General features: G+C 63.5%; 95 protein-coding genes and 7 pseudogenes (2 of these 102 cut by a window edge). 47 read left to right on the forward strand and 55 right to left on the reverse strand.

The features are described from left to right. Positions 1–702: the 5' portion of an ABC transporter ATP-binding protein gene (locus tag ACXAED_RS06740; RefSeq protein WP_475048058.1), read on the reverse strand. It extends 231 nt beyond the left edge of the window; the window shows 702 of its 933 coding nt (coding positions 1–702); it begins with the start codon at positions 700–702; its stop codon lies beyond the left edge, outside the window. 71 nt (positions 703–773) lie between these two features. On the opposite strand from ACXAED_RS06740, the gene ACXAED_RS06745 reads away from it, so the two are divergent. After that, positions 774–956: a zinc-finger domain-containing protein gene (locus tag ACXAED_RS06745; protein ID WP_421055269.1), complete on the forward strand. Its 183-nt coding sequence runs from the start codon at positions 774–776 to the stop codon at positions 954–956. A 130-nt stretch (positions 957–1,086) separates the two neighbouring features. Beyond that, on the forward strand, positions 1,087–1,572 hold the full coding sequence (locus ACXAED_RS06750; protein ID WP_475048061.1) for a flavodoxin family protein: 486 nt from the start codon (positions 1,087–1,089) through the stop codon (positions 1,570–1,572). A 25-nt stretch (positions 1,573–1,597) separates the two neighbouring features. Here the strand turns inward: ACXAED_RS06750 and ACXAED_RS06755 are convergent, their stop codons facing one another. Continuing rightward, a complete protein-coding gene (locus ACXAED_RS06755; RefSeq protein ID WP_475048063.1) occupies positions 1,598–2,305 on the reverse strand; it encodes an SDR family NAD(P)-dependent oxidoreductase in 708 nt (235 codons plus the stop codon). Positions 2,306–2,513: 208 nt separating this feature from the next. Between ACXAED_RS06755 and polA the strand changes: the two genes are divergently transcribed. After that, positions 2,514–5,324: a DNA polymerase I gene (polA, locus tag ACXAED_RS06760; RefSeq protein ID WP_475048066.1), complete on the forward strand. Its 2,811-nt coding sequence runs from the start codon at positions 2,514–2,516 to the stop codon at positions 5,322–5,324. Between the two features lie 329 nt (positions 5,325–5,653). Here the strand turns inward: polA and ACXAED_RS06765 are convergent, their stop codons facing one another. The 3 genes from ACXAED_RS06765 to ACXAED_RS06775 form a co-directional block, all read right to left on the reverse strand. After that, on the reverse strand, positions 5,654–5,890 hold the full coding sequence (locus ACXAED_RS06765) for a DUF2798 domain-containing protein (RefSeq protein WP_475048069.1): 237 nt from the start codon (positions 5,888–5,890) through the stop codon (positions 5,654–5,656). Between the two features lie 89 nt (positions 5,891–5,979). Then, the gene (locus ACXAED_RS06770; protein WP_475048072.1) at positions 5,980–6,732 is read right to left on the reverse strand and encodes a hydroxypyruvate isomerase family protein; all 753 of its coding nucleotides are present in this window, start codon (positions 6,730–6,732) and stop codon (positions 5,980–5,982) included. A 231-nt stretch (positions 6,733–6,963) separates the two neighbouring features. Further along, positions 6,964–7,548, reverse strand: a complete 585-nt coding sequence (locus tag ACXAED_RS06775) for a DUF1285 domain-containing protein (RefSeq protein ID WP_475048074.1) — start codon at positions 7,546–7,548, stop codon at positions 6,964–6,966. A 64-nt stretch (positions 7,549–7,612) separates the two neighbouring features. Between ACXAED_RS06775 and ACXAED_RS06780 the strand changes: the two genes are divergently transcribed. From ACXAED_RS06780 to ACXAED_RS06795, 4 genes are read left to right on the forward strand one after another with little or no spacing between them, the layout of a single operon-like run. Beyond that, positions 7,613–8,620, forward strand: coding sequence for an AAA family ATPase (locus tag ACXAED_RS06780; protein WP_475048077.1), 1,008 nt, complete (start codon positions 7,613–7,615; stop codon positions 8,618–8,620). Then, positions 8,617–9,510 (forward strand): DUF58 domain-containing protein, encoded by an 894-nt coding sequence (locus ACXAED_RS06785; RefSeq protein ID WP_475048079.1) that lies wholly within the window; start codon positions 8,617–8,619, stop codon positions 9,508–9,510. Before ACXAED_RS06780 ends, ACXAED_RS06785 begins: the two co-directional genes overlap by 4 nt. Further along, positions 9,507–12,302: a DUF4159 domain-containing protein gene (locus ACXAED_RS06790; protein ID WP_475048082.1), complete on the forward strand. Its 2,796-nt coding sequence runs from the start codon at positions 9,507–9,509 to the stop codon at positions 12,300–12,302. The genes ACXAED_RS06785 and ACXAED_RS06790 overlap by 4 nt, the downstream gene beginning before the upstream one ends. 12 nt (positions 12,303–12,314) lie before the next feature. Beyond that, the gene (locus ACXAED_RS06795; RefSeq protein WP_475048085.1) at positions 12,315–14,357 is read left to right on the forward strand and encodes a hypothetical protein; all 2,043 of its coding nucleotides are present in this window, start codon (positions 12,315–12,317) and stop codon (positions 14,355–14,357) included. Between the two features lie 147 nt (positions 14,358–14,504). Here ACXAED_RS06795 and ACXAED_RS06800 read toward each other — a convergent pair whose 3' ends face one another. The 3 genes from ACXAED_RS06800 to ACXAED_RS06810 form a co-directional block, all read right to left on the reverse strand. After that, positions 14,505–15,365 (reverse strand): 2-keto-4-pentenoate hydratase, encoded by an 861-nt coding sequence (locus tag ACXAED_RS06800; RefSeq protein WP_475048087.1) that lies wholly within the window; start codon positions 15,363–15,365, stop codon positions 14,505–14,507. 25 nt (positions 15,366–15,390) lie between these two features. Continuing rightward, complete coding sequence (pbpC, locus tag ACXAED_RS06805) at positions 15,391–17,385, reverse strand: penicillin-binding protein 1C (RefSeq protein WP_475048090.1); 1,995 nt, start codon at positions 17,383–17,385, stop codon at positions 15,391–15,393. 146 nt (positions 17,386–17,531) lie between these two features. Further along, positions 17,532–22,991, reverse strand: a complete 5,460-nt coding sequence (locus tag ACXAED_RS06810) for an alpha-2-macroglobulin family protein (protein ID WP_475048093.1) — start codon at positions 22,989–22,991, stop codon at positions 17,532–17,534. Between the two features lie 148 nt (positions 22,992–23,139). Between ACXAED_RS06810 and ACXAED_RS06815 the strand changes: the two genes are divergently transcribed. Next, complete coding sequence (locus ACXAED_RS06815; RefSeq protein ID WP_475048096.1) at positions 23,140–25,404, forward strand: response regulator; 2,265 nt, start codon at positions 23,140–23,142, stop codon at positions 25,402–25,404. A 330-nt stretch (positions 25,405–25,734) separates the two neighbouring features. On the opposite strand, the gene yaaA is transcribed toward ACXAED_RS06815, so the two are convergent. The 3 genes from yaaA to ACXAED_RS06830 all read right to left on the reverse strand — a co-directional run bounded on the left by yaaA (position 25,735) and on the right by ACXAED_RS06830 (position 29,082). Beyond that, a complete protein-coding gene (gene yaaA, locus ACXAED_RS06820) occupies positions 25,735–26,499 on the reverse strand; it encodes a peroxide stress protein YaaA (RefSeq protein WP_475048099.1) in 765 nt (254 codons plus the stop codon). 30 nt (positions 26,500–26,529) lie between these two features. Further along, positions 26,530–28,587 (reverse strand): DNA helicase RecQ, encoded by a 2,058-nt coding sequence (gene recQ, locus ACXAED_RS06825; RefSeq protein WP_475048102.1) that lies wholly within the window; start codon positions 28,585–28,587, stop codon positions 26,530–26,532. A gap of 207 nt (positions 28,588–28,794) precedes the next feature. Then, entirely contained in the window at positions 28,795–29,082 is a 288-nt protein-coding gene (locus ACXAED_RS06830) for a YggT family protein (protein WP_475048104.1), read from the reverse strand. A gap of 133 nt (positions 29,083–29,215) precedes the next feature. Between ACXAED_RS06830 and ACXAED_RS06835 the strand changes: the two genes are divergently transcribed. The 11 genes from ACXAED_RS06835 (at position 29,216) to ACXAED_RS06885 (ending at position 38,950) form a co-directional block, all read left to right on the forward strand. Next, positions 29,216–29,764 (forward strand): acyl-CoA thioesterase, encoded by a 549-nt coding sequence (locus ACXAED_RS06835; protein ID WP_475048107.1) that lies wholly within the window; start codon positions 29,216–29,218, stop codon positions 29,762–29,764. A gap of 50 nt (positions 29,765–29,814) precedes the next feature. Then, on the forward strand, positions 29,815–31,179 hold the full coding sequence (locus tag ACXAED_RS06840) for an MFS transporter (RefSeq protein WP_475048110.1): 1,365 nt from the start codon (positions 29,815–29,817) through the stop codon (positions 31,177–31,179). After that, positions 31,176–32,045 (forward strand): penicillin-insensitive murein endopeptidase, encoded by an 870-nt coding sequence (gene mepA / locus ACXAED_RS06845; RefSeq protein ID WP_475048113.1) that lies wholly within the window; start codon positions 31,176–31,178, stop codon positions 32,043–32,045. Before ACXAED_RS06840 ends, mepA begins: the two co-directional genes overlap by 4 nt. Next, positions 32,018–32,932, forward strand: coding sequence for an esterase-like activity of phytase family protein (locus tag ACXAED_RS06850; protein WP_475048116.1), 915 nt, complete (start codon positions 32,018–32,020; stop codon positions 32,930–32,932). The genes mepA and ACXAED_RS06850 overlap by 28 nt, the downstream gene beginning before the upstream one ends. Before the next feature lie 183 nt (positions 32,933–33,115). After that, positions 33,116–33,751: a queuosine precursor transporter gene (locus ACXAED_RS06855; RefSeq protein WP_475048118.1), complete on the forward strand. Its 636-nt coding sequence runs from the start codon at positions 33,116–33,118 to the stop codon at positions 33,749–33,751. A 259-nt stretch (positions 33,752–34,010) separates the two neighbouring features. Beyond that, complete coding sequence (gene arfB, locus ACXAED_RS06860) at positions 34,011–34,430, forward strand: alternative ribosome rescue aminoacyl-tRNA hydrolase ArfB (RefSeq protein ID WP_475048121.1); 420 nt, start codon at positions 34,011–34,013, stop codon at positions 34,428–34,430. Positions 34,431–34,493: 63 nt separating this feature from the next. Then, a complete protein-coding gene (locus ACXAED_RS06865; protein WP_475048123.1) occupies positions 34,494–35,240 on the forward strand; it encodes an SDR family oxidoreductase in 747 nt (248 codons plus the stop codon). A gap of 86 nt (positions 35,241–35,326) precedes the next feature. Then, positions 35,327–36,349, forward strand: a complete 1,023-nt coding sequence (locus tag ACXAED_RS06870; RefSeq protein ID WP_475048126.1) for a P1 family peptidase — start codon at positions 35,327–35,329, stop codon at positions 36,347–36,349. Positions 36,350–36,458: 109 nt separating this feature from the next. Further along, positions 36,459–36,920 (forward strand): c-type cytochrome, encoded by a 462-nt coding sequence (locus ACXAED_RS06875; protein WP_475048129.1) that lies wholly within the window; start codon positions 36,459–36,461, stop codon positions 36,918–36,920. Between the two features lie 152 nt (positions 36,921–37,072). Continuing rightward, the gene (gene idi, locus ACXAED_RS06880) at positions 37,073–37,615 is read left to right on the forward strand and encodes an isopentenyl-diphosphate Delta-isomerase (protein WP_027236097.1); all 543 of its coding nucleotides are present in this window, start codon (positions 37,073–37,075) and stop codon (positions 37,613–37,615) included. Between the two features lie 78 nt (positions 37,616–37,693). Continuing rightward, positions 37,694–38,950 carry a flavin-dependent oxidoreductase gene (locus tag ACXAED_RS06885; RefSeq protein ID WP_475048132.1) on the forward strand — a complete coding sequence of 419 codons (1,257 nt, stop codon included), beginning with the start codon at positions 37,694–37,696 and terminating at the stop codon, positions 38,948–38,950. Between the two features lie 249 nt (positions 38,951–39,199). Here the strand turns inward: ACXAED_RS06885 and glpK are convergent, their stop codons facing one another. From glpK to panB, 3 genes are all read right to left on the reverse strand, one after another. Beyond that, complete coding sequence (glpK, locus tag ACXAED_RS06890; protein ID WP_475048135.1) at positions 39,200–40,690, reverse strand: glycerol kinase GlpK; 1,491 nt, start codon at positions 40,688–40,690, stop codon at positions 39,200–39,202. 67 nt (positions 40,691–40,757) lie between these two features. Further along, positions 40,758–41,618: a pantoate--beta-alanine ligase gene (gene panC, locus ACXAED_RS06895; RefSeq protein WP_475048138.1), complete on the reverse strand. Its 861-nt coding sequence runs from the start codon at positions 41,616–41,618 to the stop codon at positions 40,758–40,760. Positions 41,619–41,626: 8 nt separating this feature from the next. Further along, positions 41,627–42,472, reverse strand: a complete 846-nt coding sequence (gene panB / locus ACXAED_RS06900) for a 3-methyl-2-oxobutanoate hydroxymethyltransferase (RefSeq protein ID WP_475048141.1) — start codon at positions 42,470–42,472, stop codon at positions 41,627–41,629. Positions 42,473–42,637: 165 nt separating this feature from the next. Between panB and ACXAED_RS06905 the strand changes: the two genes are divergently transcribed. Then, positions 42,638–44,116 (forward strand): ABC transporter substrate-binding protein, encoded by a 1,479-nt coding sequence (locus tag ACXAED_RS06905; RefSeq protein WP_475048144.1) that lies wholly within the window; start codon positions 42,638–42,640, stop codon positions 44,114–44,116. Positions 44,117–44,248: 132 nt separating this feature from the next. Here the strand turns inward: ACXAED_RS06905 and ACXAED_RS06910 are convergent, their stop codons facing one another. Next, the gene (locus tag ACXAED_RS06910) at positions 44,249–45,367 is read right to left on the reverse strand and encodes an acetoin utilization protein AcuC (RefSeq protein ID WP_475048147.1); all 1,119 of its coding nucleotides are present in this window, start codon (positions 45,365–45,367) and stop codon (positions 44,249–44,251) included. A gap of 173 nt (positions 45,368–45,540) precedes the next feature. On the opposite strand from ACXAED_RS06910, the gene ACXAED_RS06915 reads away from it, so the two are divergent. The 4 genes from ACXAED_RS06915 to ACXAED_RS06930 are packed head-to-tail and all read left to right on the forward strand — an operon-like array spanning position 45,541 to position 50,348. Then, a complete protein-coding gene (locus tag ACXAED_RS06915; protein ID WP_475053037.1) occupies positions 45,541–46,488 on the forward strand; it encodes an ABC transporter permease in 948 nt (315 codons plus the stop codon). Further along, on the forward strand, positions 46,485–47,300 hold the full coding sequence (locus ACXAED_RS06920) for an ABC transporter permease (protein WP_475048149.1): 816 nt from the start codon (positions 46,485–46,487) through the stop codon (positions 47,298–47,300). Before ACXAED_RS06915 ends, ACXAED_RS06920 begins: the two co-directional genes overlap by 4 nt. After that, positions 47,297–48,904 carry an ABC transporter ATP-binding protein gene (locus ACXAED_RS06925; protein WP_475048151.1) on the forward strand — a complete coding sequence of 536 codons (1,608 nt, stop codon included), beginning with the start codon at positions 47,297–47,299 and terminating at the stop codon, positions 48,902–48,904. Before ACXAED_RS06920 ends, ACXAED_RS06925 begins: the two co-directional genes overlap by 4 nt. Further along, positions 48,897–50,348 carry an aldehyde dehydrogenase family protein gene (locus ACXAED_RS06930; protein WP_475048154.1) on the forward strand — a complete coding sequence of 484 codons (1,452 nt, stop codon included), beginning with the start codon at positions 48,897–48,899 and terminating at the stop codon, positions 50,346–50,348. Before ACXAED_RS06925 ends, ACXAED_RS06930 begins: the two co-directional genes overlap by 8 nt. A gap of 95 nt (positions 50,349–50,443) precedes the next feature. On the opposite strand, the gene pncB is transcribed toward ACXAED_RS06930, so the two are convergent. The 3 genes from pncB to pncA all read right to left on the reverse strand — a co-directional run bounded on the left by pncB (position 50,444) and on the right by pncA (position 54,725). Then, positions 50,444–51,733, reverse strand: coding sequence for a nicotinate phosphoribosyltransferase (gene pncB, locus ACXAED_RS06935; protein ID WP_475048156.1), 1,290 nt, complete (start codon positions 51,731–51,733; stop codon positions 50,444–50,446). A 64-nt stretch (positions 51,734–51,797) separates the two neighbouring features. Further along, the gene (locus tag ACXAED_RS06940) at positions 51,798–54,059 is read right to left on the reverse strand and encodes an ATP-binding protein (RefSeq protein WP_475048158.1); all 2,262 of its coding nucleotides are present in this window, start codon (positions 54,057–54,059) and stop codon (positions 51,798–51,800) included. Between the two features lie 69 nt (positions 54,060–54,128). Next, entirely contained in the window at positions 54,129–54,725 is a 597-nt protein-coding gene (pncA, locus tag ACXAED_RS06945; protein ID WP_475048161.1) for a bifunctional nicotinamidase/pyrazinamidase, read from the reverse strand. Positions 54,726–54,904: 179 nt separating this feature from the next. Between pncA and trhO the strand changes: the two genes are divergently transcribed. Further along, positions 54,905–55,816 (forward strand): oxygen-dependent tRNA uridine(34) hydroxylase TrhO, encoded by a 912-nt coding sequence (gene trhO / locus ACXAED_RS06950; protein WP_475048163.1) that lies wholly within the window; start codon positions 54,905–54,907, stop codon positions 55,814–55,816. 83 nt (positions 55,817–55,899) lie between these two features. Here the strand turns inward: trhO and ACXAED_RS06955 are convergent, their stop codons facing one another. From ACXAED_RS06955 to ACXAED_RS06985, 7 genes are all read right to left on the reverse strand, one after another. Further along, positions 55,900–56,568 carry a cytochrome c3 family protein gene (locus tag ACXAED_RS06955; protein WP_475048165.1) on the reverse strand — a complete coding sequence of 223 codons (669 nt, stop codon included), beginning with the start codon at positions 56,566–56,568 and terminating at the stop codon, positions 55,900–55,902. Then, the gene (locus tag ACXAED_RS06960) at positions 56,568–57,038 is read right to left on the reverse strand and encodes a nitrate reductase cytochrome c-type subunit (protein WP_475048166.1); all 471 of its coding nucleotides are present in this window, start codon (positions 57,036–57,038) and stop codon (positions 56,568–56,570) included. Before ACXAED_RS06960 ends, ACXAED_RS06955 begins: the two co-directional genes overlap by 1 nt. 8 nt (positions 57,039–57,046) lie before the next feature. Continuing rightward, complete coding sequence (gene napA / locus ACXAED_RS06965; RefSeq protein WP_475048168.1) at positions 57,047–59,545, reverse strand: nitrate reductase catalytic subunit NapA; 2,499 nt, start codon at positions 59,543–59,545, stop codon at positions 57,047–57,049. Then, positions 59,542–59,820: a chaperone NapD gene (locus ACXAED_RS06970; protein WP_475048170.1), complete on the reverse strand. Its 279-nt coding sequence runs from the start codon at positions 59,818–59,820 to the stop codon at positions 59,542–59,544. The genes napA and ACXAED_RS06970 overlap by 4 nt, the downstream gene beginning before the upstream one ends. Continuing rightward, the gene (gene napF, locus ACXAED_RS06975; RefSeq protein ID WP_475048172.1) at positions 59,817–60,332 is read right to left on the reverse strand and encodes a ferredoxin-type protein NapF; all 516 of its coding nucleotides are present in this window, start codon (positions 60,330–60,332) and stop codon (positions 59,817–59,819) included. The genes ACXAED_RS06970 and napF overlap by 4 nt, the downstream gene beginning before the upstream one ends. A 12-nt stretch (positions 60,333–60,344) precedes the next feature. Further along, entirely contained in the window at positions 60,345–60,494 is a 150-nt protein-coding gene (napE, locus tag ACXAED_RS06980) for a periplasmic nitrate reductase, NapE protein (RefSeq protein ID WP_475048174.1), read from the reverse strand. Between the two features lie 412 nt (positions 60,495–60,906). Then, entirely contained in the window at positions 60,907–61,806 is a 900-nt protein-coding gene (locus ACXAED_RS06985) for a LysR substrate-binding domain-containing protein (RefSeq protein WP_475048177.1), read from the reverse strand. A gap of 308 nt (positions 61,807–62,114) precedes the next feature. Between ACXAED_RS06985 and istA the strand changes: the two genes are divergently transcribed. Together istA and istB are read left to right on the forward strand one after the other, a co-directional pair. After that, positions 62,115–63,614 (forward strand): IS21 family transposase, encoded by a 1,500-nt coding sequence (gene istA, locus ACXAED_RS06990; RefSeq protein WP_475046390.1) that lies wholly within the window; start codon positions 62,115–62,117, stop codon positions 63,612–63,614. Next, a complete protein-coding gene (istB, locus tag ACXAED_RS06995) occupies positions 63,611–64,342 on the forward strand; it encodes an IS21-like element helper ATPase IstB (RefSeq protein WP_027234437.1) in 732 nt (243 codons plus the stop codon). Before istA ends, istB begins: the two co-directional genes overlap by 4 nt. Positions 64,343–64,375: 33 nt before the next feature. Here istB and ACXAED_RS07000 read toward each other — a convergent pair whose 3' ends face one another. Beyond that, a complete protein-coding gene (locus ACXAED_RS07000) occupies positions 64,376–64,972 on the reverse strand; it encodes a hypothetical protein (RefSeq protein WP_475048179.1) in 597 nt (198 codons plus the stop codon). Beyond that, entirely contained in the window at positions 64,944–66,194 is a 1,251-nt protein-coding gene (locus ACXAED_RS07005; protein ID WP_475053039.1) for an APC family permease, read from the reverse strand. The genes ACXAED_RS07000 and ACXAED_RS07005 overlap by 29 nt, the downstream gene beginning before the upstream one ends. A 141-nt stretch (positions 66,195–66,335) precedes the next feature. Here ACXAED_RS07005 and ACXAED_RS07010 point away from each other — a divergent pair, with 141 nt between their 5' ends. Then, positions 66,336–66,575, forward strand: coding sequence for a hypothetical protein (locus ACXAED_RS07010; RefSeq protein ID WP_475048181.1), 240 nt, complete (start codon positions 66,336–66,338; stop codon positions 66,573–66,575). A 956-nt stretch (positions 66,576–67,531) separates the two neighbouring features. On the opposite strand, the gene ACXAED_RS07015 is transcribed toward ACXAED_RS07010, so the two are convergent. From ACXAED_RS07015 to ACXAED_RS07075, 13 genes and pseudogenes are all read right to left on the reverse strand, one after another. Further along, positions 67,532–68,179: a methyltransferase family protein gene (locus tag ACXAED_RS07015; protein ID WP_475048183.1), complete on the reverse strand. Its 648-nt coding sequence runs from the start codon at positions 68,177–68,179 to the stop codon at positions 67,532–67,534. Next, a complete protein-coding gene (locus tag ACXAED_RS07020) occupies positions 68,176–68,433 on the reverse strand; it encodes a DUF2933 domain-containing protein (protein WP_475048186.1) in 258 nt (85 codons plus the stop codon). Before ACXAED_RS07020 ends, ACXAED_RS07015 begins: the two co-directional genes overlap by 4 nt. Before the next feature lie 626 nt (positions 68,434–69,059). After that, a complete protein-coding gene (locus ACXAED_RS07025) occupies positions 69,060–69,752 on the reverse strand; it encodes a CBS domain-containing protein (protein WP_475048189.1) in 693 nt (230 codons plus the stop codon). A gap of 31 nt (positions 69,753–69,783) precedes the next feature. Further along, entirely contained in the window at positions 69,784–70,395 is a 612-nt protein-coding gene (gene petA / locus ACXAED_RS07030) for a ubiquinol-cytochrome c reductase iron-sulfur subunit (protein WP_475048190.1), read from the reverse strand. Continuing rightward, positions 70,392–71,255, reverse strand: coding sequence for an enoyl-ACP reductase FabI (fabI, locus tag ACXAED_RS07035; RefSeq protein ID WP_475053042.1), 864 nt, complete (start codon positions 71,253–71,255; stop codon positions 70,392–70,394). The genes petA and fabI overlap by 4 nt, the downstream gene beginning before the upstream one ends. A gap of 59 nt (positions 71,256–71,314) precedes the next feature. Next, positions 71,315–72,045, reverse strand: a pseudogene (locus ACXAED_RS07040) (bifunctional enoyl-CoA hydratase/phosphate acetyltransferase). Next, complete coding sequence (locus tag ACXAED_RS07045; RefSeq protein WP_475048193.1) at positions 72,045–72,344, reverse strand: hypothetical protein; 300 nt, start codon at positions 72,342–72,344, stop codon at positions 72,045–72,047. The pseudogene ACXAED_RS07040 and the gene ACXAED_RS07045 overlap by 1 nt, the downstream one beginning before the upstream one ends. Further along, the gene (locus ACXAED_RS07050; RefSeq protein WP_475048195.1) at positions 72,341–73,546 is read right to left on the reverse strand and encodes an acetate/propionate family kinase; all 1,206 of its coding nucleotides are present in this window, start codon (positions 73,544–73,546) and stop codon (positions 72,341–72,343) included. The genes ACXAED_RS07045 and ACXAED_RS07050 overlap by 4 nt, the downstream gene beginning before the upstream one ends. Before the next feature lies 1 nt (position 73,547). Further along, positions 73,548–73,772 carry a hypothetical protein gene (locus ACXAED_RS07055; RefSeq protein ID WP_475048196.1) on the reverse strand — a complete coding sequence of 75 codons (225 nt, stop codon included), beginning with the start codon at positions 73,770–73,772 and terminating at the stop codon, positions 73,548–73,550. 3 nt (positions 73,773–73,775) lie between these two features. Next, positions 73,776–75,562, reverse strand: a pseudogene (locus ACXAED_RS07060) (DUF3141 domain-containing protein). Continuing rightward, a complete protein-coding gene (locus tag ACXAED_RS07065; RefSeq protein ID WP_035919562.1) occupies positions 75,562–75,846 on the reverse strand; it encodes a DUF5676 family membrane protein in 285 nt (94 codons plus the stop codon). The pseudogene ACXAED_RS07060 and the gene ACXAED_RS07065 overlap by 1 nt, the downstream one beginning before the upstream one ends. Before the next feature lie 130 nt (positions 75,847–75,976). Continuing rightward, a complete protein-coding gene (locus ACXAED_RS07070) occupies positions 75,977–76,858 on the reverse strand; it encodes a DMT family transporter (RefSeq protein WP_475048198.1) in 882 nt (293 codons plus the stop codon). Further along, positions 76,855–78,672 carry a class I SAM-dependent methyltransferase gene (locus ACXAED_RS07075; RefSeq protein ID WP_475048199.1) on the reverse strand — a complete coding sequence of 606 codons (1,818 nt, stop codon included), beginning with the start codon at positions 78,670–78,672 and terminating at the stop codon, positions 76,855–76,857. The genes ACXAED_RS07070 and ACXAED_RS07075 overlap by 4 nt, the downstream gene beginning before the upstream one ends. A 150-nt stretch (positions 78,673–78,822) precedes the next feature. On the opposite strand from ACXAED_RS07075, the gene tnpA (ACXAED_RS07080) reads away from it, so the two are divergent. The 4 genes from tnpA (ACXAED_RS07080) to ACXAED_RS07095 all read left to right on the forward strand — a co-directional run bounded on the left by tnpA (ACXAED_RS07080) (position 78,823) and on the right by ACXAED_RS07095 (position 81,555). Next, the gene (gene tnpA / locus ACXAED_RS07080) at positions 78,823–79,224 is read left to right on the forward strand and encodes an IS66-like element accessory protein TnpA (protein ID WP_167510219.1); all 402 of its coding nucleotides are present in this window, start codon (positions 78,823–78,825) and stop codon (positions 79,222–79,224) included. Further along, complete coding sequence (gene tnpB, locus ACXAED_RS07085) at positions 79,221–79,568, forward strand: IS66 family insertion sequence element accessory protein TnpB (protein WP_141889229.1); 348 nt, start codon at positions 79,221–79,223, stop codon at positions 79,566–79,568. Before tnpA (ACXAED_RS07080) ends, tnpB (ACXAED_RS07085) begins: the two co-directional genes overlap by 4 nt. Before the next feature lie 62 nt (positions 79,569–79,630). Then, entirely contained in the window at positions 79,631–81,259 is a 1,629-nt protein-coding gene (gene tnpC / locus ACXAED_RS07090; RefSeq protein WP_141889295.1) for an IS66 family transposase, read from the forward strand. After that, on the forward strand, positions 81,259–81,555 hold the full coding sequence (locus tag ACXAED_RS07095; RefSeq protein ID WP_141889230.1) for a hypothetical protein: 297 nt from the start codon (positions 81,259–81,261) through the stop codon (positions 81,553–81,555). The genes tnpC (ACXAED_RS07090) and ACXAED_RS07095 overlap by 1 nt, the downstream gene beginning before the upstream one ends. Positions 81,556–82,198: 643 nt before the next feature. On the opposite strand, the gene ACXAED_RS07100 is transcribed toward ACXAED_RS07095, so the two are convergent. Both ACXAED_RS07100 and ACXAED_RS07105 read right to left on the reverse strand, forming a co-directional pair. Then, positions 82,199–82,840: an RNA polymerase sigma factor gene (locus ACXAED_RS07100; protein WP_475048201.1), complete on the reverse strand. Its 642-nt coding sequence runs from the start codon at positions 82,838–82,840 to the stop codon at positions 82,199–82,201. Positions 82,841–82,875: 35 nt separating this feature from the next. Then, a complete protein-coding gene (locus ACXAED_RS07105) occupies positions 82,876–83,562 on the reverse strand; it encodes a DUF6629 family protein (protein ID WP_475048203.1) in 687 nt (228 codons plus the stop codon). Positions 83,563–83,960: 398 nt separating this feature from the next. Here ACXAED_RS07105 and ACXAED_RS07110 point away from each other — a divergent pair, with 398 nt between their 5' ends. Then, positions 83,961–84,275 (forward strand): ion channel, encoded by a 315-nt coding sequence (locus ACXAED_RS07110; RefSeq protein WP_475048205.1) that lies wholly within the window; start codon positions 83,961–83,963, stop codon positions 84,273–84,275. A 17-nt stretch (positions 84,276–84,292) separates the two neighbouring features. Here the strand turns inward: ACXAED_RS07110 and nhaA are convergent, their stop codons facing one another. The 10 genes from nhaA to ACXAED_RS07160 all read right to left on the reverse strand — a co-directional run bounded on the left by nhaA (position 84,293) and on the right by ACXAED_RS07160 (position 98,735). Then, positions 84,293–85,483 (reverse strand): Na+/H+ antiporter NhaA, encoded by a 1,191-nt coding sequence (gene nhaA / locus ACXAED_RS07115; RefSeq protein ID WP_475048207.1) that lies wholly within the window; start codon positions 85,481–85,483, stop codon positions 84,293–84,295. A 67-nt stretch (positions 85,484–85,550) separates the two neighbouring features. Continuing rightward, entirely contained in the window at positions 85,551–86,687 is a 1,137-nt protein-coding gene (locus ACXAED_RS07120) for a hypothetical protein (protein ID WP_475048208.1), read from the reverse strand. Then, entirely contained in the window at positions 86,674–88,461 is a 1,788-nt protein-coding gene (locus tag ACXAED_RS07125) for a phosphoketolase family protein (RefSeq protein WP_475048209.1), read from the reverse strand. Before ACXAED_RS07125 ends, ACXAED_RS07120 begins: the two co-directional genes overlap by 14 nt. A gap of 16 nt (positions 88,462–88,477) precedes the next feature. After that, positions 88,478–90,832: a copper-transporting P-type ATPase gene (locus ACXAED_RS07130; RefSeq protein WP_475048211.1), complete on the reverse strand. Its 2,355-nt coding sequence runs from the start codon at positions 90,830–90,832 to the stop codon at positions 88,478–88,480. Positions 90,833–90,863: 31 nt separating this feature from the next. Beyond that, positions 90,864–91,784 carry a ribose-phosphate pyrophosphokinase gene (locus tag ACXAED_RS07135; RefSeq protein WP_475048214.1) on the reverse strand — a complete coding sequence of 307 codons (921 nt, stop codon included), beginning with the start codon at positions 91,782–91,784 and terminating at the stop codon, positions 90,864–90,866. Next, complete coding sequence (locus ACXAED_RS07140) at positions 91,781–93,283, reverse strand: thymidine phosphorylase family protein (protein ID WP_475048215.1); 1,503 nt, start codon at positions 93,281–93,283, stop codon at positions 91,781–91,783. Before ACXAED_RS07140 ends, ACXAED_RS07135 begins: the two co-directional genes overlap by 4 nt. Then, the gene (locus tag ACXAED_RS07145) at positions 93,280–94,662 is read right to left on the reverse strand and encodes an MBL fold metallo-hydrolase RNA specificity domain-containing protein (protein WP_475048216.1); all 1,383 of its coding nucleotides are present in this window, start codon (positions 94,660–94,662) and stop codon (positions 93,280–93,282) included. The genes ACXAED_RS07140 and ACXAED_RS07145 overlap by 4 nt, the downstream gene beginning before the upstream one ends. Positions 94,663–94,698: 36 nt before the next feature. After that, positions 94,699–95,772, reverse strand: coding sequence for a YVTN family beta-propeller repeat protein (locus ACXAED_RS07150; RefSeq protein ID WP_475048219.1), 1,074 nt, complete (start codon positions 95,770–95,772; stop codon positions 94,699–94,701). Positions 95,773–96,624: 852 nt separating this feature from the next. Beyond that, a complete protein-coding gene (locus ACXAED_RS07155) occupies positions 96,625–97,059 on the reverse strand; it encodes a DUF4405 domain-containing protein (RefSeq protein ID WP_475048221.1) in 435 nt (144 codons plus the stop codon). Between the two features lie 647 nt (positions 97,060–97,706). Beyond that, positions 97,707–98,735 (reverse strand): IS110 family RNA-guided transposase, encoded by a 1,029-nt coding sequence (locus tag ACXAED_RS07160; protein ID WP_475048223.1) that lies wholly within the window; start codon positions 98,733–98,735, stop codon positions 97,707–97,709. On the opposite strand from ACXAED_RS07160, the gene tnpA (ACXAED_RS07165) reads away from it, so the two are divergent. From tnpA (ACXAED_RS07165) to tnpC (ACXAED_RS07175), 3 genes and pseudogenes are all read left to right on the forward strand, one after another. After that, entirely contained in the window at positions 98,734–99,216 is a 483-nt protein-coding gene (tnpA, locus tag ACXAED_RS07165; protein ID WP_475048225.1) for an IS66-like element accessory protein TnpA, read from the forward strand. The two genes, ACXAED_RS07160 and tnpA (ACXAED_RS07165), sit on opposite strands and share 2 nt — an antisense overlap. After that, positions 99,210–99,563 carry an IS66 family insertion sequence element accessory protein TnpB gene (gene tnpB / locus ACXAED_RS07170; RefSeq protein WP_475048227.1) on the forward strand — a complete coding sequence of 118 codons (354 nt, stop codon included), beginning with the start codon at positions 99,210–99,212 and terminating at the stop codon, positions 99,561–99,563. Before tnpA (ACXAED_RS07165) ends, tnpB (ACXAED_RS07170) begins: the two co-directional genes overlap by 7 nt. 54 nt (positions 99,564–99,617) lie before the next feature. Then, positions 99,618–100,628, forward strand: a pseudogene (gene tnpC / locus ACXAED_RS07175) (IS66 family transposase); the annotation flags it as partial. Between the two features lie 279 nt (positions 100,629–100,907). Here tnpC (ACXAED_RS07175) and ACXAED_RS07180 read toward each other — a convergent pair. Next, positions 100,908–101,930 carry an IS110 family RNA-guided transposase gene (locus ACXAED_RS07180; RefSeq protein WP_475048228.1) on the reverse strand — a complete coding sequence of 341 codons (1,023 nt, stop codon included), beginning with the start codon at positions 101,928–101,930 and terminating at the stop codon, positions 100,908–100,910. Between the two features lie 69 nt (positions 101,931–101,999). Here ACXAED_RS07180 and ACXAED_RS07185 point away from each other — a divergent pair. The 6 genes and pseudogenes from ACXAED_RS07185 to ACXAED_RS07210 form a co-directional block, all read left to right on the forward strand. After that, positions 102,000–102,248: pseudogene (locus ACXAED_RS07185) on the forward strand (IS66 family transposase); the annotation flags it as partial. Between the two features lie 89 nt (positions 102,249–102,337). Next, positions 102,338–102,421 (forward strand): annotated as a pseudogene (locus ACXAED_RS07190) (hypothetical protein); the annotation flags it as partial. A gap of 28 nt (positions 102,422–102,449) precedes the next feature. Continuing rightward, positions 102,450–102,698, forward strand: coding sequence for a plasmid pRiA4b ORF-3 family protein (locus tag ACXAED_RS07195; RefSeq protein WP_475053044.1), 249 nt, complete (start codon positions 102,450–102,452; stop codon positions 102,696–102,698). A 210-nt stretch (positions 102,699–102,908) separates the two neighbouring features. Further along, positions 102,909–103,232 (forward strand): hypothetical protein, encoded by a 324-nt coding sequence (locus ACXAED_RS07200; protein WP_475048229.1) that lies wholly within the window; start codon positions 102,909–102,911, stop codon positions 103,230–103,232. Between the two features lie 321 nt (positions 103,233–103,553). Next, the gene (locus ACXAED_RS07205; protein WP_475048231.1) at positions 103,554–104,783 is read left to right on the forward strand and encodes an ABC transporter transmembrane domain-containing protein; all 1,230 of its coding nucleotides are present in this window, start codon (positions 103,554–103,556) and stop codon (positions 104,781–104,783) included. A gap of 623 nt (positions 104,784–105,406) precedes the next feature. Continuing rightward, on the forward strand, positions 105,407–105,865 hold the full coding sequence (locus ACXAED_RS07210) for a hypothetical protein (protein WP_475048233.1): 459 nt from the start codon (positions 105,407–105,409) through the stop codon (positions 105,863–105,865). A gap of 48 nt (positions 105,866–105,913) precedes the next feature. On the opposite strand, the pseudogene ACXAED_RS07215 reads toward ACXAED_RS07210, so the two are convergent. Then, positions 105,914–106,900, reverse strand: a pseudogene (locus ACXAED_RS07215) (IS30 family transposase); the annotation flags it as partial. 365 nt (positions 106,901–107,265) lie between these two features. Between ACXAED_RS07215 and ACXAED_RS07220 the strand changes: the two are divergent. The 5 genes and pseudogenes from ACXAED_RS07220 (at position 107,266) to ACXAED_RS07240 (ending at position 113,109) form a co-directional block, all read left to right on the forward strand. Beyond that, positions 107,266–108,353 (forward strand): annotated as a pseudogene (locus ACXAED_RS07220) (IS3 family transposase). Positions 108,354–108,681: 328 nt separating this feature from the next. After that, positions 108,682–109,182: a MarR family winged helix-turn-helix transcriptional regulator gene (locus tag ACXAED_RS07225; RefSeq protein ID WP_475048234.1), complete on the forward strand. Its 501-nt coding sequence runs from the start codon at positions 108,682–108,684 to the stop codon at positions 109,180–109,182. Between the two features lie 13 nt (positions 109,183–109,195). Continuing rightward, positions 109,196–109,645 carry a CBS domain-containing protein gene (locus ACXAED_RS07230; RefSeq protein ID WP_475048236.1) on the forward strand — a complete coding sequence of 150 codons (450 nt, stop codon included), beginning with the start codon at positions 109,196–109,198 and terminating at the stop codon, positions 109,643–109,645. 62 nt (positions 109,646–109,707) lie between these two features. Then, on the forward strand, positions 109,708–111,393 hold the full coding sequence (locus tag ACXAED_RS07235) for a SulP family inorganic anion transporter (protein WP_475048238.1): 1,686 nt from the start codon (positions 109,708–109,710) through the stop codon (positions 111,391–111,393). Between the two features lie 768 nt (positions 111,394–112,161). Next, complete coding sequence (locus ACXAED_RS07240) at positions 112,162–113,109, forward strand: DMT family transporter (protein ID WP_475048240.1); 948 nt, start codon at positions 112,162–112,164, stop codon at positions 113,107–113,109. A 1,070-nt stretch (positions 113,110–114,179) separates the two neighbouring features. On the opposite strand, the gene gyrB is transcribed toward ACXAED_RS07240, so the two are convergent. Further along, positions 114,180–114,819 carry the final stretch of a DNA topoisomerase (ATP-hydrolyzing) subunit B gene (gene gyrB / locus ACXAED_RS07245; RefSeq protein WP_475048243.1) on the reverse strand. Its footprint extends 1,778 nt past the window's final position, so only the last 640 of its 2,418 coding nucleotides appear in the window; its start codon lies off the right edge, out of view; the stop codon is at positions 114,180–114,182.

The raw sequence follows: 114,819 nt of genomic DNA on the forward strand, positions 1-114,819 counted from the left end.
CTTGGCATCGAGCCGCCCCAAGAGGCTCGCCTTGCTGTCGCGTGCGACCACCTCGCCCTGGTTGATGATGGCGATCTCGTCGCACATCTCCTCGGCCTCCTCCAGGTAATGGGTGGTGAGGATGATGGTCATGCCCTGCGCGTTCAGCTTGCGGATGTTCTCCCACAGCATCTGGCGCAGCTCGATGTCGACGCCCGCCGTCGGCTCGTCCAGCACCAGAACCGAGGGGCGGTGGACCAGCGCCTTGCCCAGAAGCAGACGCCGCCGCATACCGCCGCTAAGCGTGCGGGCATAGGCCTCTGCCTTGTCCTCCAGCCCGATCATGCGAAGGATTTCGTCGCTGTGCCGCTCGTGCTTGGGCACGCCGTAAAGCCCCGCCTGCACCTCCAGCGCGCCGCGCGGGGTGAAGAAGGGGTCGAGGTTCAGCTCCTGCGGCATGACGCCGATGGCGGCGCGGCTCTGGCGGGGGTTTTCGTCTTGGTCAAAGCCCCAGATCGTCACCTTGCCGGAGGTCTTGCGCACCAGCCCGGCCAGGATGTTGATCATCGTCGACTTGCCCGCACCATTCGGACCCAGCAAGCCAAAGACCGAGCCGCGCGGCACCGTCAGGTCAACGCCCTTCAGCGCGTGTTTCTCCGGCTGGCCCTTATAGCCGCCGTAGATTTTACGCAAAGCCTCGATACGGATTGCATCGCTTGTCATTGCCGCTCTTGCCCCCGGTTTTTGCTTGGCTCATAAATGCGCCTAGCCGAAAACCGAAAGGACTGCCAGCCATGAGCATCGAAGCGCCGGAAACCAAGATCGTTGAGAGCCGCAAGGTGGCCTGTGACGGCAGCGAGGGCGCGTTGGGGCATCCGCGGGTTTATCTGCTGATCCCCGAAGAGGAGGGGTTCGTGGAATGCCCCTATTGCGACTGCAAATACGTCTACAAGGACGCGGCAAAGGCGGCGGAGTGATCCGGGCGGCGTGAGGCCGATCGGGCGGAGGCCCGGTCCCGGAAAATTCGAATTTTCCGGCCAAATTTCTTTGAAGAAATTTGCCAGCGCCCGGTAGTCTGCCGCTGGATGAAACAGGCGGGCGGCAGCGATGGCACAGCTCTTGATCGTTTACCACAGCCGCACCGGCGGCAGCCGCCAGATGGCGGAGGCTGCGTATGAGGCCGCGCGCGGTGAAACAGAGACCATCCTGAAACAAGCCGAAGACGCCGGGCCGGAGGATCTGCTGGCGGCGGATGGCTATATCTTCTGCGCGCCGGAGAACCTGGCGGCGCTGTCGGGGATGATGAAGGAATTCTTCGACCGCTGCTATTACCCGGTGCTGGGCCGGATCGAAGGCCGGCCTTATGCGCAGATGGTCTGTGCCGGATCGGACGGAGAGAACGCCGCCCGCCAGACCGCGCGGATTGCCACCGGCTGGCGCCTGAAAGAGGTGCAGCCGCCGCTGATCCTCTGCACCCATGCGCAGACGCCGGAGGCGATCCTGGCGGAGAAGGTGATCCCCGAAGACGAGCTGGACACCTGCCGCGAGCTGGGGCTGGCGATGGGCGCAGGCCTCAGCATGGGAGTGTTCTAGGCCCCTGCCCTGCGGCGAGCGGCGGTCAGAGCTCGACGCGCACCTCGTGCATCCACAGTTTCGGCGGGCGCGACAGCATGAAGACCACGACATCGGCCAGGTCCTCCGGCTCGGTGAAGATGTGGTTGGGGACGTCTTCGCCTGCCTTGGCGAACATGCCGGTGTTGGTGCCGCTCTGATACAGGCCCGCGACGCGCACGCCGGTTTCTGCCTCGTCGACCTTCAGCACATCGGTAAAGCCGCGCACGCCGTATTTGGTGGCGGTGTAGACCGACTGGCCCGCCTGCGCCACGACACCGGATTTGGAGGCGACGTTGAGAATGGCGGCCTCCTCCCGGTCGCGCAGTGCGGGCAGCAGGTGGCGGGTCAGCTGCATCAGGCCGGTCAGGTTGGTCTGCACCGTGGCCATCAGCATCTCCTCCGAAATGCTGTCCAGCGGGCCGGCCTTGTGCCAGATGCCCGCATTGTTGATCAGGATATCCACGCTGCCGAAGTCCTGGAGGATGGCCTTGGCCGAGGCAGAAATCGCCGCCGGATCGGTCATGTCCGCCCCGTAGCTGCGCGCCTCGGGAGCGCCGAGGCTGCGGGCCTCCTCTGCCACCTGTGCCAGACGGTCCTGGTTGCGGCCCAGAATTGCCAGCTTGCAGCCCTCGGCGGCCAGTTTCAGGCAGATATGCTTGCCGATGCCATCGCTGCCGCCCGTGACAATGACCGTTTTTCCGTTGAGCTGCATGGGGTTCCGTCCTGATGTGTGGTGAAGGAAGGCCAGAGGTCTATCACAGCAGGGCGGCTGCCGGAACCCGCCGCCCTTCTGAGGCAGCAAAGGACCGCCGCTGCCGGTTCCTGCCGCCGGCGGCAAACGGCAATTGCCCTTCCCTGCCGGATCACCGATAACCGGGAAACAGAACACGAACGGATTTCCAACAGGAGCGCGACGGGCCATGAGCGGGACAACATTCGGCAAGGGCTGCCATCTGCATCTGATCGACGGCTCGGCCTTCATCTTCCGCGCCTATCACGCGCTGCCGCCCTTGACGCGGAAATCCGACGGGTTGCCGATCGGTGCGGTGGCCGGTTTCTGCAACATGCTGTTCAAGCAGGTTGAGGACAACAAAGGCCCGGATGCGCCGACCCATGTGGCGGTGATCTTTGACCATTCCGGCACGTCGTTCCGCAATGAGATGTATGATCTCTACAAGGCCAACCGCCCGCCCGCGCCCGAGGACCTGGTGCCGCAGTTCCCGCTGACCCGCGAGGCGACCAAGGCCTTCAACATCGCCTGCAAGGAGGTCGAAGGGTTTGAGGCCGATGACATCATCGCCACGCTGGCGCATCAGGCGCGCGATGCGGGCGGGCGGGTCACCATCATCTCGTCGGACAAGGACCTGATGCAGCTGGTCGGCGGCGGCGTCGAGATGCTGGATGCGATGAAGAACAAGCGCATCGACAGCGACGGCGTGGTGGAGAAATTCGGCGTTGGCCCCGACCGCGTGGTGGATGTGCAAGCGCTGGCTGGTGACAGTGTCGATAACGTGCCGGGCGCGCCGGGGATCGGGATCAAGACCGCCGCTCTGCTGATCAACGAATTCGGCTCTTTGGAAGAGCTGCTGGACCGGGCGGAAGAGATCAAGCAGCCCAAGCGCCGTCAGACGCTGATTGAAAAGCGCGATCAGATCGAGCTTTCGAAGAAGCTGGTGCAGCTGGACTGCGGTATGGAGCTGGACTTCACCCTGGATGATCTGGAGGTGATGGAGCCGGACGCGGACACCCTGATGAGCTTCCTGACCGAAATGGAGTTCCGCACCCTGTCCAAGCGCTTGGCCGACCGGCTGGGGGTTGAGGCGCCGGCAATCCCGGACGCGCCCGCCGCGGCGCCGGTTTCCGCGGCAGCAGAAGCGCCGGAAGCGGTGCCGTTTGACAAGGAAAAATACGAATGCGTCCGCGATGCGGCGGCGTTGCAGGTCTGGATCGACCGCATCCGCGAGCGCGGCTGGGTGGCGGTGGACACCGAGACCACGGGCCTGGATGAAATGGTGGTGGATCTGGTCGGCATCTCGCTGTGCGTCGAGGCAGGCGAGGCCTGTTACATCCCGCTGGCGCATAAGGCGGGGGGCGATGATCTGTTCGGCGGTGAAGGGCTGTCCGAAGGGCAGATGCCGCTGGAGGAAGCGGTGGCGATGCTGAAGCCGGTTCTGGAAGATCCGGCGATCATGAAGATCGGCCAGAACATGAAATACGACGCCAAGATCTTCCACCGCTACGGGGTGGATGTGGCGCCGATCGACGACACCATGCTGATGTCTTATGCGCTGCACGCGGGCCTGCACGGGCACGGCATGGATACGCTGTCCGAACGCTACCTCGACCACACGCCGATCCCGATCAAGCCGCTGCTGGGGTCCGGCAAATCGGCGATCACTTTTGACAAGGTGGCGATTGACGACGCGGTTCCGTATGCCGCCGAGGACGCCGACATCACCCTGCGCCTGTGGCAGCTGTTCAAGCCGCAGCTGCATCAGGAGAGGGTGACAACGGTCTATGAAACGCTGGAACGGCCGCTGGTGCCGGTGCTGGCGGATATGGAGCGCAACGGCATCAAGGTGGACCGCGATACGCTGAGCCGCATGTCCAATGCCTTTGCCCAGAAGATGGCAGCGCTGGAAGCGGAGATCCATGAGCTGGCGGGCGAGAGCTTCAACGTCGGCTCGCCCAAGCAGCTGGGCGAGATCCTGTTCGACAAGATGGCCCTGCCGGGCGGCAAGAAGGGCAAGACCGGCGCCTATGCCACCGGTGCCGATATACTGGAGGATCTGGCGACCGAGCATGACCTGCCGGCACGGGTGCTGGACTGGCGGCAGCTCAGCAAGCTGAAATCGACCTACACCGATGCGTTGCAGGACCATATCAACCCGGACACCGGGCGGGTGCATACCTCCTACGCCCAGACCGGGGCGAGCACGGGCCGCATGGCCTCGACCGATCCGAACCTGCAGAACATCCCGGTCCGCACCGAGGAAGGCCGCCGCATCCGCGAGGCGTTCGTGGCGGAAGAGGGCAATGTGCTGCTGTCGCTCGACTACAGCCAGATTGAACTGCGCATCCTCGCCCACATGGCCGGGATCGACACGCTGAAACAGGCCTTTGCTGAGGGCCAGGACATCCACGCGCTGACCGCGTCGGAGATGTTCGAGGTGCCGCTGGAGGAGATGACGCCGGAAATCCGCCGCCAGGCGAAGGCGATCAACTTTGGTGTGATCTACGGCATCTCGGGCTTTGGCCTGGCGCGCAACCTGCGCATTCCGCGCAAGGATGCGCAGGGCTTCATCGACCGCTATTTCGAGCGCTTCCCGGGTATCCGCAAGTACATGGACAGTACGGTGGAGTTCGCCAAGGAGCATGGCTACGTGCAGACCCTGTTCGGGCGCAAGATCCACACCGCGGAGATCAATGCCAAGGGGCCGAAGGCGGGCTTTGCCAAACGCGCGGCGATCAACGCGCCGATCCAGGGGACAGCCGCCGACGTGATCCGCCGGGCGATGATCCGGATGCCGGAGGCGATTGCGCATCTGCCCGCGCGGATGCTGCTGCAGGTGCACGACGAACTGCTGTTCGAGGTGCCGGAGGCTGCGGTGGAAGAGACCATCGCCGCCGCCCGCGAGGTGATGGAAAACGCCGCCGATCCGGCGGTGCATCTGGACGTGAAACTGGTGGTGGACGCAGGCCGCGGCCAGAACTGGGCCGAGGCGCATTAAGTCAGGTTACTCAAGGGCGGCGGGGCTCTCCGGCCCGGCTTCGGCCTGACGGCCTCCTCCCGTTGGGCCGGGCGCCGCTGACGCGGCGCGGGACTTTCCCCGTCCTCTCCTCACCGGGTCAAGGGAGGCGCCAGCCTCCGCGCGTTCCGCGCGGCTTGCCCTTGACGCGGCCCGCCCTGAAAACAATCGGAAACGCCCCTCAAGGGCAGACCTGCCCTTGAGGGGCTTCTCAGCAAAACCCTTTGCGCCGCGCCAGCGGCGCCACGCCCAACGGCTGCTGCTGCATCTTTGGTGCAGCTTGCGGCGGGCGGGAGCTGCCCCTGCGGCCCTCAGCCCTGCAGCGGCTGTTTGACCAGTTTCGCCACCAGCCCGCGCACCATGGGCGCGGCGGTAAAGGCGACGGCGAAGGCAATCGGCCAGCTGAGAGACCAGGCCTGCATCCAGGCCCCGGTAAACCCCGCTGCGAAGCCAAGCACCTTCCAGGTCGCAACGCCGGTCACGATGAAGGACATCAGGCCCGACAGGATCAGGCTGAACAATACAGGCGCAAAGCGGGCGGGCAGCATGGGCAGGTTCCTTGATCAGATCACCCCCGCCTTACGACGCGCGCCGCATCATATTTCAATTTACGAATATGTTTCCGCCCTGCGGCGGCTCAGCGCATCCAGGTGAGGCTGTCTTCGGTCCTGCGGGTCGAGGGGGTGTATTCGGCGCTGACCCAGCCGTCGTAGCCGCTGTCGTCGATGGCGGCGAACAGCCTTTGAAAGTCCACCGGCCCGGTGCCCGGCTCGCAGCGCCCGGGCGCGGCGGCGATCTGCACGTGTACGGCGCGGCTGCCGAAGGTCTCCCACACTTTGGCCGCATCGCCGTGGATCAGCTGGGCGTGGTAGGCGTCATATTGCAGGCCCACGTTGGGCCGGTCCACCGCCTCCAGCACCTCCACCGCCAGAGTATAGTCGTCCAGGAAATAGCCGGGCTGGTCGCCGCTGTTCAGTGGTTCGATGGTGAACTGCTGGTCCGGCGCCCGGTCGGCGGCCCATTGCAGGTTTTCGACAAAGGTCCGCTGCGCCGCTTCACCCTTGGCGTAGCCTGCCATCACGTGAATTTTGCCCGCCTTCAGCGCCTCCGCGTAGCGCAGCACCCGGCGGATGTCGCGCTGGAAGCGGTCCACCCCGTCGGGCACCGCCGCATAGCCGGGCATGCCGCCGGTGTAATTCGGCGGCGGCGCGTTGATCAGCAGTAGCTCCAAGCCGTTGGCCAGCAGGGCGCGCTGAGTTTCCTTGGCGGCGAGTTCATAAGGATAAAGGATTTCCACCGCCTCGAACCCGGCCGCGGCGGCGGCCTGGAACCGGTCGAGATAGGGCAGCTCGGCAAACAGCATCGAGATGTTGGCTGCGAATCTGGGCATGCGGGTCCTCCTGGCTTCACGGTGGTTTATCGTGGGCGAATCCATGAGGCCAAGACACAGAAAACGACGCATTGTCGCTTTCCCGCAAGGCAGCTGTTGCAAGCCTTGGTTGCGCGGCGGCGAAACCGGCAAGATTTCGCTGGAAATTCAAAGGATAGCAGGCGCGGCGGTATGCTGCCGCCGCTGCCTGGCCTGCCGGCAGGGCGGTTGCCGTACTGAACGTCCGGAAGGTCAGCCGGCGTCCAACTCTGCCGACGGGATCAGCGGGAAGAACGCGCCGCCGGACCAGACGCCGAACCAGCCGTCATGATGCTCGCCCAGTTCCACCAGCCGGTAGAAGCTTTTGCGGTCGATCAGCGCCTCAAGGCCCGCGCGTATCATGACATAGGGCGCGGGTTCGCCGCTTGCGCTGTCACGTTCCACCCGGACCGGGTGATCCGGCCCCGCGGCGGCGGTGTCGCCGATATTGGTGGTGAAGGTGATCTGCTGATCGCGGCCCTGCCCGGCCACGTCGAAATCCACCGCCACAAAGGGCGCGTCCTCGACGGTGATGCCAACCTTTTCGACAGGCGTCACAAGGTAATACTTGCCGTCCTCCAGCTTGAGGATGGAGGCGAACAGCTTGACCAGCTCAAACCGGTTGAACGGCGTGCCGAGGTAGTGCCAGCTGCCGTCGCGGGCAATGCGGATGTCCAGGTCGCCGCAAAACGGCGGGTTCCACAGGTGGACTGGGGGCAAACCCTTGCCTTTGCCGGCCGCTTTTGCTGCCGCGGCAAGGCCTTCGGCATCGGGGGTCACGGGGTTTTGTCCGCTCATTGCTTTTGCCATTTCCTGTCAGCACGATAGAGTAACAGCATATATCCGGGAAACGAGGAATGTCATGCCTGAAACGGACGATCTGCTGGCCGGCATCGAAGCGCTGGAAGCCAAACTGCAGGAGGCGCGCGCGTCGATCACCAAACGGTTCATCGGCCAGGAACGGGTGGTGGACCTCACGCTGTCGGTGCTGCTGTGCGGCGGCCACGGGCTGCTGATCGGCCTGCCGGGGCTGGGCAAGACCCGGCTGGTGGAGACGCTGAGCACGGTGATGGGGCTGGATGGCAACCGGATCCAGTTTACCCCGGACCTGATGCCTGCCGATATCCTGGGCTCCGAGGTGCTGGACACCGCCGCCGACGGGCACCGGTCGTTTCGGTTTGTGCCGGGGCCCGTGTTCTGCCAGCTGTTGATGGCGGATGAGATCAACCGCGCCAGCCCCAGGACCCAGTCGGCGCTGCTGCAGGCGATGCAGGAGCGGATGGTGACGGTTGCGGGCGAGGACCGCTCGCTGGGCGCGCCGTTCCATGTGCTGGCAACCCAGAACCCGATCGAGCAGGAGGGCACCTATCCGCTGCCGGAGGCGCAGCTGGACCGGTTCCTGTTGCAGATCGACGTGAATTATCCCGACCGCGCGACTGAGCGGGATATCCTGCTGGCCACCACCGGGGCGGAGGAAGCAGAGGCCTATCAGGTGTTTACCGCTGCTGAGCTGATCGAAGCGCAGACCCTGCTGCGGCGGATGCCGGTGGGCGAGTCGGTGGTGGAGATGATCCTGGACCTGGTACGCGCTTTCCGCCCCGAGGAGCCGGGCGTGTCCGATCATGTGGCGCAGACCGTGGCCTGGGGGCCGGGTCCGCGGGCGGCGCAGGCGCTGATGCTGGCGGTCCGGGCGCGGGCGCTGCTGGAGGGGCGGCTGGCGCCCAATGCCGAGGACGTTCTGGACATGGCCCGCCCGGTGCTGAGCCACCGGATGCAGCTGAACTTTGCTGCGCGGGCGCGCGGTGAGAGCCTGGCTGCCTTGATTGAGGAAACCGCCGCGGATCTGGCCCGGACCGGGGCCGCCGCGTGACCAGGCCCGCCGCCTCTCAGGCCGCAGTTGGACTGCGGCACCGGGCAGAGGCCGAGGCCAGCACCCTGCCGCCCTTGCTGGTGCAGGCGCGGCACTTGGCCGGGTCGGTGCTGATGGGCGAGCATGGCCGCCGCCGGGCCGGCACGGGGGATGATTTCTGGCAGTACCGCCCGGCCCAGGCCGGCGACAGCCGCCGGATGATCGACCACCGGCGCTCTGCCATGGGCGACATCCAGTATGTGCGCGAGCGGGAGTGGCATATTTCGCAGACGGTGCATCTGTGGGTGGATACCGGCGCCTCGATGCGGTTCGCCTCCTCCCCCAAGCTGCCGCAGAAGATTGATCAGGCCCGGCTGTTGGGCCTCGCCGCGTCGGTGCTGATGGTGCACGGCGGCGAGCGGGTGGGCCTCACTGGCGGCAGCCTGCCGCCCCGGCGCGGCAATGTGCAGATCCTGCGGCTGGCCGAAGCGCTGTCGGATGACGAAGAGGAAGATTATGCCCCGCCCAATGGCCGCGCCCTGATCCCGCACGCGCGCGCCCTGTTCATCTCGGATTTCCTGGGGCCGTATGAGCCTGTGGAGCAGGCGCTGTCCAAGGCCGCCGCGCGCGGCGTCCGGGGCGTGCTGCTGCAGGTGCTGGACCCGGCAGAGGAAGCGTTTCCGTTTTCCGGACGCACCTTGTTCGAGAGCATTGCGGGCGGTGTTACACATGAAACACTGAAGGCCTCTGCCCTGCAGGAGCGCTATCTGGACCGGCTGGCAGAGCGCCGCGCGGCCCTGGAGCGGCTGTGCCATGAGGCCGGATGGCGGTTCGGGCAGCATCACACTGGCACACCAGCGCAAAACGCGCTGATGTGGCTCTATCACGCAATGGAGCGGACCGCGCCATGACAATGATTGCGGGCATCGGCTTTACCGCGCCCTGGCTGCTGCTGGGCCTGCTGGCCTTGCCGGTGCTGTGGCTGCTGCTGCGCGCGGTGCCGCCTGCGCCCAGGCGCCAGCCGTTCCCGGCGGTGACGCTGCTGTTGGGATTGAAGGACGACGAGAGCCTGTCGGACCGCACGCCCTGGTGGCTCTTGCTGCTGAGGACGCTGGCGGTTGCGGCGGCGATCATCGGGCTGGCGGGGCCGGTGCTGAACCCCTCTGCCGAGGAGACTGGCGGCAGCGGGCCGCTTTTGATCGTGATGGATGCGAGCTGGGGCGGTGCCGCGGATTGGAAGCAGACCACCGCCCAGGCCGCGGTGCAGCTGGAGGAGGCAGGCCGGGCCGGGCGCCCGGTCGCTGTCCTGCGCCTGAGTGCGCCGGAGCCGCTGCTGTTCCGGGCCGCCAGCGGCTGGCAGCGGCAGCTGGCCGGGCTGGTGCCCCTGCCCTGGCAGCCGGGACCGGAGCAGCTGGCGCAGGCGCTGGACGCGATTGACGGGGCCGAGGGCCGCTTTGACACCATCTGGTTCAGCGACGGGCTGGAGTATCCGGGCCGCGAGGGGCTGGTCCAGGCGCTGAGCCGCCGCGGCGGCATCGAGGTCTTTGAACAGCCCGCGCCGGTGCTGGGGCTGATGCCTGCCAGCTATACCGGCGGTGCGATCGAACTGACGGTGCAGCGCAGCCGCAGCGGGCCTGCGCAGGAGGTCACGGTTGTGGCCCAGGGCAAGGATCCGGGCGGCACCGCCCGCAGCCTGGCGGCGCTGCCGCTGCGGTTTGCGGATGGTGCCCGCAGCGCCTCCGCCGGGCTGTCGCTGCCCGCGGAGCTGCGGGCGCGGCTGTCACGGTTCGAAATCCGCGAGGTGAGGTCGGCGGGCGCGGTGGCGCTGACCGATGAAAGCCTGCGACGCCGCGAGGTTGCGCTGGTCTCCTCCGAAAGCGCCGATGAGGGGCTGGCGCTGCTGTCGCCGCTGCACTACCTGCGCCAGGCGCTGGCGCCCTCGGCGGAGTTGCTGGAGGGCGCGCTGGCGGATCTGCTGCCGGCCAATCCGGATGTGATCGTGCTGGCCGACGTGGCGCGGCTGGCCCCGGATCAGGAAGACCAGGTCATCGAATGGGTGGAAAACGGCGGCCTGCTGTTGCGCTTTGCCGGGCCGCGGCTGGCCGCCAGCGACACTGCCCGCAGCGGCGAGGAACCCTTGATGCCGGTGCGCCTGCGCATTGGCGGGCGCAGCATCGGCGGCGCGATGAGCTGGGGCGAGCCGAAGACACTGGCGCCCTTTGCCGAGAGCTCACCCTTTTACGGGCTCGAGGTGACGGAGGAAGTCTCGATCAGCTCGCAGGTGGTGGCGCAGCCCGATCCGCAGCTGGCGGAGCGGGTGATTGCCGAACTGGCGGACGGCACGCCGCTGGTCACCCGCAAGACGCTGGGACAGGGCCAGGTGGTATTGTTTCACGTGACCGCCAACGCGGAGTGGAGCAGCCTGCCGCTGTCGGGTCTGTTCGTGTCGATGCTGGAGCGGCTGGCGGTGTCCTCTTCCGCGGCGACGCCTAAGGCCGAGGATCTGGAAGGCACCACCTGGACACCGGTCGAAGTGCTGGACGGCTTTGGCCGGCTGGAGGCGGCGGAAACGCTGCCGGGCGTCAAAGGCCCGGATCTGGTGGCCGCGCCTGCGGGGCCGGAGCTGCGGCCGGGGGTTTATGACGGCGGGCGGCGGATGCTGGCGCGCAACGTGCTGCGCCCGGGCGATGAGCTGCTGGCGGCGCGCTGGCCCGCCTTTGTCGAGGTCAGCGGCTATGACACGCCGCAGGAAATGCCGCTGGGCGGGGCGCTGCTGACCCTGGCGCTGGCACTGCTGGCGCTGGACGTCTTGGGCACGCTGGCGGTCTCCGGCCTGCTGGGCGGTGCCCGCACGGCGGCGCTGGCGGCTGCTATGGGGCTGGCGGCGCTGGCCGCCCCGCAGCAGCTGCGGGCGCAAGAAGTCCCGCCGCAGCAGCAGGCGCAGGCGGATTTCCGGGCCGCCGAGCTGGCCTCGGAACTGGTGCTGGCGCATGTGCTGACCGGCGATCCGCAAGTCGACCGCATTGCTGAAGCGGGTCTGCGGGGGCTGTCGGACACGCTGTTCTTCCGCACCTCGGTGGAGCCGGCCAACCCGGCAGCGGTGGATCTGGAGCGGGATGAGCTGGCGTTTTACCCGCTGCTGTACTGGCCGGTTACCCGCGACCAGCCGCTACCGTCGTCGGAGGCCTATGGCAAGCTGAACGCCTATCTGCGGGCGGGCGGGATGATCCTGTTCGACACCCGCGACGCCGATCTGTCCTCCTCAGGCGCGACCAGCCCGGCGGCGCGGCGGTTGCAGCAGATTGCCCTGCCCCTGGACATTCCGCCGCTGGAAGTGGTGCCGGAGGACCACGTGCTGACCCGGGCCTTCTACCTGCTGCAGGATTTCCCCGGCCGCCACAGCCGCGGTCCGGTCTGGGTCGAGGCGGCGCCGGCCGATGCGGAACAGGCCGAGGGCATCCCCTTCCGCAACCTCAACGACGGGGTGACGCCGGTGGTGATCGGCGGCAACGACTGGGCGTCGGCCTGGGCCGTGGATGAAAACGGCCGGCCCTTGCTGCCGGTGGGGCGCGGCTATGCCGGGGAGCGGCAGCGGGAGCTGGCGTTCCGGTTCGGCGTCAACCTGGTGATGCATGTGCTGACCGGCAACTACAAATCCGACCAGGTGCATGTGCCGGCGCTGCTGGACCGGCTGGGGCAATAGGGGGCGGATGCCATGACACAGACCATTCTGTTCGACCCGCTGGTGCCCTGGCCCGTGATCTGGGCCGCGGGGGCTGTGACCCTTGCGGCACTGATCCTGGGGGTGTGGAAGGGGCTGTCGGGCTGGGGCCTGCGGGCCCTGGCCGCGCTGGTGCTGCTGGCGGCGCTCAGCGGTCCGGTGCATCAGAGCGAGGACCGCGCGCCCCTGGATGACATTGTGATTGTTGCAGAGGACCAGACCGCCAGCCAGCAGCTGCGCGGCCGTCCGGAGCAAATGGCCCGCGCCCGCACCCAGCTGAAGACAGCGCTAGCGAACCGTCCCGGCACCGAAGTGCGCTGGGTCACCGTTGCGGATGGCGCTGGCGATGAGGGCACCCGGCTGATGAGCGCCATTGCCGGGGCGCTGGCGGATGAGCCGCGGGCGCGGGTTGCCGGCATCATCGCCTTGTCGGACGGCCAGGTGCATGACGCGGACCAGGTTCTGAACCTGCCGGCGCCGATGCATCTGCTGCTGACCGGGCGCGAGGACGACTGGGACCGCCGCCTGATCGTCAGGAACGCCCCCGGCTTTGCCATCATCGGTGAGCCGGTGACCCTGACGCTCCGGATCGAAGATCAGGGCGCGGTGCCGGTGCAGGGCGGTTTTGCCGATCTCGACATCTCGGTCGGCGGCGATGAAGCGCAGCGCTTTACCCTGCCGGTCGGCGTGGATTTCGAGCTGCCTATGGTGCTGCAGCACGGCGGGCGCAACGTGATCCAGTTCTCGGTGCCGGAAGAGCCGGGTGAGCTGACCGCGCGCAACAACGCCGCGCTGGTACAGATCAACGGGGTGCGCGACCGGCTGCGGGTGCTGCTGGTCTCGGGCGAGCCGCACGCGGGCGGGCGCACCTGGCGCAATCTGCTGAAATCCGACAGCGCGGTGGACCTGGTGCATTTCACCATCCTGCGCCCGCCGGAGAAGCAGGACGGGGTGCCGGTGGAGGAGCTGTCGCTGATCGCCTTCCCGACGCGCGAGCTGTTCCTGGAAAAGATCAATGATTTCGACCTGATCATCTTTGACCGCTACAAGCGGCGCGGCATCCTGCCGGCGGTCTACCTGGACAATGTGGCGAATTACGCGATGGGCGGCGGCGCGGTGCTGGTGGCGGCCGGCCCCGATTTTGCCAGCGCCGACAGCATCTACCGCTCGCCGCTGTCGCTGATCCTGCCCGCAGAGCCATCGGCGCGGGTGTTGGAAGAAGCCTACCGCCCCGCGGTGACGGAGCTGGGCAAGCAGCATCCGGTCACCTCCGGGCTCGAGGGCGCGGAGGACTGGGGCCGCTGGCTGCGCCAGATCGAGCTGAGGACGCCGGAGGGCCATGTGCTGATGAACGGCGCAGGCGAGCGGCCCCTGCTGGTGCTGAACCGGGTGGGCGAGGGCCGGGTGGCGCTGCTGGCCTCGGACCATGCCTGGCTGTGGAGCCGCGGTTATGAGGGCGGCGGGCCGCAGCTGGAGCTGCTGCGCCGGCTGGCTCATTGGATGATGAAGGAGCCGGAACTGGAGGAAGAGGCGCTGTGGGCCGAGACCTCGGGCCAGCGGATGCGCATCCTGCGCCGGACGCTGGCAGGGGAGGCCGGGCCGGTGACGGTGACCAACCCGGATGGCTCCACGGTGGAGCTGGCGTTGCGCCAGACCGCGCCCGGCCAGTGGGAGACCCGCTATGAGGGGCCGGAGGCGGGGCTGTACCGGCTGGAAGAAGGCGGCAAGACCGCGGTGGCCGGTCTGGGGCCTGCCGCGCCGAAGGAGTTCGAGGAGACCCTAGCCTCCGGCGCTGTGCTGGAGCCGGTGCTGGCGCCTTTGCGCGGCGGAGTGCTGCGGCTGGAGGACGGGATGCCTGCCCTGCGCAGCGTGCGCGCCGGACGCCCGGCTGCCGGGCGCGGCTGGATCGGCCTGACCCCGCGCGAGGCCTATGAAACACTGTCGGTTTCCCAAGGGCCGCTGCTGCCCGCCTGGCTGGCGCTGGTAATGGCGGCCTTCTTCCTGGTGGCCGGCTGGCTGCGCGAGGGGCGGCGGTAGGCGCTTCTGCAGAACCGGGGTTCTCCCGCCCATCGCAGGTTTCCTGACGGACACCGCCCTGGTTGGGCCAAGCGCCGCGCCACAGGCGCGGCGCGGGTCGCTTCGGGCGCAGCCCGAAGCGAAACACCTCATCCAGCCGGCTGCGGATTAATCCTTGAAGCTCACCGAAACCACCGGGTCGCCTGGCAGGCCCTGATAGGTCACGCTGACCCCGCCCTTGGTTTTCTGCGGCGGGAACAGCGGGCCGAAGGAGCCAACGGAGATCAGGTCGCCTGCCTTGAACGCCACGCCCTTGGAGCGCAGCCAGAGGGCGGCATTCACCGGGTTGCCCAGCACCGCGCGGCCCGGCGCCTGCACCAGCACACCGCCCGCGCCGTCGCGCATCGTGACGGTCATCTCCTCCAGCATCCGGGACATCTCAGCCGGGTCTTCCACCGGCACCGGAGCGCCCAGGACGCCGAGGCGGGTGCCCACGCCCATCGCTGTGATCGTCTCAGCCGTGAATGGCTGTCCCTTGGCCAGTGTGAGGTCGGGCAGTTCGATGAAGGGGCGGATGGCGGAGATATGGGCCAAGGCCTCCTGCGCGGTGGCCGCGGTGTTGATGTCCTCATCCGCGACCACCAGCACCAGATCGGCCTCGACCATCGGGATCGCGCCCCAAGAGGCGTCGAGCGTGGCGCCATCTTCCAGCATCATGTTTTGATAAAGCAGGCCGCGCACGGGTTCGGTTGCGCCGAAACGCTCCTGCGCAGGTTTGCTGGTGAGGCCTGCCTTGTAGCCGATGACCGGCCCCAAATGCGGTTCCAGCGCGGCCGCGAGTTTGGCCTGGGAGCACAGCGCGTCCTCCATGCTGCCGCCGGGCGACAGAGCCTGCGCCGGGGTCTTGGCCAAGTAGCTGTCCACGAAGGTGGCGATTTCGGCATCGGTGGCGCAAGCGGCCATAGCGGCGGGGGCGGCCAGGACCACGGACAAGGCAAGGCTGCAGGCGGCGGGGAAGGGTTTCAGCATGGCAGGGCCTCTTGGAATTGCGGGATCAGTCGATCCGAAGATTAACGCGGTCGGAGCGGCCCGAGCCATCGACAACCACCAGCGAGGAGAAGCCGGGGCCGGGGCTGGGGACAGCGAACTCGCGGCGGCGCTGGCCCGATAGCACCGGCCGGCCGTTGGCCATCACCAGGAAGGGCGCGGTGCCGCCGCGGAGTTTGAGGGTGAGGTCGGCGCCCGCAAGTTCTAGCCTTGCGCCCTCGGGCGGGAAGACCAGCTCCGGCGCGTCTGAAGCCTCCGCGAAAGCCGCATCGCGGGGGCGGAAACGCTGCAAAGGCTGCGGCAGTTCGGCAGAGCTGACGATCAGCGTCGCGGGCGGCGGCGGCGGCAGAGGGTCGAGTGCGGGTTTCAGGCGGCCGAAGGCTTCGAACAGCACCGGCGCGGCAAGGTCCCCGCCGAAGATGCCCGGCACCGGGGTGCCATCGGCGCGGCCCATCCAGACGCCGACCGCATGGCGCCCGTCCCAGCCGATCGCCCAGGCGTCGCGGTGGCCATAGGAGGTGCCGGTCTTGTAGGCGATGCTGCCTGCACGCGCGCCCGCTGGCACCGGCAGGCCGCGCAGGATATCGGCCACCTGCCAGGCAGCCTCGGGCGAGGCGAGGCGGCCTGCGGGAGCGCGTGCTTCGCCTTGCATCACGCGCAGCTTTGGGCCCTGCCCGCCTGCCGCCAGCCCGGCGTAAAGCTGCACCATGTCCTGCAGGCTGATGCCGAGGCCCCCAAGCGACAGCGCCAGACCGGGCGCACCGCCGGGCAGTTGCGGTCTGGCGCCGCTGGCGCGCAGGGCGGCCATCACCCGGGCCGGGCCAAGCTCTTGCGTCAGTTTCACGACGGGGATGTTCAGGGACAGTTGCAGCGCCTCGCGCAGGCGGATGTCGCCGCGGAATTCGCCGTCGAAGTTCTGCGGCGCGTAGCCTGCAAAGTTGACCGGGCCGTCGTGGATCAGGGTTTCCGGGTGGGCCAGCCCCTGGTCGAAGGCGAGGCCGTAGATCAGCGGCTTCAGGGTGGAGCCGGGGGAACGGATCGCCTGCGTCATGTCGACGTATCCGCGGCGTGCGGCGTCCGAGTAACCGGGCGAACCGACCAGCGCCAGCACTTCGCCGGTCTGGTGATCGGCGGCGATGAGGGCGGCGGAGAGGCGCGGGCTGCTGCGGACGGCCTCGGCCAGCAGCCTCTCCATCCGCGATTGCATAGCGCCATCGAGGGTCAGGCGCAGCTGGCGGTTGCCGGGGTGCTGGGCCGCCGCCCGGTCGGCCAGATGCGGGGCGAGGCGCGGGAAGGCAGCCATTTGGTGCGGCAGCGGGGTGCGCCGGGCGGCCTCTGCTTGTTCATCGGTCAGGAGGCCCTGGCGCAGCATCCGCGCCAGCACCCGGTCGCGGGCGCCGCTGGCGGCCTCGGGGAAGCGGTCGGGGCGGCGGCGTTCGGGGCTCTGCGGCAGGGCGACCAGCAGCGCGGCCTCTGCCGGGGTCAGGCGCTTCGGCTCTTTGCCGAACCAGCTGTAGGTTGCCGCGCGGATGCCCTCTGCCGCGCCGCCATAGGGGGCGTGCGTCAGGTAGAGGGTGAGGATTTCGTCCTTGCTGAGGCGGCGCTCCAGCGCCAGCGCAACCCGCATCTGGCGCAGCTTGCCCGCCCAGCGGCCGGTGGTGCCGTCTTCCAGCAGGCGCGCGACCTGCATGGTAAGGGTGGAGCCGCCAGAGACCGCGCGCCCGTTCCACAGCGCCTGGCCTGCGGCGCGGATCAGGGCGATGGGGTCGACGCCGGCGTGGGAGCGGAAGCGCTTGTCTTCATAGCGCAGGAGCATGTTCAGAAAGCGCGGGTCGACGTCGGCGGGCTGCACCGCGAGGCGCCAGAGGCCATCATCCACGGGGTAGGCGCGCAGGAGTTTGCCGTTGCGGTCGAGAACTTCGGTGGAGGTCTCCGACAGGGTGAGAGGGAGGTTTGTATTCTCGATCCAAGCGTCGAAGCTGCGGTAGGCGGCGAACGTCACCGCTATCAGAAGCGCTAAGGCCAGAGCGCTCCATTTCCGCCTTTTGCCTGGCCGAAAGGCCGGGCATCGCCCGTCCGCCACCCCGGGCGGGCGATACTCGCCCACCCGCGGACAGGCGCTGCCCTCAGCTCTTTTCCGCCAGCGTTTCACCTGACTTCTACCCGCCCCGTGCCGGTGCGGGCGCGGTAGGCGGGGCGGTACATGTCCTCAACCGAGGCCCCCGGGTGGTGGAAAACGCCAGGCGTCACCGCGCGGACCACGTAGGCCAGCGTCACAGGCGAGGCATCGCGCACATTCACCGCCGCCAGGAAGCGGTCGCTGCGGAACTCGGCGTGCTCGGCCTCAGCCGGGTTCAGCCAGTCGAGATCGCGCAGGTCGCCGGAGCGCAGAAGGTTGGGGTTGTCGATCTCAAACCCCGCGGGCAGCGGGTCGTTGATCATCAGCCTCGCGCCGGTCTTCTCATGCGGTTTCACCCGCAGGACCGCCACGAACCGCGCGCCAGCCTGCACGGACTGCGCCTCCAGCGGCTGGCCCTCCAGCGAGTAATAGCTGCGCTCGATGGTGTAGCCAAAACCGCCCGCGGCGGGCGGGACCTCTGGCACGCCAAGCGTGGTGAGGGTGATCTCTGCCGTCCGCCCGCTGGCGGCGGTGAGCGCCAGTTCCGGCGTGTCCTGACCGTCTGCGGCCTCAACAAACGGACCCTGCACGGGCTGGCCGTTGACCAGCAGACCGGAGTCTTCGGGGGTTTGCGTGAGCGCATGGGCGGCCATCAGGGTCCAGGCGGACTCTTGGGTGGAGCGGGTGCCGGACGCATTGGCAAGCCGCGACGACAGGCGGGCGCGGTCCACCGCCTCCGATCCAGCCTCTGCCGCCAGCGCCAGAACGCCGGCGGTGTCACGCAGTTGGGTGCCGAAATCGGCGCGCCAGAGGCGGGCTTCGCCCTGTTCATCAGAGCCGATCATCTGCGCGGCGCGGGCGAACATCCGGTCGGCGCGGCGCTGGTCGCCATAGGCCGCCAGGGCTGCGCCCAGCTGGGCGGCGGCGAGCGGGGTGGCAAAGGCGTCGCCCTTTACATCCGCGTAATAACGCAGGTCGCCCATCTGGGCCGCGCCTTCGCGGGCCAGCACCAGGAGGGCATAGGCGATCTCCTCGCCGCCCGCGTCAAAATCGGCGGCGTAGTTGATGCGGTTGCGCAGGTTGTCCATCGCCTGGGCAAAGGCCTGCTGCGGCACCGCGTAGCCCTGGGCGCGGGCGCGGCTGAGGAAGTCGCTGGCGTAGGCATCCAGCCAGAACTCCCCGCTGTCGGCGCGCCACATCCCGAAGGCGCCCGAGGGGGCCTGACGGGTCAGCACCTTGCGGATGGCGGCGTTGATGCGGGCGTCCACCGCCGGGCCGTTGCCCAGCCCAGCTGCCTGCGCCACGCTGCTGAGGTAGAGCAGCGGAAGGGCCTTGGACGTCACCTGCTCAGTGCAGCCGTAGGGGTACTGGTCCAGTTCGGCCAGCAGGCCCGGCACGTCGAACTTGGCAAGCGGGCCGGAGGAGATGGTGGCCCGCGCGGTGCCGGGGCGCAGGCCCGCGAAGACGTCCCTGCTAAATAGGAAGGTGTCGCCGCCTGCGAGGGTGAAGCGGCGGGTCTCTGACGTCACCGGATCATTGGCGCGGACCGGCATCCGCAGGGTCTGGCGCAGTTCTTGCCCGTCCGGCGTGGTGAGGGTCAGGGCAAGTTCGTGGTCGCCCACGGTTTCTGCCGTCACCGGCAGGTCCAGCACGGCCTTGCCCTGCTCCGCCAGTGTGACGGAGGCAGGCAGGCTGCCGAGCGTCAGGCCGCCTGCGTTTGTTGCGGTCAGCTTCATCTCACCTGCCGGGCCATCGGCGTGGACGATTTCTATCCTTGCGCGGCTTTCATCACCCGGCGCCAGGAAGCGCGGCAGGGAGGCGGTGACCACGACGGGGTCGCGCACCAGCATGTCGGCCTCTGCCTGGCCTACGGCCTTGCCCGACCAGGCAACCGCCATCAGCCGCACGGTGCCGTTGAAGGCGGGGAGGGTCATCGGGAATTCGGCCTCGCCATCGGCGTCCACCTGCAAGGGGCCGGAGAACAGTGCCACCAGATCCTGTGTGGGCGGCGGCGATTGCATCTTCATGCCGCTGTCCGCATCGCCGCCTGAGCGGATGCGGCCCAGGGTACCGTTGCCGGGGTCGATCAGGCGGCCGTAGACGTCGCGCAGCTCCATCCCCAGGCGGCGCTGGCCGTAGTAATGCGCGCTGGGGTCGGGGCTGGTGAAGCCGGTGAGGTTGAGGATGCCGAGGTCCACCGCGGCGACGGTGAGCCAGACCTCCTCGCCCTCTGCCGCGCCATCGACGCGGATCTTGGCGACTTGGGTGCCGCGCGGGCGGACCACTTCGGGGACGTCAATGGCGACCTGCAGCTGCTGTCCGGGCTGGGTGACGGCCGCGTGGGCCAGGCCCAGGGCGCGCAGCGGGGTGCGGCCGCGCTCAGCCGCAACGGGCTGGATTACCGTGGCGGTCACATAGGCGCCGCTGCCCCAGTCCTGTGTCACCTCCAGCGGGATCACAGTTTCGCCAGCCGGAACCTCCACCGCCATGCGGTGGATCAGGCGGTTGGAGACCACCGAGACCAGCGCAGTGCCGGCAGCTTGCGGCACGATACGCAGACGGGCGGTGTCGCCGGGGGTGTAGCTGTCGCGGTCCAGCGACAGGTCCAGCCTTGCCGGTGTTTCAGTGCTGCCTTCGGGCGCATACCAGCCGGCGTAGAAATCAAAAGCGGCGGAAGCGTATTCGCCATCAAGGCGCTCCACCACCAGTTCATAGCGGCCCCAATCGACGGGTTGCGTCAGCGGCAGGGGATCATTGCCCAGCTGCGCCTCGCCGGTGGCGATACGGGTGCGCCGGGTGATGGGCTCCCAGTTCCAATTGCCGTAGAGCTGATACCACTGGTAGCGGGTCTCGATCCGGTTCAGGGTCCATTTGACGCGCATCGGCATCGGTTTCAGGTCCGGCGACAGGGCGATCAGTTCAAATCCTGCCTCGGAGCCTTCTGGCGCGGCCTCGTCAAACAGCGGCTTGATGCCGAGGACCGGGCCTGCGGGGCGGACCGGCAGCTCCAGCACGCGCTCCACCGGGCGGGCGGCCCCATCAGCGACGCGGGTGGTGAGGGTGGCCAGCAACGGCTTGCCCTCTGCCGGGGTGGCGGCGGGGAGGCTGGCCGTGAAGGATGCGCTGCCGTCGGCGCCGGTTTCCTGGCCGCCGAAATACTCGGTCTGGGCCGAGGCAGCTTCATCATAGCGGCCGAAGCGGAAGCCGGGCCATTGTTCGAGAGTATTGGCGGCGGTGAGGCGGATGCTGCCCTCCACCTTCAGGCCAGCGCCCGGCGCGCCGAACAGGTAGTCGGCTTGCAGGCTGATCTGCGCGGCGCCGCCGGGCTGGAGGGCGTCTGCATTGGTGACCTGCTGCGTGAAGTCGATGCGCTCCGGCAGGAAATCCTCAACCAGGATCTGGCGGCTGGCGAGCGCGGGGGCCTTGAGGTCGCTCTTGATCTCAATCCGCCAGGTGCCGCGCGGGGCGGCGGGGCCGGTTTCCAGCGCGAAGACATGGCCGCCCTGATGGCCATTGGCCGAGGTCTGGCGGGTGTATTCCACCCCGTCGGGGCGCAGGAGGATTGCGGTCAGCGGCAGGCCGTCGATGGCCTGGGCCTTGCTGTCGCGGGCCAGCGCGGTCACATGCACGGTTTCGCCCGCACGGAAGGCGCCGCGGGTGGTGGCGAGGAAGACATCCACCGGCCCCGGCGCGGGACGCCCGGCCACGCCGCGGTCCGACAGGTCAAAGGCGGCGTCATTGAGGGGCAGGAAGGTGAAATCGCCCTCCCCTGCCCGCGCGGTGATCAGCGCGGGCGCCGTGCCGCCAGCGCCGCGGGTGAGACCCGGGGCAAAGTGCACATAGCCGCTGGCGTTGCTGGTTGCGGTGGCCAGAACCTCATTGGCGGAGGAGATCAGGCTGACCTCGGCACCTTCCTGCGGCTTGGCATCCGCCAGGCCCTGCACCTGCACATGCAGGCCATCGCTGCCGGACATGGTGGAAAGGCCAAGGCCGGTCAGTACGAACCACTGTGTCGCCCCCGCATCCTCGTAGGGGTCGGCCCCCGGGACCCGGGCGGTCAGCGCGTAAAGGCCCGGTTTCTTCTGCCCTGTCAGCGCATCTTCCAGCGGCAGCAGGCTGGTCATGGCCTGATTGAGCGCGGTGTCCACGTCGGCACTGCCGGTCCAGATCTCCTCGGCAATGTCAGCGGCGAAATGCTTGTCTTCCCAGTGGGAGAGCGGCTTGGCGAAATAGCCCTCCTGCAGGGTGCGCAGCACGTTGCGGCTGCTGACCCGGCGCAGGCGCAGGTCCAGTTCCGTCAGGTTCACGGTTTCCACCGGCAGCGCCGCGGCACCGCCGGCTGGCAGCACATAGGCACGCCCCGGGAAGCGGACCTGAGGGGAGCGGTCGCGCACGTAGTGGGTCAGCTCCACATCTTTGAAGAGCTGCTCGCCGCTGGCCGCGGGCAGGCCGCGGCGCAGGGTCAGGCGGTAGCGCTTGCCGTGCTCCGCCCCGTCGAGGCAGAGCTGGCGGCCCTGGACGGTGACGGCCAGGCCGGCCTTGGCCATGCGGACGTAGTTTTCGTAATCGGTGCCGGCCTGCTCCAGATCTTCTGAGAATTCGGCGCAGATGCGCGGCGCGGCGCTGTCGCTTTCGACCGTGCTGGTGAGCACGCGGAAACCGTATTTGGCAGTCGCATCCTCCAGCTGCGCGGCGCGGCCGGCATCAGGTGCGATGTCCTGCGCCAGCCGCAGAAGCGGCAGCATGGCGCGGCCGTTTGCCTGCAGCTCCTGTGCGCGGGCTGCTGCCGCCAGCGCCTCTGCCTGCGCGGCAGGCGTGGCGGCCCGCAAGTAGCCGTTCACCGCCGCGAGGTAGCCCTGCGCGCGCAAGCGGCTCTGCTGGCTGCGGCTGCCCCTGTCCTTGGCAGCGCGCAGCAAATAGCCGGAGAATTGCGTCCAATCCGCGGCGTCATCGCTCAGCACCACCGCCTGCGCCATCCAGCGCAGAGCGGCAGGGGAATCGCCGTCCCGCAGCCGGCCGCGGGCGGCGGCGCGGGCCTCTGCCGGGTCACTGGCGGCCAGCGGGTAATCCAGCCCCAAAGTGCGCGCAAAGGCGGCGGCGTTCTGCAAGTCCTGCGGCGGCAGGAACCCGAGCCGCGCCGCGCGGGACGCTGCCGCGGCGGCCAGCCCGGGCGCGGCGGGCTGTCTCACCGCGGAGAGGGCGCCTGCGTAGGGGCTGGATTGCCCCAGAGCCGATTTGGGGAAGCAGGCACTCGCCCTCTGATTGAAGACAAAGCCTGCGCAGTCCGCCTGTGCGGAGCAGGCGCGGGCACAGGAGGCCACGTCCGTATCAAACAGAGGCTGCAGGTCGGAGCCGTAGAAATCGGTATCCGCATAAGAGCGGTAACGATAATCAGGAACCGCCGGCCCGGCCCAAGCCGAGGGTAAAAACGCAAAAAAAGCAATAAAAGCAATAAAATAAAATAAGACAGAAGCAAACAGACGCGGCATGGCACCCTCCAAGACTGGAGACAGGCTGGCACGGGCTTAACGTCATAGCAAGATTCCCCCGCGTAACACGTTAAGGGCAGCCAGGCTGCCGCCCGCGCGGAATTAGCCGCGCGTTGTTTGTGTTGATGCATTGCCGGAGTTTGCAGGGATGAGCCTTGCCGACAAATTAGCGGAAGAAAGGCGGGCCCGGCTCGCCGCGGAACGGCTGCTTGAGCTTAAGCAGGCCGAGCTTTCCGCCGCCAACCGCAAACTTGGCCGCCATGCGCTGGCGCTGACCAAGCAGATCGGCCAGACACAGGCCGAAGTGGCCACGGTCCGCGACGAAAACGCCAAAGTGAAATCCGACCTCAGCACCGCCCACGCCAAGGTCGAGACCGCAGAGCGGCGGCTGTGGCATTCGATCCAGGCGTTTCAGGACGGGTTTGCCTTCTTTGATGCCGACGGCAACCTGATCGGCGCAAACACGGCTTACCTGAATATTTTCGACGGGCTGGAGGAAGTGTCGCCCGGCATCTCCTACCTGCGCATCCTGCAGCTTCTGACCGACGAAGGGCTGATCAACACCGGCGACATGGCGGCGGATGCCTGGCGCGAGATGATGAATGAGCGCTGGCACTCTCCCGCGCCGGAACCGGTGGTGATCCAGCTGTGGGACGAACGCTACCTGCGGCTGATCGACCAGCGCGGCCATGACGGCGACATGGTGACTCTGGCGCTCGATATCACCTCGACCGTGCGCTACGAGGAGGAACTGCGCGCCGCCCGTGCCCGGGCGGAGGCCGCCAACCGCGCCAAGTCCGCCTTCCTCGCCAACATGAGCCATGAGATCCGCACCCCGATGAACGGGGTGGTGGGCATGGCGGAGCTGCTGTCAGACACCGGGCTCAACGAGGAGCAGCGGCTGTATGCCAGCACCATCAAGAATTCGGGCGAGGCGCTGCTGGTCATCATCAACGACGTGCTCGACTACTCCAAGATCGAAGCCGACAAGCTGGAGCTGCACCCCGAACCCTTTGACCTGGAACGCAGCCTGCATGAGGTGGTGATGCTGCTGCAGCCCACCGCGCGGGACAAGGGGATAGCCTTGCTGGTCGACTACGACCTTTTCCTGCCCACCCGCTTTACCGGCGATCCGGGCCGCATCCGGCAGGTGCTGACCAACCTGGCAGGAAATGCGGTGAAGTTCACCAAGGAGGGGCATGTGACCCTGAGGGTGACCGGCATCACCTCTCCCGACGACAAGCAATGCGCGGTGCATGTGAATATCGAGGACACCGGCATCGGCATCCCCGAAGAGAAGATCGGCCACATCTTCGGCGAGTTCAACCAGGTCGAGGACGAACGCAACCGCCAGTTTGAAGGCACCGGGCTGGGGCTGGCGATCTCCAAACGGCTGATCGAGATGATGGGCGGCGAGATCTGGGTCGACAGCGAGGAGGGCAAGGGTTCCTGCTTCGGCTTCCGCCTGCCGCTGCCGGTGGAAGCCGGCCCCGAGGCGGCGGTTCCGGCGCTGCCCAGCACGCTGCGCCATGTGCTGCTGGTGGATGACCTGCCGCTGAACTGCGAGATCCTGCAAAAGCACCTGCTGATGCTGGGGGTCCGGGTCAGCACCGCGGGCACCGCCGCTGCCGCGCTGGCGGCGATGCAGGAGGGGATCGACCTGGTCATCAGCGGCCACAACCTGCCGGTGCTGGACGGCGTGCAGCTGGCCCGGGATCTCAAATCCGGGCCGTGGCGCGGGGTGCCAGTGCTGCTGCTGAACTCCAGCCCGCAGGCCGCGAACGATCCGGAAATCCGCCAGCTGGTGAACGGCGTGCTGCAGAACCCGGTGCCGCGCGATGAGCTGTTCAGGCAGCTGGCCAATCTGGCTGGCTCTGGCAAGCCCGCGGCAGCGCCGTCCGCTGCGGGGCCAGAGCCTGCGGCGGCGATTCCATTGGCGGCGGCGCCGGAACCGCCAGCCTGCCCGCCCGGCCCGGCAATCCGCCGGATGCGGGTGCTTGCGGCGGAAGACAACAAGACCAATCAGCTGGTGTTCCGCAAGATGGTGAAGGAACTCAACATCGAGCTGAAATTCGCCAGCAACGGGCTGGAGGCGGTCGAGGCCTTCAGAACCTTTGCCCCGGATCTGATCTTCATGGACATTTCGATGCCCAAGATGGACGGCAAGGAAGCCACCGCGGAAATCCGCAAGCTGGAGGCCGGAACCGGCAATCATGTGCCGGTGGTGGCGCTGACCGCGCACGCCATGGCCGGCGATGCCGAGGGCATCCTGGCAGCCGGGCTGGACCATTACCTGACCAAGCCGCTGCGCAAGGCCTTGATCCACGAAAAGATCCGGGATTGCGCCCCGCCCGGCACCAACCCGCTGGACACCGGCAGCCCGCCTGCGATCCCGGCCGCCAGCGGGCAGTGAAGGCACAAGGACCGGTCCCGGCCGCTTTAGAGCCGGGTTTCCTGCCGCATCAGGCAATAAACGCAGCTTGCGAAACCGGCAGTTGCAGCCTCCAATGGGCTGCCCGCTCGGTTCATGAGACCGGACAAGGGCAGCGCCGAGCGGACTGCCGCCGCCATGGCCCCTGATTTCAAAATCCAAACTCTCCCGCGCCCGCGGGCGCACCGGCTGCGCCGGAGCACCCTTTGTGCGGCCTTGGGCCCGGCAGCGCGCGGAGCGCGCTGCCGGGCCCAACCGGGACGGTGCAGTCTCTGGACTGTGCCGGAGCGGGCGGGAGCCCCCGGCCCTGTATCAGGCGCTGCGCAGGAAGACAGGCTTGTCCGGTTCCGACAGCTGCGGCTGGTAGGCATAGCCGCCGGTATCGAACTCCAGCAGGCTTTCCGCGTCTGTCAGCCTGCCTTGGATGATGTAGCGCGCCATCGCGCCCCGGGCGCGTTTGGCATAAAAGCTCACCACCTTGGGGGTGCCGTTCTTGTCTTCCATGAACACCGGCGTGACCACCCGCAGCTTCAGCGCCGCAAGATCGACCGCGCCGAAATATTCCTGGCTGGCACAGTTCACCAGGATATCCGTGCCCGCAGCCTCAGCCTGCGCATTCAGCGCGTCCGAGATCTTGCGGCCCCAGAATTCATAGAGGTTCTTGCCGCGCGGGTTTTTAAGGCGCGAGCCCATCTCCAGCCGGTAGGGCTGCAGCGCATCCAAGGGCCGCAGCACCCCGTAAAGACCGGACAGGATGCGGAGGTGCTCCTGCGCCCAGGCCATTTCCTCCGGCTCCAGCGAGGCAGCCTCCAGCCCCTGATAGGTGTCGCCGGCAAAGGCCAGCGCCGCCGGGCGGGTGGCTTCCGTTTTCGGATCGGAGGCAAAGTCCTGGAAACGGTCATAGTTCAGCTTGGCCAGATCCTCGCTGATGTGCATCAGCTTCATCAGGTCCGCCACGGATTGTTCGCGGGCCACCCCGGCCAGTTCCACCGCGTCGTCATGCAGCGCGGGCCAGGTCATCTCCTGATCCCGTTCCGCCCAGTCCAGCTTCTTGGCCGGAGAGGTCACTACCAGCATATCTGCCCCCTTGATGATCTTGGCGCAACCCTAGCCCGCGCCGCGCAGGACGTCCAGAAACGCCGATGCGAAACGTTCGGCGCGGCGCTCCCCCAAGAGCCGCGAAACGCCAGCCTCGTCATCCGCACGCAGCTGCGCCACCTTCGCCAGCAGCGACGCCGAGCAGGTGAGCGGCTTCAAGGTGCCGCATTCGCCGCGGGCCAGCTGCGCCTGCGCTTCCAGCAGACCGTCGTAAACCGAGCCCGCCTCGCGCCCTGCCAGCTTGCGCCGTGCGGGGTGCAGCTGCTCTGCGGCGCCGGTGATCACGCCCAGGAAATCATCGCCGTAGCGTTCCAGCTTCTTGGCGCCGACGCCGTTGATGCGGGCCATCTGGTCCAGCGTTTCCGGGCGAACCTCGGCCATCTCGATGAGGGTGCGGTCGGGGAAGATCACATAGGCCGGTACTTTTTGCGCCTCTGCCAGCGCCCGGCGCTTGGCCTTGAGCGCGGAGAGGAGCGGCGCGTCCTCCTCGGAGACCAGCGCCTTGACCGCCGGGCGGCGGTCGGCGGATTTGATGGTGTCGCGGCGCAGCTCGATGGACTGCTCGCCGCGCAGGATAGGCAGGGCGGCCTCGGTAAAGCGCAGGGCGCCGTGGCGTTCCGGGTCCGGGCGCAAGAGGTCGTGGCCCATCATCTGCCGGAACACAGCCTGCCATTGGCGCTTGCCGAATTCCTTGCCGCAGCCGTAGACCGACAGCTCATCATGGCGCTTGGCGCGTATCCGCTCGTTATCGGCACCCAAGAGGATGTCGATCAGGTGGCCGGAGCCGAACCATTCTTCTGTCCGCAGAACCGCCGACAGGGCCTTGCGCACCACGGTGGTGCCGTCGAACACATCGGCGGGTGTATCGCAGAGATCGCAATTGCCGCAGGGCTCTGCTTCCTCGCCAAAATACCCCAGCAGCTTCTGGCGGCGGCAGTGCAATGCCTCGGCGAGACCCAGCAGAGCATTGAGCCGGGCATGGTCGGCGGCGCGGCGCTCGGGCGGCGCGAGGCCCTCGTCGATTTGCGACCGGCGCAGGCGGATGTCGTCGGGGCCGAACAGGGTGAGGGTTTCGGCAGGCGCGCCGTCGCGGCCGGCGCGGCCGATTTCCTGGTAATAGGCCTCGATGGATTTCGGCAGGTCGGCGTGGGCGACCCAGCGGATGTCGGGCTTGTCGATGCCCATGCCAAAGGCGACGGTGGCGACCACGATCAGACCGTCTTCGCGGGCAAAGCGGGTTTCGACGATGCGGCGGTCCTCGGCCTCCATGCCGCCGTGGTAGAAACAGGCGGAGTGGCCGGCCTCGCGCAGGGCGGCTGACAGCGCCTCGGTCTTAGCACGGGTGCCGCAGTAGACGATGCCGGACTGGCCCTTGCGGGCAGCGGCGAACTCCAGGATCTGGCGGCGCGGGCTGTCCTTGGCGGCAAAGGCGAGGTGGATATTGGGCCGGTCAAAGCCACGCAGGAAGCTGCGGGGGGCCTCGCCGTCGAACAGTTTCTGGACGATCTCTTCCTGCGTTTCCTGGTCCGCGGTGGCAGTGAAGGCGGCCAGCGGCACGTCCAGGGCGCGGCGCAGCTCGCCGATGCGAAGGTAGTCGGGGCGGAAGTCGTGGCCCCATTGGCTGACGCAATGCGCCTCGTCCACCGCGATCAGGCTGACGCCGATGCGGCGCAGCATCCCCATGGCGGCGCCGGAAGCGAGGCGCTCGGGCGCCATGTAGAGAAGTTTCAGCCGCCCGGCCTCGATCGCTTCCCAGACCATTTCGGTCTCTTCATCGGTGTTGCCGGAGGTGAGCGCGCCTGCGGTGACGCCGGCCTCCTGCAGGGCGCGGACCTGGTCGCGCATCAGCGCAATGAGGGGGGAGATCACCACGGTGATGCCGTCGCGCAGCAGCGCGGGCAATTGGTAGCAGAGCGACTTGCCGCCGCCGGTGGGCATGATCGCCAGCACGTTCTCCCCGGCGGTCACGGCGTCGACGATCTCTTCCTGGCCGGGGCGGAAGGCGTCAAAGCCGAAGATCTCGCGCAGGATCGGGGACGCGCCTGTCAGGGCTGCCGGGGCTGTCATGGGGGCAAGGGGCCTCAGTGTGGTGGTCTGCTCTTACTTGGCAGGCACAATCCCACAGGAGGCATGGGGCAGCAAGGGGGGCTTAACCATCCGGCGACGCTATTGGTCAACCGCCAAGGGCTGCGCCCGAGCCTGGGAGGGTGCGAATGCGCCCTCCCGTGGGGAGGGTCGGGCGCAGCCCGGCCTATCGGCCGGGCAGAAGGTCCATCAGTAGAACGCCGCCATGTTGTTCACCAGGATGATGCGCAGCGCGTAAACGGCGACCAGCACCACCAGCGGTGCAAGGTCCAGCCCGCCCATGTTGGGGATCACGCGTCGCACCGGCGCATAGAGCGGTTCCAGGATCCGGTTCAGCCCGTACCAGATCTGGGCCACCAGCTGCTGGTGCAGGTTCAGCACCTGGAAGTTGATCAGCCAGCTCATGATCACATGGGCAATGATGAAGAACCAGACGATGTCGAGGATCAGCATCAGGATTTGGAACAGCGAGACCATCTGTATTTCCCTTTTTCGAACAGCCACACAGGTAAGCAGCCGGCAGGAAATACGCAAGGCTTCCGCGAGGTTGCGGTTGACGCGCTGTAAACGGGTGGCATCACGGGCACATGCGAAACAGGAGCGCACGCCCATGTACCCGATTTTCCGCCTGATCAAGGATACCGTTCTGGCCAGCCGGATGGAGCGGCTGCCGATCACCGGCTTGCATGTCTCCAGCCACATCTGCTGGCCCTGGGATCTGGACATGTGGATGGAGCTGAACAACGGCCGCACCATGACACTGTATGACCTGGGCCGCACTATGCTGGCGCAGCGGGCCGGGCTGATCGGCGCGTTGAAGAAGAACCGCTGGGGCCTGACAGTGGCGGGGTCGTCGGTGCGCTACCGCCGCCGTATCCGCGGTTTTGAGCGCTTTGAAATGCGCAGCCGCGCGGCCGGCTGGGACGACCGGTTCATCTATGTCGAACAGTCCATGTGGAAGAAAAACGGCGAGTGCGCCAGCCATGTGATGCTGCGCACGGCCGTTACGGACCGCAACGGTATCGTTCCGCCGGAAAAAGTTCTGGAGGCTCTGGGGCAAAGCACCGAGGCCTCCCCTGAATTGCCCGGGTGGATCCAGGACTGGTGCCAAGCGGATGCAGGCCGCCCCTGGCCGCCGATGCAGGACGGGCTTGCCTAGGCCCCTGCCCGCCTGCCATACCTGAAGGCAACTATAAAAAGAGGCCGGGTATGCAGCAGGTGTCCACGCGCAAGCGGATCTGGGGGTGGTGGTTTTTCGATTGGGCCAGCCAGCCGTATCAGACGCTGCTGGTCACCTTTGTGTTCAGCCCGTTCTTTGCCGCCGTCGCCGCCGAGCATTTCCTGGGCCAGGGACTGGACAGCGAGGCCGCCAAGGCGCAGGCGCAGACCGTGTGGTCGATGTGCCTGACCGTGACCGGGCTGATCATCGGCTTCGGGGCACCGTTCCTGGGCGCCATGGCCGACATCACCGGCCGCCGCCTGCCCTGGATTATGGTGTTTTCGCTGATGTACCTGATCGGTGCCTGGGGCCTGTGGTACATGGATCCCGAGGGCGGCAACCTGTGGTGGATGCTGGTCAGCTTCGGGTTTGGCTTCATCGGTGCTGAATTCGCCCTGATCTTTGTCAATGCCCAGCTGCCGACGCTGGCCAGCCGCGAGGACGTGGGGGATATCTCCGGCTCCGGCTTTGCCTTTGGCTACCTCGGCGGGGTGATCGCGCTGTTCATCATGCTTCTGCTGTTTGTCGAGCAGGGCAGCGGCAAGACCCTGATCGGCCTCAGCCCGGCCCTGGGCCTGGATCCGGAGGCCAAGGAGGGCACCCGCGCCGTCGGACCCTTTACCGCAATCTGGTTTGCCGTCTTCATGATCCCCTATTTCCTGTGGGTGAAGGACCGCGGCGCCACGGGGCGCAAGGCGACGCTGGGCAAGGCCTGGCAGATGGTGGTCAAGCTGGTCTCCGGCCTGCGCCGCCGGCTGAGCCTGGCGAGCTACCTCGGCTCCTCGATGTTCTACCGCGATGCGCTGAACGGGCTGTACGGCTTTGGCGGCGTCTACGCCAAGCTGGTGCTGGGCTGGGAGATTACCCAGATCGGCATCTTCGGCATTGTCGCGGCCTTTGCGGCCACGCTGTTCAGCTGGCTGGGCGGCAAGGCGGACCGGCGGTTCGGGCCGAAGCCGGTGATCATCGCCTCGATCCTGATCCTGTCCTTTGTCTGCCTGATCATCGTTTCCATGTCGCGGCACCAGATCTTTGGTGTACCCTTGGCAGAAGGCTCCACCCTGCCGGACACGGTGTTCTTTGGCTGCGGCGTGCTGATCGGCGGCTTCGGCGGCATTCTTCAGGCGGCCAGCCGCAGCCTGATGGTGCGCCACACCAGCCCGAAGGACGCAACCGAAAGCTTTGGCCTCTACGGGCTCTCGGGCCGCGCCACCGCCTTTCTGGCACCGGCGCTGATTGGCGCAGCGACCACAATAACCGGCAGCGCGCGGCTGGGGATCACCCCCGTCATCGGGCTGTTTCTGATCGGTTTGATACTGTTATTCTGGGTTCAAGGAGAAGGAGATCAGGGTTGAGACTGTTACTTGCCTTTTGTTTAGCGGTTGCTGGTTTCATAAGTCCGGCAAGCGCGCAGACCCCCGCCAAAGCGCTGTTCGGAGCCAAACCGGCCGCCTCACAGCAGCGGCCGGCGCCTTTCGGCTCCTACGCCAAGGGCTGCGTTGCCGGCGCCGCCCGGCTGCCGGAGACCGGCCCCACCTGGCAGGCCATGCGGCTGAGCCGCAACCGCAACTGGGGCCATCCCGTCGCGATTGATTTCGTCAAGGACCTGAGCCGCTTTGCCGCCCGGCAGCGCGGCTGGAAGGGGCTTTACATCGGTGACATCAGCCAGCCGCGCGGCGGGCCGATGCTGTCGGGCCATCGCAGCCACCAGATCGGCCTGGATATCGACATCTGGATGCGCCCGCCCGACCGGCTGAACCTCAGCCGTAATGCACGCGAAAACATTTCCTCAATCTCCATGCGCCGTGCCAAAGGCGCCTATGTGAACGCCAGCTGGAGCCGGGCGCATCACGAGATCCTCAAGGCCGCGGCCAAGGATAAGCGGGTGGCGCGGATTTTCGTGTTTCCCGGCGCCAAGGTGCAGATGTGCAACGACGAGAAGGGCGACCGCCGCTGGCTGCGCAAGATCCGGCCGTGGTGGGGGCATCATTACCATTTCCACGTGCGTCTGGCCTGCCCCCGCGGCGCCCGCGGCTGCGTGGACCAGGCCGCTCCGCCCAAGGGCGACGGCTGCGCGGATGCGCAGCAGTGGGTGAACAACATCCTGAACCCGCCGCCGCCGAAACCGGTTGACCCCAACGCGCCAAAGCCTAAACCACGGCGTGACTACACCCTTTCGGATCTGCCCAAGCAATGCGCCGCCGTTCTGCAATCAAACTGACCCTGGCCCTGGCCGCTGCTGCCGGACTGACAGCCGCGGCCTTTTCCGCCAGCCGTCCCGCCGCCTCCGTGGCGGGCAAAGCGCGGTATCTGAGCAGCTATACCTGGAAGCTGAACCAGCCCTGGTTCGGCGGCTTTTCCGCGCTCAAGCTCAGCGAGCGCGGCACGGTGATGACGGTGCTGAGCGACCGCGCCACCCTGGTGACCACACGGATCGAGCGCCGCCACGGCACCATTTCCGGAGTGACCGCGCAGCGCGCGCACGGCCTGCGGGCCTCCACCGGCAAGGTGCTGCGCGGACTTGCCGGAGACAGCGAGGGGCTGGCGGTATCGCCCGACGGCAGCCGTTATATTTCGTTTGAGGGCGCCGCGAGGGTGGTCCGCTACCGCCGTCCTGAAAGCCGCGCCAAGGTGCTGCCGCGCCCCAAGGCCTTCCGCAAGCTGCCGCCCAACAAATCCCTGGAAACCCTTGCCATCGATTCCCGCGGCCGCCTCTACACGCTGCCGGAAAAGGCCTATGACAAGCACGGGCAGATCCCGGTCTGGCGCTGGAACGGCCGCCGCTGGTCGCGGCCCTTCAGCCTGCCGCCGCAGGGAAGGTTTCTGCCGGTGGACGCCGATTTCGGGCCCGACGGCCGCTTCTATCTTCTGGAGCGGGACCTGACCTTTCTGGGCTTCCGCAGCCGCCTGCGCCGCTGGGACATGACCGCCGCCGGCCCGGTGAACGAAACAATCCTGCTGCAGACCGGCCCCGGCACCCACGACAATCTGGAAGGCCTGTCGGTGTGGGCTGATGAAGCCGGCCAGCTGCGCGCCACCATGGTGTCGGATGACAACTTCCTGCCGCTCCAGCGGACGGAACTGGTGGAATACGCCCTGCCCCGCTGATCGCGCCGCGCCAGCGGCGCCCGGCCCAACCGGGAGCGGGGCATTCCCGGAATGCACCGCGAGCGGGCGGGAGCGCTCCCTGCCGCCGGATACCTTGCCCTCAAGGCCGGATCATTTTAAAGGGGCCGGTCTTTTTTTGCCGCGGACCTTGCCCGCGCGCCCCGAAACATACGGATCCGACACATGACCCGCTCGCATATTCCCGGCATCCTTGCCATGGCCGCCGTGGTGGTGGCCTCCAATATCCTGGTGCAATTCCTGTTCGGCCAATGGCTGACCTGGGGCGCCTTCACCTACCCCATCGCCTTTCTCGTCACCGACGTGATGAACCGGGTCTACGGTGCAGCCGCGGCGCGCAAAGTGGTGGTGGCGGGCTTTGTCGCCGGGGTGATCTGCTCGCTGATCGGCACCCAAATCATGCTGGAGGGCGACGGTTTCACCTACCCGGCGGTCACCCTGCGCATTGCGCTTGGCTCCGGCCTCGCCTTCCTCACCGCCCAGATGCTGGATGTGGCCGTGTTCTCCGCCCTGCGGACCGGCAAATGGTGGCGTGCCCCGCTCGCCTCGACCCTGATCGGCTCCTCGGTGGATACCGCGATTTTCTTCACCGTGGCGTTTTCCGGCGCGCTTACTTGGCTGGAGCCGGGCAATGATGTCTCCTGGGCGGGGGAGATCCTGCCGCTGCTGGGCACCGGCCCCGAAAGCCCCTTGTGGGTCTCGCTGGCCCTGGCCGATTGGCTGGTGAAACTGTCGCTGGCGCTGGTTGCCCTTGTGCCCTTCCGCATCATCGTGCGTAAGCTCACCGCAAAGACCACATGATTTTGTTTTGACATTGGCCGAATCTATGGCAGGCTGAGGGCACACGAAACATTCAGAAAGGAGGTGCCCATTGTCTAGAGAAGCTATGGAGAGCAGTGCCGGAACAGTTCAGAAGGAGTGCGGCCGAGGCAGCCCTTGGCGCGTATAGATCACTGAATTGGTGCTGACCTAACCGGTGCACCTCCTATCATCTCGAAGGGCTGTTCCCGCGTGTGGGAACAGCCCTTTCGCTTTTCCGGCCGCCGTTTCATAAAGAGCCATGATCCGCATCAACGACCAAATCACCCTGCAGGACTGGGAAATGACCGAGAGCTTTGTCCGCGCCTCGGGCCCGGGCGGGCAGAATGTGAACAAGGTGGCGACCGCGGTTGAGCTGCGGTTCGAGGCGGAGCGCTCACCGGCGCTGACGCCTGCGGTCAAGAACCGGCTGAAGCGGCTGGCCGGGCGCCGCTGGACCAAGGAAGGCGCAATCATCCTGCAATGCGACGAAACCCGCTCGCAGCAAAGAAACCGCGAGATCGTCCGCGAGCGGCTGGCAGAGCTGGTGCGCAAGGCGCTGATCGCGCCCAAGCGGCGCATCGCCACCAAGCCCACCCGGGGCTCCGTCAAGCGGCGGCTGGAGGCCAAGAAGCAGCGCGGCGAATTGAAAGCGACGCGCGGTAAGATCGACCCGGACTGACTTGGGATTGCACCGCCGCCCGGAGCGCCCCATGCTGGCGTCAAACAATCCGGGAGGGAAATCATGCGTCTGGACGGAAAGACCGCCATCGTGACCGGCGGCGCCTCGGGCTTTGGCGCGGGCATTGCGCGCAAGTTCCTGGCCGAGGGCGCCCGGGTGATGATTGCGGATATCAACGGCGCTGCGGCAGAAGAGCTGGCCGCAGAACTGGGCAGCAACGCCATCCCGCAGGCGGTGGATGTTTCGGACCGCGCTTCGGTCGATGCCATGGCCATGGCCGCGCTGGCCGCCTTCGGGCGCCTCGACATTCTGGTCAACAACGCAGGCGTCACCCATCTGCCCGCCCCGCTGGAGGAGATCAGCGAGGACGACTTCGACAGGGTGCTGGGCGTCAACGTCAAATCTGTTTACCTGACCGCCTGCGCCCTGGTGCCGCATATGAAGGCAAACAAGGCGGGCGCGATCCTGAACGTCGCCTCCACCGCCGGCGTCTCGCCGCGTCCCAACCTCAACTGGTACAACGCCTCCAAGGGCTGGATGATCACCGCGACCAAGACCATGGCGGTGGAACTGGCGCCGCATGGGGTGCGGGTCAATGCGATCAACCCGGTGGCGGGAGAAACCCCGCTGCTCAAATCCTTCATGGGCGAGGATACCCCGGAAATCCGCGCCAAGTTCCTGTCCACCATCCCGATCGGCCGGTTTTCAACGCCGGAGGACATGGGCAACGCCGCCTGCTTCCTCTGCTCGGACGAGGCCAGCATGATCACTGGAGTTGCAATGGAAGTGGACGGCGGGCGCTGCATATAGCGTCCCCGGCTTTCATCTTTCCAAAAATACTCCCGCCGGAGGCAGCGCGCGCCAGCGCGCTTCATTCAGAAAAAGGACCGCCCGACATGCTCCCCGGCCCCCGAAACCTGATCACCGACGTCCCCGGCCTGCTTGTCGGCAACGCCCAGGACGCCACGCTGAAATCCGGCACCACGGTGCTGACATCGGACTGCCCCTTCACCGCGTCGGTGCATGTGATGGGCGGCGCGCCCGGCACGCGGGAGACCGATCTGCTGGCGCCGGATAAGTCGGTGGCAAAAATCGACGCGCTGGTGCTGTCGGGCGGCTCTGCCTTCGGGCTCGACGCCTGCTCCGGCGTGATGGACGCATTGCATGGCCAGGGCCGCGGTTTTCCGGTCGGCCCGGCGCGGGTGCCGCTGGTGCCGGGCGCGATCCTCTTTGACCTGCTGAACGGCGGGGACAAGAACTGGGATCAGAACCCCTATCGCGACCTGGGCCGGGCGGCGTTTGAGGCGGCGGCGGAGAGTTTTGAACTTGGCACCGCGGGCGCCGGCACCGGCGCGCTGACGGCGATGCTGAAGGGCGGGCTGGGGTCCGCCTCGCTGGTGCTGGAGGGCGGCGGCACGGTGGGCGCGCTGGTGGCGGCCAATCCGTTGGGCGCCGTCACCACGCCGGGGGAGCGGAATTTCTGGGCCGCGCCCTTTGAGATTGGCGAGGAGTTCGGCGGGATCGGACCGGACACGTCCGCCGGGCTGGGCCGCGGCCTGCGCAGCCGCAAAATCGAAGCGATCCAGAACCTGAGCGGCACGCCGCTGCCACCAGAGCGCGCCAACACCACCATCGCCATCGTCGCCACAGATGCGGCGCTGACCAAGGCGCAGTGCCAGCGGCTGGCCACCGCTGCCCATGACGGCATCGGCCGCGCCATCGTGCCCGCGCACACCCCAGGCGACGGTGATCTGGTATTTGCCGCCAGCACCGGCGCACGGGCGCTGGAGGCTGCGGACGCAGAGCTTGGGACGCTGTGCCATGCAGCAGCCCTGTGCCTCAGCCGGGCCATTGCCCGCGCAGTCTTTCACGCGCGCCCGGAACCCGGAGATCTGCTGCCCTGCTGGTCAGCGCCTTGAATTGCCGCAGGTTCCTGCCGGAACTTTGATGCGCGTCAAACTGCCGGTTGACACTGCCGGCTATTGGATCATGAGTCACACGTGCCAACTCATAACCGGAGCAAGCAATATGAAACCTCTCGTTACTGCCGCCATTTTCGGCCTCCTCGCCGCCCCCGCCTTCGCCGAAGGCGACCCGGCCAAGGGTGAAAAGGGGTTCAACAAGTGCAAGTCCTGCCACATGGTCGTCTCTGATGACGGCGACGTGATCGTCAAGGGCGGCAAAACCGGCCCCAACCTGTGGGGTGTTGCCGGCCGCACTGCAGGCGCCGTGGAAGACTTCAAATACAGCAAGGACCTGGCTGCTGCCGGTGAAGCGGGCCTGGTCTGGGATGAAGAGAAATTCGTCGCCTTCACCGCCGACCCCAAGAAGTTCCTGCAGGCCGAAACCGGCGACTCCAAAGCCAAATCGAAAATGTCCTTCCGCCTGAAGAAGGGCGGCGAAGACATCTATGCCTTCCTGGCCAGCCACGGCCCGGCCCCGGCAGAGGGTGCCGAAACTGAGGAAAGCGCGGAAGCGGCCACCGAATAACGCCCGGATTTCCGGCAAACACTGCATCAAAGCCGCGGCATTTTCGCCGCGGCTTTTCGCGTAATTGCTTTCGCAACCGGCAGGCGTTAGCGGTAGGAGCCAGGCCATCGCAATTGCGGCAGGCCGGTCGGGAACCACGTCACGGACACAGCATGAGCCATATGATCCCCGCCTGGGTGAACGGCGATTTGACACCTGTTGACAAGCTCGCCGCGCATGAGCGCGGGCTGAAGCACAAGGCGGTTTCCGTCTTTGTGGTGAAAGGCGTGGAAATCCTGATGCAGCGGCGGGCGATGGGCAAATACCACACGCCGGGGCTGTGGGCGAACACCTGCTGCACCCATCCGATGTGGGAGGAGCAGGCTTCGGCCTGCGCGGTGCGGCGGATGCAGGAGGAGCTGGGGATCACCGGGCTTTACCCTGAGTTCCGCCACCACCTGGAATACCGCGCCGATGTCGGCAACGGGCTGGTGGAGCATGAAGCGGTTGATGTGTTCCTGGCGCACGCCCACCGCCCGCTGAAAGTCACCCCGAACCCGGATGAGGTGATGGAAACCCGCTGGGTCGACTACCACGACCTGCTGGCAGAGGTGAGCCGCCATCCCGAGCGCTTCACACCCTGGCTGAAGATCTACCTGCACAACTATGCCGACGTGATCTTCGGCCCCGATCTGATCATCGCCGGACGGCGCTGAGCCGCCTCCCCCCGTATCTTCTTGTTCTGCGCAGTAGGCTGTGGTTTTCTGCCCGCACAATTGGGAGGTATACTTATTATGTCCATTCTCATCGCCGGCGGCGGCATCGCCGGGCTGACCCTGGGGCTGACCCTGCATCAGATCGGGGTGCCCTTCCGGATCTTTGAGGCGGCGCGGGAGCTGAAGCCGATGGGGGTTGGCATCAACCTGCAGCCCAACGCGGTGCGGGAGCTGTTCGATCTGGGGCTGGAGGCGGAGCTGGATGCGATTGGCGTGAAGACCCGGCAGCTGGGGTTTTACAGCAAGCTGGGCAAAACGATCTGGGAGGAGCCCCGCGGCACCGGCGCGGGCTATGCCTGGCCGCAGTATTCGGTGCACCGCGGGGCGTTGCAGATGATGCTGTACCGCGCGCTGGCTGAGCGTGCCGGGGCGAACTGCATTGAAACCGGAGCACGGGCAGCAGGGTTTGAGAATACGGGCGGCGGCGCCACGCTGCTGCTGGCTGATGGGCGGCGGATCGAAGGCTCGCTGGTTGTGGCAGCCGATGGGATCCACTCTGCCCTGCGCGCGCAGATGGTGCCGGATGAGGGCGCGCCCATCTGGAACGGCCGCATCCTGTGGCGGGCTACCACCCGCGCGCCCGCCTTCAAGGGCGGCGCGGCGATGGCGATGATCGGTCACGACGACCTGCGGCTGGTCGCGTATCCGATCTCCCAGCCGGATGCCGGTGGCCTCGTCACGATGAACTGGATCGCGGAAAAGCGCTTTGACCCCTCCGCCCCCTGGCGGCGGGAGGACTGGAACCGGCCTGCGGACATCCAGGACTTCCTGCCGGACTTTGCGGGCTGGCAGTTCGATTGGATCGACGTGCCCGGCCTGATCCGCGGGGCGGAGGTGGTCTATGAATACCCGATGGTGGACCGCGACCCGCTGGCGCGATGGACCGATGGCAAGGTGACCCTGATGGGCGACGCCGCGCATCCGACCTATCCGGTGGGCTCCAACGGCGCCAGTCAGGCGATTGTCGATGCGCGGGTGATCGGTGCGCGACTGCTGGACCACGGGATCAGCGCCAGCGCTCTGCAGGCCTATGAGGCAGAAGTGCGTCCGGTGACCACGGCTGTGGGTATGGCCAACCGCGCAGGCGGCGGCCCGGACGGGGTGCTGCAACAAGTCGAGGACCTCTGCGGTGGAGATTTCGGGGACATCAGCGAAGTGATCCCGCAGGCGGAGCTGGCCGCCCATGCCGCCAAGTACAAGTCGATTGCGGGCTTTTCCATCGAAGAACTCAACGCGCGTCCCCCGACCATCCCGGCAGGCGCTGGCATCAGCTGAGGCACGCCCCCCGGCCAACCGCGGGTCAAGGACGGCGCAGCCGCCGTGCCGCAGGCTCGGTTTATTCTTGAGGCGCGGATGGACACAAACACTCGAAAACGCGCGTTTAAGGGCAGTTCCGCCCTTAAACCGCTTCTCAGCAGATAGAAAAGCGCCGCGCAAAGCGCGGCGCTACGCCCAACTGTGAGGCCCATTTTTTGAATGGGCAGGAGCAGGCGGGAGCGCCCCGCCCTGCCCGTTCACCAGCGCTTAGATCCCGATCACCGCCTGCACCGCGCGCTGCCAGCGGGCATAGGCCGCTTCGCGCGCGGCGGGCTGCATCAGCGGCGCGAACTGGCGGTCGAGCTTCCAGGTGTCGGCAAAACCGGTCTGGTCCGGGTAGATCCCGGCCTGCATCCCTGCCAGCCAGGCCGCGCCCAGCGCGGTGGTTTCCTGCATCACCGGGCGGTCGACGGCAGCGCCCAGCAGATCGGACAGGCTCTGCATGGTCCAGTCGCTGGCGCTCATGCCGCCATCGACGCGCAGGGTCACGGTGTGGTGGCTGTCGTCCTCCCAGTCGGCGCGCATCGCCTCATAAAGGTCGCGGGTCTGGTAAGCGACGCTTTGCAGCGCGGCGCGGGCGAATTCCGCCGGACCGGAGTTGCGGGTCAGGCCGAACATGCCGCCGCGGCACTCCGGCTCCCAATAGGGCGCGCCAAGGCCGGTGAAGGCGGGCACCAGGATCACGTCCTGGCCCGGGTCCGCCCGCAGCGCCAGTTCGCCAGATTGGGAGGCCTGTTCGATGATTCCCAGCCCGTCGCGCAGCCACTGCACCGCGGCGCCGGCGATAAAGATCGAGCCTTCCAGCGCATAAGTCGGCTTGCCGTCCAGCTGATAGGCGATTGTGGTCAGCATCCGGTTCTTCGACACAACCGGCTCATCCCCGGTGTTCAGCAGCGCAAAGCACCCCGTTCCGTAGGTGGATTTCATCATCCCCGGCTGGAAGCAGGCCTGCCCGATGGTGGCGGCCTGCTGGTCGCCCGCCACACCCAGAATCGGAACCGGACCGCCAAGGATTTCCGGGTCGGTGGTGCCGAAATCGGCGGCGCTGTCCTTCACCTCCGGCAGCATCTGCTGCGGCACGTTCAGCAGATCGCTGATGGTGCTGCTCCAGCGGCCCTTGCGGATATCATACATCAGCGTGCGCGCGGCATTGGTCGCGTCGGTCACGTGGGAGGCGCCGCCGGTCAGGCGCCAGATCAGAAAGCTGTCGACTGTACCGAACAGGAGATCCCCTGCCTCGGCCCGCTCCCGCGCGCCCGGAACGGTGTCGAGGATCCACTTCACCTTGGTGCCGGAGAAATAGGGATCCAGCAGCAGCCCGGTGCGATCGGCCACCATTTCCGCGTGGCCGGCCTCGCGCAGCTGCTCGCAGATGGCGGCGGTGCGGCGGTCCTGCCAGACGATGGCATTGTGGATGGCCTTGCCGCTGGATTTATCCCAGACCACGGTGGTCTCACGCTGGTTGGTAATGCCGATGCCCGCGATGTCCGCGGCAGACACGTCCAGATCCGCCATTACCTTGCGGCAGACCGCGACGGTGGTCTCCCAGATCTCCTCCGGGTCATGCTCCACCCAGCCCGCCTGCGGGTAATGCTGGGTGAACTCCTGCTGCGCGGTGCCCGCGACCTGCATTCCCGCATCAAACAGGATTGCCCGGGTCGACGTGGTGCCCTGATCAATTGCCAGAATATAGGTCATCGGCTGCCCTCCAGTCTCCTCTGACCGGGGACAATAAACGCAAAGGTGCTATCGCTACCAGCCCCTACTAAGAATTTAGTTGAGGAACCTCGATATTGTCGATCAGGCGGATGCCATCCATCCAGGCGGCGGCCAGCAGCCGGGCCGGACGGGAGGGGGTCTCCAGCGCCTCCAGCGTTTCCGCGCAGCGCAGGTCGAAGTATTCGACGTCGCCAAACCCCGCCTCAGACAGCGCTTGCCGCGCGGCGGCCTCCAGCGGTGCCCAGAGCCCGCCCCCGGACGCCTTGGCGGCGGCCTCGCGCATTGCCGCATTCAGGGCCGCGGCCTTGGCCAGCGCCTCCGGCGACAGGCGCAGGTTGCGCGACGACATGGCGAGGCCTGACGGCTCGCGCACGGTTTCGCAGCCGATCACCTCAATCGGGATGTCCAGATCGCGGGCCATGCGGGTCACCACCATCAGCTGCTGGTAATCCTTCTGGCCGAAAAAGGCCTTGTCCGCGCTGGTCTGCAGGAACAGTTTGGCGACGACCGTGGCAACCCCGTCGAAATGACCGGGGCGGAAGGGGCCCTCCATCACGTCCGTTATACTGCCGCCGACAGACACATTGGTGGCATAGCCGTCCGGGTAGATCTGATCCGGGTCCGGGACATAGATCAGGTCCACGCCGTAGGGGGCGAGCTTCTCCGCATCCTCGTGTTCGGTGCGCGGGTAGTTTGCCAGATCCTCGGCGTTATTGAATTGCTTGGGGTTCACGAAGATGGTCACGATCACACGGTCGCAAGCTTGCTTGGCTGCTTCGACCAGCGACAGGTGGCCTGCGTGCAGCGCCCCCATGGTCGGCACCAGGCCGATGGTTTCGCCGTTGCGGCGCCACTCGGACGTCTTGGCGCGCAGGTCGGCCAGACGGCGCAGGATCGGGGCAGTCATTTCGGAAATCATCCTTTGGAGGGCGTCTTGGCCGCCGGGGCCTGATCGGCAAAGACATGTTCGGCAGCCGGGAAACTGCGGGCGCGCACTTCGGCGGCGTATTCGGCGATACCTGCCTCCGCCAGCGGGCCAAGGTCGGCGTAGCGTTTCACGAACTTCGGTTTGAAGGCGGTGAAGAAGCCCAGCATGTCGTCCACCACCAGGATCTGCCCGTCGCAGCCCGCGCTGGCGCCGATGCCGATGGTGGGAATCGCCACCTCGGCGGTGATCTTGTCGGCCAGTTTCTGCGGCACCTTCTCCAACACCACGGAAAACGCGCCGGCCTCCGCCACCGCGCGGGCGTCTGCCAGCACGGCGTCCGCCTGAGCGTCACGACCCTGCACCTTATACCCGCCCAGTGTGTTGATCGACTGCGGCGTCAGGCCGATATGCGCCATCACCGGGATGCCGCGCTTGACAAGGAAGCGGATGGTTTCGGCCATTTCGACGCCGCCCTCCAACTTGACCGCGGCGCAGCCGGTTTCGGCCATCAGCCGGGCGGCGTTGCGGAATGCCTGCTGCGGGCCTTCCTCGTAAGACCCGAAAGGCATGTCGATCACCAGCATCGCCTGGCTGAGACCGCGCGCGACCGCCTGGCCGTGCAGGATCATCATCTCCATCGTCACGCCCAGGGTGGAGGTCAGCCCGTGCAGCACCATGCCGACGCTGTCGCCGACCAGCACGAAATCGCAGTGCTTGTCCATCAGCCGCGCCATCGGCGTGGTATAGGCCGTCAGGCTCACCAGAGGGGTGCCGCCTTTGCGGGCCCGGATGTCTTCGGCGTTGGGCGCCTGTTTCTTGGCTGTTGCGCTCATGGCTTCCTGTCCGCGGTTCTTGGAGTGGACACGGATTATCAATTAACGCCGCGTGCTTCCAGTGGGCGAAATGTCCCCCGCCCTTGATTACGCTTGGGAATCGGGGAAACTCGTTTCCAATAGGCGCCGCACACGGCCCGCATATTGTACACGGGGAGTTATTCAATGGCACTGAAATCATTTGTTTTTGCGGCGGGTTCCGCACTGGCCCTGGCCGCGGGCGGTGCCTGGGCCAAGGACAGCGTCACCATCGCCATGCAGCTGGAACCGCCGCATCTGGACCCGACCAGCGCCGCCGCCCAGGCCATTGACTCGGTGGTTTACAGCAACATTTTCGAGGGGCTGACCCGGTTCATGGGCGATGGATCGGTAGTGCCGGGGCTGGCAGAGAGCTGGGAAATTTCCGAAGACGGCACCGTCTACACCTTCCGCTTGCGTGAGGGCGTCACCTTTCACGATGGCAGCGCGATGGATGCGGAGGACGTGAAATTTTCGCTCGACCGCGCCCGCGCGGAGGACAGCACCAATGCGCAAAAGGCGCTGTTTGAAGGGATCACTGCCGTGGATGCGGTGGACCCGCAGACCGTGCAGATCACGCTGGACGGGCCGAACGGCAGCCTCTTGTTCAACCTCGCCTGGGGCGACGCGGTGATCGTGGCGCCGGAAAGCATCGAAGACATCAAGACCAATCCCATCGGCACCGGCGCCTATACGTTCCAGGAGTGGGTGCAGGGCGACCGCATCACGCTGGCGCGCAATCCGGACTATTGGGGCGATCAGCCTGCGCTGGCGTCGGCGACCTTCAAGTTCATTTCCGACCCCACGGCCGCCTTTGCCGCGATGATGGCGGAGGATATCGACGCCTTCGACAATTTCCCGGCGCCTGAGAACCTGCCCCAGTTCGACGCCGATCCGCGGTTCCAGGTGCTGGTCGGCTCGACCGAGGGTGAGACGATCCTGTCCACCAACAACAAGCAGCCGCCGTTTGATGACATCCGGGTGCGGCAGGCCATGGCCCATGCCATCGACCGGCAGGCGATCATCGACGGTGCCATGTTCGGGTTCGGCACTCCGATCGGTACCCACTTTGCGCCGCACAATCCGGCGTACAAGGATCTGACCGGCAAGTCCGCCTATGACCCGGAACAGGCCAAGGCGCTGCTGTCCGAGGCTGGATTCGCCGAAGGGTTTGAGACCACCCTGCATCTGCCGCCCCCGTCCTATGCCCGGCGCGGCGGCGAGATCATCGCGGCGCAGCTGGCCGCGGTCGGCATCAAGGCCGAGATCATCAACGTGGAATGGGCCCAGTGGCTGGAGACTGTGTTCCGCGGTAAGAACTTCGGCCTCACCATCGTCAGCCATACCGAGCCGATGGACATCGGCATCTACGCCCGGCCCGAGTATTACTTCCAGTACGACAGCAAGGCGTTTCAGGAGCTGATGAACCGGCTGAACGCGACCACGGATCCGGACAGCCGCACCGCGCTGATGCAGGAGGCGCAGGAAATGATCGCAGCGGATTACGTCAACGGCTATCTGTTCCAGCTGGCCAAGCTGGGGGTGGCTAAGGCCGGACTGCAAGGTCTGTGGGAAAACGCGCCGACGGCGGCAATCGACCTGACGGCGATCAGCTGGGCGGAGTAATTTGATACAAGCCAATGGCCCGGCGGCAACGCCGGGCAGCGCCCGACCCTCCCGTCAAACCGCAGGTTTGCCTTCGGCAAAACGGGAGGGCGCTTACGCCCCCTCCCAGGATCGGGCGCTGCCCTCATCGCATCACAGACCCTGTCTCGCACATAAAAACGCTACCCGCTCCCGGATTTCCTGACGGATATCCCCGCCCCGCGGTTGATCCCTGAGCGTGGTGAACCAGTGTTCCGGCGGATTGCGGCCCAGGCGGTTTCCGTTGAACTCCAGCCCGCGCAGCACTTCTTCGCCCGCCGCGGGCAGCCGCTCCGGCACCTCAACTCCGTTCAGCGTGGCCCAGACCCCGGTCCAGAGCCGCCCTACTGACCACGGATTGTACCCTCCGCCACCCAGCACCAGATAGCGCGGCGCCATGCCCATCAGCGCCCGAACCACCGCCCAATGGGCGTTGTTCGACAGGTCCAGATGCGGCAGCGGGTCCTCCGTCACCGCGTCCGCCCCGCATTGCAGCACGATGGCATCCGGCTGAAACGCCGCGACCGCGGGCAGGATCAGCGCGTCGCGGATATGGGCCATCTCATCATCATTGAAGCCGCGCGGCACCGGCAGGTTCAGGGCGGACCCGCCTGCGTCCTCTGTCAGTGTGCCGGTCTTGGGCCACAGGTTTTCCTCATGCACCGAGATCATCAGCACGTCCCCATCACCGGCAAAGCCATGCTCCACCCCGTCTGCGTGATGCGCGTCGATGTCCAAGTAGGCGATCCGCTGCGCGCCATGGTGGCGCAGCGACAGCATCGCCAGGACGGGATCGTTCAGATAGCAGAACCCGTTGGCGCGGTCCGGCATCCCGTGATGGGTGCCGCCCGCCGGGTTGTAGACGATGCCGCCACCCGCCAGCAGTTCCCCCGCCAGGATCGATCCGCCCGCGGCAGTGGCCGGGCGGCGGTATATCTCCGGGAACACCGGGTTGGAAATAGTGCCGAGGTGATGCCGCGCCCGCACTTCCGCGCTCACTTCTTGCGCCGCCTCCGCCGCCTGCAGGGCCGCGACGTATTCGGGCGTGTGCCAGATGGTAAGCGCCGCAGGTTTGGCGCGGGGGGAATTCACATAGGCCTCATACGGCAGCCAGCCCAGCGCGCGCGCGAGGTCCATCACGGTTGAAACCCGCGGCACCCGCAAGGGATGGGTGCGGCCATAGGACGATCCGCGGTAGATTTCAGATCCGATGAACAGGGGGCGGGACAGCATGGCAGAGTGATAGCCGTTTTCCGGGCGCTGCCAAAGGGCTTGCTCCGCGCAATCCGCCGGTTCCCGTGCGGCATCCGCTCAACCCATTGACGCTGCGCATTTTTGCCGCCTGGCCCCGGTTTCCCTCTGCTGGCCTCTGGACCCGTTCCCCGCAGGCTCCTAACGTGGCAGCCATGCTGCGCTATGCCCTCAAACGCCTCCTGTCGCTGATCCTCAGCCTGGCTGTTGCCTCGCTGGTGATCTTCCTTGTGGTGGAGGTGGCACCGGGCGACCCGGCGTCGTTCATGCTGGGGGTCAATGCGCAGGCCGATACGGTGGCCGCCCTGAAGGCAGAGCTGGGGCTGGATCAAACCAAAGCCGCCCGTTACTTGAGCTGGGTTGCAGGGATGCTGGGGGGAGATTTCGGCACCTCCTACACCTACCGCACACCTGTTGCCGGGATGATTGCCGACCGCATGTGGGTATCGCTGCCGCTGGCGCTTTATGCGCTGACGCTGTCAACGCTGATCGCCTTTCCCGCCGGCATCTATGCCGCCGCCCGCCGCGGCACGCCAGGCGACATGGCGGTGATGGGCGCCACCCAGCTGGGTGTCGCAGTGCCGAACTTCTGGTTTGCGATGATGCTGGTTCTGATCTTTGCCATCAACCTGCGCTGGTTCGGGGCCGGCGGGTTTCCGGGTTGGGAAGCGGGGCTTTGGACGGGCCTTCATGCGCTGACGCTGCCCGCGATTGCCCTGGCGCTGCCGCAGGCGGCGATCCTGACGCGGGTGATGCGCTCAGCCCTTCTGGACATACTGGGCGAGGATTTCATGCGCACCGCCCGCGCCAAAGGGCTGACTCGCCGTCAGGCACTATGGCGGCACGGAGTGCGCAACGCGCTGATCCCGGTGCTGACCATCATCGGGCTGCAGTTTTCCTTCCTGCTGGCAGGCGCGATCATCATCGAACAGGTGTTTTACCTGCCGGGCCTCGGGCGGCTGGTGTTCCAGGCGATCTCCTCCCGCGATCTGATCGTGGTGGAGTCTGTGGTGATGCTGCTGGTCTTTGCCGTCATAACGGTGAATTTCCTGGTCGACCTTGCCTATGCGCTGGTGGACCCGCGGCTGAGGAGCCGGACATGACCCGCAACCTGATCCTTGGCGGTGTGCTGTCCTCGCTGGTGCTGCTGGCGGCGGCGGTGTCGTTTGTCTGGACGCCCTTGGACCACACCGCAATGAACATCGCCGCCAAACTGCAGACGCCGAATGCGCAGCACTGGCTGGGCACCGATCATTTCGGGCGCGACCTGATGTCGATGATCATGGTCGGCGCGCGCACCTCCATCGCCGTCGCCTTGGTGGCTGTTGGTATCGGCATGGGCGCGGGCGTTCCGCTGGGGCTGACGGCAGCGGCGCGCAAGGGGTCTTGGCTGGATGAGCTGATCATGCGCGGCAATGACCTCGTCTTTGCCTTCCCTTCGCTGGTGATTGCGATCCTGATCACCGCTGTTCTGGGGGCCGGCGCCATCAACGCGATCATCGCCATCGGCATCTTCAACATCCCCGTGTTTGCCCGCATCACCCGCGGCGCGGCGCTGAGCCTTTGGGAGCGGGAATTCATCCTGGCCGCCCGTGTGGCAGGCAAGAACGCGGCGCGCATCTCCGCGGAACACATCCTGCCGAACGTAATGAACCTGCTGATCGTGCAAGGGACGATCCAGTTCTCGCTGGGGATCCTGGCCGAAGCCGGCCTCAGCTATGTCGGCCTGGGCGCGCAGCCGCCCACCCCCAGCTGGGGGCGGATGCTGGCCGATGCGCAGACCATGGTCAGCTTTGCACCGCATCTGGCGCTGGTGCCGGGCACGGCCATCATCCTCACCGTGCTGGGGCTGAACCTGCTGGGCGACGGGCTGCGTGATTTTTTTGACCCGAAGCTGCGGGTGGCGCGGACATGACCTTGCTGGATGTGACCCATTTATCTCTCAAGATCGGCTGCTATCCGGTGCTGAAGGATGTATCGTTCCACGTAGAGCCGGGCGAGATTGTTGCTGTCACCGGCGAAAGCGGCTCCGGCAAGTCGATGACCGCGCTGGCGGTGATGCAACTGCTGCCGGAGCGGAGCCAAATCAAGGGGTATGTCACGCTGGACGGGACCCAGCTGCTGGATCAGTCCGAAGAACAGATGTGCGCCCTGCGCGGCCAGTCTATCGGCATGGTGTTTCAGGAGCCGATGACCGCGCTCAATCCGGTCAAGACCATCGGCGAGCAGGTGATGGAAACGATCCTGATCCACAAGGCGATGCCACGCCAGGACGCCGAGGCCCGCGCCCGCGAGGTGCTGGAGCGGGTCGGGCTGCCTGAGGACCGCTTTCCGCTAAGCCGCTATCCGCATGAGCTGTCGGGCGGCCAGCGCCAGCGGGTGGTGATCGCCATGGCCATCGCCCTGCGCCCCAAGCTGCTGATCGCGGATGAGCCGACCACGGCGCTGGACGTGACCACCCAAGCGCAGATCCTGTCGCTGCTGAAGGACCTGGTGCAGGACTATGGCATGGGTCTGCTGATTATCACCCACGACCTGGCGGTGGTAGCGGATCTGGCTGACCGGATTGTAATCATGCGCAATGGAGAAGTGGTCGAATCCGGCCACACGGACTGGCTCTTGCGCAACATGCGCCACCCTTACACGCGGATGCTGTTTGACGCCTCGAACCATCAGGTGGCGCTGCCGGAACCAGCCGCGCCAGCAGCGCTCTTGGAGGTGCGGAACGCGGTGCGCGACTACAAGACCCCGCGCCCGTCTCTGTTTGCAAAGCCCGGCACATTCCGTGCCGTGAACGATGTCTCCTTCACCCTGAACCGCGGGGAGCGGCTGGGGCTGGTGGGGGAGTCGGGATGCGGAAAATCGACCCTGACGCGGGCAATTCTGGGACTGGAGCCGCTGCAAGGCGGGGAGATCCTGCTGGATGGAGAACCCGTCACGACTCACCTTGCCCCCGAGACCCGGCGCAAGATGCAGGTGGTGTTCCAGGACCCTTACGGCAGCTTCAACCCGCGCCACCGGGTGGACCGGCTGATCACCGAACCGTTCCATATGCTGCCTGATCCGCCAACCGGCGCGGCGCGCCGTGATCTGATCGCCGAAACCCTCGACGCTGTCGGCCTGAAACCGGAGGACGCCGGGAAATACATCCACCAGTTCTCCGGCGGGCAGCGCCAGCGTATTGCCATTGCCCGCGCCCTGATCACCCGGCCGGAGCTGATCATCTTTGACGAGGCGGTGTCAGCCCTCGACGTCTCCGTCCGCGCCCGCATCCTCGACCTGCTGGCAGAACTGTGCGAGGCCTACAGCCTCACCTACCTGTTCATCAGCCACGACCTGAGCGTGGTGCGCACGATCACCGACCGCTGCCTGGTGATGAGGCACGGAGAAATCGTCGAACAGGGTGAAACCGAAGCCGTATTCAGCACCCCGCAGCACCCCTACACCCGCCAGCTGATCGCCGCAGCCCCGGTGCTGCCTGATCTGTCCGGCCCGGAAAGGAGCCCCCAGCATGTCTGACCCCCTCTGGTTCGATCCCGCGCTCTGCCTCGTTGGCGGCAAGTGGCTGCCCGCGGCCAGCGGCGGCACTCTGCCGCTGGTGAACCCCTCGGACGGCAGCGAAATCTGCCAGATCGCCCGCGGCGGTGCGGCAGATATCGAGGCCGCGGTGCAAGAAGCTGGGACGGCGCTGAACGGCGCATGGGGCCGCATGACTGCGCTGGAACGGGGCCGCATCCTGACCCGGATCGGCCAGTTCGTGCTGGAGCGGGTAGACCTGCTGGCCGAGATTGAGGCGATGGATGTGGGCAAGCCGCTGAGCCAGGCCCGCGCCGATGCGGTGGCGCTGGCGCGCTATTGCGAGTTCTACGGCGGGGCGGCGGACAAGGTGATGGGGGAGACAATTCCCTATCTCGACGGCTACACCGTCTATACCCTGCGTGAGCCGCATGGCGTCACCGGGCATATCGTGCCCTGGAACTACCCGATGCAGATCATCGGCCGCTCTGTCGGCGCGGCGCTGGCGATGGGCAACGCCTGTGTGCTGAAACCGGCGGAGGAGGCCTGCCTGACGGCGCTGGCGTTCGCCCATATCGCGATGGAGGCCGGGCTGCCTGCGGGTGCGCTGAACGTGGTGCCGGGACTGGGATCGGAGGCCGGTGCGGTGCTGGCCGGGCACCCCGGCGTGCATCACATTTCCTTCACCGGGTCGGTCAGGACTGGCGCGCTGGTGCAGCAGGCGGCGGGCGCCAACGTGGTGCCAGTCACGCTGGAGCTGGGCGGCAAGTCCCCGCAACTGGTGTTTGACGATGCCGATCTTGACGCTGCCCTGCCGTTTCTCGTGAACGCGGGTATCCAGAACGCAGGCCAGACCTGTTCGGCATCCTCGCGCATTCTGGTGCAGCGCGGGGCGTATGAGGAGGTAAAGCGGCGCATGGCTGAGGCCTACAGCACGCTGACCGTCGGACCTGCGGCAGAGGACCTGCGGGTCGGGCCGCTGATCTCTGCCAGGCAAAAACAGATCGTGGAGAATTATCTGGACAAGGGCGCTGATCTTCCCGTCGCGGCGCAGGGGACCATCCTGGGTCATGCGCCGGAGAGCGGCGCCTATGTCCGCCCCACCTTGTTTGCCGATGTGCCAGACGATCATGTGCTTGCGCGCGAAGAGATCTTTGGCCCGGTGCAGGTGCTGATCCCGTTCGACACCGAAGACGACGCGCTGCGGATTGCCAATGCGACCGAATACGGTCTGGTCGCCAGCGTCTGGACCCGTGACGGCGCCCGGCAAATGCGGCTGGCCAAGAAACTGCGGGCGGGACAGGTGTTCCTCAACAACTACGGCGCCGGCGGCGGGGTGGAGCTGCCCTTTGGCGGCGTCGGGAAGTCGGGGCACGGGCGGGAGAAAGGCTTTGAAGCGCTCTATGGCTTCTCGCAGCTCAAGACCGTGGCGGCGCATCACGGCTGAGGCCGTCCGCCTCTTTCATCTTTCCCAAATACTCCGGGGGTGAGGCCGCCAGGCCGAGGGGGCGGCGCCCCCTCTTTAACTCCCCTCGTTTTCTTTCACACGATAACGTCCTGCCGTTCCTGCTTGCCGACGCCGAATACGCGCTTGTAACGCGCAATCTCATCCGCAGGCCCCATCGCCTTTTCCGGGTTGTCGGACAGTTTCACCGTCGGACGGCCATTGGCGGCAATTGCCTTACACACCAGCGAGAAGGGCGCCAGCGCGTCATCCGGCACCAGTCCGCGGAAGTCGTTCGTCAGCAGCGTGCCCCAGCCAAAGGACACTTTGGTGCGGCTGGAAAACTGCGCGTGCAGGTCCTGGATCTGCTGCACGTCCAGGCCATCGGAAAAGATCACCCGTTTCTCCGCCGGGTCCTCGCCGCGCTCTTTCCACCAGTTGATCGCTACCTCTGCGCCCTTGGCCGGGTCGCCGCTGTCGATGCGGATGCCGGTCCAGCCGGCCAGCCAGTCAGGCGCGTGGTCAAGAAACCCCTGGGTGCCATAGGTGTCGGGCAGGATGATGCGCAGGTTGCCCTCGTGCTCGTCATGCCAGTCGGACAGAACCTCATAAGGTGCTTGAGCCAGTTCCGCATCGCTGTCCGCCAGCGCCGAATAGACCATCGGCAATTCATGCGCATTGGTGCCGATCGCCTCCACCTCGCGGCGCATGGCAATGAGGCAGTTGGAGGTGCCGGTGAACTTCTCACCCAGCCCCTCGATCATCGCCTGCACGCACCAGTCCTGCCACAGGAAGGAATGGCGGCGGCGGGTGCCGAAATCGGCGATCGTCAGGCCGTCAATCTCCCGCAGCTTCTCGATTTTTTCCCAAACACGGGTCATGGCGCGGGCGTACAGCACCTGCAGCTCAAACCGGCCCATCCTGTCCAGCACCGCGCGCGAGCGCAGCTCCATCAGCACTGCCAGGGCCGGGATTTCCCACAGCATGACCTCGTGCCACTTGCCTTCAAACGTCAGCTCATACTGATCGCCCTTGCGCTCCAGGTGGTAGGGCGGCAGGCGCAGGCCTTCGAACCACTCCATGAAATCAGGGCGGAACATCTGCCGTTTGCCATAGAAAGTATTGCCGCGCAGCCAGGTGCTTTCGCCGCGGCTGAGCGACAGCGAGCGTATGTGGTCCAGCTGTTCGCGCAGCTCGCCCTCGTCAATCAGCCGGGCAAGCGGCACATGGGTGGAGCGGTTGATCAACGAGAAGGTCACGGTGGTGTCCGGCTTGTTTCGGAACACCGACTGGCACATCAGCAGCTTGTAGAAATCGGTGTCGATCAGCGACCGGACAATCGGATCAATCTTCCATTTGTGATTGTAGACGCGGGTTGCAATATCCACCGGCAGCCTCGTGCTTAAGAAGTCATTGATTGATAGGATAGCCCGCCAGCGGGGGCAAAGGAAATCAGCCCGCGCGGCGGGCCTGCGCCTGTGGCGCCAACTGCACCAAAAGCTCGATCAGTTTGCTGCGGTTTATGGGTTTGCTCATGAATTCGTTCATGCCTGCGGCAAGGCAAGCCTCCCGGTCGGAATCGAAGGCATTGGCCGTCAGCGCCACAATAGCAGGCTGCGGCAGGGCCGAGGCGCGGATCGCGCGGGTGGCTTCCAGCCCGTCCATCTCTGGCATCGACATATCCATCAGGATGATATCCGGTGCGAATTCCTGGAACTGTGCCACCGCTTCGCGGCCATTTTGGGCAAAGACCAGTTGCGCCGGTGTCGGATGCAGAAACTTTTCCATCAGCACCCGGTTCACGGCGTTGTCCTCCGCCACCAGGACCCGCAGCCCCTCCAGCGCGTCAAAACCGCCCGGCTGCGGTGCGGCAGCGGGTGTTGCTGACTGCTGCGCCTTCGCAGGATCCAGGCGAAGCCGCACAGTAAAACAGGACCCCAGCCCCAATTCGGACTTCACTGTGATACTGCCGTCCATTGCCTCCGCCAGGCGGCGGGAAATAGCGAGCCCCAGTCCGGTGCCGCCAAAGCGGCGGCTGATTGCGGCGTCCCCCTGGGCAAACCGCTCGAACACCTTGGAGAGCATCTCCTTGGGAATTCCGATGCCGGTGTCCGCCACCGAAAAGATCAGATCAAACCCCTGCCCTGCCGGTTCGGCATCCAGTGTCACCAGCACCCGGCCTTGTTCGGTGAATTTGATCGCATTGCCAGCCAGGTTCAGCAAAATCTGCCGGATTCGCCGGTCGTCGCCGCGCAGCTGTGCGGGCACCCGATCCTTGATTTCCAGCAGCATCCCCAAGCCCTTGGAGTCCGCCTGAGCCTTCAGCAGGCACACCGTTTCCTCGAAACAGGCGCGCGGATCAAAGTCGGCGCGGCTGAGGGTGACGCCCTCAACGTCCATCTTGGAGAAGTCAAGAACATCGTTGATCAGCGCCAGCAGGGTATCCGCCGAGCTGAGGATGGTGCTGGCATAAAGCTCCTGCTCGCCGTTCAGGCCGCTGTCGCGCAGCAGCTGGGCCATGCCAATCACCCCGTTCATCGGGGTGCGGATCTCGTGGCTCATGGTCGCCAGGAATTCCGCCTTGGCGCGGGCACCTTCCTCAGCCGAGATCCGCGCTTGTTCCAGCTGCCGTGCATGTTCCTTGGCGGCGGAAATGTCCCGTTCCACCGCGATCAGTGTTTCCAGCTCTCCAGCGCTGTTCAGCATCGGCACCTGGCTGGTCTCTATCCAGATGTGCTGCCCGTCCTTGCGCCGGTTGCAGATTTCCACGCGCACCGGCCGGGCATCGCGGACACTGTCCTGAAGCAGCCGGATGGCGGCGGGGTCGGTCCTGCCGCTGTTCAGCAAGTCACCCGGCAGCTGACCCAGAGCATCGTCGAACGAGTACCCGGTGAGGCGGTTGAAACTGTCGTTGACCCAGGTAATCCGCCCGTTCCGGTCCATCAGCATCACGCTGTCATTGGCGTTTTCAGCCACCAGCGCCAGGCGTTTGGCCTCCATCTGCTGTTCGGACAGCTCCGCATAGGCGGCTTCCAGCTCCTGCTGCTGCAGGGCCTGGGCCATAATATTGCGGCGGGTCCGGCTGAAGCTGCGCATGACAAAAACGAGGAACCACAGAAAGGAGGTATAAAGCACCGCCAGCCCTGCCAGATGCAACTCGTACATCGCGGCCGATTCCGGCGCTTCCAGGATCTCCACCGCCAGCGCCGCCACCGGCAGCGCTGCATAGGTGACGAGTTTTACGATAACTGCCAAAGGGTTATACGGCAGCACCAACGCGGCATTGATCGCCAGCCCCAGGAGCAGGCCGACAGTGAAAAGCGGTTCGTTGTGGGTGTGCGGGTCCTGGGCCGGAAACTCGACCCAGAAAGGAATGGACGCAGCCGCGCAGAGCGCCAGGGCGTGCAGGAACGCGGTCAGAGCGGTCAGCAGCCGCAGCCGCCTTTCACTCAGGCCGCTGCCGGCCAAGCGGTCCGCACGGCGCAGAAGCATGCAATCCGCGGTGTCGCCGGCAAAGGTTATGGCAAAGGCCAGCAGCGCGTATTGCGTGGGAACGACCAGAGCGAGAGTCAGAAAGGCCAGAGCCATGAACAGCTGGCGGCCCCAAAACATCCGCACCCGGCCGCGGGCGTAACGCAGCAGCAGCTCGAGTGAGCCGTAGCGTTTGTAGTAACTGTCCAGCGGGCCTGCGGCAGCCCCATCCGAAGTATTCATCTATCCGCCTTGCCGTCGGTGAGCCCGCACAACATAAGCCGGCTATTGTTAATAATTCGGCAAATCAACTCAAGATTGAAGCTCAACGCCTGCCTCTTTCATCTGGCCAAGGGCCGCCTGCAGCGATCCGTCCAGGTCAATTGCCCGGCAGGCCTTCAAATCGACCGTCACCTCAAACCCAAGCCGGGCCGCATCGAGCGCGGTGAAGGCAACGCAAAAGTCGGTGGCAAGCCCGGCGAGAGTCAACCGGGAGATGCCGCGCGTGCGCAGGTATCCTTCCAGCCCGGTGGGCGTGGTCCTGTCGTTTTCGAAGAAGCCGGAATAGCTGTCGATTGCCGGGCGGAACCCCTTGCGGACGATAAGGTCGCCGTCGGTGCGCAGGTCCTTGTGGAAGGCCGCCCCACCGGTGCCCTGCACGCAGTGATCGGGCCACAGAACCTGAGTGCCATAGGGCATCTCCACCGTCTCGAACGGGGTCTTGCCCGGGTGCGCAGAGGCAAAGGAGGAATGCCCTGCCGGGTGCCAGTCCTGGGTGAGAATCACCGCGTCGAACTGCGCCATCATGGCGTTGATGGGGGCGACCACCTCGTCCCCGCCGGGCACCGCCAGCGCCCCGCCCGGGCAGAAGTCATTCTGCACATCCACAACGATCAGGGCCTGGGTCATCGGCAACTCCTTTTCTGGCTTGCACAATTTGTAACGGGACAAGTGCCGCTTGGGAACTCCCGCTGGCCGGCGGCGGGCTGACGCAAGTGAAAACATACATGCAAAGCCCTTGTTTTATTGGCCCCGCGCAGGCGGTTCTTGCTCTTGAAAACCGCGCGCCATGGTTCTAAGGCCGGGGCATGTACACGATTGCTGCCCTCTATCACTTCACCCGTTTCCCCGACCCCGCCGCCATCCGCCCGGCGCTGCTGGAGCTGTGCCAGGCGCAAGGCGTCAAAGGCTCCCTGCTGCTGGCGCAGGAGGGGATCAATGGCACCATCGCCGGCCCGCGTGCCGGCATCGACGCGGTGCTGGCGCATATCAAGGCGCTGCCGGGCTGTGCCGGGCTGGAGTGGAAAGAGGCGACAGCTGCCGAGCCGCCCTTTGGCAAGATGAAAGTGCGGTTGAAGAAAGAGATCGTGACCATGGGCCAGCCGGATGTGGATCCGCTGGCCTCCGTCGGGCACTACGTCGAGCCGGAGGAGTGGAACGATCTGATCCGGCAGGACGACGTGGTGCTGATCGACACCCGCAACGACTATGAGGTGGCAATCGGCACCTTCGAGGGCGCGATTGACCCCAAGACAGAGAGCTTCCGCGATTTCCCCGCCTGGTGGGAGGAGAACAAGGACCGCTTTCACAACAAGCGGGTTGCGATGTTCTGCACCGGCGGCATCCGCTGCGAGAAATCGACCAACTACCTGCTGGGCCAGGGGGTGGAGGATGTCTACCACCTGAAGGGCGGCATCCTGCGTTACCTGGAGGAAATGCCCGCCGAAAACAGCACCTGGGAAGGCGAGTGCTTTGTCTTCGACAACCGGGTGTCGGTCGGCCACGGGCTGGTCGAAGGCCCGCATGAGCTGTGCCACGGCTGCCGCCGCCCGATCCTGCCTGAGGACAAGGCACAGCAGGAGTTCGAACAGGGCGTTTCCTGCCACCTGTGCATCAATGAAACTTCGGAAGAGGACAAGGCCCGGTTCCGCGAGCGGCAGAAACAGATGAAGCTGGCGCGGGAGCGCGGCGAGGATCACCTGGGCAGCATCCCGCTGTAAGCCCTGCCGAGTAGCAGACAATTAGAAAGGCCGCTGCCCATCGGGACAGCGGCCTTCTTTAGTGCTTGCGCAGGCTGCCGGCGTCAGTCCCCGCTCAGGCCCAGATAGCTGCGGGTGCTGGCCAGCAGGCCCTCGCCATGGGCAGGGGCCAGCAGGCCTGCGTGATCCTCGCCTTCGGCTGCGGCCATGTCGGGCAGCTGGTGGGCAATGCCCTTGTGGCAGTTGATGCAGGTCTTCTCGCCGGTGAACAGGAAGCGCTCATGCGCCTCTGCTGCGCGCTTGGACTGGCGGGTGATGTCCATCGACTCGTCGGAGTGGCAGTTACGGCATTCCAGCGAGTCGTTGGCTTCCAGCCGGGCCCACTCGTGCTGCGCCAGCTCCAGCCGGTGCTCCAGGAACTTCTCCCGCGTGTTGATGGTGCCGAAGATCTTGCCCCAGACCTCCTTGGAGGCCTGCATCTTGCGGGCGATCTTGTTGGTCCAGTTGTGCGGCACGTGGCAGTCCGGGCAGGAAGCCCTGACACCGGAGCGGTTGGAATAATGGATCGTCGGCTTCAGCTCCTCGAACACGTTGTCGCGCATTTCGTGGCAGCTGGTGCAGAAGGCCTCGGTGTTGGTGACCTCAAGCGCGGTGTTGAAACCGCCCCAGAAGATGATCCCCATCACAAAGCCGCCCATGGTCAGGAAGCCGAGCGAGAAATAGGCACTGGGCCGCCTGATGATCCACCAGAGCCTTTTCAGGAAAGCAATCATCAGTCCGCCCCGCCCTGTTTCGAGTGCACATAGTCGAGCACCTTGTCCACATCGACGAACTCATTCTCGACCAGCGGCCGGGCGTTGGTCTGCACCACGTGGCACTGGTTGCAGAAATAGCGTCGCGGGCTCACGGCGGCGAGGGTCTGGCCCTCGCGGTTCATGAAGTGGGTGACCGAGATCATCGGCGCCTGGCTGACCTCCACCGCGGTGCGGCTGTGGCAGGTCAGGCATTTGTTGGAGTTCAGGTCGACCTGATAGTTGTCGGTCTTGTGCGGGATCAGCGGCGGCTGATCCGGGTAGTTGCGCACCTGGCGGATGTCGGTGTTGACGATGCCGGGGATCTGGGTGGCTTCGCCCTCCTGGTCGAGCGGCGCGGTATTGCGCAGCGTGGCGACCTGGTTCTGGGCAAAGGCGGCCGAGGCCAAAAGGATCGGAGCGGCCAGGATAGCGAGACGGAGATGTTTCATGACGGGCCTCACACTGCTTCGATACGGACTGCGCATTTCTTGAAGTCCGTCTGTTTCGAGATCGGATCGGTGGCATCCAGCGTGACCTTGTTGATCAGCCGGCGCGCATCGAACCAGGGCACAAAGACCAGGCCTTTGGGCGGCTTGTTGCGGCCGCGGGTTTCCACCCGGGTGCGGATTTCACCGCGCCGCGAGATCACCCGCACCTCGGTGCCGCGCCTAAAGCCCTGGGCCTTGGCATCGTCCGGGTGCATGTAGCACAGCGCATCCGGCACCGCCTGATACAGCTCCGGCACCCGCTGGGTCATCGAGCCGGAGTGCCAGTGCTCCAGAACCCGGCCGGTGGTCAGCCACATCGGGTATTCCTCATCCGGGCTTTCCGCCGGCGGCTCATAGGGCAGCGCAAAGATCACCGCCTTGCCGTCGGGCTTGCCGTAGAACTCAAAATCCGCACCTGGTTTAACGTAGGGGTCTGAGCCTTCCTTGAAGCGCCAGCGGGTTTCCTTGCCGTCCACGACGGGCCAGCGCAAGCCGCGCACCTCGTGGTAGGTGTCGAACGGCGCCAGGTCATGCGCCTTGCCGCGGCCGAACTCAGCGTATTCCTCGAACAGGCCCTTCTGGATGTAGAAGCCGAAGTCTTCGGATTCGTGGTTGCCGTATTCCTTGGCCTTCTCGGACAGCTCAAACTGGTCGACCTTGCCGTTGGCGAACAGCACCTCGAACAGGGTCTTGCCCTTGTAGCCGGGGTTGGCGTCCAGGATTTCCGCAGGCCAGACCTCATCCGTGATGAAGCGCTTGGAGAACTCGGCCAGCTGCCACAAGTCGGACTTGGATTCACCCGGCGCGTTGACCAGCTGATACCAGAACTGGGTGCGGCGTTCGGCGTTGCCGTAGGCGCCTTCCTTCTCCACCCACATTGCGGCGGGCAGGATCAGGTCGGCGGCTTCGGCGGTCACCGTCGGATAGGCGTCCGACACCACGATGAAGTTGTCGGGGTTGCGGTAGCCCGGCAGCCCTTCCTCCATCATGTTGGGGGCGGCCTGCATGTTGTTGTTCACCTGCACCCAGTAGCAGTTGATCTTGCCGTCCTTCAGGTCGCGGTTCTGCTTCACCGCGTGGGAGCCGACCCAGCCGGGCACGGTGCCTTCGGGCAGTTTCCAGATCTTCTCGGCATAGGCGCGGTGCTCGGGGTTCTTGACCACCATGTCGGCCGGCAAGCGGTGAGCGAAGGTGCCCACCTCGCGCGCGGTGCCGCAGGCGGAGGGCTGGCCGGTGAGCGAGAACGGCGAGTTGCCGGGGGTGGAGATTTTGCCGGTCAGCAGGTGGATGTTGTAAAGCAGATTGTTCACCCAGACACCGCGGGTGTGCTGGTTCACGCCCATGGTCCACAGCGACATCACCTTGGTGTTGGGGTCCGCGTACAGCTTGGCGATCTTCTCCAGCGTCTCTGCCGGGACACCGGACATTTCCGCCGCTTTTTCAAGCGTGTATTCGGAAACGAATTCGGCAAACTCCTCAAAGCTCATGTCCGTTGCGCCGCCGGCCTTGCCGGCGTTCCCGGCAGCCTGCTCCAGCGGGTGCTCGGGACGCAGGCCATAGCCGATGTCCTGGTTGCCGCGCTTGAAGTTGACGTGCTTGCCGACGAAGTCCTTATGCACCGCGTCGTTCTGGATGATGTAATTGGCGATGTAGTTCAGGATCACCAGGTCGGAGTGCGGGGTGAACACCGCCGGGATGTCCGCCAGGTCGAAGCTGCGGTGGGTGAAGGTCGACAGCACCGCCACTTTGACATGCGGATGGCTGAAGCGGCGGTCGGTGATGCGGGTCCACAGGATCGGGTGCATCTCCGCCATGTTCGAGCCCCACAGCACAAAGGCGTCGGCGTTCTCGAAGTCGTCATAGCAGCCCATCGGCTCGTCGATGCCGAAGGTCCGCATGAAGCCGCCCACGGCAGAGGCCATGCAGTGGCGCGCGTTGGGGTCGATGTTGTTGGAGCGGAAGCCCGCCTTCATCAGCTTGGAGGCGGCATAGCCTTCCCAGACGGTCCACTGGCCGGAGCCGAACATGCCGATGCCCTCAGGGCCTTTCTCGGCCAGGGTCTTTTTCCACTTCTCGGCCATGATGTCGAAGGCCTCGTCCCAGCTGACCGGGGTGAACTCGCCGTTCTTATCATACTCGCCATTGGTCTTGCGCAGCAGCGGGGTGGTCAGGCGGTCGGCGCCATACATGATCTTGGACAGGAAGTAGCCCTTGACGCAGTTCAGGCCGCGGTTGACCTCTGCCTGGGTGTCGCCATGGGTGGCGACCACGCGGCCGGCTTTGGTGGCCACCATGATCGAGCAGCCGGTGCCGCAGAAGCGGCAGGCCGCCTTGGACCATTTCAGTTCGGTCAGGCTGGCGTCGGTGACAAGGTTCTGCGCTGCCGCGGGGATCGGCAGCCCGGCAGCAAGCGCCGCGGCGGCGGCAGCCTGCGCCTTGATGGCGTCACGGCGTGTAAGTCCGGTCATTGGGAAGTTCCTTCTTGGAGGGCGAGTTCCTGGGCATCGCAGGTCTGATGGAAGACAAGCGCCGCGCTGGCGACACCGTCGAGAAGCTGGATTTTGGCCAGGGCATCGCCAATGGCGCGATCACTGTCCGCTTCGAACAAAACGACAATTTTGCCCGAGGGATCCGTTTGCGAAATCTCGGAGTTCGGCATGGCTTTGATGGTGTTCAGCACGGCCTCCATTCGGGCCGGGTCGCTGCGCACCAGCAGGCTGGAAATATGCAGTTCTTCTGTCACCCGTGGCTCCTTTGCTGGCGGGGGTCGCGGATCGCGATGGCATTGTTTGGACAGGTGGCAAGACAGGCACCGCAGCCGGTGCAGGCGGTAGCGTCCACCTGGATGGCACCTGCCGGACGGACCGATAGATCCATCCGAAGGGCGCGCGGGTCGCAGATATCGGTGCACAGCTGGCAGGTTATGCCCGCGGACAGCAGGCAGCTGCTGCCGATTTCCACGGTCACCGGCCAGGGCTCGGGCTGCTCGAGGTCGAAAACAGGTTCAGGGCAGGCCTCGGCGCAGGCCGCACAGAAGGTGCACTCGCCGCCGCTGAAGCGGATCCGCGGGCGGTCCCGGCTGTCGAATTCGATGATCTCTTCCGGGCAGGCCTCCGCGCAGGCATTGCAACTGGTGCAATGCGCCTGCACCCGGGATTCATCGGTCCAAGGCGGGCGGAACTCCGGCTCGGGCCTAGCGACCCGTCCGGTCAGAAAGGCGCGCCGGGAAGGGGCTGTGCTGGCGTGGGCTGGCATCGGCCTGGCCTCTTAACCCGCGGGCGGGCCCAGGAAGATCTGGGAAACCCAGATGATCAGGCCGTAACCGCCGACAATCCCGACCGCCAGAACCGGCGCGAGGATGACGGCGAGAAACAGGAATGTGTTCCGCTCTTCGGCTTTGGTTGGCTGTTCGGACATATACGTCCTCCTTGGCTCTCACTTTGTCAGCGGAGCAAGCCAGGCAGGAAACGGTCATGTCAGATACCTGTTTTCCAATTTAGCTTCACTTCGCTGGACCGGAGAATGCGAAGGACCGGCGTCCGTCACATTGATCTGAGTCATTTTAAGGCCGGCAGCTTCCAAAAATCAAAACATTCAAAAAATCATAAGTTAATGTTTATTGGACTGTAAACAGCGACTTCGAATACTTGTTAAGTAAATTCAAAACAATCCGTTCGCCTGCAGCGCGGCGCAGAAACCGAAGCGACCAGCGCCGCGGGCGCGCAGCGGGTTCCTTTGCCTTGTCAGGACCAAGCCGCCGGTAGGTTGCTGGTCGCGAGGCCGCTTTCGCGGCAAGACCTGCTCACCGCCGGCAATACTGCGCTCCTGCTTATCGAGATGCATCCTGACCCGCGCCTTGAAACTCGCCGATTAGCCACTGCTTGACGGAGGCAAGCGTCTTCGACGGCTCCACCCCCTTGGGCATGACGAACCAATAGCTATGGCTCGCCTCAAGGCTGATCGAGAATGGCGCAATGAGCCGGCCTGCCGCGATGTCGCCGGCCACAAGCAACGACCGGCCAAGTGCAACCCCCTGATGATCCAGGGCGGCCTGAAGTATGGCTCCATCATCCTCAAGGCGCGGCCCGGCGGGAAGCGGCCGGGTGCACCCCGCAAGGTGAAGCCAAGCGGCCCAGTCCTCAGGAATATCCGCATGAAGCAGGGTCGCGCGATACAGATCTTCCGGAGCCTCCAGGCGCATCCGGCGGGCATAATCCGGGGAACAAACCGGCTGCACCGTCTCAGTGCCGAGCTTGACCGCCTCCAGGCTGCTGTCAGGTTCTCGGCTATAGCGGACAGCCGCGTCGATCCCTTCGGCGGCGAAATCGACCAGATGGCGCGAAGCCGTAACCCGCAGGTCAATTTCCGGGTGGCCGGCAATGAACCGTCCCAGCCGGGGCGCAAACCAGCGGGCCGCGACGGAGGGGAGCATCGAAAGTGTGACCACCTGTTCCGACCGCCGGGCCTCAGCCACCGCGCGCCACATCTGGCCGAAGGATTCGGTCAGCCCCGCCGCCAGCCGGTCGCCCGCCGGGGTCACGGTCACCTTTGCGCCTTTCCGGACAAACAGCCGTACTCCAAGAACCGCCTCCAGGTCCGAGATCTGCCGCGACACACCGCTCTGGGTGATCCCCAGCTCCGCACCCGCCGCCGTAAAGCTGCCGTGGCGGGCGGCGGCTTCGAAGACCTGAAGCGACCTGAGGGGGAGATTAGCATGAGTTGTACGCATGATAAGTGCTGTTTCTTCTCATTTTGAAAGGGTTAGGTGCATGGATAGCATGTTCAGAACTCATGCAAAAAGGTTATTGGCCATGCCCGACACACGTACTGCTGTTGCTGACACTGCGACTGTGTGGCGGGGACTGCCCGACCTGCCCCTGGTAATGTGGATGGTCCTTCTGACACTGGTGCTTGGCCTGGCTGTGAATCGGCGTGCAAAATTGACCCACTTGGGTGGGTTATGAGCGAGTAAAATTGACCCACCTGTTTTCGTTAACATCCGCACAAAAAGTGCGGAGGAAAGAGCAGGTGTTACTGATGGAAAGCGTGTCGAAGATCCGACGATGGGTATTGGTTGAGGGACGCAGCATCCGGTCTGTTGCGCGGGCGACGGGATTATCGCGGAACACGATCAAGAAGTATCTGAAGGATGAGAGCCCGCCGAGCTACCAGCGCCAGGCCCCGCCGGTTCGGCACAAACTGTGCAACGGGTTTGATCTTCGGCTTCAGGAGCTGTTCGATCAGGACCAGAAGCGACCACGCCGGGAGCGGCGGACGGCCCAGAAGCTCTATGAGCAGCTCGTGGTGGAAGGCTACACCGGTTCCTATTCGCCAGTTCAGCGATTTGTCCGCGATCTGAGGCGGGCCGGTGCCGGTTCGGGCGAGGCCTTTATCCCGCTGCATTTTGCGGCAGGCGATGCGCTGCAATTTGACTGGAGCGAAGAACGGGTTGTCCTGGGCGGTATCGAGCAGAAGGTGAAGGTTGCCCATTTCCGCCTGTGCCACAGCCGCAAGCCCTTTGTCGTCGCCTATCCCGGCGAAGCCCAGGAGATGGTGCTGGATGCCTTTGCGCAGGCGCTGTCTTTCTATGGCGGGGTTCCACGCCGGGTGATCATCGACAACCCCAAGACCATGGTGACCTATGTCTCCCGCTCCAAGGACCGGATATTCCATCCCCGGTTCCTTGCCTTGATGAACCATTACGTTATGGAGCCGGTGGCCTGCACCCCGGCTGCGGGCTGGGAGAAGGGACAGGTCGAGAACCAGGTCCAGTTTTTGCGCGGCCGGTTGTTTGTGCCCAAACCTGCCTTTGATGATCTCGATGCGCTGAACGATTGGCTGCGCCTGCGCTGTGAAGAGCTGGCAAACCGGCCCCATCCCGAGCAATCGGATCGCACGATTGCAGAGCTGTTCGAAGACGAACGCGCCGAACTGCGCCCTCTGGGGCGAGCATTTGACGGATACGTGGAAAAGACCGTTCGTGTTCGCTCCACCTGCCTGGTTCAATATGCCAGCAATCGCTACAGCGTGCCGTCCCGGTTCGCGGGGCAACATGTGTCGCTGCGCGCCTATGCAGGCCGGATCGTGCTGGTGTCGGGCCAGGATGTCATCGCCGAGCACAAGCGTCGCTTCACCCGCAATGTCAGCTATTTTGAACCTTGGCACTACGTGCCGCTGCTGGATCGCAAGCCCGGCGCCCTGCGCGACGGCGCCCCCTTTGTGGACTGGCAACTGCCTGAGGCCATGCATCAGATCAGGGAGCACTACATGGCCGGCAAAGGCGGGGATCGGGAGTTCGTCGATCTGCTTCTGCTGGCCCAGGATCACGGGGTCGAGGTGGTCGAGACGGCTTGCGAACTGGCGGTGGAACAAAACACCCTGCGCCTGCCCGCCATCATCAACCTGATTAACCAGTTGGTGGAGCCGGTCATCACGCCGCTCAGCGACGCCTATACCTATCCGCAGCTGACCTTGCGGCCCGAGGCCGATTGCAAGCGCTATGAGACGCTGTGCTCGGCTGAGGAGGCTGCCGCATGAACGCCCTCATCGACCAACTGACCGCCCTGAGGCTGCACGGGATGGCAGCTTGCGCCCATGATTTGCTGTCCGCGCGCAAGCCACCAAGTCTGACCACAGCGATAAAGCAACTGATCGACGCTGAGACTGTAGAGCGGCGGGTGCGCTCCATCCAGTATCAAATGAGGATTGCGAAGTTCCCCCACCACAAGGACTTCGCCACCTTCGATTACAGCGCGGCCGCCGTCACCCAGCCCCAAATCGAGCCGTTCTGCTCAGGCCAATTCACAGAAGAGGCACATAATCTCATCCTGGTGGGCGGAACCGGCACCGGCAAAACCCACATCGCCATCGCGCTTGGAACCACCCTGATCAGCAACGGCAAGAAGGCGCGCTTCTTCAACGCCGTCGACCTGATCAACGCCCTGATCAAGGAACAGGCCGAGGGCAATGCCGGGAAGATCATCCGGCAGCTCTCGGCCCTGGACTGCGTCATCATCGACGAGCTGGGCTACATCCCGTTCCCCAAGTCCGGCGGCGCGTTGCTGTTCCATCTGATCAGCAAGCTCTATGAGAAGACCAGTGTCATCATCACGACGAACCTGGAGTTCGGCGAATGGGTCTCGGTCTTCGGTGACGCCAAGATGACAACCGCGCTTCTGGATCGCGTAACCCATCACTGCGCAATCATCGAGACAGGCAACACGTCATACCGGTTCGCACAGAGCAAGCGACGCAGAAAAACATAAACGTCGCGCAAGCAAAGCCCCCAGTCGGACTCGCTATATGAGGGCGGCCCGCCTGGGGCCTTTGCGCCACAAGGGGTGGGTCAAATTCAAACGCTGAAACCGGGTCAGTTTTGAACGCTCATTGACATTCGATGTCAGCCCGAGAACGAGGCCATAGATCAATCCCAAAAGGCCCAAAACATTTGCCAGAGCAAACCCGTGGCTGACCATGACATAGCGTTGCAACCCGGGATGGAATTCAAAGCCAAACAGGCGCATCAGATCAAGTTCGACCCAACCGAAGAGGATGATCGTCGCATGAACGAACGCCAGAACGGCGGCATAAATCCCGAGTTCCCGACGGTACGGCAAGACACGCGTCGCCTGGCGCCAGAGCCGTGACAGCGGCCCAAGCATCATCGCCATGGCGATAAGAACCAGTGACACGTCCCCGATGGCGCGGTTCCAGCGATGCATCGGCGACCATTCCGCGCGACCGTACAGAACCAGCGCAGTTGCGACCGCTGCGAAGTTGACGATCAAAACATGCCGGAACCACCAGGCGTTTCGCGTAATGACATCATCGGTTGAGGGCCTCTGTCCTTGTGCAGGATCACAGGCGTCAATCTGCAGCCGCTGCGATCCAAGCACGCAAATATATCTTTTCAAAAGCGAAGACTACCAGGATTGCGATTGAGGCAAAGATAACAATTGCGGGATCGCTTTGCAGTTTCATATCGGTGAAGGCGACCAGAACAATCGCATCGAACCCGAGCGCCGCAAGAATGACGACGCCAGAGGCGCCGATGTCCGCCCGACGGAAGCGCCAGACACCCCAATGCACAACCATATCCATGATAAGGTAGAAAAACGCGCCGAGAGACGCGATGCGGCTCAGATCGAAGAAGACGGCAAGGAAGGACGCGATGACCACCGTAAAGACCAGCGTATGCCGCTGGATGGGACCGGACATGCCGAAATGGCTATGCGGGATCATCTTCATATCTGTGAGCATGGCCAGCATCCGTGAGACGGCAAAGACGCTGGCCAGCACGGCTGACGCCGTCGCCACCACCGCCAACAGGACCGTCAGCAGAAAGCCCACCTGACCCAACGCCGGTTCCGCTGCCGCGGCCAGCGAATAGTCCTTGGCGGCAATGATCTCGTCGATGGTCAGGCTGGACCCAACGCCGAAGGCCACAAGCAGATAGACGACCACGCATAGCGCAATCGAAATCATGATCGCGCGCCCCACATTGCGGTTCGGATCGGTGATCTCGGCACCGCTGTTGGTGATGGTTGTGAAGCCTTTGAACGCAAGAATGGCAAGCGCAACCGACGCAACGAAGCCCATCGCGCCAAAATCGATAGTATCCTGCGACGCCGCCGCGAAGTCGAAGCCGCTCGACCACAGGGCGGCGATCCCGAAGAGCGCGATGCCGCCGATCTTGATTGCGGCCATGATCATCGAAAACAGCCCGATCGACCGGTTGCCCGCGATGTTCACCAGGAAAGCAAAAAGGATCACCCCGACGGCAAGGATGGGCACAAGCGGCCCGCCCTCGATATCGAATGCGCGCAGGAGGTAAGTGGCAAAGGTCCTGGCGACGAGGCTTTCGGCGATCACCATGCTAAGCGCCATAAGAAGCGCCGCCCCTGCCGCAACCGCCCCCGGTCCGTAACACTTCTGCAGGATCATCCCGATACCCCCTGCCGAGGGCCAGGCGTTGGACATCTTGATGTAGCTGTAGGAACTGAACCCGGTCACAATCGCGCCGATGATGAAGGCAATGGGAAAGAGCGGCCCGGCAAGCTCGGCGATCTGACCGGTCAGGGCAAAGATTCCAGCGCCGATCATGACGCCGGTCCCCATGGCAACCGCACCGCCCAGCGTGATGGAATTCTTCTTGTAGCCGTTGCTGTCGTGGTCGTGATTTATAACGTGTCTTGTCACTTTCGTCTCTTAGTTCGGCCTTCGCCAAGTGTTCGTGTGTATTGTCTCCGCGTCAGGAAAATGCCGACGCAACCCTCTCAGCACTTGCGCGAGATCGAGGTGGTCAACGATGGAAGTGCCCCCTGTCTGCCGCGCGTCGCCGGAACATATTGCTTGAACTGTCTGCAATATCATAGTGGCCGTCAAATCGGCCTGATCGCCGCCCTCGAAAAGGTGCGACGCAATCTCTTTGCCATCGCTATCGAACGCAACCGCCGCAATCCGTGTTCTTGTGGGCCCGATGTCAGGCAGCCACTGTGAAAGTTGTGTCAATCGCGGGGAATGCCTTGCCATCCAGCGTCCGAGCCCAAGCCTCTGTGGCACTGTAAAAAGGCGTGTGACGAGGGGCGGATCGACGGCCAAGTAACTGCGAACGCAGCCCTCGCGTCCGTTGGGAAATATTCCGGCATCGGGAAACGCTATGTCGAGCGCCAGTCGCGGAGCCTCGTTCCGCGCGAACTTGAACCTCCAAGGGTTCATGCCAGGAAATGCAGAACGGCCGGTAATCGGGTCGTCATAAGGCTGTCCAAGCGTCCGAAAGAACCACTTAGCTGCCGCCTGCCCGTAATGACGGCCCATCCCTGGCTCAAGCCCAATACGCACCGTTCGCACCCGTGCGTCCCTCGCCAGATCTGCGCCCATCAAGGTGCTGAGACCCGGTGCCGTACCAACGCCCATTATGAGGCATCCGCCTTTCCCATCAGCGGCTTTGACCAGACCATCGACATAACTCGGCATCGCGGACGTATCGAGAACCGTGCCGCCCCTGGCGAGAACCTCCGCGACCAGTCCCGGAGGTGCCGCTTCGGTAAGATTGATGACGATGGCGTCCTCGGGAAGCGCACGAGCCACCCCGTGACTCGCCACGTCGAGTGTGATCGCGACGAGGTTTGGATGTGCAGAATCAGTCGGCCGACGTCGTCTGAAAACAGCCCAAACGTTCCAGCCCTCGTGGTCCGAAAGGAGGGAAATGAGCCGTGAGCCAACATCACCGGATCCGCCAAGGATCACCAGATTGTCCGCTCCTCCCGCCCTCCTGGTCTTGGCGCTTTCAATTCGCAAATCCGTCGTCCATTTCCGTAGCCGAATTCATCCTTCATTCAAGATGCAGACTGCGCAATGGCGCCCGGTCTTCGGCGAAAATCGAACCTGCTTCGCTCTTCCGATCGGGGGGCAGCCTGCTGGCGCTTCGCAAGAACAGGGCAGAGCCATTGCGTTCACTGCGCAGGAACATCACGCAATCGAGGCAGAAACACCGGTACATCCTCTGCATATCTCTCCCAAGCCTCGCCAAACCGGGCACGGCTATCGGCCTCCTCGCTCTTTGCAAGTCGCGCATACATCCAGACCAGAACCGGGAACATTGCGAGCGTAAGGATTGTCGGCCATTGCACAAGGAACCCTGCCATGATGAGAACGAACCCCACATATTGCGGATGCCGTATTCGGGCGTAGGGGCCTGTGACCGCAAGTCGCCCAGCCCGCTGAGCGGCCCAGAGATGGTGCCAGGCCACCGAGATCAGCCAGAAGCCCCCACCGATCAGCAGGAAGCTGATGAAATGAAACGGCCCGAAATGCGGGTTCGAACTCCAACCAAAGATCATTTCCGGCAGGTGCCCGCTGTCATGCGCGAACCAATCAATCCCCGGCCAGTTCGACTGAAGCCAGCCTGACAAAAAGAAGATCGTCAGTGGGAAGCCATACATCTCGACAAAGAGCGCGACGATGAAGGCGCTGAAGGCCCCAAAGCTACGCCAGTCGCGCGATGTTTGCGGCTTGAAGAAGCTGAAAGCGAACAGAATGAAGACCGCTGAATTGATGAACACGAGCAGCCACAGGCCGTAAGAGGAGCCCGGGTCGATCATGATTTGTCATCTCCCGATCCGTGCCCACCATGCCCGCCGTGACCGCCGTGCATGAACAAATGCATCCCGACGCAGAGCAGCAGGGGCAGAAACAGAACCCACTCGCTGGCGAAAATATGAACGCGGTGCTCATAGCCGAGCAGCAGACCGCCGAGAGCCAGCGCGACGATCAGATAAATACCGGCGCGGGATTTCCAGAAGGGCACAGGCATCGGCTCTTCTTCCGGTTTGCCATGATGATCGTGTGTTTCCATTTCGAAAACTCCATACTGTCAGTATGTTGTGCGCGGGACGCTCTCGGAGCGGCCCCGCGCGAAGTGGGTATTGAAAGCGAGCACATGAGGGAGGGGCGTCGCCTCGGCTTCGTAGCCTGCCCTTGTCAGCTTGGCGTTGAGACGCGCCTTTGCGCCTCAGTTATGCCCGCAACACCCGCCTCCGCTTTTTGCTGGTGTTTCGGGCTTTGCAGATGGCTGGGCCACCGCGACGGATTGATGATCCGTGTCATTCGCCGCGTGTTTCGAACCACTGCAGCAACATCCCGCATTTACGCCTGCGGTGCTTTGCTGCACTTGGGTCACTTTGTCGTTCTTCATGGGTGCCTCCGTTTTCAAGGTTCACAAAGTAGACGCTTGGCGGCGGCAACCATTACAGCTTGTGCCACAGTTTTCGGCTTTCATCCGTCACTCTGAAGGAGTGTCTCTCTCCGTCTTGCCTCACCATCAAAACTGGGCTCAGCCAGGAATGACTTTTTGAGCCAGTAACGCAGCGTGAATGACATCTCCGGAGATGAAATTCGTGCTGGTGAACAAGTTGACACTCAGCCCTTGGACTCTTCGCCCGGTAATTCAAGCGCCCTTTTAGGCGACCGACATCAGACACCTCAAATCCCATACCCCCATGCAGGAAGCCGCCCCATGTGGACATCGACCGAGCGGACACCATCGACATTTTCGGCAGCGACCCGGATCGCGGTTTCGACGAAATCGCTGTCGGCAACACCCCAAACCGAGACGTTCCCGTTCTCCACAATGAGGTTGATAAGGTTGACCGATGCGCCGGGAACTTCGGCGATCGCGGCCTCGACCGCCTTGCGCAACGGCTCGTCCGCGAGCGTGGGCGACGGCAGCTTTCCCTTGGTCGACTGTGCCAGCGTGCGGACGAGGTCGGCGCGGGATACAATTCCGACGATCTTTTCGTCCCGAAGGACCGGAACGCGTTTGATACGGCGGGTTTCGAGTGTCTTGGCAATCTCGCCGACGGGTGTGTCTTCATCGACCGTGACAAGATCGCGGGTCATCACGTCGGCGACCTTATGACTGCGGGCCTTGACGTAGTCCTTCGCATCGGCTTCGCCGGAAAACAACTCCAGCCACCACGAACGGCGCTGTGCTCCGCCGTCTCGCATCCGTCGTATGATGTCGCCTTCGCTAATCAGGCCGACGAGCCTGTTGTTGCTGTCGAGAACCGGAAGAGCGCTGATGTGGTTGTCCAGCATCAACTTGACCGCCTCTTCGACAGATCCGTCGTCGCGGATAGGGATGACAGCGGTTTTCATCACGTCCTTGGCCTTCATGGTTCAGGGTCCTTTCTGTTTGTTGGTGGTCTCATGCCCCGATCGTCAGCATGAGATCGTCGGCGAGCGTGTAGCGAGGGACGTCGAGGTTGCGCGGGGCAGGCCCCTTCCTGATTCGCCCGGACGTGTCGTAGTGCGATCCGTGACAAGGGCAGAACCATCCGCCGAATTCCCCTAGAGCATCTCCCGATCCCTGGCCAACGGGGACGCAGCCAAGATGGGTGCAGATCCCGATGACGATCAGCCATTCACCGGCCTCGTCTGCCGTCCGGTTTTGATCGAGTGCAGGCTCCGGCTGTGTGTGGTTCGGGTTTTCTCTGGTGCTGTCCGTCTGGTCGACCAGCGCGTCAAGCGATGCGGCGCGCGCGACATCGATGGCTTCTTGTGACCGGCGCCAGACGAAGACAGGCTTGCCCTGCCAACTGACGGTAATCCGTTGACCTCGTTCCATACCGGACAAGTCAACGCGTACAATCGACAGGCTGAGAACGTCGGCAGACGGGTTCATCGAATTAATGAGGGGCCAGACGGCGGCACCCGTGGCCACTGCACCCGCTCCAGCTGTAGCGTAGTAAAGAAAATCCCGTCTGCTTTCAGAGTCGTCTTGACCCGGCTTGGGTGCGCTTCTGTCGATGTCTGTCATTTCTCTTGCTCCCCTGCTTTGGTCTCTCCTTGCATCTGACCTCTGCTGACCGGCCCCTCTATGTGCACACAGGCATCGACATGCAGGGTCTCGCCAGTGATGGCAGCCGTGTAGTCGCTTGCGAGAAGCAGGGCAGCCAGGCCGACGTCGTCAGTTTCGATGTTGCGCCGAAGCGGCGCGATCCTCGCGCTGGCAGACAGAAGGTCGGTGGACGCGACCAGTCCGGACGCGGCACGCGTCGCCACCGGACCGGCGGAAATCGCATTCACGCGAATGCCCTTCGGCCCGAGTTCGTGCGCGAGATATCTGACAGTGGATTCGAGTGCCGCCTTTACCGGGCCCATCACGTTGTAGTGTTCGACCACCTTCTCGGCGCCGAGATAGCTGAGGGTGATCAAGCTGCCGCCGTGCGTCATCAACGGTTCCGCCAGGCGGGCGATGGCGATGAGCGAATGGACTGAGACGGTCATGGCCTCGGCGAAGCCCCCGGCGGAACAATCGGTCAGTCGGCCGCGCAAGTCCTCGGAACGGGCCTTTCCCACGGCGTGGAGAATGAAGTCGAGACGCCCCCAAGTATCGCGGATCGCGGCGAAGACGGCTTCGAGTTCGCCTGCGCGTCCGACATCGCAAGGCAGGAAAATCAGCGCATCGACTCGGTCCGCTAGCGGAGCGACATGCGGTCTGGCGCGTTCGCCGACAAAGGTTACGGCCAGTTCCGCCCCAGCCTGTCGAAAATGCAGGGCACCGGGCCAGGCGAGACTGCGTTCGTTGGCGATACCGATCACCAGCCCTTTACGGCCCGTAAGATCGAGCAATTCGCGCGGATCGCAGCAGTTTTGGAACCGGGGTTTAGCTGACATGCCAGATGCCTTGGCGCGGGTTTCGGCCGAACGATCCTGATTTTTCCGTTTCCCGGGGCTCATTTCTTGGCCTTTGTTAGAGGGAGTGGGTGGCAATCGGTATCGGCCATCGGCGTGGCCAGCAGCGTGCGGTGCAATTCCTCGCCCATCCCAGTGGTGCCTGGTGCGCCGCCGCTCCGCCAGAGCAGCGACGCCAGGGCAAGCGACGCGATCCGCGTCTCCTCGGTATCCGCACGTGACGTCAGGACCACCGGCGCGGCCAGTCCGAGCGCCACGGCGGCGGCTTTGGTTCCGCCGAGATATTCGAGCGCTTTGGCCAGCACGTTACCGCTGACCAGATCGGGCACCAGCAGGATATCGGCACAACCCGCCACGTCCGAGACGATGCCCTTTTCGGCCACGGCAAGCGGCGAAACCGCGTTGTCGAATGCAAGCGGCCCGTCGACAAGAGCAGCGGTGATCTGCCCGCGCCGCGCCATCAGGGTCAGGCTGGCGGCGTCCAGGGTGGAACCTATGGGCGCCGTCACCGTCTCGACCGCCGACAGAACCGCGGCGCGGGTTTGTCCACGCCGATTGCGCGGAAGGCATCCACTGCGTTCTGGCAGATCTGCGCCTTGGCGGCGAGGTCTGGGGCGATATTGATCGCCGCGTCGGTAGTACCGCTCAGCCGCTCGAGTCCCGGCACTTCTAGTAGGAACAGATGGCTCACGCGCTTGTCGGGAACACGCAGCCCGCTTTCCGCATCGAGAAGAACGCGCATGAAGACGTCGGTATGCAGATTGCCCTTCATCACGACGTCGGCTTTGCCTTCCCGCACCAGCCTGACCGCCACTCGCGCCGCGTCGGCGCCGCTCCGCTGTCGTGCAGGCAAGCCGGGTCGAGCCCCAACCCCGCAGCCGCGGCCAGAGGCTCGATGTCCGACCGGGGGCCCACCAGGTGCGGTTCGGCCAGCCCCTCTTCCATTGCCCGCCGCATGGTGGCTAGAACGACCTCCTGCACGGCATCGGCGACAGCGACGCGGACCGGTCCAGTCGCGCGCGTACGGGCAGCGAGTGAAGTAAGTGTCTTGGGTGACTGCTGACTTTTCATCGTGACGCCGCTTTCGGTTCGGAAGCGCATTCTTTGCAAAGTCGCGCGACGTGATCGGCGATCACCTGTTCCTCGTCGGTCTGGCGGACCTCGACGTTGACCCGCGAACCGGCTGCGGAGATGGTCTTACTCCCCGCCAGGTTGGCCTCGTTGTTAATACGGACCCCAAGGTAGCCAAGTCCAGCGCAGATCAATTCGCGCACTGGTGCGGCATTGGCACCGATGCCGCCCGTGAAGACCAGCCGGTCGAGGCCTTCGAGCGGTGCGGTAAGCGCGACCAGGTGGCGCCGAACATGATAGCAGAAGTACCTGATCGCCTCGGCAGAGGCAGCGTCATGGCGCTCGATAAGAACACGCATATCGCGGCTTTTCCCCGACAGGCCGAGGAGGCCCGACCGGGTTCGCAATAGGTTCCCAAGATCCTCCGCCGACATTCCGGCTTCCTGCTGAAGATGCAGGATCAGACCGGGGTCGATATCGCCGGACCGGGTCCCCATGGGCACGCCGGAGACCGGCGAAAACCCCATCGTGGTTTCGATCGACCTGCCACCCCGGATGGCGGCCAATGAAGCCCCGTTGCCGAGATGCGCGACGACCAGATGCTCGGCCTCCACATCGACGCCGTCCCGGGCCAGCGCACCAACGATGTATTCATAGCTGAGCCCATGATAGCCGTAGCGCCGAAGCTCGGGTGTTTCCAACTCGCGCGGCAGGCCGGTCATCCTCGCCACCCGCGGCAAGCGGTTGTGAAACGAGGTGTCGAAACAGGCAATCTGCGGCAGGTTTGGGCGCAGGGTCGCGATGGCCTCGATCCCCGCGATGTTGTGGGGCAGATGCAGCGGCGCGAGGGACACCAGACTGCGCAGACGCGCCAGAAGGTCGGGTGTAACCTCCTCCGGGCAATCGCAATCCGGCCCGCCATGGGCGACACGATGACCAACGGCGACCGGGAAGGCCGCAAGGCGGTCAGAGCTGACCTCGGAGACTACGGCGTCGAGTGCTGCGTGATGGTCCGGAAAAGCGCCGTCTAGTTCCATGTCTTTCGCGTCGCCGGTCGCGGTCAACGTGAGCCGGGCGGCATCGGTCCCAATTCCCGCAACCGCCCCACCGGCAATTCGCGCGCCGCCCTGCCCGGCTTCAAAGAGGGCGAACTTGAGGCTGGAGGACCCCGCGTTCAGGACGAGGACGGCCGGACGTCGCATCTCATGCCAGCCCGTCAACCGTCGGACGTTCCCCAACTGTCGCCGCTTCTTCATCTGCGGCGCTGCGGGCATCCCGGGTGACGTGCACATGCGCGGTGCGGTTGTTGGAAGTCTTCTTTCTCCGGCCTCCCCGACCATGGCCGCCATGGCCATGACCGAAGAGATGCATGGCGACCATCCCGCCGCCGAGTAGAAGGATCAGCCAGTTGTCCACGATCCATTGCATGATTTAATCCTTGTCTTGATTAACGAAGCCGGCGCCGGGGGCGTAGAGTGCCTTGAAAAGGGTTGCGCTGGCATGATCGCGGGCTACACGCATCGCCCCAAGACTGGCCCTGATCCGCTCCAAATTCTCGCGCTCTGCCGTCAGTTGGGGGTTGTCTTCGGGCAGCGGCACACGGTCCGGGCGGATCGAGGCGGCCATCGCCTGTACGGCACGCATCCACGGGTTGTAGCGCGCCGAGAACATGAGGCGGCTCCAGCGCATCGGGTGCATCGCGCGTAGAGCCTCCGCTGATTGCGGTGTGGTCAGCGCCCTCAGCCAAGGGCCAAGGAACAGGTCGTAGGCTGCTCTCCCACGCGCGAGACTTGTGCGACATTCCTGAGTGCATCCTCGGGGTGCACCTCGCCGATTTCGGAGACGTCGCGCGCCTCGAAGCTGACCGAAAAGGCCTGTTTCTTGCAGTCGGGATCGCCAGTGAGATTCTTGATCTTCATTTCGTAGAGACCGGGTTCAAGAGAATTGATCTCGTCAAGGCTTTCGAGGATCGCGCGGTGTTCAAGCCGCGCCACCGAGGCCGAGACGAAGATGCCTAGATGTCCGACATGGGGGTTCACGAGATAGACGATCCGCTGTCCTGCGGCCTTCAGTGCGGCGGTGTCGGCGTAGACCTTCGGGATCCAGCCGAGTGCCTGTGCCGGCGGGGTGATGTTGTCGCCCTCCGAGGCGAAGATCACGATCGGGTTCTGTATCCGTCGCAGATCGGCGGTGCAGCCCTCGCAGACCCGCATCTCGCCGGTTTCCAGCTTGTTGCCGATGAAGAGGTTTTCGGTGATCGCAAGGATCTCCTCGCGGCTCAGCGTGTAAAAGCCGTTCCACCAGCGCTCGAATTCCAGGAATTGCTCGCGTTCGCCGTCGATATGCGAGAACAGGTGGGCGTATTTGTCCCAGATCGCCTTTTCCGGCTGCAGGTTCTCGAAGTTCTGCGCGAGCCACGCGCCGTCGAAGCGCCCGTCGCCGAGGTCCGCGGTCATATGCGCGGCCCAGGTGCCCCCGACAAGCCCGCCCATCATCCGCATCGGGTTGGTTCCGACTTCACCGGCCCAGTAGGAGAGCGGCGAGCCATTTAGGACAATTGGACCAGAAAGCCCCTGGCAGTCAGCAGCCAAGAGTGTAATCGCCCAGCCCGCCTGGCAGTTGCCGTAGAGAATGGGCGCATGGTCGGGATGGCGGCGGGCAACTTCTTCGACGAAGCGGCGCAAGGCGTGGCGGACATCGGCCAGGGTCTGGCCTGGCTCGGGTTCCGGGTGGAAGGTCACGAAGTAAACCGGGTGGCCCTCATGCATCGCAATGCCCACCTCGCTGTCGCGCTTGAAGCCGCCGATGCCCGGACCGTGGCCGGCGCGAGGATCGACCACGATCACCGGCGGCTTGGCCATGTCAACGCAATCGTCCCAGCAGTCCTCGCCGATCTCGGTGATCCTGAGAAGCGCGTAGTTGGCGGGACGGTCGAAGTGGCGCGCGTCGAGAAGGGTTTCATATTTGAAACTCAGAAGCGGCGGCATTCCACGCCGCTCGTGCTCGATCATGTTGTCGGCGCGCTCGCGCAATGTGTCTAGGAACAGAACCCAGCGTTCGAACAGGTCTTGAGGATACGTCGTGGTGGCAGCGGTCGGGCTTTCGACCTGCGCGGCCTTCGGTTCTTCAGTTTTCGGGCCGCTTTGGTTGGCCGGTGAAGCGGCTTGTCCAGTCGCTACTGACTTGAGCTGCCGTTTTGGGTATCTGGTCGTGGCCATCACGCACTCCGCTCAGCAAAGAAGTTGAACAACGGGCCGAAGATCAGCGCGACGAACCAGCCATAAAGCAGTGTTTCGGCTATGCCGACGACGTAGCCTCCGAGGCTGATGCCATCGACCCAAGGCAGAAGCGGGTTCCACAGGCTGGTCATGCTCTGGCTGGGAAAGACCAGGTCGAAAACCACGCAGATCGTGTAGGTGATCGCGAAGAAAATGCCGAGGCTCCAGCCCAGAGCCTGAATTGGGATCCGAGCGGCGCGGGGCGTGTTGCTGATGCTGGTCATTTCGGGACCTCCGTTTGTCAAGGAACGCGTTCAAAAGCGCCTCACAATCAAGACGCCCGAGAGCCGGATGCATTACAAGTTTTTTTGGTTTCCTGGCTGCCGCGGATTACTTCGCGCAGGACGCCGGAGACTATTCGGCTTCGGAACGATCGGTATTGGTCATGGCGATACCGACAAGCGCAACAAGAACTCCCAAACTCGTCAAAAGACCGATGGTCTCTCCGAAATAGGCCGCGCCCATGGCAAGTCCGAAGCCAGGCAGCAGGAAAGCGAATGCGTTGGCGCGGCTGAGGTCGGTCGTTCGAAGAATCTCGCTCCACAGCCAATAGGCAAGCGATGTACCGAGGAGACTGATCGCAAGCAGAATCAGAACGAACTGCGGTGAGAACGTGACCGACATCGGGTCTTCATAAAGAAACGCACCCACCATGAGAGGGATTCCACCGATCAGCATCTGGCTTCCCATAGCCATCAGGGTATCCACACGCCCAGCCAGCGCGCGGATAAGAACGTTGCTGATTGTGATGCCCAGGGCGGCCAAAAGGATGTAGGCAGCGCCGAGCCCGAACGCGCTCCCGGCAGGAGCCTGAAGTTGTGGCGCGGCGATCAGCACGATGCCAACAAAGCCCAAGGCGAGGCCCGCTTTGCCGCGCCCACTCAAACGCTCGCCCAGCACTGCGGCCGCGAGCCCCGCGGCCATCAGCGGCTGCGCGTTGGCCAGCACCGTGGCGAGTCCGGGCAAGATGAATTCCGAGGCCATGAACATGCCAAGAAATCCAAGCGACGTGGCGCCGAGACCGATGCCTACGATCGCGAGCCATACCCGCATGCCTCGCGGCCAGGGTCGGCCAAATATCATCCCGAGGGCCACGAGCGCCGATCCGGCGAGAAACGCCCGCAAGGAAGCGAAGGTCAGATGCGATGCGTAGGCAGAACCCGCCACGATGAGAGGGAAGCAGACGGCCCAGAGAAACATGACCAGGACGATCAGCGATGCTTTGCGGATGGTCATTCGGCCGCGACTCTGTCCTCTCTGCGCGCATCCGACTTCACGGTATCCGCATTCCTGCCGCGGCTCGAATGGAGCAGCTGTCTTTTGGTGGCCTCCATATAGTCCCGTGTCATTGGTACAGCATCCAATCGGTGTGCAAGCTGGATCTGGAACACGACCAGAAAGTTGTGGCGGAACCCTGCTTCGCAGGACGCGAGGTAGAATTCCCACATCCGGCAGAAGCCTTCATCATACAGCGCGGCCGCCTCGGACCGGTGCGCCATGAAGCGTTCCCTCCAGGCTTTCAGCGTTTCGGCATAGTGAAGGCGGAGCACCTCGATGTCCGCAATAACGAGCCCCGCCCGTTCAACCTCCGGGACGATTTCCGAGAGCGACGGAACATAGCCGCCCGGAAAGACGTACTTTGATATCCACGGGTCTGGCGCACGCGGCGGGCGAGCACTTCCGATCGTATGCACCAGAGCCACGCCGTCTGCATCGAGCAGGTCCGCAAGCTTGGAGAAATACGCGCTGTAGTGTCCGACGCCGACATGCTCGAACATGCCGACCGACACGATCCGGTCGAAGCGGCCCGTCTGGTGGCGATAGTCGCGCAAATCGAAGCGGAGCCGGTCATCCGACCCATCGCGCCGCGCCCGATCAGTGGCGTATTTCTGCTGATCCACCGACAGCGTGACCCCGGTTACCTGCGCTTCCGTCACACGGGCAAGATACATCCCCAAACCACCCCAGCCGGAACCGATGTCGAGAACCTTCTGTCCCGGCAGCACGCGCAGCTTGGCCGAGATGTGGCGCATCTTCTGAACCTGCGCGATCTCGAGACTCTCTTCGGAGGTCTCGAAATAGGCGCAGGAATACTGCCGTTCGGGGTCGAGAAAGAGGTCGTAGAGGCCGTCGCCCAAGCCGAACATCCAGTGGTTGACGATGCCTGCCTCCAAAAGCGGACCAAGTTCCGATTTCCAACGGGTGACATAGTCGTTGCCTGTCAGCAGACATTCCGCCGCCAGTACGCCCGAGCGGATCGCATGGCGTATCCCAAATCCGGCAAGCACGTCCTGAAAGCCCGCATGCTCGCCAATTACCGGGTGCACGCCTTGCATGGCGCTACGAGGCGATCGGTAGGCGCCATACCCGCCGAAGCTGCGGGCGTTGCGCATCTCAAGCCCGGCATGGGCGCGAAAGAACCCCTCTGCCGCCCTCACATGACGGGCCTGGTCGCGAAAACCTGTGAACATGCAACTCGCGACCGTGCCTAGGCCGCCCTGAACCAGCAGGTAGGCGTATCCTCCTGGCGCGACCTCGTGGCCAAGCGCGAGCCAGGCCCCGTCGGGCATGTCCGTCTCGAAAACGTGCCCTGCGGCGATGACGCCGGCCTCGCGCGGACCGGCGGCCAGGACGCCCGCGTCGGCGAACGCCTTCACCCGGTCGCCGAAACGGATCTCAACACCCGCGGCGCGGGCCTGGGCCAGAAGGGCGCTGTCGAGTGTGCCTTGACCCGGACCGCGCCGGAGCAGGTAGAAGAGCGGGCGCAGTCCCTTCACGGCATACCGATGTCCGGACGGATCGAACACAGTGCCGCGCTCGAACGGATGATGGTCGAAATCAGCTGTGATCCCGGCGGCGGCCAGTTCCTCGAGAACGTCCAGCTCCCTGGTCCAGTTCTCAAGTCCCTGGAAATCGTCGTGGAACCTGTGGCCCACACAATCCTTCCACTCGCGTACAATCACCTGGCGACCGGCGCGCGCCAACACGATCGCGCAAGCAAGGCCGGCTGGTCCAGCCCCGACGATCACTATCTTGGTCGAGTTCGTCATAGCGGTTTCCGACGGTCTTCAAGCGGTATTCCGAGTGCTGATCTCAGCGCCGGCGCGGGCGTCTCGGGGTTTCTACCGTAACCGCCCGATTTGAACCGCCTGCTCGTGTGTCCTGGAGATTGGTAAGAAACGTCCATAAAGACGTCTTTAATGACGTCTCCTACAGGGAGGGAGGCAGCTGTGCGGGGCGAAATTCTTGGCTTGGAGCGTCGGCGCCGCTGGAGTGACGACGAGAAGTTGGCGATTGTGCTTTCGGTCGGGGTGAACGGCGCGACCGTGTCGCAGGTCGCACAGCGCCACGAGATCAGGCGGCAGCAGATCTATGCCTGGCGATACGAGCTGAGGAGGAAGGGGCTTCTGACGCCAGACGACGCGACGCTATTCCTGCCCGTCGATATTACGTCGCCGCCGGAACCGCAGGAAGCGTGCGCCCCTGAAGCGAGCTTGGCGTTGATTGAGGTGGTTCTACGCAATGGTCGCAGCTTGCGGGTCGATGCCCATGTGGATGCGGCGGTGCTGACCCGTTTGATCCAGGCGGTGGAGGCGGCATGATCGGCCCGGGAACCGGCATTCGCGTTTACCTGGCCTGCGGTCACACTGATATGCGCAAAGGTATCGCGGGGCTTTCAGCGATCGCGCAGGATGTCTTGAGGCAGCGGCCATCGAACGGTGCCGTGTTCGCGTTTCGAGGGCGCCGCGGCGACAGGGTGAAGCTTCTGTATTGGGATGGCCAGGGCTTTTGCCTGTATTACAAAGTCCTGGAGAAGGGTCGTTTCCCATGGCCTGCGGCGACGGATGGCAGCGTGCGTCTGACCGCCGCTCAATTGGCCATGCTCTGGGAGGGGATCGACTGGCGCAGGCCGGATTGGGGCGCGCCACCAGCCCGGACGGGCTGATTTATCTCCCTGGAATCGTTTGTTTTTATGGCGTCCGACCTTGGAGAATGGTATCCACCACCATGTCCGTAGAAGCCACGCCTCTCCCCAATGATCCCGCCGTTCTGAAGGCGATGATCGCCGCGTTGCAGGCGGAAAACCAGAAGATGTCCGCCAGTTTGCGGGCGCATGATCTGCTGGTTCAGGCGCTGCGCGTCCGGATTGCCAGATTGCAGAAGCAGAAATTCGGCTCCAGTTCGGAAAAGATCGAGCGGGAGATCGAGCAACTGGAACTGGCGCTGGAGGACCTGCAGGTTGCGCTCGCCGAGGCGGATGAACTGCCGCCGGAGGGCGACGATGAGCCGGAGACGGACAACCAGACCCCGGAACCAGCCGAACCGCGGGAGTCGAGGCGCCGCCGTCCGAAGGTGTCGCAGGACACGCCGCGCGAACGCCGCGAGCTTGACCCCGGCGACAGTTGCCCGGATTGCGGGGGCGATCTGCGTGTGGTCGGGGAGGATGTCAGCGAGCTGATCGACATGATTGCAGCCCAGCTGAAGGTCATCGAGATCGCGCGTATCAAGAAATCCTGCCGGCGCTGCGAGCGTATGGTTCAAAGCCCGGCACCCAGCCGTCCGATCCCACGGAGCATGGCGGGCCCGAACCTTCTGGCTTATGTGCTGACCTCGAAGTTCGACGACCACGTGCCGTTGTATCGTCAGAACGAGATCTTCGCCCGCATGGGGGCAGACATCCCGGACACGACCCTGGTCGACTGGTGCGGCGGGGCAATGAAGGCGCTGGCGCCGCTGATCGAGAAGATCGAGGCCGAGATCATGGCCAGCAATCTTCTGCACGCAGATGACACGCCCATCCGGGTTCTCGATCGCGGCCGCCGCGACAAGGGGCTCGGAAAGGGCGTCAAGAAAGGCCGGATCTGGGCCTATGTCCGGGATCAGCGCCCATGGGCGGGCACGGCCCCGCCCGGTGCGGTCTATCACTTTGCCCCGGACTGGAAGGAAGAGCATGTCCTCGCCCATCTTGGCGAGACCAGCGGCATTCTCCAGGCTGATGGCTACAAGGGGTATGCCAAGCTCTATGCCGCGGACCTGGACGGCAAGAGCCAGTTCCGGGAGGCCGCGTGCTGGGCGCATCTTCGCCGCGACTTTCACGATGTCTGGACCGCGACGAAATCCGCAATCGCGCGCGAGGCGCTCGACCGTATCGGCAAGCTCTACGACATCGAACGAGAAATCAGCGGCAAGCCTGCCGAACTGCGGCTGGCCGTGCGCCAAAAGGAAAGCAAGCCCAAGGTTGATGCGTTCCGGGACTGGGCCGAAAGGCAGCTCACCCGTATTCCCGGTAAGAGTGATCTGGCCAAGGCGTTCCGCTACGGGCTGAGCCGTTGGGCTTCATTCACGCTGTTTCTGGAGGACGGGCGCGTGGCCATCGACAACAATCCCGCCGAGCGCGCGCTGCGGCCCATTGGCGTTGGCAGGCGGAACTGGCTATTCGCGGGTTCGGATACCGGCGGTGAAACGCTCGCCCGCGCCATGACCGTCATCGAGACGGCAAAGATGAACGGCCTCGATCCGCAGGCCTACCTCGCAGATGTCTTGGACCGTATCCACGATCACATGGTCAACCGGCTGGCCGAATTGCTCCCTTGGAACTGGAAGCCGGCAGATCAGAGCCGCAGCGAGGCTGCGTGATGGCAGCGACGACCTACGTCTGCTCCATCGCCCATGTCGCCAGCCTGCTGGGCGAGGATCCTGGACTTCTCGAGGCCATCGTCAGCAACGACGACAACCTCTCCTACGGCAACATCGTCAGCGTCCACATCGGACGGGACGACTACATTACGGCGCTGACCGACGAGGGCATCGACGAATTGCGCGACATGCTGGCATCAGCACGAGTGTCCGTTGAGGCTTGGCACAGCTTCCTCGAAGACTTCGTCGCTGAGCCCGGCATCATCGCCCGCGTCAACAATCAACCGCTGCGGTAAAAATCGGGCGCTTACTTTCTACCGGAATGTCCACGACCGCCTCTTTGACTTTGGGACGATCACGTAGCCGGACGATAGCGGTGCCTGCGAGCAGTGCAAAAGCAAGGGCACCAGCGAGATTGAGAGTTGCGAGCATTTCCGTGTTCCTTTCCCGACGAACGCTGTTTGCGCGGTTCATAAGAAAAGACGCTTGCTCGGTGATTTCGTTACATGCGTGCGGGCCTCACCGATGTCGGTCTTGTCCTTGCAACACGACCAGCCCCATCCGGGGCATTCAGAGTTGACCCCTTGGCGCGACGTCCCTGCGTGTATGATCGGCTGGCAACCCTTCGGCTAACACTGACCCGACCAGCGCATTGACCATTTGGCGGCGGAACAGAAAGAGAATTGTTCTGGCCTCTTGCGGGGTAAGCCCCAAGGAATCCGCTGCAGACCGAAGACTCCTACCCTCGACATCTACCTCGAGAAACAACTCTCCCGACAGTGCCCCGACATCGGCCTGCACCGTCCCTCGGCACTCGCAGAACACATCCGAAACCAGGTCTGCGATCACCTTTGCTACTGTCGGTTCCCTGGTCATGTGATCCTCCCGAGCGGCTTCGGTAAGAAGACGCAGTTAGGAGCACAGCATTACAAAACCGCGTTACGAGACGGTGTCTCTGTCCTCGCAAGCGGTCTCTTCGACTGGATGCTCACACCCCGGCGGTGGACAGGAGCAATCGTCAAAGCCATGCCGACAGCACGGTCCACAATGGGCCAATAGCGCGTCACCCAGAGCGGCACGGGCGCGGTGAAGACGGACATTCAGCGTTCCGGGTTTCAGCCCCAGATCCGCCGCCACCATCGCGCGATCATCGTCGTCGATATCTATGCGGCGGATCAGCTCCGCATCACCCGGGCGCAACTCGGTGACCAACCCTTTGACGCACTTACAGATCACGTCCATGTCTTCGACAGGGTCATCCGCGACCACAGCAGATTGGGCCTCCAGCGCGACAGCATCTTTCAGACGACGGGATCGGCCCAACTTGCGGTAATGGTCGTTGAGTGCCGAGCGCAATACCGCATAGAGCCAGGCATCCATGCGATTCGCCTCGCGCAGCTGATCTTTCCGCGCCAGAACGCGCGTGCAGAATTCCTGCAGGACATCTTCCGCGTCGGCACGATTCCCAAGCCGCTTCATCAGGAAGCCGAAAAACGCGCTCTGGTTTGTTACCAGAGTCTGCGAGAACTCCGAGCTTTCAGCGCAGCCGCGGCTACGAGTTGGGCTTGCGGATTTACACATCGCTACTGTCCTTCCTCACGCGGATGGTTGGCCGTTCAAGCAAACAGGACAGGACATTCGCGTGCGCATTTGTTTCGCGCAATGATATAGATCAAGTGAAGGGTGCCAAGACCGGCCAGCAGACAGAAGAACGAAATATAGGCGTAGCGCAGGAACAGGATGTCGGCCACGACCACCCCGACGATGGTCAGCGCGAACCAGCGCATGTGGTAGTAGGTCGATATCGCTGGCGGCAGGATGATCAAGGCCAGATAGATCACGTAGGTCATCCAGCGCGGCATCAGGTAATCTAGGATCATCGTGCCTTCATAGGCCAGCAAATCCTGGTTCACCGTGACCTCAACCCAATCCGGATTGGCCAGGTGCGGTACGTAAAGGGCCAGCCCGAACGCAAGGCCGGCCACTGACATCACCGCCATCAAGGGCCGACGCCGACTGTCGGGGGGCTCCAAAACCCAGGATGCGAGCGGGATCCAGAAGGGCCACATGAACCAGGTAAAGAAGATGAATCCCAGCGCGCCCAGAAGCGTGGTGGCCGGGTCGCCGGAGTTCACCCCCCACCAAACGTTGCCTTCCATGAACTGCTGCAGACCCGCGAAGACCGGCATCAGGGAAACGGGCAAATACCGGCGATTGATTGCCCAGGCCCGCGTGACTGCATAGGTTCCACCCGCGACCAGAAAGGCGCTGGCTGCAAAGCTGACTTCTTGGGACAGGCACACTGATCAGATCTCGACATTAGTGTTTGCGCGGCTTTTTCTACGGTAGCAATCTTCTGGTAGGGCGTCACCACAGTTTCGGCTCGATCCGCATTGCGAACGGTTTGTCTGGCATTTTGTCCGGTGGTCAAGTTTTGGAGCGAACGGTTCTCGGCCCTCTCAGCAGGGATTGAAGTCGTCCCGGCAATCCGGACAGTTCGCTAGTCTGTCTTGGCGCATCCGAACATAACCCATTCTTGCGTTGACAAGATCAAAAGAGGGATCGTAAATTGCTGGTTTCGATAGCCATATCCGTCGCCCTATTTGTCGCTACGGCGTATTTGCATCTGATGTCCCTGCGCCTCTGCTCAGGCCCCATGGCATCCGTTCCCATGCGGCCGCATATGCGGGTGCTTTCCATCGTGAGTCTGTTGTTTCTCACCCATCTGTTGCAGATCGGGCTCTTTGCGGGCGGCTTCTGGATTGCGGAGACCGTGTTCGGGATCGGTGGCTTCGAAGGGGCTGCAATGGCACACCCGCTCGACTACCTCTACTTCTCGGCCGTCACCTACACATCGCTCGGAATCGGTGACATCGTTCCAAGCGGGCATCTGCGGTTTCTCACCGGTGTCGAGGCGCTAAACGGGCTCTTGCTGATCGCCTGGTCTGCGTCCTTCCTGTTTGCGACGATGAACCGCCTGTGGGACTGGCAGCCCTGCATGGAACCAGAGGACTAGGAGTGCGCTAACCTTCTCTATTGTCCGACTGATCGGCGTGTTTTGAAAGCGACGATGCCGAGCAAGGCGGCGACAGCCGAACCGCTCACGACCGCGAGCTTTGCCGTTGCAGCAATCGGGGTTGGATCGAATGCCGCGCCGACGATGAACAAGCTCATGGTGAATCCGACACCAGCCAGAAGTGCCACCCCGAAAACATCCCGCAGCGAAGTGTCGGGAGGAAGTGTTCCGATGCGCAGGCGAAGCGCCAGAAGTGTTCCGCCGAGAATTCCCAAAGGCTTTCCGACAATTAAGGCAATCGCAATGCCGATTGCGACAGACCATGCCTGTGGGTCAGCGGAAACAAAATCCAGCACGACGCCGCCGTTGAAGAAGGTGAAGAGCGGCACGACAAAGAACAGAGCAAACGGCGAAATGCGCCGCTCGGCGCGCGCGGCCGCTTTTGGCGGAAACGCCGAAAGCGGCAGGGAAAACCCGACTATAGCACCTGCAACGGCTCCTTCGAGGCCGGTTATGATCAGTCCTGCCCAGAGAACGCAGCCGAAGGCAAGGTAAGGCACCAGCGAGGCTTTTCGGGTTCGATTGAGCAGAAGCAGACCTGCCAGGCCGCCAACCACGATCCAAAGCGGCCAAAGCTGATCGAACTCTCCGTAGCACAATGCGATGACAGCCACTGACCCGAGGTCGTCGAATATCGCTGCAGCCGTCGCAAAGGCGATGATCGCGGGTGCCACCTGCCTTGAAACAAGCGAAAGGACACCAAGGACCAGCACGATATCCGTTGCGATCGGGATCGCCCACCCACGAAGGGCGACAATATCTCCGACATTGACTCCAAGATAGATGGCTGCCGGCACAATCATGCCGCCGAGTGCCGCACTTGCCGGAAGTACGGCCGCGCCGGGTTCGGACAGTGCACCTCGGCTCAGCTCATGATTTGTGTGGATGCCAATCAGAAAGAAGAAGACCGTCAGAAGGCCCTGATTGATCCACTCGACCAGGGGGGCTTCGATTGCCCATGCGACCGGTCCCACTCGCAGAGGCAGATGGTGAATAAGCGCGTAGGTATCCGCCAGCGGCGAATTCGCGGCCACCATACCCAGAGCAATACTGACTAGCATTGCTAGGCCAGCACGCCGCCCATCGCGAACCGATTGTGTGACATGATCCGTCAACTGTGGGCTGACCCATCTTGCGGCGCCAGCCAACGCGACAGGTAGGCGCGTTCAAACAGAAAGACACCGAGGACCGCGAGGGCCGCATAGGCGGCAAGGATCATGAGTCGGCCCTCTCAAAGAGAGCATGTTTCGGCGGGCGGCGGCCATTCACCGTGTCGAGTTCGAAACTCGTCAGAAATTCCTCGGCGTGACGGCCCAAAACATCTGCGGCTGCCGTGATGACGTGCGCCCAGGTCGACCGGTTGGCGAAGAGCATGCCGTTCGTGTCGAGGGTGCCGCCACGGCCGCAAAACCCGAGGAACCTGGACGTGCGCGGGCCGGTATCGAGCGGACGGACGAGACCGCAGAACGGCTCCGGTCGGGTGTGGGACAGGAAGACCCGTGCCTTGACGGTTTCAGGAAACAACGTGTCGACCACGATTTTCGAGGCCAAGTGTTCCTTTTCGCGGCCGTCCCGCGGGAGGCGGAACCGGCCTGGCTCGAGCACCAGGATGACCCGGTGCCTCACGCCACGTTCGGCCAGGCGGGAGGAGGCTCGCAAGGCCTCTGAAAGCTGGTATGCGCCTGTCGCGACAAGAAGCAGTTCTGGCGCGTCCTCACCCAGATCACGAAGGCAGACGGCACCGTCCTTCAGTGCCATTCTCGCCAGCTTGGGAGAGAGCCGGTTCGGGACCTCGCGCTTGGGAACGATCATCGTCCAGATCGCGCCGCGCGAACGGTAGACCGCGTCAAGGCAGGCTGCCGCGCTGTTCCAGTCGACGGGAAAGACGACGCGGGAAAGATCGGACATCTCGCCCCACATCGTCTCGGCCACCGTCGTGTCCTGGTGCGACAACTCGTTCTTGCCGTTCTCCCAGGCATGTGACGTGGCGATCAGCGGCACGCCCAACCAGTAGGGCTCGCGCCCCGCATCGATCATGTGCCGCGTGAAGATCAGGTCCTGGCGCAGCGCCCCGAGCATCTTCGTCGCGAAAGCTTCGTAAGATACCGCGACGTTCAGGCCACCCTTGTTCGCGAGAACCGAGCAGACCACCGCTTCTTCGTTGAGAGCGGTGATGACCGAGCCGCTGACCGACTCCGCCAGCCCCGGCTCGGGCGCGGTCACGCGGTGCTTCAGCTGGTCGAGGGTCGTTTTCATCCGGTTGCTCCGCATCTCGTCAGGGTTGCCGGCACGCACGCGAAGTTTGGGATTTTCCATGACGATGGATCGGAAATGCTGGTCAATCCCCGCCATCGGCGAGGCCGGGCTCGCCTTCTGCGGCAGCCAACCATGGCGGCTCCGGCAGGTTGGCAGTGACAGGTTTGCGTGAGATCAGCGGATGGTCGCGCTCTTTCGGGCGCCCGGTTGCCGAATGGTTGTTCAGCTGCCGAACAGCAGTCGCCAGCTCGTCCGCGGGCACCCAGAGTCTTGTTGCCCCTTCGTTGAACGTTTGGCGTGCGCCAGCATCGTCCCGCGGGTTCCCTTTGAGGGGCAGATTATGCGCCCGATTCGTGCCGGCGCCGGGAAAGCCGAAGCCCTTGATCGTCTCGGCGATGCCGTAGTGCAGCGGAACAGGATAGGATTGCTCGCCACGCAGGACCGCCGCCGCGCAGGCGCCGAGACGCTCTTCCATCTCCAGGATCGCCCAGGCAAAGGCGGCAGGGTCCCGGCCATCCAGGTCAATCGGGTCAAAGCCGTTCAGGCGAAGATGGCGACGAAACCAATCGACGCCCCCGACCTGGGCCATTGTGGTGCGCTGGTCGATCCGCCGTCCGTTCGCGATCATGATCGGGGCGACCAGTCCGGTGTCGCTCGCTCTCCACCAGCGCGGCATCCAGTCGCTGCCACGCTGTTCCTCGAATGCACCGTCGCTCAGGAACGCGACGAGGCGCTCTCCGGGCTCCGGCATGTGCCCGTAGAGAAGTCCGGCAAATCCGAGATACCCGCCCTCGATCAGACCTCCCGCCGTATGCGGATTGACATGGCTTCCCAGCGGCGACGCCGGTCGCCCGCCGGCGCCGATCTCATAGGAGTAGAAGTCCCGGACCAATCTGGTCAGACCGTCGTCGGAGAAGGAATACCGCTCTGACTGCGCTGCCGACATGTTGTCGACGATGAGGTTTACCGCGTCGATCGCCGCGACGCAGTGCCCCTGGCCCATCAGCCAGGACCGCGTCGTGCCGCTGAGCGCATTGGCTGCAAGGTAGCCAACATAGGCGGGGACCATATTGAGTGATCCTCCGGTGTGACCGTCGGGGTTCGGCTTGAAATCCTCGGATCGAAGGGCCTGTCCGTCGGCGCGGACGGTGCAGGCATAGGTCATGTGTACAACAAGCCACATCGCGGCGTTTGCGATCTGGTCCGCAGCCCTGAGAATGGCGTAGCCGGAAGCCTTGTCGGGGATGGCTCCGCGCTGGTGAAGCGCATCGACCATGTCGTGAACGCGCACCTGGGTCAGGCAGTCGTGGGCGAGCACCCCGGCGCCGGCGGCCCAATCGGCGAAATTCCGGTCATGGGCGCGATAAAGTGCGGCCCGGTCACGCTGCCGGTGGCTTTCGTGGCCGGGGCCGCTCATGCTTGTATTCTCCGGTATCTGCATATTGTCACCCGTTTTGGCTCGGTTTTGCGACGATCCACCCATAGAAGAGCCCGCCAAGGACGGCCGGGATGACCCCTGACAGGATGAAGAGGGAGGATTTTCTGCCCCGCCAAAATAGCCGAAGCGGATATCGATCCGACTGCACAGCCAAGCGCAGTAAGACCCGATGACGACGACAACAAGCGCCGCCCGCAGCAGCGCTGATTGGCCGGTGTAACGAGGTTCGACCCAAAGCAGCGTGAGCGTTCCGATCACCGCGCCCATCGCAAGACCGCATGTCAGCGTCCAGACTACCTTGCCCGCCCAGCCGCCCGCCGGGAACAGGACCATGCCCCAAACGACGAGATAGAAAATCTCCGCCGCCGTGGTCAGCGCAATCGCTGATCCAACGATCAGCAATGGCCGAGGGATCGGTTTGTCGCGTGTCATGCTTCGGCCCATCATGTCAGATCCCCGCGCTGCGCAGCCTCAGCGAATTCACGACGACCGAGATCGAGGACGCACTCATCGCGAAAGCGGCGAACATCGGGCTGATCAGGATGCCAAAAAATGGAAAGAGGACGCCCGCCGCGACCGGTACGCCGCTGGCATTGTAGACCAGCGCGAAGAACAGGTTCTGGCGGATGTTGCGCATCGTCGCGCGGGCCAGCCTGCGGGCGCGGACGATGCCGTCGAGGTTGCCCTTGACCAGCGTGATCCCGGCGCTTTCAATCGCCACGTCGGCGCCGGTGCCCATGGCGATGCCGACATCGGCCTGGGCCAGCGCGGGCGCGTCATTCACGCCGTCGCCGGCCATGGCGACCTTGCGCCCCTGATCCTGCAGTTCCCTAATGATGCGCGCCTTGTCCTCGGGCAGCACATCGGCGCGGATCTCGTCGATGCCAAGCCTCGCGGCCACGGCTTTCGCGGTGCGCTCATTGTCGCCCGTCGCCATGATGATCCGGAACCCCAATTCGTGCAGCGCCATAAGCGCGGCGGGCGTGGTTTCCTTCACCGGGTCTGAGACACAGACAAGGCCTGCAACGGCACCATCGACAACCACGAACATCACCGTCTCGCCCTCGTCGCGGCGGGTGTTGGCGGCGTCGGCCAGATGGCCCGCTTCCAGCCCCAGATCCTCCACCAGCTTGCGGTTGCCAAGCGCCACGGCCATGCCGTCCACCCTGCCCTTGACGCCCTTGCCGGTCACCGCCTCGAAGTCGGTGGCATCGCCTATCTTCACGCCGCGTTCCCCGGCGCCCTCGACGATGGCCTCGGCAAGCGGGTGTTCGGAGCCCTTCTCGAGAGTCGCCGCAAGGCGCAGCACATCGGCCTCGTCATGCCCGTCCTCGGGCAGAACTGCGGTCAAGCGCGGCTTGCCCATGGTCAGGGTGCCGGTCTTGTCGACGATCAGCGTGTCGACCTTCTCGAACCGCTCCAGAGCCTCGGCGTTCTTGATCAGCACACCGGCCTGCGCCCCGCGCCCCGTCGCCGTCATGATCGACATCGGAGTGGCCAGTCCAAGCGCGCAGGGGCAGGCGATGATCAGCACCGCCACTGCCGCGATCAAGGCATAGGACAGCGCCGGATCAGGCCCCCAGAGGGCCCAGCCGATGAAGGACAGCACGGCAATGGCGATCACCGCCGGCACGAAGAACCCCGCCACCTGGTCGGCGTATTTCTGGATCGGCGCGCGCGAGCGCTGAGCGTTCGACACCATTTCCACGATCTGGCTCAGCATCGTGTCGGCACCCACCCGCGTCGCCTCGATCACCAGCGATCCGGTGCCATTGATGGTGGCGCCCGTGACCATTTCGCCGGCAACTTTTTCCACGGGGATGGGCTCGCCCGTGATCATGCTTTCGTCGATCGAAGACCGGCCTTCGATCACGGTGCCATCGACAGGTACCTTGTCTCCGGGGCGTACACGCAGACGGTCGCCAACCTGCACGTCTTCGAGCGGGATTTCTTCTTCTTTCCCATCATCGCGGATGATCCGCGCGGTCTTTGCGGCCAGGTCCAGCAGTGCCCGGATCGCCTTGCCGGTACCTTCGCGGGCGCGCAGTTCCATCACTTGCCCCAGCAGCACCAGTGTGACGATGACCGCCGCGGCCTCGAAGTAGACGCCGACATGCCCCTCGGCATCGCGGAATCCGTCCGGGAAGATACCGGGCATCAGGACAGCGACGACGCTAAACGCCCACGCGGCCAGAACCCCCATCGAGATCAGCGAGAACATGTTCAGGTTCCACGTCCGGAACGAGTTCCAGCCGCGCACCATGAAGGGCCAGCCGCACCACCAGACCACCGGGGTGCCCAGCACCAGTTCGATCCAGAGCGTCGCACGTTCGCCAAAGACGTCGCGCACGCCCGGAAATCCGAGATAGGGCCCCATGGTGAAGACCAGAAGCGGGATCGTCAGAACCGTGCCGACCCAGAACCGGCGGGTGAAATCGACCAGCTCCGGGTTCGGGCCTTCGTCCGCCATGGCGGCGCTTTCCAGTTCCAGCCCCATTCCGCAGATCGGGCAGGAGCCGGGATGCGTCTGGCGCACCTCGGCATGCATGGGACAGGTATAGACCGCTCCGGAATAGCCTTCTGGCACGGTGTCATAGCCGCCGCCGCCTGCCGCCGCGCGGCCGTGATGCTCATGCGCATGGTGGCCGTGATGCGCGTGTTCGCCGGCTTCGCCCTCGGGCACCAGATGCATGCCGCATTTGGGGCAATCGCCCGGCCCGTTCTCACGCACCTCGGGATGCATCGGGCAGACGTAGACGGTGGCGTTGTGCTTGGCGTCGGCATGGTGTTGGTGATTTTTCATGTTTTCAGTTCCGTCGAGAATTCGTTTAGGGTCACAGTGTCTGTCCGTTTGGTGATTCAACCTTAGCAGACATCGCATGAGTGATGCTGGCAGCCAGCGGATCGGTTAACGATATGGCGTTGCTGTGATGCGGAATGCTATCCGTCGTGATCACGTGCGCGACGCCGGCAGCAAGGATGTCTTCGTAGGCATTACCCGAAAATACAGCGTGGATGATTACGCAGATGGGCGACCGCATTCCGGCCGCAGTCAGATGCTCCATCGCGCGGATCATCGTGCGCCCGGACGAGGCGATGTCGTCCAAAACAACGGGCGTGCCGTGCTTCAATGCATCGCTTTTAGGCACGCTGACATCCACCTGCCTGTCGCCGGATCGCACCTTGGTCAGCACCTCGTAGGGGCACCCCGCCATCCTAGCGACCTCGGCCACCCATTGCTGGCTTTCGCTGTCGGGACCCAGGATGACCGCGTCCGGCACCTCCCGCGCAATCCAGGCGGCGATCAACGGCGCGGATCGAACGTGGATTGCGGAAATGCCGAAGACCTGGTCAAGCGACGGAATTCGGTGCAGATGCGGATCGACGGTGACAAGCCAGTCAAAACTGTCCTCCAGAAACTGCGCGAACAGCGGCGCCGTCACGGCTTGACCGGGCGCGAACTGTTTGTCTTGACGCATGTAGGCGAGGTAAGGTGCCACAAGCCCCACGCGCGCGGCCCCCAGTTCGCGCGCCGTGGCCGCCGCAAAGCGCAACGGCAGTGCCAGCGGGTCCGGGTCGCGCAGCGTGGCCAGCAGGACGACATCGCGGCGCTTCATGTTGTCTGGAAGGGTCACGAGGCTTTCCCCGTCGGGGAATTGGTGCAGGTCAATGGCTGCTGTTTCTGCACCCATCTGCTTGGCAAGGTCTTTGGCTAGGGCCGCCATTTCCGGAAAGGCCAGGATGAAGGGGGTCACGGCGCATCCTCCACGCGGAACGGGCTGTCGCCACTGGCGGCATACTCCAGCGCCCACGTCAGCTCGCCTTGTGTGTCTGCGTGTACTTCGAACAAAGGCTGACCGATTTCGGCGGTGTCTCCCACGCGCGCGCGCAGCGGAACGCCCGATTTTTTGCGCCCGGGCGCGCCTGCGAGTTTGGCAATCTTGGCGATGCGACGGTTGTCGATTGCCGTGACTTGTCCTGTGCGAGTTGCCTTGACCAATTGGATTTGTGGCGCTTTGCCCGGTTCGGAGAACCCGCCCTGCGCTGCACAAATCGCCATGAATTTTGCCTCTGCCTTGCCACTGTCCAACAGCTGGCCCGCCCATTGGCGCTCGTCCGATCCGACAAGATCCAGCAAGGCCCCCGCGACATCGAGGGCACGCTCGCGCAGATCGGCGGGTGCCAGCGGACTCCGCCTCAGCACTGCAAGAACGTCATGCGCCTCAAGCGCCGGGCCGATCCCGTAACCCACCGGGGCAGAGCCATCGCTTCTATGAATTGAAACCCTTTTGCCCAGTGCCGTGGCGACGGCCTGAAGCCTGTCGGCAAGCGTATTGGCTACGGCTTCGGTGCGCACCTTCGCCGTAGGTCCAACTGGCAGGTCAATCAGTGCGTGGCTCGATCCCGCAGCTGCCTTCTTTGACAGGATGCTGGCCACCATCTGGCCTTCGCTGTCGAAGTCGAGCGGACGTTCGATCCGGATCAGCATGTCATCGGCGGGGCTCAGGTCCAGTCCGCCGCCCCAGACGATGCAGCCGCCCTCAGCCTCGACGACGCTTCGCATTGCGACCTGGTCCAAGGCGACGGGTGCCATAACCTCCATCGTGTCGGCGGTGCCCGCGGGCGACGTGACGGCCCGGCTCGATGTCTTCGGGATCAGGTGTCCCGCGGCCGCCACGATCGCCACGACGATCGGTGTCGTTCGGTTGCCTGGAAGGCCTCCGACACAATGCTTGTCGAGAACGGGCCCCTTGCCCCAGTCGAGCCGTGCGCCCGCGTCCCGCATGGCCAATGTCAGCGCGATGGTTTCAGCCTCATCCATCCGGTCTCCGGCGCAGGACGTCACGAAGGCGGCGAGGTCCGGATCCGAGAGCCGTCTTTGGATGGTATCGGAGATGATCGCGCGGCAGGCGGCGTCATCCAGCCGCCCGCCATAGACTTTGGTGCGGATCGCCGAGGTTGATGCCAGTGGTTCAGGGTGCGAAAACCGGCCGACAGAACCCGGTTGCACGGCAAGCGCTTCCCATGCGGTATTGCTGAGTGCCGCGGTTTCAGGTGGCAACCAATCGCCGCCGGTGATCACATTGAGCGTCGCGATGATCCGTTTGTCGTCGACCTCGATCTCAACACGAGTCTGCGTGGTAAAGCCTTCGGAACGACAGACGTGGCAGTCCTCGCGCATGTAGACGACCGGCTGCCGATAGGTGTCGATATCGGCCGGCACAAGCGGCAGGATATTGTGGCGTTCTGTCATTTCGGAGCGTCCAGCCGGATGGTCTCAAGATGCTCGGGCACCCGCGCGTTGCGGCCAAGTTCATGCGCGACCCGGCGTCGAAGCGTATCCGCGGCCTCCAGCTCGCCATGGGTCAGATAGGTCATGCGCGGCGGTGCCGCGGCGCCCATCCAAGACAGGATCTCATCGGCATCCGCATGCCCAGAGAAGGTCTCGAGTTGCACGACCTCGGCTTCTATCCGGTGTTCTTGCCCGAAGATGCGCAGGTTGCGTGCGCCGCCAGCCAGCGAGGCACCCCGGGTGCCGCCCGCCTGAAACCCGGAGAGGATGATGGCATTGCGCCGATCACCACCAAAGCTGACCAGATGGTGTAAGATGCGTCCTCCGGTGAGCATGCCGCTGGCTGAGATAATGATTATCGGTCCTCGTCGGGTGTTGAGTTCCTTTGATTGCTCGACGCTGTTCACCCGTTTGGCGACACGGAACATGTTCACGCAGTCCTCCCAACTGACGTGATGCTCTTCGTGATGCCGGTGATAGATTTCGGTCGCATCCACTGCCATCGGGCTGTTGAGATAGACCGGGACGAAGGGAATTTCGTCGCGCTTCATCAGCCGCGCGACGTGATACATCAGCCCTTGCGCACGGCCCACAGCGAAAGACGGGATCAGAACCGTACCACCCCGCGCAAAGACCCGCTTCAAAACAGGCGCCAATTCCGCCTCAGGGTCGATGTCGGGGTGCTTGCGATTCCCGTAGGTCAACTCACAGACCAGCACATCGGCCCCACCGAATGACACCGGCGCGCGCATCATCGGATCCTTGGCATGCCCCAGGTCGCCGCTGAAATGCACTGTGGTGCCATTTATGGTCAGTCGTATCTGCGCTGCCCCCAGCAGGTGGCCAGCGGGAATGAACTCGGCACTGATCCCATCGCCAAGGCCGATACGTTCGTTGAACGAGACGGTGTCAAACTGCTCCAGAGCCGCCTGCGCGTCCTTCAGCGTATAAAGAGGCATCGGCTTCTTGTGCTCGGAATATTGCTTACGCCGCGCGTATTTCGCCTCTTCCTCCTGCAAATGCCCGCTGTCGGGCAGGATCAGGCCGCAGAGCTCCTTCGTGGCCGGGGTTGAGAGCACCCGGCCACGAAATCCCGCACGGATCAGCGCCGGCAGATAACCGGAGTGATCAAGATGCGCATGGGTCAGAAGAACGGTGTCGATCGTGCCTGGCCGTACCTGAAAAGGTTTCCGGTTTCGCCGCCGCAATTGCTTGAATCCTTGGAACAGCCCACAATCGATCAGAATCCGGCGGTTTGCCCACTCGACCAGGTAACGCGAGCCCGTCACGGTACCGGCCGCGCCGAGAAAGCGAAGTGTCGGTTGGCCATGGAAAGTCATATCGTTCTCCTTTCACCTAATAAGGGTCGCGAACGTCTACTTGCTCAGTGCGACCATCTGGTGCCCCTCGCCTTCGATCGGGATCTCCTTGGTTGCCGTCAGCGTTTTTCCGTCGACAATCCAGATCTTGGGCTCGTCGCGGCTTGACACGAAGATCGACCCCGTCCCGGGGATCGTCGTCAGGTGGTAGGGCGCGGGGGACAAAACAGCGTCGACGATGTTGCCGGATCGCAGGTCAATCGACACGATCCTATCCGTTTCCTTGGCGGCGACCATCAGGTGCGCCTGGTCCTCGGACAAATCCAGGCCGTGGATTTCACCGCCGATTTCAAATGTTCGCACGTCCCGGCCGGTTGACAGATCGATCTCAACGATCCGACCGATGTCTGCGTCAGCCACGAAGAGCATGCCGCCATCAGAGCTCATCGTCAGATGCTCGGGCGCCTCGCCCGCGATCATGTTCCGGCGAACGATCCCGAGCTCGAGATCAACCTCGCTGACTGTCCCGTTCCCAGCATTCGAGATATAAACGATGCTTGGATTAGTACCGAAGACTGCGTAGTTCGGCATGGAGCCCGTGGGAATCCAGGCAACCAGTTCGAAACTGTCGAGATCGGCAATGGATATCCCGTCGCTACTTGGGTGGGTGGATACGGCAAAACGTCCGTCCGGCGAAATCGCTACATGGTGCACGGCACCCGGCACCTCGATTTTGCGAAGCAAATCACCGGTTGCGGCGTCGATCACCGACAAAGGGCTGACACCGGCATCGCTCGGCCCAAGTGCTTTCTTGGGTTTGGAATGGTGTGCCGCGTGTTCGTCGTCACTGACAGCAGCGGGCTTTGACATTTCGGTGGCGTCATCGCGGTCAATTTCCATATAGCTGCCTGCAACGAGGTAGCGGGAATTCGAGCTGCCAGCGAGGCCGTGCACCGCTTCGGTGCCTACAATGCGGCCTACATCCTGGCCCGTGACAGCATCGACGATGCGGATCGCATCTGCGCGGCCTTCGGGAATGTAGACGCGCGCAGTATCGGCATTTGCCGAGACCGCGGTTAGAGCGGTGGATAGGGAAATGGCAAGAGCCGTCGCGAGAGTCGCAGTTTTCATCGGAGTGGTCCTTTTCGTCTTGAAGAAGGGTGTAGGGCGTCAGCCTTGCGCAGCAGAGCTCCGGATCACTAGAAAATCAGCGCGAGCCGCCGCCGCTTGTCCGGCGCGCCGGTTCGAGCGCGGGCTGGTCGGTGCCGAGGGGCGTTTGTGCCGCTGGTTCTGCTGTTCCGACATCGCCGCAGCAACAAGAGTTGGCTTGCGTCGCTGACGGCGTCACCTGTTCCCGGGGGAGTGATTTGGGAGGTTCCATGATTGTGGTCCTTTCATGCGCGTTCGAAGCTGTAGACGCAGCAAAGGGCGAAGCATTACGGGCAATGCGCTGATGAAGAGACAGCACGAAGTTATGCTGAACAAACCGTCTGGCGGTCCGCATCAACGGCAGGCACTCAACCGTGCCGGGGAGGACGAAACAGACCGAAAACGAGTGCCGGAGGCGTCGAATACTGCAGAGGGACAGGTACGATGCTTACGCCTCCAAGGTCGATCGTGGAGCTTTGTGCGCTGCCGAAGAACAGGGTGTGACAGGATGCGACCGTCCCGCAATGCGCGGGCATCACATTTGCGGATACTGGACCCCCTCGGACGAAACATCGTGAAGGGAGGTAACGGCAGAAACCCTAGAACTAGCCACCGTGACGTCATCCACGTGAGCGTGAGCGAAACCTGCGGCCAGCACCGATACCACAATCAGTACCAATGCCGTCGCATGGCACGCCGCAAGAAGCATATTTTTACATACAGAGAGATTCACGTGGCAGTGAATCCCATTAGATCAAAGACGACAACTGAGTTATTCTGGTGAACAAAGACGATCCCCGCGACGGGTCTCGTCGCGGGGATTTTCATATGGGGTTAGTCCGCCCAATATTCATGCTTGAAGAATTCGTTGAGGTCCAACAGCCAGCTTGCCGGGGGCAACCCGAATACTGTCAACAGGACCAGCACGACCACGAGCACCAATCCGATCACGGCTTCAAGTCGATACCCTTGCGGGCACATCCTATTGCCCATGATCATGGTTATGAAGGTCCGAAGATGCAGGGCGATATGCCACAGCGAAAACCCGACAAAGAGCGTAGACAGAACGATGTGAATGTCGTCCCAACCCTGTCGACCCCAGCCCAGCACCTGCCAGTCGATCGCGTTGGAAATCCTTCCCTTTGGAGCAAAATACAACACCCCGCCGCTGACCAGCATAGCCAGGAAAGAAAAGGTGACGCCAAATACCGACATGGCTCGCCCGGCGATCTTTGCTCTGACATGTGTGGTTAATTCTACGTTGGCCATATATGCCTCCACTTTCGATGGAACCATCATAGAATGTGCTCAACAAATTCGCTTTGATCTGGGTTCAAATTTACGACATTTTGCAACGAATTTCACAGCGATGAAGCGTCGTTATGCCGCTCCCACGACCTCGGTGCTGAACGGCACCGGATTAGCCGGAGGCTTCAACTCCTGAGTAGCAACTGTGTTTCAGATGGCGGCTTCAAAATAGGAAGTTCCGGCCCGCATCATCGCATTCAGAACGGTTATTAGCTTCCGCGCGCAGGCCACGATAACCGTAACCGGTGTCCCGGCCCCACGTTGTAGCGCCTCTCCCGTGCTGCGAAATCTTGCACATCTCGCAGTGGGGAGTGCGTTCCGCAATGTGCGCTATAAATTCGTTTGTGTGGATGCCGCTCAGAATGCAAGGCTCGCGTGAGGCTTTCTGAACCTGTGATCGAGTGCGCGCTTGTGTCAGGCCTCCGATTGCGGCTCCTCACATGCGCCGCGGGCCGGGATGGTGGTTCGCGGGCCGGGTCCAACACTTCTCAGCGGGCTGAACACCCTACGAATTACGATGGTTTTCCCTGCCCCGATCCGGTCGATCAGTTGTCCATTCAGCTCATGCCTTCCTCACATCCCCGACGTCCAAAGTCTGACGTCAGCCTTTATGCTTCAGCCAGAGCCGGAGCCCGGTAGTTTTCATCTTTCGTCAGCATCGCCCAGATCTGTCGAACCATCTTGTTCGCAAGCGCTATGGCGACTAATATACGCGGTTTCCGTGACATCAATTTCCCGAGCCACGTTTCCTCAGAAATGCCCCTACGGGATGCCCCGACTATGGCGGTCATTGCTCCGATCACCAGCAATCGCCGGATATCGTGCTGCCCGGCCTTGGACACCCTGCCTAAGCGCGCCCGGCCGCCCGAAGAATTCTGTTGGGGAACAAGTCCGAGCCATGCGGCAAAGTCGCGGCCACGCCGAAACGTTTCCATCGGGGGTGCGAAAGCCTCAATTGCCATAGCGGTGATTGGGCCGACTCCCCGCATGGTTTGCAGGAGTTTGGCGCGATGACCTTTCTTCGAAACTTCAGAGATCTGTTCGTCGAGCTCGCTGATCTGAGCTCCAAGGCTCTTGATCTGCTGTATTAGGCTGCAACAAGCGATCCTTGCGGCGACAGGCAAGCCATTGGTCTCGTCCTCAAGGACTTGGATCAATTTCGGAAGATGCTGCAATCCAACCGGAGCGATGTAACCGAATTCGTAAAGATGCAAGCGCAGCGAATTGACTAACTCTATTCTCTGCGCGACTGCCTTCTGGCGGATGCGGAACACCACGGCTCGCGCTTGTTGTTCCGCGGTCTTCGGTTCGACAAAGCGCATTTGCGGCCGGGTCGCAGCCTCGGCAATCGCTTCTGCGTCGGCAGCATCGTTCTTCTGTCGCTTGACATACGGCATGACATATTGCGGTGAGATCAGTTTGACGACATGGCCAACCTTTTCTAACTCCCGCGCCCAAAAATGCGCTCCAGGGCAGGCCTCCATAGCCACCGTGCAGCCAGGGTGCGCCTCCATAAACCGCATGAACTGCGAGCGCGTGAACTTTTTACGAAACACAACCGCCCCGTCAGCCGCAGCTCCGTGCAACTGAAACACGTTTTTTGCGAGATCTACGCCTATTATAGAAACGTTTTCCATGGATGCCTTCTCCTCTCCTGCGTTTGGTCACAACACCACAAGCTTGGCATATCGCGGTGCCGTCGGAGGAGAGCGGCATCCACCCCATCTTCTCAAATCGTTGGGCGTCGAGATCTACGCGTCGGGTCACCGGCGCTGGCCGGATGAGGCCAAGGCCCGGGCGGTGGCGGATACGCTTGAACCGGGCGCGACGGTGAATGGTGTGGCTGCGCGGTATGGGGTCTTAGCGAACCAGCTGTCGGCCTGGCGCCGACTGGCGAAGCAGGGGAAGCTGGTGTTGCCAGCGGCGGAGCTGGACGAACCGGTCTTCGCCCCGCTGGTTGTCTGCGATGTTCCAGAGGTGCAGCCTGCGCCGGACATAGCCGCTTCAGCAGAGGTGATCCGGATCGTTTCCGGCGAAGCTAGGATTGAGCTGGCGCCCGGCACGCCCGCAATCCGGATCGCAGAGATCGTGTATGCGCTCGGGGTCACGCCATGCTGATACCCTCGCAGGGCGTCCGGATACTGGTGGCGACAAAGCCGGTGGATTTCCGCAAAGGCCATGACGGCCTGGCAGCGCTGGTGCAGTCAGCGCTGGCGGAAGATCCTTTCACCGGCACGGTCTTTGTGTTCCGCGCCAAACGGGCGGACAGGATGAAGATCCTGTTCTGGGACGGCAGCGGGCTTGTCATGGCATACAATCGGCTGGAGGACAGCACGTTCACCTGGCCTGCGATCCGCGACGGGGCGATGACGCTGAACCGCGCCCAATTCGAGGCGCTGTTTGCCGGGCTGGACTGGCGGCGGGTGCGGTCCCTGGAGGCGCGCCGCCCGGCTGAGGCAGAGTGACTCGGGCTGCGGAAAGCCTGCTCCCGGAGGGGTGGATCAGGGTATGGTCCGGCCATGTCCAGCGCCCCGCCCATCGACCTTTCTGCCATTCCCGAAGACCAGCGTGACGCCGTTCTGGCAGTGCTGCGCGAGCGGGATGCGCTTCGGGAGGCCAACAAACGCCTGGAGCATCTCGTCGCCGAGCTGAACCAGGCCGTGCATGGCCGGCGGTCGGAGAAGCTGAGCGAGGACGAGCGGCAGCTGGCTTTCGAGGATCTCGAGACAGCAGTGGCCGAGGCCAAGACGCAGCAGGACGCGCAGACGTCCACCGGTCCGGCGCCGCGCAAGGCAGCCCGCCGCAACCGGGGCAATCTGCCCAAGGATCTGCCGCGGATCGAGAAGGTGAACGAACCGGCCAGCCTGGACTGCCCATGCGGGTGCGGCGAGATGCACCGGATCGGCGAGGATCGCACCGAGCGGCTGGATATTATTCCCGCGCAGCTCCGTGTCATCGTCACTGTCCGGCCCAAGTATGCCTGCCGCGCCTGCGCTTAGGGTGTCATCCAGGCACCGGCCCCCGCGCATCTGATCGAGGGCGGCCTGTCGACCGAGGGCGCCATCGCGCATGTGCTGGTCAGCAAGTTCTCGGACCATCTGCCTTTATACCGCCAGAGCCAGATCCTGGCGCGGTCCGGGATCGATATTCACCGCAGCACGCTCGCTGATTGGGTGGGGACAGCCGCCTTCCACCTCGGTCCCGTAGCCGACCGACTCGCCGAGCACCTGAAAAGATCGGGCAAGCTGTTCATGGACGAGACCACAGCGCTGGTTCTGGACCCGGGCCGGGGCCGGACAAAGACCGGGTATCTCTGGGCGCTGGCCCGGGACGACAGGGGATGGGGCGGCTATGACCCGCCCGGCGTGGTCTTCACCTATGCCCCGGGCCGTGCCGGGCAGAACGCGGAACAGATCCTGCAGGGCTTCAATGGCATCCTGCAGCTGGACGGCTATACCGGCTACAACCGGCTGACGCGCCCCTCGCGGAAAGGCGGCGCGCCGGTCACCGTCGCGCATTGCTGGGCGCATCTATGGATGCCCCCGCTCTTGCAAAGTTTTTCTGTTGTCAGTCACGCACCGCGACTGCGGTCATCTATCCGGCCTGTCATGGCGATGCGCCCCGCACCGCCGGCCTTGATGGTTAATCCGCGAGTCGGGTCCCAATCACGCAGCGCGAGCTCGGAGCTCGATGCGCCCAACGAGTTCAGCCGACCCCGGTCCGCCCGGTCGTGCCATCTCGTTCAGAAAGTCCCTCGTATCTGCGGTGGCTTGCCGACAGCCGTCAGCAATCCTCATTTTGTCTCATCATCAAGCCGCTTGGCGCATCGGAATGCCGTAGACACCGCCAAACTTCATCATCGCCCAGATCACGCGGGCCGTCTTGTTGGCAACGGCGACCGTTGCGACATTGGCAGGGCGCCTGGCTCGTAGTTTGGCGAGCCAAACCCAGGTCTTGCTGTGCCAACGCATGATCGACCAGCTGCCGTGGATCAGCAGGCGGCGCAAATACCCGTTGCCACGTTTGCTGATCCCGCCCATGCGCTCTACACCGCCGGTCGAATGCTGCCGGGGAACCGAACCGAGCCAGGCAGCAAAATGTCGGCCCGACTTGAAGTCAGATGGGTCTCGCGTCGCGGCAACCATTGCCGTCGCAATGACAACCCCTACGCCCGGGATTGTCATGAGCCTGCGGCAGGTCTCGTTCTCACGGGCAAGAAGGACAAGCTCCTTGTCGATCGCCTCGAGCTTCTTAGCAACCTGCTCGAGTTGCTCCACCAGATAGAGCAATGCTTGCCGCGCAGCCCCCGGCAAGCGGCCATCGTTCTCATCACGAATGACATTGATCAGGAGCTGCACCCGGTGCGCCCGCTGCGGTCCGACAATGCCGAACTCCGTGAGATGACCGCGGATCCCGTTGATCAGCTGGGTCCGCTGGCGCATGAGCATCTCGCGAACCCGGTGCAGCACCAGGATCTCCTGTTGGTCTTCCTCCTTGATCGGAACGAAGCGCATCGTGGGCCTGGTCATTGCCTCGCAAATGGCCTCTGCATCCGCCGCATCGTTCTTGTTCGTCTTCACATAGGGCCGGACATATTGCGCGGGCAACAATCTTACCTCATGACCGTGCCGCCGAAGTGTACGAGCCCAGTAGTGACTGCCCGGACAGGCTTCCAGGCCGATCTGGCAACAGGGCAGTTCTTTGAAGAACGGCTCGACTTCGTCGCGCTTGAGCCTGCGACGCAAGACCGGCTTGCCTTCCCGATCGGCCGCGTGAACCTGGAAAATGGACTTGGCGATGTCCAGCCCGACAAGGGCGATTGGTTCAGTCATTTTCAATCTCCTCTCTCGCAATCAGTCCTCTCAACCTGCACCAACGGTTGCCGGTTGGGCGAGAGGGGGCATCCATGCCATCATGCCCGCAGGAAGCTGAAGGAAGTCTTCGACCGCGACGGCTCGGAGATCGCCGCCGAGGGACTGCGCCGGATTGCGGAGCTTTACCGCATCGAGGCTTAGATCCGCGGCATGGGCCCCGGCCAGCGGCCGTCGACCCGGCAGACCCGCACTGCGCCGCTGGTCGCCGGGTTCGGAGAATGGCTGCAAAGCCAGCGCCGCCGGATCTCCTCAAAGTCGCGCCTCGGAGAGAAGCTGGCTTAGGTGGATTCACATCCGAAGAGCAAATTCTGTAGTAAAGCAGATGTTTGCATGGAGGCTATTGAAGGGAACGCAGCTACCCTCACCTGAGTTTGGAAGAACGCCGGAAGATTGCTAAGTGGCGTGAAGCCAAAAGGCCGGAGCCTGAGATCGGAAATTGGCTGGGCCGCGCAGGCCGGCGTCAGAACGATCCAGTATATCTATGACTTCGGCGATGACTGGGACCACAGCGTCCGGATCGAGCGGGTCAACGATGCCACCCCCGGCGTGATCTACCCAAGGCTCCTCAAGGCCACCGGTGCCTGTCCGCCCGAGGACGTCGGCGGCGCCTGGGGCTACGAGGAGTTCCTCGAAGCCCTCGCCGATCCCGTCCACGAACAACATGACGACATGGTCGCTGGTCGGGTGGCGCGTTTGATCCTGACGATGCTAAGGCCGACAGGATAGTCGAGCGGTTTAGCCAGCTTGCGAAGAAATGGACTCCGCAACCCCGAAAACCCAAAGCCCCCAAGGGCACGATCTGAGAATTGCCCACGTCCGCAGTCTACGCCAGATGGTTACCGAGAATCCCGGTCTGGAAATGTATCAAAACGTATCCTTGAGTTGCAGTCATGTGCTGGCTAGCTAGATAGAGTGGAGGCAAAGGGAGCTGTTTTGATGCGCCATACAGCGGGGAAATTGTGGACATCGCTGACGCTAGCACTGGTGTTGGCGCTGTCCGCACTTTTTGCGCCCCTGACCTCTGAAGCAGAAAACCAGTCTGAGGGAGTTTCTGTTGCACAGCATGAAACTGTAGACGGGCACAGCCATTCCAGCCCCGTCCCTTGCCGCAAGGCTGCGGCCTGTGAAGTGTCTTTTGCGGTGCAGCCATGGCGGAAGGTTTCCATTGCTGAAAAAGCAGGAAAGCTGGCTGTTGTCTTAAATGATTCCGGTCTGGCTTACGCGGCGCCCGAAGCGCATCTTCCGCCTCCTAAAGCGTGATCCCAAGCACCTGCTCCTACTGCTGGCTATTCCCTCCGCTGGAGGGCAGCGGCTTGCATGCATTTGTCGGCTCAACCCGGAGCGAAGGCTTAATAGGCTAGCCGCGGTGCGCTCAACCGCTGCGTTTGCGGATGTCTGCAATGGACCTCTGACCACCGTCTCACGACATCTCAATTAAACTAAGGACAGTCGATGCCTTCTAACACAACTTGGTGCGTGGCTATTGCCGGCGCTGACCTTGATCCCCAGACAGCAGCACCTCAGCGTGGCAGTTCCAATGGGGCTGCCGCATTTTTTCTCTCTTTCTGAAGACCGATTTCAATGCCGCCCGAGCCCACTTTTCCGCACTACCATTCTTTTGCCCTTGAGACCGCCAATTGGCTGGGCTTCAGATATGATGAAACCTCCCCGGAATGGGTGCATCCGGCGATGCATCTGGTTTTTCTGCTGGCCCCGGCGCTGCTGGCAGTCTGCGCAGCCACTCTGCTCGGCCGGGTGCTCCACCTGCGGCTGTCGTATTCCACCGCAAGCCTGATTGAGCCGACTAACGAGCACATCGTCGGCCTTGACCGCAACCTGATTGCCCACATTGTCCGGACCACGCGCCGCCAGCAGTTTTTCCTACTGCTTCTAAGCCTGTCACTGCTGCCAGTCCTGTATCTATCACTGGAACTGCCCAAGCAGATAGTGAACAACGTCCTGGGCAATTCGCACACGCCGCTGAGCCTGTTGGGATACGACCTCACCGCCACACAGCATCTGGCAGTTTTGAGCGGTGTTTTTCTGCTGGCAATCACGCTGAACGGCGTCGGGAAGTACCTGCTTAACGTGCTAAAAGGGCGGCTCGCCGAACGCTGCCTTAGGCGTCTACGGTTGCTTACCTACCGCCATTGGCGCAAACACACTTGGGGCACCCGAAAAAGCGAGCTTCCGCAGGTTCTAGGGCAGGAAGCGGAACCGATTGGCGGATTTTCAGCAGATCTGGTGGCGCTTCCGGTTACCCAGGGCGGAACGCTGATCACGATTCTGCTGTTCATGTTCATGCAGGATCCAATCCTGGGCGCGGCTGCTCTAGCCATTTTGCCGCTGCAGCTTTTTCTGCTGCCTTTTCTGCAGCGGATCGTGAACCGGCTGAGCCGGGAGCGCATTCAGGAAATGCGGAATCTTGCACGTGGTTTGGCAGGGCAACTGAACCCGTCAAAGGACCGTCCCGGCGAGGTTCTGGTAACCGCCGCCTCTCTGCGGCAGCTAGAGCATATCCGCAGGCGCATCCATCGGGTGAAGTTCTTTACCAAAGCGCTGAACAATTTCCTAACCGCGCTGACGCCGTTTCTGTTCTATTCCCTGGGGGGCTACTTTGTCCTTGAGGAGCGCATTACTCTGGGCGCACTGATCGCGGTGCTGGCGGCGCACAAGGATTTCTCAGCTCCGCTTAAGGAGCTGTTCCGATTCTACCAGCAGCTTGAAGACACAAAAATACGCTACAAAGAGGTTCTGCGTTTTCTGCTGGAACAGGAGGAAGAGGACAAAAAGTCGTCGGCGAACGGCTGACATCCATACCCCCGCCGGAAATGCGATCATCGCCCTCCAGCACCGGAAGGAGCCGGGTCAGCATCTCCTGGGTGACCTGCCCCCCCCACTGCTCCCTCGCTCATAACGAGAGTCTGCGGGTTTGTGATGTGCTACCCAACCTTGGACCGCCGGAAGCTAGATTTTCCCAGCTGTTGCTCTGAGCCCCAACTACTATGAAGAAAAATACGCCCGGGATTGGACGAAGTCAGCCGCGTGAACTGTCCGGTCCAAGGGGCGCACTCCAGGTTTTGGGGAGATTACATCCGGCGATTACACCTTGAACACCAAGGATTTTTCCAACCGAGCGCTGAGTGCCTGCGGCGTGGATTGTAGAAGCCCTTTAAGTATTGGACGATAGCCAGTTCGGCGGTCCGGCACGTCCGCCTTGACCGTTGGCACCTAAATCACACAGATTCGTGGCTCACGTCGATGCCCCGCTCGTGCAGCATATCTTCCACGTTCCTGAGCGTAAGCGGAAACCGGATGTACAACATCACTGCAAGGCGGATGCATATTGTGCTAACACTATTGGCGATTGGGAGAAGCCATCAGGGGAATCCCGGCATTAACTGTCGCAAACCGCGCTCTAGGAGTCTGTGTCCATGAAAGTTGAAACTTTTTCTGATCTTATAGTCTGGACGCGGGAAATGCATCATCGACTCGCTGAATGCCTGGCCCACTGTTCGACGCAATCCGAGCAGGAACTGGCCAAGATGTTGCTTACTTACCTCGCCGACCATGAGGCTGCTTTGGAAAAAATCGTCGATGGCTTTGTGCAACGAGCCGATCCCAAAGCGCTCAACACATGGGTATATGACTATTTGGGCCACGAGCCGATCAACCCCCACCGCACCTGCGACGCACCTTTCGCACAGATGAGTGTCGACGAGATCTGCGAGTCGGTCTTCGACTTTCACAATCAGGTGATCACTTTGTATCGATATTTGCTAGGACGCGCCGAGATTCCCGAAGCACGCGACCTTCTTCAGGCTCTACTGAATATGGAAGAGCACGAGACCATGCGTCTCGCTCAGCAGAGCAATCGCATCCGGGATATGTAAGTCAAAGACGTGGAGGCTCAAGGGTCGTTGCGACGCTTCCTGCTTTCCTAGCTTCATGAGTTCGTCCCGGAAGGCTTCAGCCGGTGTGCGCCATCCGAGGCATTTTCTGGGTGTGCCGTTCAAGCGGTCGCAAATCGCCTTCATTGAGCGATTTGAGAGCGCGGCCACAGGCGTATCCCGTGGCAGGTAGCGGCGCGCCCGCTTGTTGAGGTTCTCGACGGATCCTTTCTGCCAGGGCGCCTGGGGATCGCAGAACCACGCCTCCGTTCCGATCCCAGGCTTGAGCTTGCGCCAGTTCCGGAACTCGATCCCTCTGTCGAAGGTGATGGACCGCCGCGCCGGCTGGGGCAGGGGTTCCATGACGTCCATCAGCCGGTTCATCAGGTGTGTGGTGCTTCTGTCTTGGTTTCTGAACAAGACGGCAAACCGCGTCTTTCGCTCTACAAGCGTGGCCACGTTGGCATTGCCCTGGGCGCGTTCGAAGATCATCAGATCGCCTTCCCATTCGCCGAATGTCTCGCGGGACTTCACGTGCTCCTGGCGCTGATGAATGGAGCGCTCCGGCGGGAAAACAAGGCCGCGCGGCCTGCGCGCATAGCGCGGCTGCCGTTTCTTGCGCCGGCTCGGCAGGTGGCGCGCCAGTTCTTCGGATTGGCCATCGGGGCCATAGACGTAAGCGTAAATGGTCTCGTGACTCACGCGCACCGGTTGACCTCCAAACCAAAGACGGCCGGCAATCTGCTCTGGTGACCAGCCTTCCTTCAATTGGGTGATCACTGCTTTGCGCAGTTCTTTCAATCGCACGAGTTTGCGGCGGCGCATGCGTCTGGCGGCCGCGGTTCTCTGTGCGTTCAAACCGTAGTAGCCGTTCAGATATGACAGTTCACGGTCTTCAAAGCGGTTGCGCTTGATCTCGCGGTAGACAGTAGAGCGATGCCTGCCGAGCGCAGTCGCAATCTTGCTCACGGGCGTCTTTGCGTTCAGCATATCCTCAATTGCGCGCCGTTCACGCAAATCCAGCTCTATGTGGGCCATCTTCCATTCTCCTTGCTTTCCAGCAAGATAGGGGAATTGTCGCAACCCAATCTAGAATGTGCCACGCAATACTGAACCTGACGTATAAGACATGATTTTGCGTTCTTCGCTCGGGTAATCTCGCCAAAGTGCCTTGACCTTGCAGCACCTGGAAGTCCCCGGTTGAAAATTGTGGCTCCGCAAACGCCACTTACATCTTGATCTGGGTTAAGGAAGGTTTTGCGGAATGCCGGATAATTCGCCTATGACTTGGAGTTGTTCGTGAGCAAGGAACTAAAATCATTGCAGGACTGGCGGTAATCCCCCCCGATCTTAAGGGGATGCGGAAGTAGAATTTTCTCGGCAGGATGAACGAGGAGATTCCGATGAAGAAGACACGATTCACCGAGGCCCAGATCATGGGTGTGCTGTGCCAGATGGAGGGCGGTGTGCCTGCCGCTGAGCTGTGCCGCGAACATGGGATGAGCAGCGCCAAGCTTTACAAATGGCGTGCGAAGTACGGCGGCATGAACGCCAGCCTCATCAGCGAGATGAAGGCTATGGCCGAGGAGAACCGGCGGCTGAAGCGCATGTACGCCGAAGTCAGCATGCAGAACGACCTGCTGAAGGAGGCGCTCGGAAAAAAATGATCCGGCCAGCTCAACGCCGAGAGTTGGCCGTGAAAGCGGTGGCCATGAAGGGCGTCAGCATTGCGCTGGCATGCCGGGCATTCGATGTCAGCGAGACGTGCTATCGGTACAGCCCGAAGCTGGACGGGGAGAACGAGCAAATCGCCGACCTGCTCCTCGGCCTGACAGCTGCAAGGAAGACCTGGGGCTTTGGCCTGTGTTTCCTGTATCTGCGCAACGTGCAGGGTCACAGGTGGAACCACAAGCGTGTCTACCGGATATACCGTGAGCTTGAGTTGAACCTTCGCATCAAGCCGCGCAAGCGTCTGAAGCGGGAAAAGCCGGACGAACTGGCTGTACCTGAGGCCCCGAATGAGGTCTGGTCGATGGACTTCATGGCCGACAGGCTGGGGGATGGACGGCAATTCCGGCTGCTGAACGTTCTGGACGACTTCAACCGCGAAGGACTGGGCATTGAGATCGACTTTTCACTGCCTGCGGAACGGGTTGTTCGAGCCCTGAACCAGATCATCGAATGGCGTGGTGCCCCTGAGAGAATTCGTGTCGACAACGGTCCGGAATACGTCAGTGGCACCCTCATGGAATGGGCGGAGAACCGGGGCATTGCCTTGGCATACATCCAGCCCGGAAAGCCTTAGCAGAACGCCTATGTCGAGCGCTACAACCGGACGGTCCGCCACGAATGGCTGGACTTATACATTTTCGAAAGCATCGAAGAGGTCCAGCAGATTGCCACCGAGTGGCTCTGGTCCTACAACCATGAACGCCCGAACATGGGCAACGGCGGGATGACACCTGCACAGAAACTGAAGATGGCCGCGTAAATTCTACGACCAAGCCCCCGCAAAACGGGGGGATTACCGGATTACTTTAAACGAGGTGGCTGAGCGGCACGATCTGCGCCCTAACCATCGGCCGCGTCGCGGCGTCTATCTGACGGCCGGTTCCGGAGTCCTTGGCGCCTTGCTTGAGCGGCACGACAGGTGTGCGCCATTGTAGGGGCTCGCCACTTTAGGCGGCCCAAAGCAGGCGTCACGACTATGGGTTGCTTGGGCCGCAAGATTTCCAGCGATGCAAAAAGAGCATAGCAGGTATGCAACCGCCACGTCTTTGCCTTCTTGCATAATATATGCATGGATATAATATTGACGCATGATCAGAAAGCAAAATGACCTCGTCGGATCGCTGTTTCAGGACATCGCCCATCTCATCCGCCAAAGGATCGATAGGGAGCTGCAACCCTACGGGCTGACACGCCTAAAGTGGCTGGCCATCGGGCTGATTCAATCCAACTCGGGGCTCACACAGACCGAGCTGGCGCAGAAACTTGAACTCAAACCAGCGGCAACCGGAAAGCTGGTGGACCGGCTGGTGGAGCGGGATCTTGTCGAACGTCGGCCGGATGAAACCGACCGCCGGATTCACCGGCTGATCCTGACCCAAAAGTCGGAAGACCTGCTGACCCGGCTAGAACCCGTGGGGCACGCCATACGCGAGGATATACTGCAAGACCTGGGACAAAGAGAACGCAAACAGCTGGAGGACACCCTGAAGACACTCAAACGCCGGTTGACCCGTGCAGCCGTGGCCGTGGCCGCGCTACTTGGGTTATCGGATTTCCTGCCCTGGGCAGGCACTTTAGCATCCATCTGAAGGAAAGATCAGCATGACTGTTCGCAGTATCATCAAAGAGCATCAGGCACTAAAATCTCCTTTCTGTAAACTCGACGCGACAGTGTTTGACGTGGCCGTGGCGCTCGCCGATCTTGACGTCAACGCGCTCGCCGTTGTGGACGGCGACAAACTGGCCGGGATCATCACCGACCATGACGTCATCCGGGCCTTGGCGGATACCGGCTCGGACCTTGAACGAGTCAATGTAAGTGAATGGATGACACCTGACGTCAAGACCTGTTCGCCAGATAACAAACTGTCAGATGCGCTCAACATCATGGGGCGCTATCGCATCCGCCATCTCGTCGTGGTCGACGGCGACCGGCCCGTCGCCGTGATCGGCGCAAAGGACGTTTTGACGCGAATTCACGAGAATGACCAATTGCATCTGCGGGTGCTGCAGGACATTACGCGCGCCACCCACACTTCTCAGGTCGTCTGAAAAACCAGCGCTGGCCGCACAATTGCGTGCTGGCCAGCGCCCGATAATCCGAGGGCCAATCCGTGGCGACGACGCCCGAACTTTACACGCCGAAACTCGTGACCATTCTGCGGGACGGATACGGGATACCAGCCCTTCGGTCGGACCTCACCGCCGGGCTGACAGTCGCTGTTGTCGCTTTACCGCTGTCGATGGCCATAGCCATCGCATCCGGTGCGACACCCGCGCAAGGACTGTACACGGCGATCATAGGCGGGTTTCTGGTGTCGGCACTAGGAGGGAGCCGGTTCCAGATCGGCGGACCCGCGGGCGCGTTCATCGTGCTCGTTGCCTCGACCGTCGCCCAGCACGGCATGGACGGGCTGTTCTTAGCCACTGCTATAAGCGGATTGTTCCTGATTGCGGCCGGAATTCTGCGGCTTGGAACCTATATTAAGTTCATCCCCTATCCCGTGACCGTCGGTTTCGCCGCCGGGATCGCCGTCATCATCTTTGCCAGCCAGCTGCGCGAGCTTTTGGGCCTGTCGCCCGAGGGGGCGGAACCGGGTCCGTTGGTCGAAAAGCTTCCTTATCTTCTGTTTGCATTGCCAACTTTCAGGGTGACGGCCTTTGCGGTGTCGCTTGCAACTATTGCCGTTATCATTTGGCAGCGGCGCTATCGCCCGCATTGGCCGGGCATGTTGATCGCGGTCACGCTTGCTGCCTTGGCTGTCTGGGCTTTCTCTCTGCCGGTTGAAACAATAGGCAGCCATTTCGGCGGCATCCCCAGTGGCCTGCCCGCGCCCAGCCTGCCCGTTATATCATGGACAAAAGTCCAGGCTGTGTTCCCAAACGCCGTGTCTTTTGCCCTGCTGGGTGCGATTGAATCACTTCTATCGGCAGTGGTCGCAGATGCCTTGACCGGCAGGCGCCACCGCTCGAACTGCGAACTGGTAGCGCAGGGTGTCGCCAATGTCGGCTCAGCACTTTTCGGCGGCATCTGCGTTACCGGTACCATTGCGCGCACCGCCACCAACGTTCGGGCCGGGGCGCACGGGCCTGTCGCGGGCATGTTGCACGCCGCTTTCCTGCTGGCATTCATGCTCGTCGCCGCACCGCTGGCGTCCTATATTCCGCTGGCGGCCCTGGCAGGTGTTCTGGCGGTTGTCTCCTGGGATATGATCGAGCGTGACGCGATCGTCATCCTACTTCGCTCCAATGCCGGTGAAGCATCAGTCCTGGGTGTCACGTTCCTGTTTACGATCTTCCGTGATCTGACTGAGGCCATCGTTGTCGGGTTCGCACTGGGCGCTGTGCTGTTTATCGCGCGGATGTCTCGTGCGACTTCGATCGAGACCGCAACGCCCTTTGTCCCCGTTGACCGGCCTGACGACAGCAACGGTGGCCGCACCGAATTCCACGAAGAAGTGGCCGCCGACCCCGACATCGTTGTCTACCGCATCCGAGGCGCATTCTTCTTTGGCGCTGCGGCATCCATCGGTGCGGTGCTTGACCGGATCTCGGACACCGCGCATGCGCTGATCCTCGATCTTTCGGCGGTTCCGTTCATTGATTCCACCGCCGCCGCAGTGATGGAATCCCTCGGGCGCAAGATGCACAAAAAAGGCATCCCGTTGATTCTTATCGGTACCACGCACGAACTGCGGCAGGAGCTGTTTTCTCACCACCTCAAGCCGCCCTTGGTCTGTTACAAACCGAGCCTTGAGCACGCACGAAGCAATGCATCAAAACGGCCCGTGCCGACATGAATACTATCATATTATTACGGCATCTCCGGGCGCTGTCGGCGGGGGTGCTCCTGTCCCTGACCGCGTTTCTTACTAGTTTAGTAGCGACAGCCATTGACAGCGGCCTTACCACGCCCTAAACCGCGCCGGGTTTGCCGGAGGCTGATTTCAGCTAGTTTCGCGGCTATGCTCCCTGTTTCCAGAGCCGCGAAGTAATGCGCATCAGCTCCCCGAAGTCGCAATGCCCCCGCTTGCAATGAGAGTTCGGGATCCACCCGGGATGCTGAAACGCGGTTTCGCAATGCATAGGTTGCCGTCGTTGGGGCGCCCGCAGCAAAGCTTCGGTCTGTCTTTCTTCTCAATGGTCGGTCCTAACTGCAGCAAAAGGGCCGTTCGGATTTCACCGGGTCTACTCGTTCGAAGGTCCGAAATTGGCCATTCTCTGCGCTGCCAATTCTTTCGCGCCGCAGGTGCGGGGCTTTCTGCGCTAGCAAAAAATGCAAGAGCAAAGGGCGGCTCCGTTCCGCTCACTGCTAGTCCAAGCTCGACCAGGTGAAGGGCCGCAGTCTCGGAGTTCAGCCGTTCACGCCTAGCGCGGCAAATTTGCAGCAAGAGCCCACAACCGCCACTGACAAGACCGTTCACATTGCTGCCGCAGCAGATCGGTCAGTACCCGAGGCGGTCATCTGACCGTATGGCTGCAATACCGAAACCGGACAGCCAATGCGCAAGAAACGGGTCGTTTGCGCTTCGCGTTGAAAGCTAATTTGGCATTCAGGAAACCTTCCGATGGACACGCAAGACATGAACCAGTCACCGATGATATCAATGGATTTGAAGGCCGCGGCCATGCTGCTGCTGCTTGCCGCAGTATGGGGTGGGTCGTTCTTTTTTGGCGAAGTTGCCTTGTCAGAAGTGCCACCGTTCACAATCACCCTTCACAGGGTGTTCTGGGCTGTTCCGCTCCTTGCCCTCATCGTTCACTTCAAAGGATTGCGTATTCCCAGATCCCCAAAGGTTTGGGGCGCTTATCTCGTCATGGGGGCTCTCAACAATGCTATTCCCTTCTCGCTGATCTTTTGGGGGCAGACACAGATCAACAGCGGGCTGGCATCAATATTGAATGCAACGACGGCAATGTTCGCCGCAGTTGTTGCAGGGCTGTTGCTCAAGGACGAACCGCTGACGCCGAAGAAGATTGCGGGGGCCATGCTGGGTATCGCAGGGGTGGCATTCATCATGGGGCCAAGTGCGGTGATTGAATTCAATCCCGGAAATCTGGCACAACTCGCAATCCTAGGCGCCACTCTGTCTTATGCTTTTGCCGGTGTTTGGGGAAGAACAGCACTGTCCGGCCAGCCCCCGCTGGTTAACGCATTTGGCATGCTGGTTGGCAGCACAGCTCTCATGATCCCAGTTGTCTTCGCCGTTGATGGGCTTCCGAATATTGCCCTATCCCCAAGCATTTGGGGGGCTCTTCTGGGCATGGCTGCTCTCTCGACTGCACTGGCCTACGTCCTTTATTTTGCAATTCTGGCGCGGGCAGGGGCTGCCAATCTGCTTTTGGTCACTCTGTTGATCCCGCCCTTTGCTATCGGGCTTGGCGTAATGTTCCTCGGTGAGCGGATGGAGCCGGAAGCCTGGATAGGGTTTGGTATTATTGCTTTTGGTTTTGCTGTCACAGACGGACGATTGTTCTCCCGCCTTTTCCGGCGAAAGCCGCAGCAAGCTGAATGACGGCGACTTATGTTAAGTGGCGAAGCTTACCCTTCCTGAGTGGCGAGATCCCCCGCCACGACTTAGCCCGGCCTTGCGTCGGGTTCGCTTTTGCAGCCCGAGCTATCCCGAGCGTGTCCCAGCGGTTGAAAACTGGTTCAGACTCGCTGGTGGCTACAAGCAGCTTTTGAGACCGCTTTCGGAAAACTGAGCAAAGCTTGCAAAGTCAGACTCCCGCCCGAAGCGGTCACGCTAGGTTGCCTGGGCTTCGCCTGCAGTGAATGACAACTCCGTCCCGCTCTTCGATGGTCGATCCCGCTTACGACGAAAGGGAGGATTTGACTTGTCCTCTCGGACTGACCTTCAATGGCTGCTCTGGCGACACATGCTGCTTCACAGTGAAAACCACGCCGCAGTTGCGAGCGAACGCTGTGTCAGCAAACACCCGACAGGGCAACGGCGGCAAAGTCCGGCATCCCTTCCGTTCGATGACGATTGGTGGCTGCACCTGCGGCGAAGGTTTGCTCCTTTCATTGCTCGTGCAGCATGGGATCGCCGCCCGGCTGGCAGACCCCAAGACTTTACAAACGTCGCTGTCTGCGCAGTGCGACCGCCCCAGGTCGTTCTTGCTGCGCCTGCAGCGAACGGCAGCAAGGTCCCGCTCAGCAACCTTTAGGTGAACGGGCCCCGAACGCTCGTGTTGTTACCCTGATCCCCTGGTGGGCTTGCTAAGGTTTGCTTGGCAACCGACCACCGCCAGGTGCTCTGAGAAGGCGCCAAACAGTCGTGGTGCGGCGGGAAACTCCATCTCACCCTACAGGGCGTCCTGAGCGCCCTATAGGGCCTGCATTGCGCCTGGAACCCTTAACCCACCGACAATCCACAGTTCGCCCCGCTCATGGCGAGTACAGCAGCCGGAACAGAAATCACAAAAATCCAGTAGAGCAAGAAACCCAACTATCAACTCAAGCGGGAGATTTTCGCAGCCTTCGGCTTTCACTTCTCCCTTAGCGTGTGCGATAACCAAAACTATGGGCAATTTGCGCAAAAGTATGAGTCTAAAACACGCTTTTGGGCGATCCTACAACGCGCTAGAAGTCCAGGTTCTCGACGCTGAGGGCGTTTTTCTGGATGAATTCGCGGCGGGGCTCCACCACATCTCCCATCAGCTTGGTGAACAGGTCATCCGCCTCGACCATGTCGTCGATCCGCACTTGCAGCAGGGTGCGCGCATCGGGGTCCAGTGTGGTTTCCCACAGCTGGTCCGGGTTCATCTCGCCCAGGCCCTTGTAGCGCTGCAGGGTGAGGCCCTTCTCGCCCTCTTCCAGAATCGCCTGCAGCAGACCGAGCGGCCCGTGAATGATCTGGCTGCGGTCGCGGCGCACCAGCTGGGCAGTGGTGCCGTATACTTCCTGCAGGCTCTTGGTGAAGCTGCCGGTCTTGCGGGCCTCGCCGGAGCGCAGCATCGGGCCGTCCAGCGTGCGGACTTCTTCCACCCCGCGCAGGATGCGGGCCAGGCGGATACCGTGGTCCTGCGTGATCCGGCCCTGCCAGCCGCGCTCGTACTCCAGCGCAATCGCGTCGAGCCGCGCCGCCACCTTGTCCGCCACGCCCTGCAGGTCGGCATCCACCGCGCCGGGCACAAAGGCGCCGGCCACGGCAGCCTGCTCCAGGATGTGGCGCGGGTAGTGGGTCGGGAAGGCATCCAGAACGCGCTTGAGCTGGCGCGCC

Source organism: Leisingera sp. ABM4_103, assembly GCF_056158685.1.

Excerpts from the sequence above, each read along its gene's own strand:
- ACXAED_RS06850 (WP_475048116.1), top strand. The coding sequence starts at position 32,018 with ATGCGCCGCCGTTCTGCAATCAAACTGACCCTGGCCCTGGCCGCTGCT.
- ACXAED_RS07015 (WP_475048183.1), bottom strand. The coding sequence starts at position 68,179 with ATGATCGACCCGGGCTCCTCTTACGGCCTGTGGCTGCTCGTGTTCATC.
- ACXAED_RS06810 (WP_475048093.1), bottom strand. The coding sequence starts at position 22,991 with ATGCCGCGTCTGTTTGCTTCTGTCTTATTTTATTTTATTGCTTTTATT.
- ACXAED_RS06920 (WP_475048149.1), top strand. The coding sequence starts at position 46,485 with ATGACCCGCAACCTGATCCTTGGCGGTGTGCTGTCCTCGCTGGTGCTG.
- tnpB (WP_141889229.1), top strand. The coding sequence starts at position 79,221 with ATGATCGGCCCGGGAACCGGCATTCGCGTTTACCTGGCCTGCGGTCAC.
- napE (WP_475048174.1), bottom strand. The coding sequence starts at position 60,494 with ATGTCCGAACAGCCAACCAAAGCCGAAGAGCGGAACACATTCCTGTTT.
- ACXAED_RS07050 (WP_475048195.1), bottom strand. The coding sequence starts at position 73,546 with ATGCGACGTCCGGCCGTCCTCGTCCTGAACGCGGGGTCCTCCAGCCTC.
- ACXAED_RS07020 (WP_475048186.1), bottom strand. The coding sequence starts at position 68,433 with ATGGAAACACACGATCATCATGGCAAACCGGAAGAAGAGCCGATGCCT.
- ACXAED_RS06745 (WP_421055269.1), top strand. The coding sequence starts at position 774 with ATGAGCATCGAAGCGCCGGAAACCAAGATCGTTGAGAGCCGCAAGGTG.
- ACXAED_RS06750 (WP_475048061.1), top strand. The coding sequence starts at position 1,087 with ATGGCACAGCTCTTGATCGTTTACCACAGCCGCACCGGCGGCAGCCGC.
- polA (WP_475048066.1), top strand. The coding sequence starts at position 2,514 with ATGAGCGGGACAACATTCGGCAAGGGCTGCCATCTGCATCTGATCGAC.
- ACXAED_RS06915 (WP_475053037.1), top strand. The coding sequence starts at position 45,541 with ATGCTGCGCTATGCCCTCAAACGCCTCCTGTCGCTGATCCTCAGCCTG.
- ACXAED_RS06865 (WP_475048123.1), top strand. The coding sequence starts at position 34,494 with ATGCGTCTGGACGGAAAGACCGCCATCGTGACCGGCGGCGCCTCGGGC.
- ACXAED_RS07225 (WP_475048234.1), top strand. The coding sequence starts at position 108,682 with ATGATCAGAAAGCAAAATGACCTCGTCGGATCGCTGTTTCAGGACATC.
- istB (WP_027234437.1), top strand. The coding sequence starts at position 63,611 with ATGAACGCCCTCATCGACCAACTGACCGCCCTGAGGCTGCACGGGATG.
- ACXAED_RS06790 (WP_475048082.1), top strand. The coding sequence starts at position 9,507 with ATGACAATGATTGCGGGCATCGGCTTTACCGCGCCCTGGCTGCTGCTG.
- ACXAED_RS07005 (WP_475053039.1), bottom strand. The coding sequence starts at position 66,194 with ATGGGGACCGGCGTCATGATCGGCGCTGGAATCTTTGCCCTGACCGGT.
- ACXAED_RS07160 (WP_475048223.1), bottom strand. The coding sequence starts at position 98,735 with ATGGAAAACGTTTCTATAATAGGCGTAGATCTCGCAAAAAACGTGTTT.
- tnpB (WP_475048227.1), top strand. The coding sequence starts at position 99,210 with ATGCTGATACCCTCGCAGGGCGTCCGGATACTGGTGGCGACAAAGCCG.
- ACXAED_RS06815 (WP_475048096.1), top strand. The coding sequence starts at position 23,140 with ATGAGCCTTGCCGACAAATTAGCGGAAGAAAGGCGGGCCCGGCTCGCC.
- fabI (WP_475053042.1), bottom strand. The coding sequence starts at position 71,255 with ATGTCAGCTAAACCCCGGTTCCAAAACTGCTGCGATCCGCGCGAATTG.
- ACXAED_RS07065 (WP_035919562.1), bottom strand. The coding sequence starts at position 75,846 with ATGACCAGCATCAGCAACACGCCCCGCGCCGCTCGGATCCCAATTCAG.
- recQ (WP_475048102.1), bottom strand. The coding sequence starts at position 28,587 with ATGACAGCCCCGGCAGCCCTGACAGGCGCGTCCCCGATCCTGCGCGAG.
- ACXAED_RS06830 (WP_475048104.1), bottom strand. The coding sequence starts at position 29,082 with ATGGTCTCGCTGTTCCAAATCCTGATGCTGATCCTCGACATCGTCTGG.
- istA (WP_475046390.1), top strand. The coding sequence starts at position 62,115 with ATGGAAAGCGTGTCGAAGATCCGACGATGGGTATTGGTTGAGGGACGC.
- napF (WP_475048172.1), bottom strand. The coding sequence starts at position 60,332 with ATGCCAGCCCACGCCAGCACAGCCCCTTCCCGGCGCGCCTTTCTGACC.
- petA (WP_475048190.1), bottom strand. The coding sequence starts at position 70,395 with ATGACAGACATCGACAGAAGCGCACCCAAGCCGGGTCAAGACGACTCT.
- ACXAED_RS06910 (WP_475048147.1), bottom strand. The coding sequence starts at position 45,367 with ATGCTGTCCCGCCCCCTGTTCATCGGATCTGAAATCTACCGCGGATCG.
- idi (WP_027236097.1), top strand. The coding sequence starts at position 37,073 with ATGAGCCATATGATCCCCGCCTGGGTGAACGGCGATTTGACACCTGTT.
- ACXAED_RS07145 (WP_475048216.1), bottom strand. The coding sequence starts at position 94,662 with ATGACTTTCCATGGCCAACCGACACTTCGCTTTCTCGGCGCGGCCGGT.
- napA (WP_475048168.1), bottom strand. The coding sequence starts at position 59,545 with ATGACCGGACTTACACGCCGTGACGCCATCAAGGCGCAGGCTGCCGCC.
- pncA (WP_475048161.1), bottom strand. The coding sequence starts at position 54,725 with ATGACCCAGGCCCTGATCGTTGTGGATGTGCAGAATGACTTCTGCCCG.
- ACXAED_RS07180 (WP_475048228.1), bottom strand. The coding sequence starts at position 101,930 with ATGACTGAACCAATCGCCCTTGTCGGGCTGGACATCGCCAAGTCCATT.
- ACXAED_RS06765 (WP_475048069.1), bottom strand. The coding sequence starts at position 5,890 with ATGCTGCCCGCCCGCTTTGCGCCTGTATTGTTCAGCCTGATCCTGTCG.
- ACXAED_RS07095 (WP_141889230.1), top strand. The coding sequence starts at position 81,259 with ATGGCAGCGACGACCTACGTCTGCTCCATCGCCCATGTCGCCAGCCTG.
- ACXAED_RS07240 (WP_475048240.1), top strand. The coding sequence starts at position 112,162 with ATGGACACGCAAGACATGAACCAGTCACCGATGATATCAATGGATTTG.
- ACXAED_RS06870 (WP_475048126.1), top strand. The coding sequence starts at position 35,327 with ATGCTCCCCGGCCCCCGAAACCTGATCACCGACGTCCCCGGCCTGCTT.
- tnpC (WP_141889295.1), top strand. The coding sequence starts at position 79,631 with ATGTCCGTAGAAGCCACGCCTCTCCCCAATGATCCCGCCGTTCTGAAG.
- ACXAED_RS06795 (WP_475048085.1), top strand. The coding sequence starts at position 12,315 with ATGACACAGACCATTCTGTTCGACCCGCTGGTGCCCTGGCCCGTGATC.
- ACXAED_RS07205 (WP_475048231.1), top strand. The coding sequence starts at position 103,554 with ATGCCGCCCGAGCCCACTTTTCCGCACTACCATTCTTTTGCCCTTGAG.
- ACXAED_RS06985 (WP_475048177.1), bottom strand. The coding sequence starts at position 61,806 with ATGCGTACAACTCATGCTAATCTCCCCCTCAGGTCGCTTCAGGTCTTC.
- ACXAED_RS06770 (WP_475048072.1), bottom strand. The coding sequence starts at position 6,732 with ATGCCCAGATTCGCAGCCAACATCTCGATGCTGTTTGCCGAGCTGCCC.
- ACXAED_RS06925 (WP_475048151.1), top strand. The coding sequence starts at position 47,297 with ATGACCTTGCTGGATGTGACCCATTTATCTCTCAAGATCGGCTGCTAT.
- tnpA (WP_167510219.1), top strand. The coding sequence starts at position 78,823 with ATGACGTCTCCTACAGGGAGGGAGGCAGCTGTGCGGGGCGAAATTCTT.
- ACXAED_RS07155 (WP_475048221.1), bottom strand. The coding sequence starts at position 97,059 with ATGGCCAACGTAGAATTAACCACACATGTCAGAGCAAAGATCGCCGGG.
- ACXAED_RS06875 (WP_475048129.1), top strand. The coding sequence starts at position 36,459 with ATGAAACCTCTCGTTACTGCCGCCATTTTCGGCCTCCTCGCCGCCCCC.
- ACXAED_RS06840 (WP_475048110.1), top strand. The coding sequence starts at position 29,815 with ATGCAGCAGGTGTCCACGCGCAAGCGGATCTGGGGGTGGTGGTTTTTC.
- ACXAED_RS07045 (WP_475048193.1), bottom strand. The coding sequence starts at position 72,344 with ATGAAAAGTCAGCAGTCACCCAAGACACTTACTTCACTCGCTGCCCGT.
- yaaA (WP_475048099.1), bottom strand. The coding sequence starts at position 26,499 with ATGCTGGTAGTGACCTCTCCGGCCAAGAAGCTGGACTGGGCGGAACGG.
- glpK (WP_475048135.1), bottom strand. The coding sequence starts at position 40,690 with ATGACCTATATTCTGGCAATTGATCAGGGCACCACGTCGACCCGGGCA.
- ACXAED_RS07100 (WP_475048201.1), bottom strand. The coding sequence starts at position 82,840 with ATGTGTAAATCCGCAAGCCCAACTCGTAGCCGCGGCTGCGCTGAAAGC.
- ACXAED_RS07125 (WP_475048209.1), bottom strand. The coding sequence starts at position 88,461 with ATGACACGCGACAAACCGATCCCTCGGCCATTGCTGATCGTTGGATCA.
- ACXAED_RS07210 (WP_475048233.1), top strand. The coding sequence starts at position 105,407 with ATGAAAGTTGAAACTTTTTCTGATCTTATAGTCTGGACGCGGGAAATG.
- ACXAED_RS07075 (WP_475048199.1), bottom strand. The coding sequence starts at position 78,672 with ATGACGAACTCGACCAAGATAGTGATCGTCGGGGCTGGACCAGCCGGC.
- ACXAED_RS06905 (WP_475048144.1), top strand. The coding sequence starts at position 42,638 with ATGGCACTGAAATCATTTGTTTTTGCGGCGGGTTCCGCACTGGCCCTG.
- ACXAED_RS06755 (WP_475048063.1), bottom strand. The coding sequence starts at position 2,305 with ATGCAGCTCAACGGAAAAACGGTCATTGTCACGGGCGGCAGCGATGGC.
- ACXAED_RS07130 (WP_475048211.1), bottom strand. The coding sequence starts at position 90,832 with ATGAAAAATCACCAACACCATGCCGACGCCAAGCACAACGCCACCGTC.
- ACXAED_RS07055 (WP_475048196.1), bottom strand. The coding sequence starts at position 73,772 with ATGCAATGGATCGTGGACAACTGGCTGATCCTTCTACTCGGCGGCGGG.
- panC (WP_475048138.1), bottom strand. The coding sequence starts at position 41,618 with ATGACTGCCCCGATCCTGCGCCGTCTGGCCGACCTGCGCGCCAAGACG.
- ACXAED_RS06835 (WP_475048107.1), top strand. The coding sequence starts at position 29,216 with ATGTACCCGATTTTCCGCCTGATCAAGGATACCGTTCTGGCCAGCCGG.
- ACXAED_RS07200 (WP_475048229.1), top strand. The coding sequence starts at position 102,909 with ATGCGCCATACAGCGGGGAAATTGTGGACATCGCTGACGCTAGCACTG.
- ACXAED_RS07150 (WP_475048219.1), bottom strand. The coding sequence starts at position 95,772 with ATGAAAACTGCGACTCTCGCGACGGCTCTTGCCATTTCCCTATCCACC.
- ACXAED_RS06960 (WP_475048166.1), bottom strand. The coding sequence starts at position 57,038 with ATGAAACATCTCCGTCTCGCTATCCTGGCCGCTCCGATCCTTTTGGCC.
- ACXAED_RS07070 (WP_475048198.1), bottom strand. The coding sequence starts at position 76,858 with ATGACCATCCGCAAAGCATCGCTGATCGTCCTGGTCATGTTTCTCTGG.
- ACXAED_RS06930 (WP_475048154.1), top strand. The coding sequence starts at position 48,897 with ATGTCTGACCCCCTCTGGTTCGATCCCGCGCTCTGCCTCGTTGGCGGC.
- panB (WP_475048141.1), bottom strand. The coding sequence starts at position 42,472 with ATGAGCGCAACAGCCAAGAAACAGGCGCCCAACGCCGAAGACATCCGG.
- ACXAED_RS06800 (WP_475048087.1), bottom strand. The coding sequence starts at position 15,365 with ATGCTGAAACCCTTCCCCGCCGCCTGCAGCCTTGCCTTGTCCGTGGTC.
- ACXAED_RS06940 (WP_475048158.1), bottom strand. The coding sequence starts at position 54,059 with ATGAATACTTCGGATGGGGCTGCCGCAGGCCCGCTGGACAGTTACTAC.
- ACXAED_RS07025 (WP_475048189.1), bottom strand. The coding sequence starts at position 69,752 with ATGAAGGCCAAGGACGTGATGAAAACCGCTGTCATCCCTATCCGCGAC.
- ACXAED_RS07140 (WP_475048215.1), bottom strand. The coding sequence starts at position 93,283 with ATGACAGAACGCCACAATATCCTGCCGCTTGTGCCGGCCGATATCGAC.
- ACXAED_RS06780 (WP_475048077.1), top strand. The coding sequence starts at position 7,613 with ATGCCTGAAACGGACGATCTGCTGGCCGGCATCGAAGCGCTGGAAGCC.
- tnpA (WP_475048225.1), top strand. The coding sequence starts at position 98,734 with ATGGATGCCTTCTCCTCTCCTGCGTTTGGTCACAACACCACAAGCTTG.
- ACXAED_RS07010 (WP_475048181.1), top strand. The coding sequence starts at position 66,336 with ATGCCGACGCAACCCTCTCAGCACTTGCGCGAGATCGAGGTGGTCAAC.
- arfB (WP_475048121.1), top strand. The coding sequence starts at position 34,011 with ATGATCCGCATCAACGACCAAATCACCCTGCAGGACTGGGAAATGACC.
- ACXAED_RS07230 (WP_475048236.1), top strand. The coding sequence starts at position 109,196 with ATGACTGTTCGCAGTATCATCAAAGAGCATCAGGCACTAAAATCTCCT.
- ACXAED_RS07120 (WP_475048208.1), bottom strand. The coding sequence starts at position 86,687 with ATGGCGGGGATTGACCAGCATTTCCGATCCATCGTCATGGAAAATCCC.
- ACXAED_RS06885 (WP_475048132.1), top strand. The coding sequence starts at position 37,694 with ATGTCCATTCTCATCGCCGGCGGCGGCATCGCCGGGCTGACCCTGGGG.
- ACXAED_RS06955 (WP_475048165.1), bottom strand. The coding sequence starts at position 56,568 with ATGATTGCTTTCCTGAAAAGGCTCTGGTGGATCATCAGGCGGCCCAGT.
- ACXAED_RS06775 (WP_475048074.1), bottom strand. The coding sequence starts at position 7,548 with ATGAGCGGACAAAACCCCGTGACCCCCGATGCCGAAGGCCTTGCCGCG.
- ACXAED_RS06855 (WP_475048118.1), top strand. The coding sequence starts at position 33,116 with ATGACCCGCTCGCATATTCCCGGCATCCTTGCCATGGCCGCCGTGGTG.
- trhO (WP_475048163.1), top strand. The coding sequence starts at position 54,905 with ATGTACACGATTGCTGCCCTCTATCACTTCACCCGTTTCCCCGACCCC.